At 71.5% G+C, this 110313-nt stretch carries 118 protein-coding genes, 5 tRNA genes and 1 riboswitch (2 of these 124 running past the window's edge); of the genes, 58 read left to right on the forward strand and 65 right to left on the reverse strand.

Annotation, left to right across the window (positions count from 1 at the left end):
* From ACYVKF_RS11125 to ACYVKF_RS11140, 4 genes are all read right to left on the reverse strand, one after another.
* Positions 1 to 104 carry the 5' end (the start) of a cysteine hydrolase family protein gene (locus tag ACYVKF_RS11125; protein ID WP_056916304.1) on the reverse strand. Its footprint begins 445 nt before the window's first position, so the window shows 104 of its 549 coding nt (coding positions 1-104); the start codon lies at positions 102 to 104; its stop codon lies off the left edge, out of view.
* Positions 101 to 1603: a purine-cytosine permease family protein gene (locus ACYVKF_RS11130; RefSeq protein ID WP_056916305.1), complete on the reverse strand. Its 1503-nt coding sequence runs from the start codon at positions 1601 to 1603 to the stop codon at positions 101 to 103. The genes ACYVKF_RS11125 and ACYVKF_RS11130 overlap by 4 nt, the downstream gene beginning before the upstream one ends.
* A gap of 137 nt (positions 1604 to 1740) precedes the next feature.
* A complete protein-coding gene (locus tag ACYVKF_RS11135; protein WP_056916306.1) occupies positions 1741 to 1938 on the reverse strand; it encodes a DUF3073 domain-containing protein in 198 nt (65 codons plus the stop codon).
* A 167-nt stretch (positions 1939 to 2105) separates the two neighbouring features.
* Entirely contained in the window at positions 2106 to 3230 is a 1125-nt protein-coding gene (locus ACYVKF_RS11140) for a Glu/Leu/Phe/Val dehydrogenase dimerization domain-containing protein (protein WP_460966457.1), read from the reverse strand.
* 201 nt (positions 3231 to 3431) lie between these two features.
* Between ACYVKF_RS11140 and ACYVKF_RS11145 the strand changes: the two genes are divergently transcribed.
* The 3 genes from ACYVKF_RS11145 to ACYVKF_RS11155 all read left to right on the forward strand — a co-directional run bounded on the left by ACYVKF_RS11145 (position 3432) and on the right by ACYVKF_RS11155 (position 5450).
* Positions 3432 to 3620, forward strand: a complete 189-nt coding sequence (locus ACYVKF_RS11145) for a BldC family transcriptional regulator (RefSeq protein ID WP_056916307.1) — start codon at positions 3432 to 3434, stop codon at positions 3618 to 3620.
* 175 nt (positions 3621 to 3795) lie between these two features.
* Positions 3796 to 4875, forward strand: a complete 1080-nt coding sequence (locus ACYVKF_RS11150; protein WP_460966458.1) for a CaiB/BaiF CoA transferase family protein — start codon at positions 3796 to 3798, stop codon at positions 4873 to 4875.
* A 194-nt stretch (positions 4876 to 5069) separates the two neighbouring features.
* Positions 5070 to 5450: a hypothetical protein gene (locus ACYVKF_RS11155; RefSeq protein WP_460966459.1), complete on the forward strand. Its 381-nt coding sequence runs from the start codon at positions 5070 to 5072 to the stop codon at positions 5448 to 5450.
* Between the two features lie 259 nt (positions 5451 to 5709).
* On the opposite strand, the gene ACYVKF_RS11160 is transcribed toward ACYVKF_RS11155, so the two are convergent.
* Together ACYVKF_RS11160 and ACYVKF_RS11165 are read right to left on the reverse strand one after the other, a co-directional pair.
* The gene (locus ACYVKF_RS11160) at positions 5710 to 9051 is read right to left on the reverse strand and encodes a response regulator (protein WP_460966460.1); all 3342 of its coding nucleotides are present in this window, start codon (positions 9049 to 9051) and stop codon (positions 5710 to 5712) included.
* A gap of 37 nt (positions 9052 to 9088) precedes the next feature.
* A complete protein-coding gene (locus tag ACYVKF_RS11165) occupies positions 9089 to 12301 on the reverse strand; it encodes a PAS domain S-box protein (protein ID WP_460966461.1) in 3213 nt (1070 codons plus the stop codon).
* Positions 12302 to 12542: 241 nt separating this feature from the next.
* Between ACYVKF_RS11165 and ACYVKF_RS11170 the strand changes: the two genes are divergently transcribed.
* Positions 12543 to 12944: a response regulator gene (locus ACYVKF_RS11170; protein WP_056916312.1), complete on the forward strand. Its 402-nt coding sequence runs from the start codon at positions 12543 to 12545 to the stop codon at positions 12942 to 12944.
* Positions 12932 to 13249, forward strand: coding sequence for an Hpt domain-containing protein (locus ACYVKF_RS11175; protein ID WP_056916313.1), 318 nt, complete (start codon positions 12932 to 12934; stop codon positions 13247 to 13249). Before ACYVKF_RS11170 ends, ACYVKF_RS11175 begins: the two co-directional genes overlap by 13 nt.
* Positions 13250 to 13484: 235 nt before the next feature.
* On the opposite strand, the gene ACYVKF_RS11180 is transcribed toward ACYVKF_RS11175, so the two are convergent.
* Positions 13485 to 13561: transfer RNA gene (locus ACYVKF_RS11180), tRNA-Phe, on the reverse strand.
* Positions 13562 to 13831: 270 nt separating this feature from the next.
* Here ACYVKF_RS11180 and ACYVKF_RS11185 point away from each other — a divergent pair.
* The 8 genes from ACYVKF_RS11185 (at position 13832) to ACYVKF_RS11220 (ending at position 24152) form a co-directional block, all read left to right on the forward strand.
* Positions 13832 to 14863, forward strand: coding sequence for a LacI family DNA-binding transcriptional regulator (locus ACYVKF_RS11185; protein ID WP_460966462.1), 1032 nt, complete (start codon positions 13832 to 13834; stop codon positions 14861 to 14863).
* A gap of 164 nt (positions 14864 to 15027) precedes the next feature.
* Complete coding sequence (gene araB / locus ACYVKF_RS11190) at positions 15028 to 16701, forward strand: ribulokinase (RefSeq protein ID WP_056916315.1); 1674 nt, start codon at positions 15028 to 15030, stop codon at positions 16699 to 16701.
* A complete protein-coding gene (locus tag ACYVKF_RS11195; RefSeq protein WP_460966463.1) occupies positions 16698 to 17390 on the forward strand; it encodes an L-ribulose-5-phosphate 4-epimerase in 693 nt (230 codons plus the stop codon). The genes araB and ACYVKF_RS11195 overlap by 4 nt, the downstream gene beginning before the upstream one ends.
* Positions 17387 to 18892 carry an L-arabinose isomerase gene (gene araA / locus ACYVKF_RS11200; RefSeq protein WP_460966464.1) on the forward strand — a complete coding sequence of 502 codons (1506 nt, stop codon included), beginning with the start codon at positions 17387 to 17389 and terminating at the stop codon, positions 18890 to 18892. The genes ACYVKF_RS11195 and araA overlap by 4 nt, the downstream gene beginning before the upstream one ends.
* A 93-nt stretch (positions 18893 to 18985) precedes the next feature.
* Positions 18986 to 20080: a multiple monosaccharide ABC transporter substrate-binding protein gene (gene chvE, locus ACYVKF_RS11205; RefSeq protein WP_460966465.1), complete on the forward strand. Its 1095-nt coding sequence runs from the start codon at positions 18986 to 18988 to the stop codon at positions 20078 to 20080.
* A gap of 167 nt (positions 20081 to 20247) precedes the next feature.
* The gene (gene mmsA, locus ACYVKF_RS11210; protein WP_082553252.1) at positions 20248 to 21780 is read left to right on the forward strand and encodes a multiple monosaccharide ABC transporter ATP-binding protein; all 1533 of its coding nucleotides are present in this window, start codon (positions 20248 to 20250) and stop codon (positions 21778 to 21780) included.
* 84 nt (positions 21781 to 21864) lie between these two features.
* Positions 21865 to 23199: a multiple monosaccharide ABC transporter permease gene (gene mmsB, locus ACYVKF_RS11215; RefSeq protein ID WP_460966930.1), complete on the forward strand. Its 1335-nt coding sequence runs from the start codon at positions 21865 to 21867 to the stop codon at positions 23197 to 23199.
* Positions 23200 to 23228: 29 nt separating this feature from the next.
* Positions 23229 to 24152: an NADP-dependent oxidoreductase gene (locus tag ACYVKF_RS11220; protein ID WP_460966466.1), complete on the forward strand. Its 924-nt coding sequence runs from the start codon at positions 23229 to 23231 to the stop codon at positions 24150 to 24152.
* Positions 24153 to 24209: 57 nt separating this feature from the next.
* On the opposite strand, the gene ACYVKF_RS11225 is transcribed toward ACYVKF_RS11220, so the two are convergent.
* The 9 genes from ACYVKF_RS11225 to ACYVKF_RS11265 all read right to left on the reverse strand — a co-directional run bounded on the left by ACYVKF_RS11225 (position 24210) and on the right by ACYVKF_RS11265 (position 30570).
* A tRNA-Asp gene (locus tag ACYVKF_RS11225) sits at positions 24210 to 24283 on the reverse strand.
* A 19-nt stretch (positions 24284 to 24302) separates the two neighbouring features.
* Positions 24303 to 24375, reverse strand: a tRNA-Glu gene (locus ACYVKF_RS11230).
* Between the two features lie 96 nt (positions 24376 to 24471).
* Positions 24472 to 24846, reverse strand: coding sequence for a GntR family transcriptional regulator (locus tag ACYVKF_RS11235; protein WP_056916321.1), 375 nt, complete (start codon positions 24844 to 24846; stop codon positions 24472 to 24474).
* Positions 24843 to 25895: a PHP domain-containing protein gene (locus tag ACYVKF_RS11240; protein WP_460966467.1), complete on the reverse strand. Its 1053-nt coding sequence runs from the start codon at positions 25893 to 25895 to the stop codon at positions 24843 to 24845. The genes ACYVKF_RS11235 and ACYVKF_RS11240 overlap by 4 nt, the downstream gene beginning before the upstream one ends.
* Positions 25896 to 25910: 15 nt before the next feature.
* Positions 25911 to 27353 (reverse strand): GuaB1 family IMP dehydrogenase-related protein, encoded by a 1443-nt coding sequence (locus ACYVKF_RS11245; protein WP_460966468.1) that lies wholly within the window; start codon positions 27351 to 27353, stop codon positions 25911 to 25913.
* Between the two features lie 46 nt (positions 27354 to 27399).
* On the reverse strand, positions 27400 to 28239 hold the full coding sequence (locus ACYVKF_RS11250) for an oxidoreductase (RefSeq protein ID WP_056919323.1): 840 nt from the start codon (positions 28237 to 28239) through the stop codon (positions 27400 to 27402).
* Positions 28236 to 28466 carry a hypothetical protein gene (locus tag ACYVKF_RS11255; RefSeq protein ID WP_056916325.1) on the reverse strand — a complete coding sequence of 77 codons (231 nt, stop codon included), beginning with the start codon at positions 28464 to 28466 and terminating at the stop codon, positions 28236 to 28238. The genes ACYVKF_RS11250 and ACYVKF_RS11255 overlap by 4 nt, the downstream gene beginning before the upstream one ends.
* Positions 28467 to 28501: 35 nt before the next feature.
* Entirely contained in the window at positions 28502 to 29584 is a 1083-nt protein-coding gene (locus ACYVKF_RS11260; RefSeq protein ID WP_460966469.1) for a hypothetical protein, read from the reverse strand.
* On the reverse strand, positions 29581 to 30570 hold the full coding sequence (locus tag ACYVKF_RS11265; protein ID WP_460966470.1) for a pirin family protein: 990 nt from the start codon (positions 30568 to 30570) through the stop codon (positions 29581 to 29583). The genes ACYVKF_RS11260 and ACYVKF_RS11265 overlap by 4 nt, the downstream gene beginning before the upstream one ends.
* A 56-nt stretch (positions 30571 to 30626) precedes the next feature.
* Between ACYVKF_RS11265 and ACYVKF_RS11270 the strand changes: the two genes are divergently transcribed.
* A complete protein-coding gene (locus tag ACYVKF_RS11270; RefSeq protein WP_056916328.1) occupies positions 30627 to 31445 on the forward strand; it encodes an alpha/beta fold hydrolase in 819 nt (272 codons plus the stop codon).
* A 33-nt stretch (positions 31446 to 31478) separates the two neighbouring features.
* Here ACYVKF_RS11270 and ACYVKF_RS11275 read toward each other — a convergent pair whose 3' ends face one another.
* The 6 genes from ACYVKF_RS11275 to ACYVKF_RS11300 form a co-directional block, all read right to left on the reverse strand.
* Positions 31479 to 32747: an RNA polymerase sigma factor gene (locus ACYVKF_RS11275; RefSeq protein WP_460966471.1), complete on the reverse strand. Its 1269-nt coding sequence runs from the start codon at positions 32745 to 32747 to the stop codon at positions 31479 to 31481.
* Positions 32748 to 32753: 6 nt separating this feature from the next.
* The gene (locus tag ACYVKF_RS11280; protein WP_460966472.1) at positions 32754 to 33197 is read right to left on the reverse strand and encodes a YciI family protein; all 444 of its coding nucleotides are present in this window, start codon (positions 33195 to 33197) and stop codon (positions 32754 to 32756) included.
* A gap of 671 nt (positions 33198 to 33868) precedes the next feature.
* Positions 33869 to 33941, reverse strand: a tRNA-Lys gene (locus ACYVKF_RS11285).
* A 58-nt stretch (positions 33942 to 33999) separates the two neighbouring features.
* Positions 34000 to 35313 (reverse strand): fibronectin type III domain-containing protein, encoded by a 1314-nt coding sequence (locus tag ACYVKF_RS11290; protein ID WP_460966473.1) that lies wholly within the window; start codon positions 35311 to 35313, stop codon positions 34000 to 34002.
* Between the two features lie 104 nt (positions 35314 to 35417).
* Entirely contained in the window at positions 35418 to 35804 is a 387-nt protein-coding gene (locus tag ACYVKF_RS11295) for a response regulator transcription factor (RefSeq protein WP_460966474.1), read from the reverse strand.
* A gap of 199 nt (positions 35805 to 36003) precedes the next feature.
* Entirely contained in the window at positions 36004 to 36945 is a 942-nt protein-coding gene (locus ACYVKF_RS11300) for an AurF N-oxygenase family protein (RefSeq protein WP_460966475.1), read from the reverse strand.
* 55 nt (positions 36946 to 37000) lie between these two features.
* Here ACYVKF_RS11300 and ACYVKF_RS11305 point away from each other — a divergent pair, with 55 nt between their 5' ends.
* The gene (locus ACYVKF_RS11305; protein WP_460966476.1) at positions 37001 to 37657 is read left to right on the forward strand and encodes a TetR/AcrR family transcriptional regulator; all 657 of its coding nucleotides are present in this window, start codon (positions 37001 to 37003) and stop codon (positions 37655 to 37657) included.
* A gap of 2 nt (positions 37658 to 37659) precedes the next feature.
* Here the strand turns inward: ACYVKF_RS11305 and ACYVKF_RS11310 are convergent, their stop codons facing one another.
* Positions 37660 to 38070: a hypothetical protein gene (locus ACYVKF_RS11310; protein ID WP_460966477.1), complete on the reverse strand. Its 411-nt coding sequence runs from the start codon at positions 38068 to 38070 to the stop codon at positions 37660 to 37662.
* A gap of 106 nt (positions 38071 to 38176) precedes the next feature.
* Here ACYVKF_RS11310 and ACYVKF_RS11315 point away from each other — a divergent pair, with 106 nt between their 5' ends.
* Both ACYVKF_RS11315 and ACYVKF_RS11320 read left to right on the forward strand, forming a co-directional pair.
* Positions 38177 to 38524: a TFIIB-type zinc ribbon-containing protein gene (locus ACYVKF_RS11315; protein ID WP_460966478.1), complete on the forward strand. Its 348-nt coding sequence runs from the start codon at positions 38177 to 38179 to the stop codon at positions 38522 to 38524.
* 49 nt (positions 38525 to 38573) lie between these two features.
* Complete coding sequence (locus tag ACYVKF_RS11320; RefSeq protein WP_056916336.1) at positions 38574 to 39221, forward strand: hypothetical protein; 648 nt, start codon at positions 38574 to 38576, stop codon at positions 39219 to 39221.
* Positions 39222 to 39444: 223 nt separating this feature from the next.
* On the opposite strand, the gene ACYVKF_RS11325 is transcribed toward ACYVKF_RS11320, so the two are convergent.
* Positions 39445 to 39630, reverse strand: coding sequence for a hypothetical protein (locus ACYVKF_RS11325; RefSeq protein WP_056919635.1), 186 nt, complete (start codon positions 39628 to 39630; stop codon positions 39445 to 39447).
* 140 nt (positions 39631 to 39770) lie between these two features.
* Here ACYVKF_RS11325 and ACYVKF_RS11330 point away from each other — a divergent pair, with 140 nt between their 5' ends.
* The 3 genes from ACYVKF_RS11330 to ACYVKF_RS11340 all read left to right on the forward strand — a co-directional run bounded on the left by ACYVKF_RS11330 (position 39771) and on the right by ACYVKF_RS11340 (position 41732).
* Positions 39771 to 39989 carry a hypothetical protein gene (locus tag ACYVKF_RS11330; protein WP_056916338.1) on the forward strand — a complete coding sequence of 73 codons (219 nt, stop codon included), beginning with the start codon at positions 39771 to 39773 and terminating at the stop codon, positions 39987 to 39989.
* Positions 39990 to 40095: 106 nt separating this feature from the next.
* Complete coding sequence (locus ACYVKF_RS11335; protein ID WP_056916339.1) at positions 40096 to 40722, forward strand: DUF47 domain-containing protein; 627 nt, start codon at positions 40096 to 40098, stop codon at positions 40720 to 40722.
* Positions 40723 to 40730: 8 nt separating this feature from the next.
* The gene (locus ACYVKF_RS11340) at positions 40731 to 41732 is read left to right on the forward strand and encodes an inorganic phosphate transporter (protein WP_056916340.1); all 1002 of its coding nucleotides are present in this window, start codon (positions 40731 to 40733) and stop codon (positions 41730 to 41732) included.
* 70 nt (positions 41733 to 41802) lie between these two features.
* On the opposite strand, the gene ACYVKF_RS11345 is transcribed toward ACYVKF_RS11340, so the two are convergent.
* From ACYVKF_RS11345 to ACYVKF_RS11365, 5 genes are all read right to left on the reverse strand, one after another.
* Positions 41803 to 42027 carry a ferredoxin gene (locus ACYVKF_RS11345; RefSeq protein WP_056916341.1) on the reverse strand — a complete coding sequence of 75 codons (225 nt, stop codon included), beginning with the start codon at positions 42025 to 42027 and terminating at the stop codon, positions 41803 to 41805.
* Complete coding sequence (locus ACYVKF_RS11350; protein WP_460966479.1) at positions 42024 to 43226, reverse strand: NADH-ubiquinone oxidoreductase-F iron-sulfur binding region domain-containing protein; 1203 nt, start codon at positions 43224 to 43226, stop codon at positions 42024 to 42026. The genes ACYVKF_RS11345 and ACYVKF_RS11350 overlap by 4 nt, the downstream gene beginning before the upstream one ends.
* Before the next feature lie 76 nt (positions 43227 to 43302).
* Positions 43303 to 43842 carry a ferric reductase-like transmembrane domain-containing protein gene (locus ACYVKF_RS11355; RefSeq protein ID WP_056916343.1) on the reverse strand — a complete coding sequence of 180 codons (540 nt, stop codon included), beginning with the start codon at positions 43840 to 43842 and terminating at the stop codon, positions 43303 to 43305.
* Positions 43839 to 44837 (reverse strand): FAD:protein FMN transferase, encoded by a 999-nt coding sequence (locus ACYVKF_RS11360; RefSeq protein ID WP_460966480.1) that lies wholly within the window; start codon positions 44835 to 44837, stop codon positions 43839 to 43841. Before ACYVKF_RS11360 ends, ACYVKF_RS11355 begins: the two co-directional genes overlap by 4 nt.
* Before the next feature lie 10 nt (positions 44838 to 44847).
* Positions 44848 to 45351: a hypothetical protein gene (locus tag ACYVKF_RS11365; RefSeq protein ID WP_460966481.1), complete on the reverse strand. Its 504-nt coding sequence runs from the start codon at positions 45349 to 45351 to the stop codon at positions 44848 to 44850.
* A 237-nt stretch (positions 45352 to 45588) separates the two neighbouring features.
* On the opposite strand from ACYVKF_RS11365, the gene ACYVKF_RS11370 reads away from it, so the two are divergent.
* A complete protein-coding gene (locus ACYVKF_RS11370; RefSeq protein ID WP_460966482.1) occupies positions 45589 to 46104 on the forward strand; it encodes a hypothetical protein in 516 nt (171 codons plus the stop codon).
* A 2-nt stretch (positions 46105 to 46106) separates the two neighbouring features.
* On the opposite strand, the gene ACYVKF_RS11375 is transcribed toward ACYVKF_RS11370, so the two are convergent.
* Complete coding sequence (locus ACYVKF_RS11375; RefSeq protein WP_460966483.1) at positions 46107 to 47408, reverse strand: HAMP domain-containing sensor histidine kinase; 1302 nt, start codon at positions 47406 to 47408, stop codon at positions 46107 to 46109.
* A gap of 2 nt (positions 47409 to 47410) precedes the next feature.
* Positions 47411 to 48100: a response regulator transcription factor gene (locus tag ACYVKF_RS11380; protein ID WP_056916348.1), complete on the reverse strand. Its 690-nt coding sequence runs from the start codon at positions 48098 to 48100 to the stop codon at positions 47411 to 47413.
* Between the two features lie 89 nt (positions 48101 to 48189).
* Here ACYVKF_RS11380 and ACYVKF_RS11385 point away from each other — a divergent pair, with 89 nt between their 5' ends.
* Positions 48190 to 48879 carry a hypothetical protein gene (locus ACYVKF_RS11385; RefSeq protein ID WP_460966484.1) on the forward strand — a complete coding sequence of 230 codons (690 nt, stop codon included), beginning with the start codon at positions 48190 to 48192 and terminating at the stop codon, positions 48877 to 48879.
* A 4-nt stretch (positions 48880 to 48883) separates the two neighbouring features.
* Here ACYVKF_RS11385 and pstB read toward each other — a convergent pair whose 3' ends face one another.
* The 7 genes from pstB to mshD all read right to left on the reverse strand — a co-directional run bounded on the left by pstB (position 48884) and on the right by mshD (position 57309).
* Positions 48884 to 49660 (reverse strand): phosphate ABC transporter ATP-binding protein PstB, encoded by a 777-nt coding sequence (gene pstB / locus ACYVKF_RS11390; RefSeq protein WP_056919641.1) that lies wholly within the window; start codon positions 49658 to 49660, stop codon positions 48884 to 48886.
* A gap of 77 nt (positions 49661 to 49737) precedes the next feature.
* Entirely contained in the window at positions 49738 to 50682 is a 945-nt protein-coding gene (pstA, locus tag ACYVKF_RS11395) for a phosphate ABC transporter permease PstA (protein WP_056919642.1), read from the reverse strand.
* Complete coding sequence (pstC, locus tag ACYVKF_RS11400) at positions 50679 to 51692, reverse strand: phosphate ABC transporter permease subunit PstC (protein WP_056916352.1); 1014 nt, start codon at positions 51690 to 51692, stop codon at positions 50679 to 50681. The genes pstA and pstC overlap by 4 nt, the downstream gene beginning before the upstream one ends.
* Positions 51693 to 51775: 83 nt before the next feature.
* Positions 51776 to 52894 (reverse strand): phosphate ABC transporter substrate-binding protein PstS, encoded by a 1119-nt coding sequence (gene pstS, locus ACYVKF_RS11405; RefSeq protein ID WP_056919643.1) that lies wholly within the window; start codon positions 52892 to 52894, stop codon positions 51776 to 51778.
* 248 nt (positions 52895 to 53142) lie between these two features.
* Positions 53143 to 54093, reverse strand: a complete 951-nt coding sequence (locus ACYVKF_RS11410) for an NUDIX hydrolase (RefSeq protein WP_460966485.1) — start codon at positions 54091 to 54093, stop codon at positions 53143 to 53145.
* Complete coding sequence (locus ACYVKF_RS11415) at positions 54090 to 56378, reverse strand: RNA degradosome polyphosphate kinase (protein ID WP_056919645.1); 2289 nt, start codon at positions 56376 to 56378, stop codon at positions 54090 to 54092. The genes ACYVKF_RS11410 and ACYVKF_RS11415 overlap by 4 nt, the downstream gene beginning before the upstream one ends.
* Before the next feature lie 4 nt (positions 56379 to 56382).
* Positions 56383 to 57309, reverse strand: a complete 927-nt coding sequence (mshD, locus tag ACYVKF_RS11420; RefSeq protein WP_460966486.1) for a mycothiol synthase — start codon at positions 57307 to 57309, stop codon at positions 56383 to 56385.
* 95 nt (positions 57310 to 57404) lie between these two features.
* Here mshD and ACYVKF_RS11425 point away from each other — a divergent pair, with 95 nt between their 5' ends.
* Positions 57405 to 59264, forward strand: coding sequence for a bifunctional metallophosphatase/5'-nucleotidase (locus tag ACYVKF_RS11425; RefSeq protein ID WP_460966487.1), 1860 nt, complete (start codon positions 57405 to 57407; stop codon positions 59262 to 59264).
* Between the two features lie 91 nt (positions 59265 to 59355).
* On the opposite strand, the gene ACYVKF_RS11430 is transcribed toward ACYVKF_RS11425, so the two are convergent.
* Complete coding sequence (locus ACYVKF_RS11430; RefSeq protein ID WP_056916357.1) at positions 59356 to 60045, reverse strand: winged helix-turn-helix transcriptional regulator; 690 nt, start codon at positions 60043 to 60045, stop codon at positions 59356 to 59358.
* Between the two features lie 145 nt (positions 60046 to 60190).
* Here ACYVKF_RS11430 and ACYVKF_RS11435 point away from each other — a divergent pair, with 145 nt between their 5' ends.
* Both ACYVKF_RS11435 and ACYVKF_RS11440 read left to right on the forward strand, forming a co-directional pair.
* Positions 60191 to 60460, forward strand: coding sequence for a MoaD/ThiS family protein (locus ACYVKF_RS11435; protein ID WP_056916358.1), 270 nt, complete (start codon positions 60191 to 60193; stop codon positions 60458 to 60460).
* Positions 60461 to 60476: 16 nt separating this feature from the next.
* Positions 60477 to 61334 (forward strand): hypothetical protein, encoded by an 858-nt coding sequence (locus tag ACYVKF_RS11440; protein ID WP_056916359.1) that lies wholly within the window; start codon positions 60477 to 60479, stop codon positions 61332 to 61334.
* Between the two features lie 153 nt (positions 61335 to 61487).
* Here ACYVKF_RS11440 and ACYVKF_RS11445 read toward each other — a convergent pair whose 3' ends face one another.
* Entirely contained in the window at positions 61488 to 61886 is a 399-nt protein-coding gene (locus ACYVKF_RS11445; protein ID WP_460966488.1) for a DsrE family protein, read from the reverse strand.
* A 122-nt stretch (positions 61887 to 62008) separates the two neighbouring features.
* On the opposite strand from ACYVKF_RS11445, the gene ACYVKF_RS11450 reads away from it, so the two are divergent.
* Both ACYVKF_RS11450 and ACYVKF_RS11455 read left to right on the forward strand, forming a co-directional pair.
* Positions 62009 to 62506: a heme-binding beta-barrel domain-containing protein gene (locus ACYVKF_RS11450; protein WP_056919649.1), complete on the forward strand. Its 498-nt coding sequence runs from the start codon at positions 62009 to 62011 to the stop codon at positions 62504 to 62506.
* A gap of 4 nt (positions 62507 to 62510) precedes the next feature.
* Positions 62511 to 63098 carry an arsenate reductase/protein-tyrosine-phosphatase family protein gene (locus tag ACYVKF_RS11455; RefSeq protein ID WP_460966489.1) on the forward strand — a complete coding sequence of 196 codons (588 nt, stop codon included), beginning with the start codon at positions 62511 to 62513 and terminating at the stop codon, positions 63096 to 63098.
* A 3-nt stretch (positions 63099 to 63101) separates the two neighbouring features.
* On the opposite strand, the gene ACYVKF_RS11460 is transcribed toward ACYVKF_RS11455, so the two are convergent.
* Positions 63102 to 64118 (reverse strand): LCP family protein, encoded by a 1017-nt coding sequence (locus tag ACYVKF_RS11460; RefSeq protein WP_460966490.1) that lies wholly within the window; start codon positions 64116 to 64118, stop codon positions 63102 to 63104.
* 71 nt (positions 64119 to 64189) lie between these two features.
* Here ACYVKF_RS11460 and ACYVKF_RS11465 point away from each other — a divergent pair, with 71 nt between their 5' ends.
* From ACYVKF_RS11465 to ACYVKF_RS11505, 9 genes are all read left to right on the forward strand, one after another.
* Entirely contained in the window at positions 64190 to 64609 is a 420-nt protein-coding gene (locus ACYVKF_RS11465) for a Fur family transcriptional regulator (RefSeq protein ID WP_200947828.1), read from the forward strand.
* A 39-nt stretch (positions 64610 to 64648) separates the two neighbouring features.
* Positions 64649 to 65734 (forward strand): CAF17-like 4Fe-4S cluster assembly/insertion protein YgfZ, encoded by a 1086-nt coding sequence (gene ygfZ / locus ACYVKF_RS11470; protein ID WP_460966491.1) that lies wholly within the window; start codon positions 64649 to 64651, stop codon positions 65732 to 65734.
* A 52-nt stretch (positions 65735 to 65786) separates the two neighbouring features.
* The gene (locus ACYVKF_RS11475) at positions 65787 to 66632 is read left to right on the forward strand and encodes a beta-keto acid cleavage family enzyme (RefSeq protein WP_460966492.1); all 846 of its coding nucleotides are present in this window, start codon (positions 65787 to 65789) and stop codon (positions 66630 to 66632) included.
* Between the two features lie 73 nt (positions 66633 to 66705).
* Positions 66706 to 67212, forward strand: a complete 507-nt coding sequence (locus ACYVKF_RS11480) for a helix-turn-helix domain-containing protein (protein WP_056916364.1) — start codon at positions 66706 to 66708, stop codon at positions 67210 to 67212.
* A gap of 1 nt (position 67213) precedes the next feature.
* A complete protein-coding gene (locus tag ACYVKF_RS11485; protein ID WP_460966493.1) occupies positions 67214 to 67924 on the forward strand; it encodes a hypothetical protein in 711 nt (236 codons plus the stop codon).
* Between the two features lie 95 nt (positions 67925 to 68019).
* Positions 68020 to 69003, forward strand: coding sequence for an asparaginase (locus ACYVKF_RS11490; RefSeq protein WP_460966494.1), 984 nt, complete (start codon positions 68020 to 68022; stop codon positions 69001 to 69003).
* A gap of 21 nt (positions 69004 to 69024) precedes the next feature.
* Positions 69025 to 69450: a D-aminoacyl-tRNA deacylase gene (dtd, locus tag ACYVKF_RS11495; RefSeq protein WP_056919654.1), complete on the forward strand. Its 426-nt coding sequence runs from the start codon at positions 69025 to 69027 to the stop codon at positions 69448 to 69450.
* Positions 69451 to 69467: 17 nt separating this feature from the next.
* Positions 69468 to 69806: a DUF2516 family protein gene (locus tag ACYVKF_RS11500; protein WP_056916368.1), complete on the forward strand. Its 339-nt coding sequence runs from the start codon at positions 69468 to 69470 to the stop codon at positions 69804 to 69806.
* On the forward strand, positions 69803 to 70234 hold the full coding sequence (locus ACYVKF_RS11505; RefSeq protein WP_369818801.1) for a phosphomannose isomerase type II C-terminal cupin domain: 432 nt from the start codon (positions 69803 to 69805) through the stop codon (positions 70232 to 70234). The genes ACYVKF_RS11500 and ACYVKF_RS11505 overlap by 4 nt, the downstream gene beginning before the upstream one ends.
* On the opposite strand, the gene ACYVKF_RS11510 is transcribed toward ACYVKF_RS11505, so the two are convergent.
* Positions 70222 to 71025: a class I SAM-dependent methyltransferase gene (locus ACYVKF_RS11510; protein WP_460966932.1), complete on the reverse strand. Its 804-nt coding sequence runs from the start codon at positions 71023 to 71025 to the stop codon at positions 70222 to 70224. The genes ACYVKF_RS11505 and ACYVKF_RS11510 overlap by 13 nt on opposite strands.
* 43 nt (positions 71026 to 71068) lie before the next feature.
* Between ACYVKF_RS11510 and ACYVKF_RS11515 the strand changes: the two genes are divergently transcribed.
* From ACYVKF_RS11515 to ACYVKF_RS11530, 4 genes are all read left to right on the forward strand, one after another.
* On the forward strand, positions 71069 to 71851 hold the full coding sequence (locus tag ACYVKF_RS11515; protein ID WP_056916370.1) for a hypothetical protein: 783 nt from the start codon (positions 71069 to 71071) through the stop codon (positions 71849 to 71851).
* Positions 71852 to 71881: 30 nt separating this feature from the next.
* On the forward strand, positions 71882 to 73195 hold the full coding sequence (mshA, locus tag ACYVKF_RS11520) for a D-inositol-3-phosphate glycosyltransferase (protein WP_460966495.1): 1314 nt from the start codon (positions 71882 to 71884) through the stop codon (positions 73193 to 73195).
* Positions 73192 to 73746 (forward strand): YbjN domain-containing protein, encoded by a 555-nt coding sequence (locus tag ACYVKF_RS11525; protein ID WP_460966496.1) that lies wholly within the window; start codon positions 73192 to 73194, stop codon positions 73744 to 73746. The genes mshA and ACYVKF_RS11525 overlap by 4 nt, the downstream gene beginning before the upstream one ends.
* Positions 73747 to 73823: 77 nt before the next feature.
* Complete coding sequence (locus ACYVKF_RS11530; protein ID WP_056916372.1) at positions 73824 to 74558, forward strand: phosphoglyceromutase; 735 nt, start codon at positions 73824 to 73826, stop codon at positions 74556 to 74558.
* On the opposite strand, the gene ACYVKF_RS11535 is transcribed toward ACYVKF_RS11530, so the two are convergent.
* The 3 genes from ACYVKF_RS11535 to phoU all read right to left on the reverse strand — a co-directional run bounded on the left by ACYVKF_RS11535 (position 74555) and on the right by phoU (position 77449).
* Complete coding sequence (locus ACYVKF_RS11535) at positions 74555 to 75961, reverse strand: hypothetical protein (protein ID WP_460966497.1); 1407 nt, start codon at positions 75959 to 75961, stop codon at positions 74555 to 74557. The two genes, ACYVKF_RS11530 and ACYVKF_RS11535, sit on opposite strands and share 4 nt — an antisense overlap.
* Positions 75958 to 76488, reverse strand: coding sequence for a SigE family RNA polymerase sigma factor (locus tag ACYVKF_RS11540; protein ID WP_056916374.1), 531 nt, complete (start codon positions 76486 to 76488; stop codon positions 75958 to 75960). The genes ACYVKF_RS11535 and ACYVKF_RS11540 overlap by 4 nt, the downstream gene beginning before the upstream one ends.
* 274 nt (positions 76489 to 76762) lie before the next feature.
* Entirely contained in the window at positions 76763 to 77449 is a 687-nt protein-coding gene (gene phoU, locus ACYVKF_RS11545) for a phosphate signaling complex protein PhoU (RefSeq protein WP_056916375.1), read from the reverse strand.
* 154 nt (positions 77450 to 77603) lie between these two features.
* On the opposite strand from phoU, the gene ACYVKF_RS11550 reads away from it, so the two are divergent.
* Both ACYVKF_RS11550 and ACYVKF_RS11555 read left to right on the forward strand, forming a co-directional pair.
* Positions 77604 to 78800, forward strand: coding sequence for a sensor histidine kinase (locus ACYVKF_RS11550; protein WP_460966498.1), 1197 nt, complete (start codon positions 77604 to 77606; stop codon positions 78798 to 78800).
* Positions 78797 to 79480: a response regulator transcription factor gene (locus ACYVKF_RS11555; protein WP_056916376.1), complete on the forward strand. Its 684-nt coding sequence runs from the start codon at positions 78797 to 78799 to the stop codon at positions 79478 to 79480. The genes ACYVKF_RS11550 and ACYVKF_RS11555 overlap by 4 nt, the downstream gene beginning before the upstream one ends.
* Positions 79481 to 79531: 51 nt before the next feature.
* On the opposite strand, the gene ACYVKF_RS11560 is transcribed toward ACYVKF_RS11555, so the two are convergent.
* Positions 79532 to 80065, reverse strand: a complete 534-nt coding sequence (locus ACYVKF_RS11560; protein WP_460966499.1) for a hypothetical protein — start codon at positions 80063 to 80065, stop codon at positions 79532 to 79534.
* 196 nt (positions 80066 to 80261) lie between these two features.
* Here ACYVKF_RS11560 and ACYVKF_RS11565 point away from each other — a divergent pair, with 196 nt between their 5' ends.
* On the forward strand, positions 80262 to 80744 hold the full coding sequence (locus tag ACYVKF_RS11565) for a CarD family transcriptional regulator (protein WP_056884891.1): 483 nt from the start codon (positions 80262 to 80264) through the stop codon (positions 80742 to 80744).
* A gap of 17 nt (positions 80745 to 80761) precedes the next feature.
* Positions 80762 to 81415: a 2-C-methyl-D-erythritol 4-phosphate cytidylyltransferase gene (ispD, locus tag ACYVKF_RS11570; protein WP_460966500.1), complete on the forward strand. Its 654-nt coding sequence runs from the start codon at positions 80762 to 80764 to the stop codon at positions 81413 to 81415.
* A gap of 29 nt (positions 81416 to 81444) precedes the next feature.
* Here the strand turns inward: ispD and ACYVKF_RS11575 are convergent, their stop codons facing one another.
* Positions 81445 to 82029, reverse strand: a complete 585-nt coding sequence (locus ACYVKF_RS11575) for a GNAT family N-acetyltransferase (protein WP_460966501.1) — start codon at positions 82027 to 82029, stop codon at positions 81445 to 81447.
* A 74-nt stretch (positions 82030 to 82103) separates the two neighbouring features.
* On the opposite strand from ACYVKF_RS11575, the gene ispF reads away from it, so the two are divergent.
* Entirely contained in the window at positions 82104 to 82592 is a 489-nt protein-coding gene (gene ispF / locus ACYVKF_RS11580) for a 2-C-methyl-D-erythritol 2,4-cyclodiphosphate synthase (RefSeq protein ID WP_200947829.1), read from the forward strand.
* Here ispF and ACYVKF_RS11585 read toward each other — a convergent pair.
* The 3 genes from ACYVKF_RS11585 to ACYVKF_RS11595 form a co-directional block, all read right to left on the reverse strand.
* Positions 82577 to 82942: a hypothetical protein gene (locus tag ACYVKF_RS11585; protein WP_460966502.1), complete on the reverse strand. Its 366-nt coding sequence runs from the start codon at positions 82940 to 82942 to the stop codon at positions 82577 to 82579. The two genes, ispF and ACYVKF_RS11585, sit on opposite strands and share 16 nt — an antisense overlap.
* 100 nt (positions 82943 to 83042) lie before the next feature.
* Entirely contained in the window at positions 83043 to 84689 is a 1647-nt protein-coding gene (acpA, locus tag ACYVKF_RS11590) for an acid phosphatase (protein ID WP_460966503.1), read from the reverse strand.
* A 175-nt stretch (positions 84690 to 84864) separates the two neighbouring features.
* Positions 84865 to 86961 carry an ATP-binding protein gene (locus tag ACYVKF_RS11595; protein WP_460966504.1) on the reverse strand — a complete coding sequence of 699 codons (2097 nt, stop codon included), beginning with the start codon at positions 86959 to 86961 and terminating at the stop codon, positions 84865 to 84867.
* A 142-nt stretch (positions 86962 to 87103) separates the two neighbouring features.
* Here ACYVKF_RS11595 and cysS point away from each other — a divergent pair, with 142 nt between their 5' ends.
* The 3 genes from cysS (at position 87104) to ACYVKF_RS11610 (ending at position 90212) form a co-directional block, all read left to right on the forward strand.
* Positions 87104 to 88561: a cysteine--tRNA ligase gene (cysS, locus tag ACYVKF_RS11600; RefSeq protein ID WP_056916382.1), complete on the forward strand. Its 1458-nt coding sequence runs from the start codon at positions 87104 to 87106 to the stop codon at positions 88559 to 88561.
* On the forward strand, positions 88561 to 89559 hold the full coding sequence (gene rlmB, locus ACYVKF_RS11605; RefSeq protein ID WP_056919665.1) for a 23S rRNA (guanosine(2251)-2'-O)-methyltransferase RlmB: 999 nt from the start codon (positions 88561 to 88563) through the stop codon (positions 89557 to 89559). The genes cysS and rlmB overlap by 1 nt, the downstream gene beginning before the upstream one ends.
* 98 nt (positions 89560 to 89657) lie before the next feature.
* The gene (locus ACYVKF_RS11610; RefSeq protein WP_157598503.1) at positions 89658 to 90212 is read left to right on the forward strand and encodes a hypothetical protein; all 555 of its coding nucleotides are present in this window, start codon (positions 89658 to 89660) and stop codon (positions 90210 to 90212) included.
* 48 nt (positions 90213 to 90260) lie between these two features.
* Here ACYVKF_RS11610 and ACYVKF_RS11615 read toward each other — a convergent pair whose 3' ends face one another.
* The 4 genes from ACYVKF_RS11615 to ACYVKF_RS11630 all read right to left on the reverse strand — a co-directional run bounded on the left by ACYVKF_RS11615 (position 90261) and on the right by ACYVKF_RS11630 (position 94195).
* Positions 90261 to 90914: an RDD family protein gene (locus tag ACYVKF_RS11615; RefSeq protein WP_460966505.1), complete on the reverse strand. Its 654-nt coding sequence runs from the start codon at positions 90912 to 90914 to the stop codon at positions 90261 to 90263.
* 57 nt (positions 90915 to 90971) lie between these two features.
* Positions 90972 to 91556 (reverse strand): RDD family protein, encoded by a 585-nt coding sequence (locus ACYVKF_RS11620; RefSeq protein ID WP_460966506.1) that lies wholly within the window; start codon positions 91554 to 91556, stop codon positions 90972 to 90974.
* Between the two features lie 137 nt (positions 91557 to 91693).
* Positions 91694 to 92944, reverse strand: a complete 1251-nt coding sequence (locus tag ACYVKF_RS11625; RefSeq protein WP_056916387.1) for a DUF4032 domain-containing protein — start codon at positions 92942 to 92944, stop codon at positions 91694 to 91696.
* A 141-nt stretch (positions 92945 to 93085) separates the two neighbouring features.
* The gene (locus tag ACYVKF_RS11630; protein WP_056916388.1) at positions 93086 to 94195 is read right to left on the reverse strand and encodes an ABC transporter ATP-binding protein; all 1110 of its coding nucleotides are present in this window, start codon (positions 94193 to 94195) and stop codon (positions 93086 to 93088) included.
* A 339-nt stretch (positions 94196 to 94534) separates the two neighbouring features.
* On the opposite strand from ACYVKF_RS11630, the gene ACYVKF_RS11635 reads away from it, so the two are divergent.
* The gene (locus tag ACYVKF_RS11635) at positions 94535 to 95548 is read left to right on the forward strand and encodes a LacI family DNA-binding transcriptional regulator (RefSeq protein WP_056916389.1); all 1014 of its coding nucleotides are present in this window, start codon (positions 94535 to 94537) and stop codon (positions 95546 to 95548) included.
* On the opposite strand, the gene otsB is transcribed toward ACYVKF_RS11635, so the two are convergent.
* Positions 95545 to 96324 (reverse strand): trehalose-phosphatase, encoded by a 780-nt coding sequence (gene otsB / locus ACYVKF_RS11640; RefSeq protein ID WP_460966507.1) that lies wholly within the window; start codon positions 96322 to 96324, stop codon positions 95545 to 95547. The two genes, ACYVKF_RS11635 and otsB, sit on opposite strands and share 4 nt — an antisense overlap.
* On the reverse strand, positions 96321 to 97748 hold the full coding sequence (locus tag ACYVKF_RS11645; protein ID WP_056916391.1) for an alpha,alpha-trehalose-phosphate synthase (UDP-forming): 1428 nt from the start codon (positions 97746 to 97748) through the stop codon (positions 96321 to 96323). The genes otsB and ACYVKF_RS11645 overlap by 4 nt, the downstream gene beginning before the upstream one ends.
* A 155-nt stretch (positions 97749 to 97903) precedes the next feature.
* On the opposite strand from ACYVKF_RS11645, the gene ACYVKF_RS11650 reads away from it, so the two are divergent.
* The 4 genes from ACYVKF_RS11650 to ACYVKF_RS11665 all read left to right on the forward strand — a co-directional run bounded on the left by ACYVKF_RS11650 (position 97904) and on the right by ACYVKF_RS11665 (position 102640).
* Positions 97904 to 98332 carry a CBS domain-containing protein gene (locus ACYVKF_RS11650; protein WP_056916392.1) on the forward strand — a complete coding sequence of 143 codons (429 nt, stop codon included), beginning with the start codon at positions 97904 to 97906 and terminating at the stop codon, positions 98330 to 98332.
* A 41-nt stretch (positions 98333 to 98373) separates the two neighbouring features.
* Positions 98374 to 100074 (forward strand): serine/threonine-protein kinase, encoded by a 1701-nt coding sequence (locus tag ACYVKF_RS11655; protein ID WP_460966508.1) that lies wholly within the window; start codon positions 98374 to 98376, stop codon positions 100072 to 100074.
* Positions 100026 to 101573, forward strand: coding sequence for a threonine/serine exporter family protein (locus tag ACYVKF_RS11660; RefSeq protein WP_157598504.1), 1548 nt, complete (start codon positions 100026 to 100028; stop codon positions 101571 to 101573). The genes ACYVKF_RS11655 and ACYVKF_RS11660 overlap by 49 nt, the downstream gene beginning before the upstream one ends.
* A gap of 217 nt (positions 101574 to 101790) precedes the next feature.
* Positions 101791 to 101884, forward strand: a riboswitch (cyclic di-AMP (ydaO/yuaA leader).
* Positions 101885 to 101914: 30 nt separating this feature from the next.
* Positions 101915 to 102640: a transglycosylase family protein gene (locus ACYVKF_RS11665; protein ID WP_056916395.1), complete on the forward strand. Its 726-nt coding sequence runs from the start codon at positions 101915 to 101917 to the stop codon at positions 102638 to 102640.
* Positions 102641 to 102721: 81 nt separating this feature from the next.
* Here the strand turns inward: ACYVKF_RS11665 and aqpZ are convergent, their stop codons facing one another.
* On the reverse strand, positions 102722 to 103516 hold the full coding sequence (gene aqpZ, locus ACYVKF_RS11670; protein ID WP_460966509.1) for an aquaporin Z: 795 nt from the start codon (positions 103514 to 103516) through the stop codon (positions 102722 to 102724).
* Here aqpZ and ACYVKF_RS11675 point away from each other — a divergent pair.
* Positions 103515 to 103664 (forward strand): hypothetical protein, encoded by a 150-nt coding sequence (locus ACYVKF_RS11675; RefSeq protein WP_157598505.1) that lies wholly within the window; start codon positions 103515 to 103517, stop codon positions 103662 to 103664. The two genes, aqpZ and ACYVKF_RS11675, sit on opposite strands and share 2 nt — an antisense overlap.
* Positions 103665 to 103693: 29 nt before the next feature.
* On the opposite strand, the gene ACYVKF_RS11680 is transcribed toward ACYVKF_RS11675, so the two are convergent.
* Positions 103694 to 103867 carry a hypothetical protein gene (locus ACYVKF_RS11680; RefSeq protein ID WP_157581468.1) on the reverse strand — a complete coding sequence of 58 codons (174 nt, stop codon included), beginning with the start codon at positions 103865 to 103867 and terminating at the stop codon, positions 103694 to 103696.
* Between the two features lie 206 nt (positions 103868 to 104073).
* On the opposite strand from ACYVKF_RS11680, the gene ACYVKF_RS11685 reads away from it, so the two are divergent.
* Positions 104074 to 104146: transfer RNA gene (locus tag ACYVKF_RS11685), tRNA-Thr, on the forward strand.
* Between the two features lie 82 nt (positions 104147 to 104228).
* Here ACYVKF_RS11685 and ACYVKF_RS11690 read toward each other — a convergent pair.
* Positions 104229 to 104783, reverse strand: a complete 555-nt coding sequence (locus ACYVKF_RS11690; protein ID WP_460966510.1) for a helix-turn-helix domain-containing protein — start codon at positions 104781 to 104783, stop codon at positions 104229 to 104231.
* 279 nt (positions 104784 to 105062) lie between these two features.
* On the reverse strand, positions 105063 to 105338 hold the full coding sequence (locus tag ACYVKF_RS11695) for a hypothetical protein (RefSeq protein ID WP_460966511.1): 276 nt from the start codon (positions 105336 to 105338) through the stop codon (positions 105063 to 105065).
* Positions 105339 to 105480: 142 nt separating this feature from the next.
* Here ACYVKF_RS11695 and ACYVKF_RS11700 point away from each other — a divergent pair, with 142 nt between their 5' ends.
* Positions 105481 to 105717: an aldo/keto reductase gene (locus tag ACYVKF_RS11700; RefSeq protein ID WP_460966512.1), complete on the forward strand. Its 237-nt coding sequence runs from the start codon at positions 105481 to 105483 to the stop codon at positions 105715 to 105717.
* A 24-nt stretch (positions 105718 to 105741) separates the two neighbouring features.
* On the opposite strand, the gene ACYVKF_RS11705 is transcribed toward ACYVKF_RS11700, so the two are convergent.
* On the reverse strand, positions 105742 to 106332 hold the full coding sequence (locus tag ACYVKF_RS11705) for a TetR/AcrR family transcriptional regulator (RefSeq protein WP_460966513.1): 591 nt from the start codon (positions 106330 to 106332) through the stop codon (positions 105742 to 105744).
* Positions 106333 to 106389: 57 nt separating this feature from the next.
* On the opposite strand from ACYVKF_RS11705, the gene ACYVKF_RS11710 reads away from it, so the two are divergent.
* Complete coding sequence (locus ACYVKF_RS11710; RefSeq protein WP_460966514.1) at positions 106390 to 106881, forward strand: FBP domain-containing protein; 492 nt, start codon at positions 106390 to 106392, stop codon at positions 106879 to 106881.
* Between the two features lie 33 nt (positions 106882 to 106914).
* On the opposite strand, the gene ACYVKF_RS11715 is transcribed toward ACYVKF_RS11710, so the two are convergent.
* From ACYVKF_RS11715 to ACYVKF_RS11730, 4 genes are all read right to left on the reverse strand, one after another.
* Positions 106915 to 107532 (reverse strand): PAS and ANTAR domain-containing protein, encoded by a 618-nt coding sequence (locus tag ACYVKF_RS11715; RefSeq protein WP_056916400.1) that lies wholly within the window; start codon positions 107530 to 107532, stop codon positions 106915 to 106917.
* Positions 107533 to 107683: 151 nt separating this feature from the next.
* Entirely contained in the window at positions 107684 to 108106 is a 423-nt protein-coding gene (locus ACYVKF_RS11720; protein WP_460966515.1) for a hypothetical protein, read from the reverse strand.
* 69 nt (positions 108107 to 108175) lie between these two features.
* Positions 108176 to 109555, reverse strand: coding sequence for a DUF4331 domain-containing protein (locus tag ACYVKF_RS11725; RefSeq protein WP_056916402.1), 1380 nt, complete (start codon positions 109553 to 109555; stop codon positions 108176 to 108178).
* A gap of 3 nt (positions 109556 to 109558) precedes the next feature.
* A complete protein-coding gene (locus tag ACYVKF_RS11730; protein WP_056916403.1) occupies positions 109559 to 109828 on the reverse strand; it encodes a hypothetical protein in 270 nt (89 codons plus the stop codon).
* A 244-nt stretch (positions 109829 to 110072) separates the two neighbouring features.
* On the opposite strand from ACYVKF_RS11730, the gene ACYVKF_RS11735 reads away from it, so the two are divergent.
* Positions 110073 to 110313 carry the start of a glycosyltransferase family 2 protein gene (locus ACYVKF_RS11735; RefSeq protein WP_460966516.1) on the forward strand. It continues 1370 nt past the right edge of the window, so only the first 241 of its 1611 coding nucleotides appear in the window; the start codon lies at positions 110073 to 110075; the stop codon falls past the right edge of the window.

Genomic DNA, 110313 nt, shown 5'->3' on the forward strand with positions numbered 1-110313 from the left:
GCGGAGCTCGCGGCGGCGGCATACCGGGGGGCGCACCAGGCGCTCGACGGGTCGCCGAAGACGCGCTGGAGGTCGATCCCCACGAACCAGGTCGTCCCGCTCACGCGCGGGACCCCGTGCCCTCCTCCTGGCGGCGGACGGTCCCGCGGCGCAGCACCAGGGTCGCGACGAACGACAGGACCAGCGCGAGGAGCACGCCGAGGTTGGCGTACGGCCAGTTGCCCTCCCAGAACGCGCCGGCGGGGTCGTCGACGAACTTGCCGAGGCCGAGCGGCTCCAGCAGGTAGCCCTGCCAGTTGTTCCAGGAGGCGTCCTTGGCGAAGCTGTTGACGACCAGGCCCCAGCCGATCACGGACGTCACGACCATCGTGCCGATCGAGGCCCAGTCCCATGCGCCGTACCGGCCGGCCGGGTCGAACAGCGCCGCCTCGTCGTAGTCGCGCTTGCGCAGGACGATGTCGGCGATCATGATCCCGGCCCACGAGGCGAGCGGGACGCCCAGGGTGATGAGGAACGACTGGAACGGGTTGATGAAGCTGTCGGCGAAGAAGACGACGTAGATCGTGCCGACGGTGAGGATGACCCCGTCGACGAACGCGGCCCGCGGTCGCGAGATGCGCACGCCGAGGGACAGCAGCGTCAGGCCCGAGGAGTAGATGCCGAGGACGGCACCGCTGACCAGGGCCAGGATCGCTGCGAGCAGGAACGGCACGAGGAACCAGGTCGGCAGGATCGTGGCCAGGGTGCCCACCGGGTCGGACCCGATGCCCTCCAGCAGCTTCTTGTCGGAGCCGGCGAGGGCCAGCCCGAAGACGACGAGCAGCACGGGCGCGAGCGCGCCGCCGAAGGTGTTCCACCCGACGATGGAGGCGCCGGAGGCGTCGCGCCGCTGGTAGCGGGACCAGTCGGCGGCGATGTTGATCCAGCCCAGGCCGAAGCCGGTCATCACCAGGACGAGGGCGCCGACGACCTGCTGGGTGGAGCCCGAGGGGAGGTCGGAGACCGTGGACCAGTTGATGTGTCCCACCGTGAGCGCGATGTAGACGACGCTGACCGCACCGGTGATCCAGGTCAGCCAGGACTGCAGCCGCATGATGACGTGGTACCCGGCGACGGAGGCCGCCACGACCAGCGCCGCCGTCACGAGGCTCGCCACGATCTTGGTGGCGGTGCCGCCGCTCCACCCGAGCTGGGTGAAGATCGTGGCGGTCGCGAGGGTCGCGGTGATGACCAGGAAGGTCTCCCAGCCGATCGAGGTCAGCCACGACATGACGCCGGGGACCTTCTGGCCGGTCACGCCGAACGCGGCTCGCGACAGCACCATCGTCGGCGCGGAGCCCCGCTTGCCGGCGATGGCGATCACGCCGCACAGGGCGAACGACACGACGACCCCGACGACCGTCACGACGAACGCCTGCCAGAACGAGATGCCGAACCCGAGGACGAATCCGGCGTACGACAGCCCGAACACCGAGACGTTGGCCGCGAACCACGGCCAGAAGAGGTCGGAGGGCCGGGCGGTTCGCTCGGCCTCGTCGATGATCTCGATGCCGGTGGTCTCGACCCCGAGACGGCGCGTCTGCTCGCGCGTGTCAGTGCTCATGGCGCGAGCGTAGGCCCTGACGGCCCCCACCACTCATGCGCCACGGCACGACGCCATGACGACGTGCCGTGGTGCGGCGGTGATGACACACGGGCAGGGCCCGCGCATGAGGTGGTGTGGTCGGTCGAGCGTCCGGGTCAAGCTTGACCCGAGGCCCACTTCCCGTACTCGTCGTACTCGTCCTCACTGACGGAGGTGTCGGACTTTCGGTCCGGCTCCGCGTAGGAGGACCCGTGCAGTTCTTGCTCAAGCGCACTCAGGTCGGTGTTGGGAGAGAAGTACTTCAGCTCCCGGGCAACCTTGGTCTGCTTGGCTTTGGCCCGGCCGCGCCCCATGGCGTGACCCCCTCATGCGTCTGGCGGGACGGCATCGCTGGGTCCGAGTCGTCGTGATGACGGCTCGACTCCGCGGAGCGGTCCCGGGAATCGTGTATTTGTCGTGGGGCCAACGCTACATGAGCGTGGCAAGTTTGGCGGCAGGACTCCCGGCTGACGGGACGAGATCAGCGTGCCGGCAGCCAGATCCCGCCGGCTGCCCCGGCCGCCATCCGCTCCTCGGCGATGTGGTCGGCGGCCGCTGCAGGCGTGATGTCGCGTGATGTCGCGGTCTCGAGGACCTCGAGGGTGTGGTCGAAGATCGCCGCGGCGCCCTTCTTCGCCCGCTCGAAGTCGAACCCGTGCAGCTCGTCGCTGACCTGGATGACGCCACCGGCGTTGACGAGGAAGTCGGGGGCGTAGGTGATGCCGCGGGCCTTGAGCTGGTCGGCCGTCCCGCCCGGGCCCTCGGTCACGAGCTGGTTGTTGGCGCCACCGCACACCACGGTGGCCCGCAGGGCGGCGACGGTCTGCTCGTCGAGCGCCCCTCCGAGCGCGCAGGGGGCGTAGACGTCCAGGTCGGACCGGACCAGGGCGTCGGTGTCGGCGACGACGTCGATCTGGGGGTGGGTGGCCTTGAGCGCCGCGACGGCCTGCTCGTTGACGTCGGTCACCACGACGTGCGCGCCGTCCTCGAGGAGGTGGCCGGTGAGGATGCGACCCACCTTGCCGACGCCGGCGATGCCCACGGTCCGGCCCTTGAGGGTGGCCTCGCCCCACAGGTGCTGGGCGCACGCGCGCTGGCCCTGGAACACGCCGTACGCGGTCAGGACGGAGGAGTCGCCCGCGCCACCGTTGCTCTCCGAGCGCCCGGTGGCGAAGCGGGTCGTCTCGCTGACGACGTCCATGTCGGCGACGTAGGTGCCCACGTCGCAGGCGGTGACGTACCGGCCGCCGAGGCTCTCGACGAACCGGCCGTAAGCGCGCAGCAGCTCCGGGGTCTTGTCGGTCGCGGGGTCGCCGATGATGACGGCCTTGCCCCCACCGAGGTCGAGCCCGGCGACCGCGTTCTTGTAGGCCATGCCGCGCGAGAGGCGCAGGACGTCGGCAAGGGCGGCCTCGTCGGAGGCGTACGGGTAGAACCGCGTCCCGCCGAGGGCCGGCCCGAGGGCGGTGCTGTAGATGCCGATGATGGCCCGCAGGCCGGTGGCGCGGTCGTGGCAGAACACGACCTGCTCGTGCTGGGCCATCGCGGCCAGGGGGCCGGGGGGCGTGGGCAGCACGGGGCTGGACGGCGACGAGGACGTGGTCACGGTGGTGACTCCTGGAGCTCGGTGGGGCGCTGGACGGGAACGGGATGGCGCGGGTCACGCGCCCACCCCAGCGTATTCCTGACCACCTGGTGGTCGTGTGACTAGTCCCAACGGGCCATGGGGGATGACCCGTATGGAATGTTCCCAAAGCATCCCCCTTGTCCGATTATGGAGAGACGTCCCCTGCACGAGGAGAAAGTCATGGTTACTCGCACCACCGAGGTCGAGAAGTTGCTCACCCCCGCGGAAGTCGCGTCACTGTTCCGCGTCGACCCCAAGACGGTCACCCGCTGGGCCAAGGCCGGCAAGCTCAACTCGATCCGCACGCTCGGCGGCCACCGCCGCTACCGAGAGGCCGAGGTTCGCGCTCTTCTCACTGACGTGATCTGAGCCGCTGACCGGCGTCCGGGGGCAGGGCCCGGGCGCTGGACCACCAGTGGCTCTCCATCACCGCTCACCCACGGGTGAGGTCACCACCGGCTCGGGAAGGTCGGTGGGGTCAGGGCCTTGACGGTCCGGACCTGCCTGGCCTCGTCCGCAGCCCCGCGACGGTACGTTGCGGACCATGGTCGACCACGCGCTGCCTGCTGCCCGTCAGGGCCCGCTCACCGATGTGGGTGTGGTCGAGGTCGGTGGGATCGGTCCCGTGCCGTTCGCGGCCATGCTGCTGGCGGACCTGGGGGCCGACGTCGTGCGTGTCGACCGTCCCCTGGACGACCTGAGCGGCACCCACGCCGTGCTGTTGCGTGGGCGGAGGTCGGTGGTGCTCGACCTCAAGTCCGACGAGGGTCGGACGGAGGTGCTGCGCCTGGTCGAGGCCAGCGACGTGCTGCTCGAGGGCTTCCGCCCCGGCGTGGCCGAGCGGCTGGGGTTCGGACCCGAGGTCGCCCTCGCGCGCAACCCGCGCCTCGTCTACGGCCGGATGACCGGGTGGGGACAGGACGGGCCGTATGCCGCGCTGGCCGGCCACGACATCACCTACCTCGCGATCAGCGGGGTCCTCGACGCGTTCGTCGGGGACGGCGGCCGACCCGTGCCACCCCTCAACCTCCTCGGTGACTTCGGTGGGGGTGGGGCGCTGCTGGCCTTCGGGGTCCTGGCCGGCGTGCTGCACGCTCGCGCCACCGGCGAGGGCCAGGTGGTCGACGCCGCGATCGTCGATGGCGTCGCGGCGATGACGGCGATGCAGCAGTCGCTCCTCGCCTCCGGGGCGTGGTCGGGGCCGCGGGGCCACAACCTGTTCGACGGTGGAGCTCCGTTCTACCGCTGCTACCGCACCGCGGACGACCGGTGGATGGCGGTCGGCGCGATCGAACCGGTCTTCTACGGCCGCCTCCTGCAGGGTCTGGGCCTCCACTCCGCCGAGCTGGCCGCCGCCCAGATGGATGCTGCGACGTGGCCGGCGACGAGCGAGCGGCTGGCGAAGGAGTTCGCCCGTCGCACCCGGGCCGAGTGGGTCTGCGTGTTTGCGGACCTCGACGCCTGTGTGGCGCCCGTGCTCAGCCTGCAGGAGGCGAGGGAGGACCCCCACCTGGCTGCGCGCCACACGTATGCCGCTCGGGCGGGGTCCGTGGTCCACCCCGGCGTCGTGCCGCGGTTCTCGGCCACTCCGGGGTCCGCGGGCACGACCAGTGCACCCCGGTGAAGGGATGAGTGCGGCGAGCCCCGGACGAACGCGGACGAAGCGCTTCGGCTGACAGGCTCGGCGAGTTGGGACTAGGCGGTGCTGGCCGAACGGACGACATCACGTTCAAGTATTGGCAAAGTTCCTATCCCCGACCTCCCGAGAAGTGTTCGATCATCACATAACTTACGCAGGTGTCTTCTAGGGAGCTCGTAGTGATCAACAGCCTCGGCCTTTTCGTCCAGGAGCAGATGAGCCTGCTCGGATGGACCCGCGAAGTCCTCTCCGAGCGCACCGGGATCGATGAGTGGACGCTGGCCACGATCCTGGATTCCCACGTCCTCCCCGGGTCGCCCGACACCGACGACATCGTGACCCTCGCCCGGGCGTTCTCGATGCCGGTGCGGGAGATCGTCCTCCGTTCCGCCGAGGGGTGCGGCCTGCACGTGATGGCGCCGCTGAGCCCCACCGAGACCCTGCTCCTCGCCTCGAACGACGAGCTCATGCGGGAGGTGCGTCGCCGGCTCGCGCTGGGCGCCCGCACCGGTGGCTACCTCGCCGCCCCGGCCCAGCACTGGGACGTCGAAGCCGTCTGACCCCGCAGTACCCGTCCGAGCCTCCTCGGCCGGTCCTCGGCCCCTCCTTGGCCCCTCCCTGGCCCCTCCCTGGCCACGGACGCCCGAGGACCCACCTCGGACCCCAAGAACTGCCCGCCCCTCGTGGTGGGGCCTGCGTGTCCTCAGGCTCCACCACGAGGGGCTCTGGCATTCCCCGCCGGAGGGCACGTGGGCCGGGGGCCAGCCGCGGGCCGCTGACGTCCAGACCCGTGACCTTCAGGACTCGGGCGAGGGTCCCTCAGGCGTCGCGGCGCAGGACCGAAGCCAGCCCCTCCAGGGCGGCCACGGCCCGCTGGCGCTCCCGGGCCAGGTTGTCGAGCACGCGGTCGTCGACGAGCTCACCCTGGTCGCCGAGGTCCTCGACCTCCTTGCACAGCGCGGCCAGGGCGGTCGCGCCCAGGTTGGCCGAGCTGCCCTTGAGGCTGTGGGCGGCACGGCCCATCTCCTGGGCGGCTCCGGTGTCGCGGGCCCGCACGAGCTCGCGCATCGTCTGACCTGAGTTCACGTCGAAGCGGTCGATGAACCGCAGCAGCATCGACGGGTCACCGGGTTCGAGGTCGAGCAGCTCCCCGAGCCGGTCTCGGTCGAGGACGTCCGTGTCGGCGTCGGGAACGAGGTCCGCGCCGGTGCCGCCGGTCTCGCCGGTCTCGCCGGAAGGCGTCGTAGCGGTCGGTGCCGACAGGGGAGCCGACCCCTGCGCCGAAGCCTGCGCCGACAGGCGTGCCGGCGCACCAGCGGCCCTGCTCGTTCGCTCGGGGTCCGGCTGGACCCAGCGGGCCAGGGTCGAGCGGAGCAGGCCCACGTCGACGGGTTTCGTGAGGAAGTCGTCCATCCCGGCGAGCAGGCAGCGCTCGCGCTCCCCGGCGATCGCGGCGGCGGTCATGGCGATGATCGGCACCCGGGACGCGTTGGCCTCGTGGGCACGGATCGCCCGCGTCGCCTCGTAGCCGTCCATCTGCGGCATCTGGCAGTCCATGAGGATCGCGTCGTAGGCGCCGGGGTCCTCCACGAAGGTGGCCACGCCGATGACGCCGTTCTCGGCGACGGACGCGGCATACCCGAGGCTCTCCAGGATGCCCACGGCGACCATCTGGTTGACAGCGTTGTCCTCCACCACGAGGACCCGGCCGAGGTGGCCTGCGGGGCCGGCTGCCGCGGGCGGGCTCGGCGCGACCCCGCGCGCGTGGGCGGCAGAGCCGAGCGGCGTCGGGGCCGACGCGGCCACGGTCGCGAGGCTGTCGAACAGGCTCGAAGCGAACACCGGCTTGGTCAGGGCGAGGTCGATGCCGGCCTCGGTCAGGGTCGAGGACTTGAGGTCCATCGACGAGCTCAACAAGATGATGCGGGTGGCGGCGAACCGGCCGTCGCCGCGCACCATCCGGGCGAACTGCTCACCGTTGACGCCCGGCATGAGGTAGTCGAGCAGCACGATGTCGAACGGCGTGCCGTGCCGGTTCGCCTCGTCGAGCAGGCTGAGCCCTTCGACGCCGGAGGCGGCCAGGGACGTGTCGACCTTCCACGAGCCCAGCTGCTCCTCGAGGATGAAGCGGTTGGTCTCGTTGTCGTCGATGACCAGGACGCGCAGGCCGGAGACGATCGCCGTTCCCATCGTCGCAGGCACGGACACCTCGGTGGCGGGGGCGAACGGCGCCGTGAACCAGAACGTGCTCCCGCGACCGCGGGCGCTCGTGACCCCGATCTCGCCACCCATGGCCGTGACGATCTGGCGGCAGATGGCCAGTCCGAGGCCGGTGCCCCCGAACTCGCGCGTCGTCGAGGTGTCGCCCTGGGAGAAGGCGGTGAACAGGCGGCTCTGCACCTCGGGCGTCATGCCGTAGCCGGTGTCGGTCACCTCGACCCGCAGGACCACCGAGTCGTCCGGCGTCCCGCGCTCGAGGGAGGCCCGCACGACGACCTCGCCGCTCGCAGTGAACTTCACGGCGTTGGAGGTGAGGTTGGCGACGACCTGTCCGAACCGGACGGGGTCGCCGCACACGGCGGTCGGCAGGTCGGGCTGGCAGGACACCACGAGCTCGAGCGACTTGCGCCGGGCCAGCTCGGCCACGACGGTGCTGCTCTGCTCGATGACCGTGCGCGGGTCGAAGTCGACCTGCTCCAGCTCGAGCCGGCCGGCCTCGATCTTGGACAGGTCGAGGATGTCGTTGACCAGGGCCAGCAGCTGGCGCCCGGCGTTGTCGATGCCGTCGGCGAGCCGGCGCTGGCGCTCGGTGAGCTCGGTGCGGTTGAGCAGCTCGGAGAGCCCGATGACACCGTTCAGGGGGGTACGGATCTCGTGGCTCATGGTGGCGAGGAACTGTGACTTGGCCACCGAGGCGGCCATGGCGTCGTCGCGAGCGGTGGCAAGGCGTTCGCGCGTCCACTCACGCTCGGCGACGCGGCTGAAGAGGGCGGCGGCCTGGCTGATGGTGACCGCGTCGCTCTCGGTCGGCGGCGTCGTGGCGCGGCTGTCCATGACGATGACGCAGGCGGCGCGGCCCTCGGCCACGATCGGGGCTGCCACCAGGGTCGTGCCCTCCGAGGTGGAGCCGACGGCTGGGGTGCGCTGCTGGACGGCCTGACGGGCCAGGCGCAGTGCCTCCTCGCGGTCGTCCTGGGGCGTCTGCCGCAGGTCGCCGTCGACCGGGTCGAGGCGACCGTCCTCGGCGACCATCCACGCGGCGACCGGACGCCACCCGGTGTGCGTGGCGACGTCTGCGATGACCGTGGGGACGACCTCGACGAGGCTGTTGGCCTGGTTGGCCGTCGTGGCCATCGCCGAGAGCAGGGCCAACGCCTGTTCGGCGTCCTTGGTGGCGGTGATGTCCTGGGACGTGCCACCCAGCCGGAGGACCTGGCCGTCGGCGTCCCGGGTCACCTGGCCGCGGCCGCGGATCCACATGATCTCGCCGTCCACCTGCACCGTGCGGGCGTCGAACTCGAACGCGTCGCGACCGGCCAGGGCTTCGCCGATCGCCGCGTTGACCCGGTCCCGGTCGTCCGGGTGGAGCCGCTCGATGAACGCTCGGTAGTTGGGGACGGGCTCACTGCCCCGCTCGATCTCGTAGATCCGGTAGAGCTCGTCGGACCAGGTGACGACGTCGGCGCGGACGTCCCACTCCCAGCTGCCGATCTTGGCGATCCGCTGGGCCTCGGCGAGCTGCTGCTCGCGGTGCTGCAGGGTGTCGAGGAGGCGGCGCTGCTCGCTGTACTCGGTGACCCGGTGAAGCCACCCGACGTGGTCGCCGTCGTCGTCGAGGACGGGGGTGTGGCTGACGAGCGCCCAGATGTCCGACCCGTCGCCGCACAGGAAACGACACTCGAGGTTGTTCCCCGGGGTCCGGGTGGTGGCGAGGTTGGCCAGGTGGCGGGAGAGGTCGACCTTGCCCTGCTCGTCCATGCAGTCGTAGACCGACAGGGTGCGCATCTGCTCCGGGGTCCGTCGGAGGAGCTCACCGAGTCGGGCGTTGGCGAACACCGTCATGCCGTGCTCGTCGAACACCCACAGCCCGTCGGGAGATGCCTGGACCAGCCAGCGACTCAGGTCACCGGGGTCGACGTTGGCGAGGGCGGGGTGCTGCACCCTCCGATCTTCATGCATCAACAGGGGCCAAGCGTCGCTAAACGCTGGAAATCATCTCTTCGGTTGGTGCCAGGGGGAGTGTGAACGAGAACTGTGCCCCGCCCTGGGGGTGGTTGGTGCCCCAGATGCGTCCGCCGTGCTGCTCGACGAGCCCCCGGCAGATCGCCAGACCGAGGCCGGTGCCTCCGTGGCGCCGTGTGTCGGACGCGTCGGCCTGCCGGAACGGCTCGAAGATCACCTCGAACTGGTCGGGGGGCAGCCCGGGACCGTGGTCGCGGACCTCGAAGCAGACCTGCCGCCCGATCTCGCGCGTGGTCACCTGGACGACCGAGCCGGGGTCGGAGAACTTCACCGCGTTGGTGATGAGGTTGGTGAGCACCTGGATGGCGCGGTCCGGGTCGGCCATGACCCGGGCGGGCGACCCCTCCGCGTCGATCCGCACCCGCCGCTCGGCCACGAACGCCGCAGTGTCCTGCAGGCTGGCCGCGACGAGCGCGCTGGTGTCGCAGGCCTGCGGGTACAGCGCCATCTGGCCGGCCGCGAGGCGCTCGATGTCGAGGATGTCGGTGACCAGCCGGATCAACCGGTTGGTGCTCACGGTCGCGAGGTCCACCATCCGCCCTGCGGCTGCCGGGAGCTCGCCGGCCGCGCCGCCACCGAGCAGGCCGAGCGCACCCCGGATCGACGTGAGCGGCGTCCGCAGCTCGTGGCTCACCACCGCGAGGAACTGGTCCTTCATCCGCTCGACCGCGCGCTGCTCGCTCACGTCGCGGAACACGACGACCGCACCGCTCTCGACCCCCTCGGCGACGATGGGGGCGGAGATCCACTCGGAGTCGAACGCGGACCCGTCGGCCCGGGTGTGCCGCCCGAGGACGCGCGTCGCCACCGGCGCGGCGGAGCCGTCCTGCCCCTGAGTGGCCGACCCCGCAGTGGCCGACCCCTGCGAGCCCGGTATGGCGTCGGGCTGGCTCCCGGCCGGGAGCCGCCGGGGGGTGGTGTCCACCTCGGCCCGCAGCACGACCTGCACCGGTCGGCCGATGATCTCCTCGCGGCGTCGGCCCACCAGGGCGGCCCCGGCCTCGTTGATGAAGGTGACGTGGTCGGTGTCGTCGACGCCGTAGATGCCTTCGCCGGCGGAGTTGAGGACGGTCTCCAGCCGCTTGGAGAGCCGGCGCAGCTCGAGGGCGTGGCGACCGAGGTGGTGCTCGGCCCGGGCGCGCTCCACGACGCGTCCCAGCTGCGTGCCGAGGTGACGCATGATCTGGATCGTCGCGCTGTCGAGCTCGCGGATCTCGGTGCTGAAGAACTCCAGGACGCCGACCGGCTCCTCGCGGATCATCAGCGGGAAGGCGCACCCCGAGACCAGGCCCGCAGCCGTGCCCTGGACGGCGCGGCCCCGCTGGGCGCGCTCGTCGAGCCGGTCGATCCACTGGGGCTTGGCCTGCTCGAAGACGGTGCGGGGGAGCCCCAGCTCGCTGACCGGCAGCATCTCGGTGCGGGCGCGGAACTCGGAGCAGCACCCCGAGTCCTGGGAGTACCACTCGGAGTGCTGGAGGATGCCGGTGTCGTGGTCGGCGAGGTAGGCGTGTGCGAGCTGCCAGCCGCCGTAGTCGCAGAACGCCTCGAGCGTCGCGTGCAGGGCCTCCTCGACGCCGGACGCGGTGTTGGACGCGGTGGCCACCGACCCGAGCAGCTCGAGCGTCCGGGCCTGGCGGGCGAGAGCCAGCTCGGCGTTGCGCCGCTCGGTGATGTCCTGGGTGACCTTGCCGAAGCCGCGCAGCTCGCCCGACTCGTCGCGCAGGGCGGTGAGCACGACGCTGGCCCAGAACCGGGAGCCGTCCTGGCGCACGCGCCATCCCTCGTCCGTCGCGCGGCCCTCCGAGCGGGCCTGCTCGAGCAGCTGCCAGGGACGGCCGGCCTGCAGGTCCTCTTGGGGGTAGAAGGCGGCGTGGGAGCGCCCGAGGATCTGGTCCTCGGTGAAGCCGTGGATGCGCAGGGCGCCCTCGGTCCAGGTGATGACGTGCCCGTGCGGGTCGAGGTTGAGGATGGCGTAGTCGCGGACCTGGGTGACGAGCATGTCGAGGTTGGCCTCGCTGTGCCGCAGGTCGTCCTGCAGGCGTCGCTCGTCCGAGACGTCGCGGAAGCTCCACACCCGCCCCATGGTCGTGCCGTCGACCCGCTGCGGTTGGGAGTAGCGCTCGTAGATCCGGCCGTCGAGGAACCTCAGCTCGTCGAAGCTGGTCTGCTCCGGGTGGTCGTACAGGTCGCGCACCTGCGCCACGAACCCGTCGGGGTCGACGAGCTGCTCGAGCACCGAGCCCATCACCTTGCCGTCGTCGCCGGAGTTCATCACCTCCCGGTCGATGCGCCACATGGACGCGAACCGCTCGTTGTGACCGACGATGTGGCCGTCACGGTCGACGACGAGGATCCCGTCGACGGTGGACTCGAGGGTCGCGGCCAGCAGGGCGCGCGACGTGGCTGCGCGTTCGCGTTCCCCGGCCCGGGTCACGGCGAGCGCCGCGAGCTGCGCCGCCCACTCGGGGAGGTCGAGGTCGCCCTCGGGAGGCGGCGTGCCCGGCATGTAGTGGAGCGTGACGCAGCCCATCTCGCTGCCGTCCTGCCCCTTGATGGGGGAGGAGTGGGTGGCGCCCACGAACGTCGCGGTGACCGGGGGGTGGACCACCTGCGGCAGGTCCTTGACCGTGATCACGCAGCGGTGGGCGGACGCCATACCCATGACCTTGCGGGCCAGCCCCGCGAGCACCTCCGGCAACGAGGTCGGGCCGGCCAGCGCCTCGACCAGCTCGGCCTGGGCGGCGAGCATGAACCCTGACCGCTTCTGGTCGGTGATGTCGACGAGGAAGCCGTCCTGGACGATCCGGCCCTCCGCCGTCCGCGCCATGGCGGCGTCGTCGACGAGCCAGACGATCTGGCCGTCGGGACGGATCATGCGGTACTCGGAGCGGACGCGGCCGTCGACCTGGAGTCGGGACTCGCGGTCGAGCACCCGCTCGCGGTCGTCGGGGTGCAGGTGGCGCAGCCAGAGGTCGGGGTCGGCGACGAGGGCCTCGGGGGTGAGCCCGATCATGGCGGTCACTGCCGGGCTGGCGTGCAACCAGCGCCCTGCGGCACCCGGTTCGGCGACGTAGACGGCCACGCCGAGGCGGTGGGCCAGGGCCCGGTCCTCGGGTTGGAGGACGGGGCGCTCGGACCACTGCGTGAAGGGTCCCTCCCCTACCACCATGTCGCTCCCTCGATGCGTGGCCATGTCATCCGTGACGGGCGACCAACGAGTTCGATGGTAGGAGCCGAACTGTCCGATGTGCACCCTTTGGTCTGAGTCGGGTCTCCTTGTCAGCCCGTAGGACGGAGACGTCGATCGGCTGTGTGGACAGGATGTTGCGTGCAGTTGCCCCGAGGGACCTCGGGTTGATGCACTATGTCCGCATGATGTGCCGACCCGGGGGATCAGTCCCTCTCCCCGCATGACCCCCGCGCTGCCGTCAGGTGGCCCGCGGCGGGTCCTGGTGGTCGACGACGACGAGCTGATCCTCGAGGTGGCCGAGATGAGCCTGTCGATGGTCGGAGGCTGGGAGGTCACCACCGCCACGGGTGGTCAGGAGGCGCTGGACCGCTGCGCCCGCGAGCTGCCCGACGCCGTGGTCATGGACGTCATGATGCCGGGCATGGACGGGTCGACCGCTGCGGTGCTGATGTCGCAGGACCCCGCCATCAGCCACATCCCGGTCGTGCTGCTGACCGCCAAGGCCCAGGCCGCCGAGGACGCCCAGAAGTCGGGGCTCCCGGTCGTCGGGGTGCTGGCCAAGCCGTTCGACCCGATGACGCTGCCGGCCCAGCTCAGCACCATGCTCGGGTGGACCGCGTGAGCGACGAGGCCCTGATGTGGGCCAAGATGCGTGAGCGCGCCCGAGCCACGAACCTCGCCCGCACCGACCAGATCGAGCCTGCGCTCGCGGACGGCGCCCCGCGCGAGGTCGTCGACGCCGGCCGTGCGGTGGCCCACTCGGTGGCCGGGGCCGCCGGAACGTTCGGGTACGACGAGGCCTCCCGCCTGGCCCGCCAGATCGAGCACGCCCTCGAGGACGCCCTGCGCTCCGAGGCTCCGGCACCGGCCAGCCTGCGCGACGACCTGGTCGCGCTGCGCGCCGAGCTCCAACCCACCGACGCCTGACCTCCGCCGGACCGCCGCCGGACCGCTGGGCCGACTTCCCAGCCGACCTGCCGGTCCCGGACGACACGGCAAAACGGCAGTTGCTGGGCGAAACGGCAGTTATTCGTGCTGGTTTTGCCCAGCAACCGCCGTGTTGCGGGCGCGTCGCGAGCAGGACGCACAGCCCCGCAGGGCGTGCGAACTGGCTCGGACAGGACGAAACCGCCGCCACCTCACGGGTGACGGCGGTTCCTCGTGGTGGCCAGGGGCGGGGTCGAACCGCCGACCTTCCGATTTTCAGTCGGACGCTCGTACCAACTGAGCTACCTGGCCGTGAAGCACGCACAACATGCGTTCGCGACCGGTCTGCTCCGGTTGATCTCCGGGGTAGGCCTGTCGCGGCGCGTCGATCATATCCCATCGCCAACGGTGGTGGTGACGCCCTCTCGGGCGCCGGCTGGGGCTCGCGGAGCGCCATACCGCCCCTCGGTGCAGGCGTTATGCCGACGCGGGCTCCGCAGGTCCTAGAGTCTGCCGCGAGGCAACGGCACCGACCCCGCCCGTGTCCACCCCCAGTCCCCCGACCGGTCCCCGAGGAGCGCCATGACGAAGCCGGTACCGCGTCGTCGCCCGAGCCTCCAGGACGTGGCCGAGGTCGCCGGCGTCTCCCACCAGACGGTCTCGCGGGTGGTCAACGGGTCGCCGAGCGTCGCTCCCGCCACCCGTGACCGCGTCCTCGAGGCGATCCACGAGCTGGGGTACCGGCGCAACAGTGCCGCACGGGCCCTGGCCACCAGGCGGTCCGGGACGATCGGGGTCGTCGTCGCCGGGCTCGGCTACTTCGGGCCCTCCAGCACCGTGGTGGGCCTCGAGGCGGCGGCCCGCGCCGAGGGCTACAGCCTGGTCCTCGTGTCGGTGTCCGAGACGAGTCCCGAGGCGAGCAACCGGGCGACCCAGGACGCGATCGAGCACCTCATCGGCGAGTCCGTGGAGGCGCTGGTGATGATCGCCCCGGACGACGCCGGGCTGGACCTCGGCCCCGGGGCCCAGGTGCCGCTGCCCCTGGTGGTGCTGGACTCCGACCCGGCTCGGGCCGGGCTCAGCGTGGGGGTCGACCACGCGCAGGGTGCGCGGCTGGCGACCCAGCACCTCATCGACCTCGGGCACCGCCACATCGCCCACATCGGCGGGCCGGCCAACTGGTACCAGGCGGAGTGCCGCCTCGAGGGCTGGCGTTCGGCGCTCGCCTCCGCTGGGCTGACGCCGGGGCCGGTGCTCACGGGGGACTGGACCGCCTCGAGCGGTTACCGGCACGGTGTCGGGCTGGCCGCCGACCGGGACGTCAGCGCGGTCTTCGTGGCCAACGACCAGATGGCCATCGGGGTCCTGCGGGCCATGGCCGAGGCCGGGCGCAGGGTGCCCGAGGACGTGAGTGTCGTGGGCTTCGACGACCTGCCCGAGGCGGAGTACCTCTTCCCGCCGCTCACCACGGTCCACCAGAACTTCGTCGCCCTCGGGAGGGCGGCGCTGCGGGAGCTGCTCGGCGCCATCAACGGCGAGCCGGGCGACGGCGCGGTCCTCGTCCCGCCGAAGCTCGTGGTGCGGGGTTCGACCGCCCGACGCGCCCGCGCCTGAGCCCTCTGCCGAAGGGTCCGAGCGGCGTCCGAGCCGTCGCCCCCGAGGTGTTCGTCCACCTCGCTCGACGGGAAGTTCGAGCGAAACCCTTGACATGCAGGGCGGTGTTAGCGCTAACTTCTGCACAGCGTTAGCGCTAACACCGACTCGACGAGGAGTTCACGATGGCCCAGCCGGAAGCCCGGGAGACCCATGTGGTCGGTGTCGACTTCGGCACCCTGTCCGGTCGGGCCCTGGTCGTCCGGGTCAGCGACGGCGCCGAGCTCGGGACCGCCGTCGCGACCTACCCCCACGGGGTCGTCTCGGAGGTCCTGCCCGGCAGCGGCGAGCAGCTCCCCCCGGAGTGGGCGCTGCAGGTGCCCACCGACTACGTGCACGTCCTGCGCACCGCGGTCCCCGAGGCGCTCGCAGCGGCCGGGATCGACCCGGGCAGCGTCGTGGGCATCGCCACCGACTTCACCGCCTGCACGATGCTCCCCGTCACCTCGGACGGGACGCCGCTGTGCGAGACCGCCTCCGGGGCGTCCGAGAAGCACGCCTACGTCAAGCTCTGGCGCCACCACGCGGCCCAGGCGCAGGCCGACCGCATCAACGTCCTCGCCAAGGAGCGCGGCGAGCGATGGCTGCCGCGCTACGGCGGCCTGATCTCCTCGGAGTGGGAGTTCGCCAAGGGTCTGCAGATCCTCGAGGAGGCCCCCGAGGTGTATGCCGCGATGGCCCACTTCGTCGAGGCCGCGGACTGGATCGTGTGGCAGCTGTGCGGTACCTACGTCCGCAACGCCTGCACCGCCGGGTACAAGGGCATCTACCAGGACGGGGAGTACCCGTCGCGCGAGTTCCTGACCGCCCTCAACCCGGAGTTCGCCTCCTTCGTCGAGGACAAGCTGGCCCACCGGATCGGGCAGCTCGGCGAGGCCGCGGGCTCGCTGACCGCGGAGGCGGCGCGCTGGACCGGGCTGCCGGAGGGGATCGCCGTCGCGGTCGGCAACATCGACGCCCACGTGACCGCCCCGGCCGCCCAGGCGGTCGACACCGGACAGATGGTGGCCATCATGGGCACCTCGACCTGCCACGTCATGAGCGCAGCGGTCCTGCGCGAGGTCCCCGGGATGTGTGGCGTGGTCGAGGGCGGGATCGTCCCCGGCCTCTGGGGCTACGAGGCGGGGCAGTCCGGGGTCGGTGACATCTTCGGCTGGTTCGTCGGCAACGGTGTGCCGCCGGAGTACCACGCCGCAGCCGCCGAGCGCGGCCTCTCGGTCCACGAGCACCTGACCGAGCTCGCGGCCCGCCAGCCGATCGGTGGGCACGGTCTCGTGGCCCTCGACTGGCACAGCGGCAACCGTTCGGTGCTGGTCGACCACGAGCTCTCGGGACTGGTCGTCGGCCAGACGCTGGCGACCCGGCCGGAGGACAACTATCGGGCGCTCCTCGAGTCCACCGCGTTCGGCGCGCGCACCATCGTCGAGACGTTCGCCCACTCGGGCGTCCCCGTGACCGAGTTCATCGTCGCGGGCGGGTTGATGCGCAACGAGCTCCTCATGCAGATCTACGCCGACGTCCTCGGTATGCCGTTGTCGGTCATCTCCTCCACGCAGGGCCCCGCCCTGGGTGCCGCGATCCACGCTGCGGTGGCTGCCGGGGCCTACCCCGACATCCACAAGGCCGCCCAGGCCATGGGCGGGCGCCGCGTCGCGGCATACGAGCCGATCGCGGCCAACGCCGCCGCGTACGACGAGCTGTACGCGGAGTACCGCGCCCTGCACGACCACTTCGGGCGGGGCGGGACCGACGTGATGCGCCGGTTGCGGGCCCTCCAGCGGCGGGCGGTGGGGGCATGACGACCATCCCCGGCACCGTCCGCGCGACGGTCGACCGGTTGCGGGCCGAGGTGGCCGAGCTGCACGCCGAGCTCACGCGCAACCAGCTCGTGGTGTGGACCGCGGGCAACGTCTCGGCGCGCGTCCCGGGCGCCGACCTTCTCGTGATCAAGCCGTCCGGCATCTCCTACGACGAGCTGACCCCCGAGGCCATGGTCGTCTGCGACCTCGAGGGCCGGGTGGTCCAGGGTGACGGCTCGCCCTCCTCCGATACCGCGGCCCACGCCTACGTGTACCGGGAGATGCCGGAGGTGGGCGGCGTGGTCCACACGCACTCGACCTACGCGACGGCGTGGTGCGCCCGACGCGAGCCCATTCCCTGCGTCCTGACGATGATGGCCGACGAGTTCGGCGGCGACGTCCCCGTCGGTCCGTTCGCCCTCATCGGCGACGACTCCATCGGGCGCGGCATCGTCTCGACCCTGCGAGGGCACCGGTCGCCGGCCGTCCTCATGGGTGGCCACGGCCCCTTCACCATCGGCGCCTCCGCCCGCGCGGCGGTGAAGGCGGCCGTGATGCTCGAGGACGTGGCCCGCACCGTTCACGTCGCCCAGCAGCTGGGGCGGACCTGGCCCCTGGACCAGGCCGACGTCACCCAGCTCTACGACCGCTACCAGAACGTCTACGGACAGAAGGACACCACACCATGACCGCGACCCCTGCACACGTCTGGTTCCTCACCGGGAGCCAGGGCCTCTACGGGGACGACGTCCTGGCCCAGGTGGCCGCCCAGTCGGCGACGATCTCGGACGCGCTCGCGGGTCACGACGGCATCATCGCCGAGGTCGTGGCCAAGCCGGTCCTCACCGACGCCGACGCCATCCGGCGGGTGATGCTCGAGGCCAACAGCGACGACAGCTGCGTCGGGGTCATCGCCTGGATGCACACCTTCTCGCCCGCCAAGATGTGGATCTCCGGACTCGAGCGGCTCCAGAAGCCGTTGCTGCACCTGCACACCCAGGTCAACCGCGACCTGCCCTGGGCCAGCATCGACATGGACTTCATGAACCTCAACCAGGCCGCGCACGGCGACCGGGAGTTCGGGTACGTCCAGTCCCGGCTCGGGGTCACCCGCAAGACCGTCGCCGGCCACGTCAGCGACCCGGCCGTCCTGGCAGGGGTGGCCGCGTGGAGCCGGGCGGCCTGCGGTCTCGCGGCGGTGCGGTCGTTGCGGCTGGTGCGCTTCGGCGACAACATGCGCAACGTCGCGGTGACGGACGGTGACAAGGTCGAGGCGGAGCGCCGGTTCGGCGTCTCAGTGAACACCTATGGCGTCAACGACCTCGTCACCGTGGTCGACGCCATCGGCGATGCCGACATCGACGCGCTCGTCGCCACCTACGCCGACGAGTACGACGTGGCCGCGCCCCTGCGCGCGGGCGGCGAGCGGCACGACTCGCTGCGGTATGCCGCGCGGATCGAGCTGGGCATGCGACAGTTCCTCGTCGAGGGTGGCTACGGGGCGTTCACGACGAACTTCGAGGACCTCGGGGGCCTGCGCCAGCTCCCCGGCATCGCGGTCCAACGCCTCATGGCCGACGGCTACGGCTTCGGCGGCGAGGGCGACTGGAAGACCTCGGTCCTGCTGCACGGGCTCAAGGTCATGGGCCGCGGCCTGCCTGGCGGCACGTCCTTCATGGAGGACTACACCTACCACCTCGCCCTGGGCGCGGAGCTCATCCTGGGCGCGCACATGCTCGAGGTCTGCCCCTCGATCGCGGCAGCCCGCCCGACGGTGGAGATCCACCCGCTCGGCATCGGTGGGCGTGAGGACCCGGTACGCCTGGTCTTCACCGCTGCCCCGGGCTCCGGCTTCACCGTGGGCATGGCCGACATGGGAGACCGGTTCCGGTTGGTGGCCAACGACATCGAGGTCGTGACGCCCCCCGAGGACCTTCCCCGGCTGCCGGTGGCGCGAGCCGTGTGGCGCCCGCAGCCGGACCTGCGCACCTCCACCACGTCGTGGCTCATGGCCGGCGGCCCCCACCACACGGTCCTGTCGACCGCGCTGGACCGGGAGCACCTCGAGGACTTCAGCGAGATGGCGGGCGTGGAGCTCGCCCACATCGACGCTGACACCACCGTGCGCGGCTTCGGTCGCGAGCTGCGGTGGAACAACGCCTACCACCGGCTCGCCCAAGGGCTCGCCTGATCGGAAGCCGTTGCAGGACAACTGAATACGCACAACATCTGGATCAACCGGCACAAGGGCAGGTTGGCCTGCACAAGAATGGAGCACACAGTGGTGCGCAGAATCGTTGCGGTCGTAGCGGCCGGGGCCCTGGCCTTCGGCCTGAGTGCGTGCGGTCGCCAGACCGACACCGGGGGTGCCGCCAAGAGCGGCTCGACCGGGAAGGGGACGATCGGGGTCGCCATGCCGACCAAGACGTCCGAGCGCTGGATCAAGGACGGCGACTACATCAAGTCCCAGCTCGAGGCGGCCGGCTACAAGGTCAACCTCCAGTACGCCAACGACGACATCCCGACTCAGGTCACCCAGGTCAACGACATGGTGACCAAGCAGAACCAGGTCCTGGTCGTCGCCTCGATCGACGGCACGGCTCTCAAGGGCGCCCTCAAGGAGGCCAAGGACGCCGGCATCCCCGTGATCGCCTACGACCGGCTGCTTCGTGACACCGACGCCGTGGACTACTACACGACGTTCGACAACCTCAAGGTCGGCAAGCTGCAGGCCGAGTCCCTCCTCGAGGGGCTCGCGGCCAGCGACGCGCCGAAGCCGTGGAACGTCGAGGTCTTCGCCGGTTCGCCGGACGACAACAACGCGACCTTCTTCTTCAACGGCGCGATGCAGGTCCTGCAGCCGAAGATCGACGCCGGCGAGATCAAGATCGCCTCGGGCGAGACCGCGTTCAAGACGGTGGCCACCCTGCGCTGGGACGCCGCGGTCGCCAAGAAGCGCATGGAGAACCTGCTGACCAAGTCCTACTCCAACAAGGACGTCAACGGGGTGCTGTCCCCGTACGACGGCCTCTCCCGCGGCATCATCGCGGCGCTCAAGGGCAGCGGCTACGGCAGCGGTGGAAAGACCCTGCCGGTCGTCACCGGGCAGGACGCCGAGCTCGAGTCGGTCAAGTCGATCCTCGCGGGCGAGCAGTACTCCACCGTCTTCAAGAACACCCGTGACCTGGCGCAGGCCACGGTGAAGATGATCCAGGAGATCGCCGACAAGAAGACCGTGACCGTCAACGACACGTCCTCGTACAACAACGGTGTCAAGACCGTGCCGACCCAGCTGCTCGAGCCGGTCTCGGTCAACAAGGACAACGTCTCGAAGGTCCTGCTGGACGCGAAGTACTACACCGAGGACCAGCTCAAGTAGCCGGTCACCACTGAGGCCCGGTGGCGGCGGCACGTCTCCGCCGCTGCCACCGGCACTCCCCGGGCCACCCGGTGGCAGCGGCACCATGCAGCCACTGCCACCGGGTTCCGCCCAGCACCTCTCCCGGGACCGCGCGGTCCCACCCGACGATGCGACGAGGCATGCCGATGACCAACCCCATCCTGTCGATGCGGTCCATCACCAAGGAGTTCCCGGGAGTCAAGGCACTCTCGGACGTCAGCCTGGACGTCCAGCGCGGCGAGATCCACGCGATCTGCGGCGAGAACGGCGCCGGGAAGTCGACCCTGATGAAGGTCCTGTCCGGGGTCTACCCGCACGGCACCTACCTGGGCGACATCGAGTTCGAGGGGAGCCCCTGCGAGTTCAAGGGCATCCGCGAGAGCGAGGCCGCGGGGATCGTCATCATCCACCAGGAGCTCGCGCTCGTGCCCGAGCTCTCGATCGTGGAGAACCTGTTCCTCGGCAACGAGCAGAGCCGGGCCGGGGTCATCAGCTGGAACGCCGCGCGACAACGAGCCCTGGAGCTCCTCGCGCGGGTGGGCCTGCAGGAGGACCCCGCCACCCCGATCCGGAGCATCGGCATCGGCAAGCAGCAGCTCGTCGAGATCGCCAAGGCCCTGGCCAAGGACGTGAAGCTGCTCATCCTCGACGAGCCGACCGCCGCGCTGAACGACACCGACTCCCGGCACCTGCTGGACCTGCTCCTCGGGCTGAAGGCCAAGGGCATCACCTCGATCATGATCTCCCACAAGCTGAACGAGATCGAGGAGATCGCCGACTCGATCACGATCATCCGCGACGGGCGCACCATCGAGACCCTCGACGTGCGACGTGGCGAGGTCAACGAGGACCGCATCATCCGCGGGATGGTCGGCCGCGACCTCGACCACCGCTTCCCGCCGCACGAGTCCACCGTGGGGGAGACCCTGCTGGAGATCCGCGACTGGACGGTCGCCCACCCGGACGACTCGTCCCGCCTCGTCGTCAAGGGCGCCTCGATGACCGTGCGCCGCGGCGAGATCGTGGGGCTCGCAGGCCTGATGGGCGCGGGCCGCACCGAGCTGGCGCGCAGCGTGTTCGGGCAGTCGTACGGTCGCAAGGTCACCGGCGAGCTGCTCAAGGAAGGCAAGCCGGTCAAGGCCAACACGGTGCAGCAGGCGATCGACGCAGGCCTCGCCTACGTCACCGAGGACCGCAAGAGCCTGGGCCTCAACCTGCTGGACAGCGTCAAGGTGTCGATCACCTCTGCCGGGCTCAAGAAGATCCGGCGCAGGGGACGGGTCGACGAGCACGCCGAGGTGGTGGCAGCCAACCGCTACCGCACCAGCATGAACATCAAGACGCCGTCGGTGGAGGCGGGCGTCGGCAAGCTGTCGGGTGGCAACCAGCAGAAGGTCGTCCTCGGCAAGTGGATGTTCACCGAACCCGACGTCCTCATCCTCGACGAGCCCACCCGCGGCATCGACGTCGGGGCCAAGTACGAGATCTACGAGATCATCAACCAGCTCGCCGACAGCGGGCGTGGCGTGCTCGTGATCTCCTCCGAGCTGCCCGAGCTGCTCGGCCTCTGCGACCGCATCTACACCCTCTCCGCGGGCGTCATCACCGCCGACGTCCCCCGGGCCGAGGCAGACCAGGAAGTCCTCATGCGTTTCATGACCCAGCGAAAGGCAGATTGAGCCATGGCCACCCACACCGCACCCCCGCGGACGGAGGAGCGAGCGGCTCCCACCACCTCGCTGGCGGTCGAGATCCGTCGCACGATGAGCGGCAACATCCGCCAGTACGGGATGATGATCGCGCTCCTGCTGCTCGTGGTGATGTTCCAGATCTTCACCGACGGACTGTTCCTGCAGCCGCGCAACGTCACCTCCCTGCTCGTCCAGAACGGCTACATCCTCATCCTGGCCATCGGGATGGTCATGGTGATCATCGCCGGGCACATCGACCTGTCGGTCGGGTCCGTCTCGGCGTTCGTGGGCGCGACCGTCGCCCTGTCGATGCAGCGGTTCGACCTGCCGTGGCCGGCCGCGATCCTGCTCGGCCTGGCGCTGGGCATCCTCGTCGGGGTGTGGCAGGGCTTCTGGGTCGCCTACGTCGGGATCCCCGCCTTCATCGTCACGCTGGCAGGCATGCTGCTCTTCCGCGGCTTGGACCTGATGATCCTCAACGCCGAGAGCATCCCCGTCCCCGAGTCGTTCCAGAAGATCGCCAACGGCTACCTGCCCGAGATGGGGCCGGTGACGGGGTACCACAACCCCACGCTGGTCCTCACGTTGCTCGCGGTCGCCGTGATCGTCTGGCTGGAGCTCAAGAAGCGGGCCGACCTGCGCACCTACGGGATGGTCGTCCCCCGCATGGCGCTCACCATCGTCAAGCTCGTCGTGGTGTGCGGCCTGCTCATGACCTTCGGCCTGCTCCTGGCGTCGTACAAGGGCGTCCCCGTGGTGGGCCTGATCCTCGGCGCACTCATCATCTTCTACACCTTCGTCACGCAGCGGACCGTCCTCGGCCGCCACATCTACTCCGTGGGCGGCAACGCGAACGCCGCCCGCCTCTCGGGCGTCGACACCCGACGGGTCGACCTCTTCGTCATGGTGAACATGGGTGTCCTCGCGGCGATCGCCGGCATGGTCTTCACCGCCTACCTCAACGCCGCCAACCCCAAGGACGGGGTCAACTTCGAGCTCGATGCCATCGCCGCCGTGTTCGTCGGTGGCGCGGCGGTCGCCGGCGGTGTCGGCACCGTCACGGGGTCGATGATCGGCGGACTGGTCATGGGCGTGCTCAACCTCGGTCTCGCCAACATGAGCGTCGACTCGAACTTCGTCCAGATCATCAAGGGCCTGGTCCTGCTGGGCGCGGTGGCCTTCGACGTCTACAGCAAGTCGCAGGGGAAGCCGAGCTTCATCGGGATGCTCATGAAGGGCTTCGGCGGGCGCAGTGGCCCGGCGGCGGCCACAACGGCGTCGCCGACTCCAGTCAGGGCGGACGAGGTCGCCACCCCGACGGGGGTGACCCACGTGGCCCGACGGCGGGAGGAGGGCCTTCCCGAGGGGCTCGACCGGGCGAGCGCGGACGAGCGCCGCCCGGAATAGCCCCCGGGGCCGTCGCCGTTGTCGCAGGCATGAAGGCCATCACCTACGCCGAGTACGGCGACCCCAGCGTCCTCACCCTGTCCGACGTCCCTGACCCGAAGGTCGGCCCGGGGGAGGTCCTGATCCGCGTGCGCAGCGCGTCGGTCAACCCCGTCGACTGGAAGATCGTGGCCGGCTACCTCGACCCGATGATGAACGTTGAGCTCCCCGCCATCCCCGGCTGGGACGTCTCCGGTGTCGTCGAGAAGGTCGGCTTCGACACCCCTGAGTTCGAGGTCGGCGACGAGGTCATCGCCTACGCCCGCAAGGACTGGGTCCACGGTGGCACGTACGCCGAGCTCGTCACGGCTCCCGCGCGCACGGTCGCGAAGAAGCCCAAGGCCCTCGACTGGCACCAGGCCGCCGGCCTCCCGCTCGCCGGCCTCACGGCATACCAGCTGCTCACGCGGCTCGGCACGAAGGCGGGCGACACGGTCCTCGTGCACGCCGCGGCCGGGGGCGTGGGCATCCTCGCCGTCCAGATCGCGACGTCCCTCGGGGCGCGCGTGATCGGCACGGCCTCCGAGAAGAACCACGAGTTCCTGCGCGGCCTGGGTGCCGAGCCCGTGACGTATGGCGACGGGCTGGCCGAGCGGGTGCGTGCGCTGGCGCCCGACGGCGTCGACGTGGTGGCCGACTTCGTGGGTGGCGTGCTCGACACGACCAAGGCGGTCCTCGCCGACGGTGGTCGTCACGGGTCCGTCGTCGAGGCCGAGGTGCTCGAGGAGGGCGGTCTCTACCTCTGGGTGCGCCCGAACTCCGACGACCTCGCGGCCCTGGCCGACCTCGCCGATGCGGGGAAGCTCACCGTCCCGGTGGCCGACGTGTTCCCGCTGGCCCAGACGGCGGACGCGTTCACGACCAGCGCGGGCGGCCACGTCCGCGGCAAGGTCATCATCGAGGTCAGCAGCTGACCAGCCGGAGACGCAAGAAGGCCCACACTCTCGTGTGGGCCTTCTTGTTTTCTCGAGCGACCCCGACCGGGCTCGAACCGGCGACCTCCGCCGTGACAGGGCGGCGCGCTAACCAACTGCGCTACGGGGCCTTGGTGGTGCTGTGGTGCGTATCCCCAACGGGATTCGAACCCGTGCTACCGCCGTGAAAGGGCGGGGTCCTGGGCCGCTAGACGATGGGGACCGAACGAACGGTCCCTCGCCGCTAGCGAGCAGCAGCTCGGATCCGTCGAGGACTCGGAAAGCATAGGGGTTGAATGCCGTGAACTCCAAAACGGGGTCAGCGGCGAGCCTCGGAGAGGGCCGATCGCACGATCGCGAGCACGGCCGCGTCGTCCGCCCCGGCCTGGACGGCGCGCTCGGCGAGGGCGTCGGCGAGGTGGCGCAGCGCGACCTCGGCGGCCTGCGCGCTGGGGGCGACGACGGTGCCGGCGCGGCTGCGCGAGACCACCAGGCCCTGCGCCTCCAGCTCCTTGTAGGCGCGGGCCACCGTGCCCGGTGCCAGCTGCAGGTCCGCGGCCAGGCCGCGCACCGTCGGGAGCTTGTCGCCCTCGGCGAGGGCGCCGGAGGCGATGAGGTCGGCGAACTGCTCGCGGACCTGCTCGAACGGGGCGATGCCGGCCGCGTCGTCCACGGTGATGCGCGGGGCGCTCACGCGTCGCCCCGGGTCCAGGCCAGCAGCCGGTCCACGTCCCACGTCGTGACGATGCGGTCGGCGGGCACACCCAGACGGTCGGCCCGCTCGCAGCCGTAGGCCTTCATCTCGAGCTGGCCGGGGGCGTGCGCGTCGGAGTCGACGGCGAACAGGCACCCGATCTCCATGGCCATCAGGAGCAGGTCGTCAGGCGGGTCCTGGCGTTCCGGGCGGCTGTTGATCTCGACCGCGGTCCCGTGCTCGGCACAGGCCTCGAAGACGGCGCGGGCGTCGAAGTCCGACTGCGGACGGGTTCCGCGGCTGCCCTCGACCAGGCGGCCGGTGCAGTGGCCGAGGACGTTGACGCGGCGGTTGGAGACGGCGGCGACCATCCGCTTCGTCATGGGTGCGGCGTTCATCTTCAGCTTGGAGTGGACGCTCGCGGTGACGAGGTCGAGCTGCGCCAGCATGGCCTCGGTCTGGTCCAGCCCGCCGTCGTCGAGGATGTCCACCTCGATGCCCTTGAGCAGCCTGAACCCGTCGCCCAGTGAGGCGTTCACGGCCTCGACGACCTTGAGCTGCTTGGTCAGGCGCTCGACGGTCAGGCCGTTCGCGACGCGAAGCTGCGGCGAGTGGTCGGTGAGGACGAGCCACTCGTGGCCGAGCTCGACGGCCGTGAGCACCATCTCCTCGATGGGGCTGCCACCGTCGGACCAGCTGGAGTGCGAGTGGCAGTCGCCGCGCAGGGCCGCGAACAGGTCCTCGCCGCCGCTCACGAGGGGCTTCGCCTTGTCCTGCAACGTGTCCAGGTAGGCCGGCAGCTCGCCGGCGACCGCTTCGGCGATCACCCCGGCAGTGGACTTCCCGATGCCGGACAGGTCCTGCAGGGTGCCGGCCGCCGCCCGCTCGGCGAGCTCGTCCGAGGGGGTCTCACGGACCGTGACGACGGCCTTGCGGAACGCTTCGACACGGTACGACCCCGCCCGCTCCCGCTCCAGCAGGAACGCGATGCGTCGAAGCGCCTCGTCGGGCGCGACAGGGGCCGAGAGCGGGGTGACTGTGGCAACCACGGGTGGATCCCTTGCTCACCAGGACGTGTGCAGCGGTCGGCCCTCGGCGAACCCCGCGGTGCTCTGCAGCCCCACGACCGCACGCTCGGCGTACTCCTCGACGGTGCGCGCACCGGCATACGTGAAGCTCGAACGCACCCCGGCCACGATCTGGTCGATGACGTCCTCCACGCTGGGGCGGGCCGGGTCGATGAACATCCGTGCGGAGGAGATGCCCTCCTCGAAGAGGGCCTTGCGAGCCCGCTCGTATGCCGTGTCCGTCGCGGTCCGGTTGCGGACCGCGCGGCTCGAGGCCATGCCGAAGGACTCCTTGTAGCGGCGGCCGCGCTCGTCGGTGTAGAGGTCGCCGGGGCTCTCCAGCGTCCCGGCGAACCACGAGCCGATCATGACGTTGGAGGCGCCGGCAGCCAGGGCGAGGGCGACGTCGCGCGGATGGCGCACCCCGCCGTCGGCCCAGACGTGCTTGCCGTGGTTGCGGGCCTCGGCGGCGCACTCGAGGACGGCGGAGAACTGCGGCCGGCCGACCGCGGTCATCATGCGGGTGGTGCACATGGCGCCGGGTCCGACGCCGACCTTGACGATGTCGGCACCGGCCTCGATGAGGTCGCGTGCCCCGGCCGCCGACACGACGTTGCCGGCCGCGACGGGCACTTGCGGGTCGAGCGCGCGGACGGCCCTGAGGGCGTCGAGCATCTTCTCCTGGTGGCCGTGCGCGGTGTCCATGACGAGCAGGTCGACCCCGGCGTCGAGCAGGGCGGTGGCCTTGGCCGCGACGTCACCGTTGATGCCGACCGCGGCGGCGATGCGCAGGCGGCCACGGGCGTCGGTGTTGGGGGAGTAGAGGCGGGCGCGGAGGGCGCCCGCGCGGGTGATGATGCCGACGAGGTTGCCCGCGGCGTCGACGACGGGCGCCACGTGGTGGTGCGTCGTCGCCAGCAGGTTGAAGGCCTCCTCCGGGTCGGTGCCGTCGGTGACGAGAACGGGGTGGGCCGTCATGACCTCGCCCACCTGGGTGAACCGGTCGACCCCGGTGAGGTCGGCCTCGGTGACGACACCGATCGGGCGCTTGCCGGACTCGTCGACGACGACCGCGGCGCCGTGCGCCCGCTTGGGCAGCAGCCCCAGCGCGGCCCCCGCGGTCTCGTGGGCGGACAGGGTGATCGGGGTGTCGTGGACGAGGTGCCGGGACTTGATCCACGAGGTCACCTCGGTCACGACGTCGACGGGGATGTCCTGCGGGATGACCGTGATCCCGCCACGGCGCGCGACGGTCTCGGCCATGCGGCGGCCGGCGATCGCGGTCATGTTGGCGACGACGAGGGGGATCGTCGTTCCACTGCCGTCGGCGGTCGACAGGTCCACGTCGAGCCGGCTCGTGACGTCCGAGCGGCTCGGGACCATGAAGACGTCGTCGTACGTCAGGTCGAACTGGGGCTGGAGACCGTTGAGGAACTGCACGCCGGAAGTCTAGGCGTGAAGGCCGTCCGGCCCCGGTTCGTGCTCGCTATCCCTTGAACTGCTGCCGGACGATGCCGTCCCAGACGCGGTCCCCACCGAGCGTGCGGGCGGCGATCATGGCGCGTGCGGCGGGCGTGATGACGTACCGCGACCGGGGGCTGCTCGACTCGACCGCCTTGAGCACGGCCCGGGCCACCGACTCAGGCCCCGTGGCCAGCCTCGGGTTGGCGTACCCGCTCGCGGTGGCCCTCGCGCTCGCGGTGAGCAGCGCGGCATACGGGGAGTCGTCGTCCACCGTGGCGGCGTCGGAGGTGAGGGCCGTCTCCTCGAACCTGGTCCGGATCAGGCCCGGTTCGACGAGGCTGACGTGGATGCCGAAGGGGCGGACCTCGTTGCGCAGGGCGTCGGTGATGGCCTCCACCGCGTACTTGGTCGCGTGGTAGTAGCCGCCCACCGGCCAGGTGAACCTGCCACCCATCGAGCCGATGTTGACGATGCGTCCGGCGCGCGCCTCGCGCATCGCCGGGAGGACCAGCTGGGTCAGGCGGGAGAGGCCGAAGACGTTGGTCTCGAACATCATCCGCACCCGGTCGAGGTCGGTCTCCTCGATGGTGCCGTACTCGCCGTAACCCGCGTTGTTGACGAGCACGCCGACCCGGCCGTGCTCGGCCTCGACGGTGCGGACGGCCTCCGACATGGAGTCCTCGGACGTGACGTCGAGGGGCAGGACGCGCGCGCCCGCGGCCTCGAGCCCGGCGAGGGTGTCGGTGCGGCGGGCCGTCGCGTAGACGGTGTGCCCGGCCTTGACGAGGAGGTCCGCCGTTGCCGCGCCGATCCCCGACGAACAGCCGGTGACGAGGACCGCACCGGTGGGGGAGGCCGTCACTTGAGGCCCTCCTGCTTCGCTGCGGCGCGCCGGACGATGACGCGTTCGGCCAGGGTGAAGACGCCCCACCCGACGGCGAGGCCCGCGACGAAGACGACCCACTCGTTCACGCCGGGGACGAACTTCTCCAGCCCGCCGCGGACCAGCAGCAGGCTGCACAGGCCGAGCAGGAAGGGGACGACGAACGGTCGACGGGTGGCGGTGCGGTCGCCGGGTGCGGTGTTCATGGCACCAGTGTGACCGATGGGTGGCTCCGGACCGGTCAGTCGTCGACGTCGTAGCGGACGATGCGGTCGCCCTCGCGGACGACGACAGCCCGGGGTTCGAGCAGCAGGAGGGCGACCGGTTCGTCGGTCACCAGCCGGGCCCGCACGTCCCCCGAGGCCGCATCGCGCAGCTCGAGCCCGTTGCGATCCTGCCAGGGCAGGATGACCCGGTCGCGGGGGGAGTAGACCCGGCGGGTCGCCATCACCGTCCCCGCGGCGGCGAGCGCTCCGGGGACGGTGGACGGGGCCGGCGGCGGCAGGCTCGAACCGGTGGCCGTCGAGAGGCGTTCGGTCCGTCCGGGCCACGTGAGGACGACGCCCTCGCCACGCACGGCGACCTCGGGGAGCCGTCCTCCGGGACAGGGTCCGAGGACACGGGTCCACAGTGGGTCGAGCTCGGCATACAGGGAGACGACGCACTGCGCGTCCTGCACCACGGGGACGACGACGGGCCCGTCGGGGACCGCCACGAAGGTGGAGCCGGGCTGCAACGAGGTCCGTCCGCTCCCCGGGTCGGTCAGCAGCACCCCGCCCCCCTCGACCCGCTGCGCGTGCACCCGTGGCAGGGATCCCCGGGCCGGGGCGGCGGGGCGCTCGGCCCCGGCCTGCTCCCAGTCCTGCTTCCCCGCACCGTCGATCCCGACGAGGCGGCAGGTCCGGCGCTGCGCGTCCGGGCAGTCGGCGACCAGGGTGCTGCCCCCGGAGGCGGCGAGCGGGGTGACGACGTGGCCGGTCGTGGCCCGCCAGGTCCAGCGGGCCGAGCCGTCCAGCCGCACCGAGTCCACGCGCTCACCCTTGACCACGACGAGGCGACCGTCGGCGTAGGCGGCGTCGCCGCCCACCACCGAGCCCAGCCGGACCGACTTCCCGGTGCGCAGGTCGAGGGCCGCGTTGCCGCCACTGACGAGGGCCCGCCCGGCCACGACGTCGCCGTCCGTGGCCGGTGCGGACCAGTCGGGCGACAGGGCCTTGGTGCGGGGGACGAACGCATAGCCCGCGAAGACGAGCAGGGCCAACAGGCCGACCGTCAGCAGGATCCCGGCGGTCTCGTCGAGCCGGATCGCCGTCGTCCGCTTCACGAGTCCCGGTGGGCGCGGGAAGCGTTGTGGCGCGGGCGGATCCGCACCGCGGGTAACGCGGGGGCGGGCAGGTGCTGGACGTCGCCGGCATACCCCTCCACCTCGCCGAACCGATCGGAGTGCGCCATCCACTCCTCCCTCGCCTCGACGATCTCCTCGTGGGTGCGCCCCACGAAGTTCCACCACATGAGGATGTCCTCGTCGAACGGTGGGCCGCCGAGCAGCAGGGCCCGGGCCGGTTCGTCACTGCGGTTGGTGAGGGTCAGGCGGGCGCCTCCCGTGGGCAGGTAGGCCAGGGCGCTGCGCGCCAGGTCGGTGCCGTCGACCGTGAACCCCTCCGTGTCGGCCAGCACCCCGTGCTCGTATGCCGCGTCGAGCCCGAGCTCGACCGTCGCCCCCGCGTCGAGCACCACCTCGGCGCCGAGCAGCGGCGTGAAGGTCACGACCGGTGAGGTCTGGCCGGCGAGGCTGCCGAGGAAGACCGAGATCGTCGCGCCGTCGAGCCGGACGGGAGTCGGGGCGAAGTGCTGGAAGTCCTTGGGGGCGTGGCGATCTGCGTCTGGCAGCGCCACCCACAGCTGGGCCCCGTGCAGGACCGTCGTCCCGGGCGTGGAGACCTCCGAGTGGGCGATGCCGTGCCCACCGGTCATGAGGTTGAGCTCGCCCGGGCGGATCACCGCGTGGGTGCCGAGGCTGTCGCGGTGCTCGACCTCGCCGGCGAAGAGCCAGCTGACCGTCTGCAGCCCGGTGTGCGGGTGCGGGGGCACGTCCATGCCGCCGGACGCCGCGACGTCGTCGGGCCCGTAGTGGTCGGCGAAGCACCACGCGCCGATGAGCGACCGCTGCCGCTGGGGCAGGGTGCGCCTGACCGTCATCGCCCGGGGGCCGCCGAGAGGAACGTCGCGAGGTTCGAGGACCTCGACCTCGCCGACCGGAGGGCCGTCCGTGCACGCGGTTTCCTCGGGGGCCGTCTCGAGATTGCTCACCCGCACAGTCTGCACCGCCGACCCTGTGCGAGGGTGAGGCGAGAGGGGGTGGGCAGGTGGCTGCAGCTGGGGCGGTGCCCGGTGTCGTCGAGGGCGTGCGCTGGCACGAGCTCGAGGCCGGACCGGTGCGGTCGCTGTGGTTCTCCCCGGCGGAGCGGGCGGCGACGGCGACCGTGGTGGTCTTCCCCGGCCTGGGCCTGCCGCGCTACCTCACGCCCCTGGCCCGCACCCTGGCGGGAGGTGGCGCGCAGGTCGTGGTGTTCGACGCGCTCGCGTTCCGCGGACGCCGCCGACGCGTGCGCCCGACCATCCCGGGTCTGTCGACCGCCGGGCAGCAGTGGCTCACCGAGCTGGTCGGCGTCTCGGCCACCGGCGCCTCACTCACCGGCGGCTCCCTCACCGACGGTGGGCCGGTGGTCGTGCTCGGTCACTCGACCGGCGCGCAGGTCGCGCTCGAAGTCGTGCTGGGGGTTCAGCACACGGGTCGGGTGGGCGCCCTGGTCATGGCGGGGCCGACGTTCACCCCTGCCCAGCGGCACCTGCGCCACCTCGTCCCGGCGGGGTTGACCGCCTGGCGCAAGGACCCGCCGACCGAGCTGGTCGTCCTGAAGAACCTCGCCCGGGTCCGCACCGACGTGGTCCGCATGGTCCTGTCCGGTCTCCGGCACCGACCCGAGCAGCGGGTGGAGAACCTGCGCGTCCCACTGACGACGACGGCGGGCGAGGCGGACTCGTTCGCTCCTCCCGAATGGCTCGGCGAGCTGGCGGCGAGGGCCGGTGCCGGCGGCCGGGCGCACGTCCTCGTGGGCTCGCACAACAACGTCTTCCCCCATCCCGACGAGGTCGCGGCACTCGTGCGTTCAGCCGCCGTCTGAGGAGATCGGTCGGGCCCTCCGCAGGTCCGCCGTTCAGTCGGTGCGGTGCGCCACGCCGTCGAGCCGCGGTGCCGGCGCTCGGCGCGCGCCGAGCGCCGCCCGGGCCGAGAGGTGGCGCTGCTCCTGGAGGTTCGTGGCGCGCGCGGCCGCCTGTCGGTATGCCGCGGCCGCCTCTTCGTCACGTCCGGCCAGCTCCAGCAGGTGGGCCCGCACGGCGTCGAACCGGTGGGACCCGTCGAGCCGTTCCCCGAGGCCGTCGAGAACAGCGAGACCTGCCTCGGGTCCGTGGACGTTCGCGGTCGCCACGGCCCGGCTCAGCGTCACCAGCGGGTTGGCCGTGAGGTCCTCGAGCATCCCTTGGAGGGCGAGGACCTGCGGCCAGTCGGTGGCGGCTGCTTTCTCCGCGCGGTCGTGGACGGCCGCGATGGCGGCCTGCACCTGGTACTCGCCGATGAACCCCCTTCCCGCACCCAGGGTCCCGTCGAGGAGTGCCGTCCCCTCGCGGATCTTGTCCCGGTCCCACAGTCGGCGGTCCTGCTCCGCGAGGGGCACCAGGTCGCCGGACGCGGTGGTGCGTGCCGGCCTGCGGGCATCCGTGAGCAGCATGAGCGCCAGCAGGCTCGTCACCTCCGGCTCGTCGGGAAGGAGCCGGCGGGCGGCGCGGGTGAGGCGGATTGCCTCGTCCGTGAGGTCGGTGCGGTGCACGCCCTCCCCGCTGCTTGCGGCATACCCCTCGTTGAACACCAGGTAGAGGACGCGCAGCACCGAACGCACCCGCTGCGGCAGCTCCTCGGCGCCGGGTTCCTCGAAGGTGGCACCGGCCGCGCGGATGGTTGCCTTCGCCCGGCTGATCCGTTGCGCCATCGTGGCCTCGGGCACCAGGAAGGCGCTCGCGACCTGCGCCGTGGTCAGGCCACCGACGGCACGCAACGTGAGCGCGATGGCGGACGCGGGGGTGAGGGCGGGGTGGCAGCACAGGAGGAGCACGGTCAGGGTGTCGTCGTGGTTGACGACCTCGGGGCCACCGACCTCCTCGCGGGCGGTGGTGAGGCGCTCGCGGCGCCGCCGCGCGTCGTCGCTGCGCCAGTGGTCCACGAGCTTTCGTTGCGCGGTCTGCAGGAGCCACCCGCGCGGACGTTCGGGTATGCCGTCGCGCGGCCACCGCTCCGCCGCGACGATCAACGCCTCCTGGACGGCGTCCTCGGACGCGTCGAAGTCACCCGTGCGGCGCGCGAGGGCACCAAGGACCTGCGGCGCCAGGGTGCGCAGCAGGTCCTCGACCTCGTGCTCGGCGTCGGTCACGCCGGCTCAGTGGTGGTCGTGGGTCACGGTCGCGAGGAAGTCGTCCATCGCCGCGGCATCGGCCGGGCCCTCGTCCATGACGCGGCGCACCTGGATGGGCTGCTGGGTGGGGACCCCGCCGCGACCGGGCACCGCGGACACGCGGGCGGCGATCTCGAGGGCGCGGGCCTCGGTCTCGACGTCGACGATCTGGAAGCCGGCGACCCACTCCTTGATCTCCTGGAACGGGCCGTCCGTGACCACGGACCGTGTGCCGTCGGACGTGACGACCTTGGCGAGGTCGGGTCCGGTGAGGATCGTGTGGTCGACCAGCTCACCGGAAGCCTCGAGCTCGGCGTTCAGGGCGCGGTAGTAGTCGAGGTGGGCGGTGACCTCCTCGGGCTGCCACTGCTCCATCGGGGTGTCGTCGGGGCCGGACTGGAAGTCGACCGCGAGCAGGTAGCGGGTCATGGGTGCTCCTCCGTTCTCGTGTGCGGTGCGCGGTCGCGCGGTGCACGGACACCCCGAGGACGAGGCTGCGGCGGCGTCCTCGACATCCTCTGACGGTTGGGCCGAGATTTCTCGTCCGGTTCGGTTCCTCCTCGCGGGGATCACGATTCGAGTGCGGTCGGCGACGACGCCTCGCGTGCCTCGTGGGTGCGCCCGGATACTGACGAGCGGGGGTGAGGCGAGTGGCCGGTTCGGGGAGGTCGAGCGTGGTGCTGGCGGGCGTGTTCGCGGCGCTTGTGTCCGCGTGTGGTGGCTCCGGTGGGTCGCCTGACCAGGTCGTGCTGAGGGCCTACGCGGAGACCATGCCTTCCGTCGGTGGGACTGTGACCTTCTACGCGCTCACTCACTGCGGGGTCGAGCACGCGCGCATCGGCGGCCACTGGTGGACGGCCCAGGACCCCTGTCCACCGGGGAAGGTGGGTCAGCGCCACCCGGCTGGGACGACCCGTACCAGCAAGGACGCCTGACCTCGAGTCCGCAAGCCGGGTGGTCTTCCGCGCCCACGGGGAGGAGGTCGTGTTCCAGCGGAACGCTGACGACCGGGAGCCTCCCGGCTGCCGGTAGCGGATGGTGGTGTCAGGGACCAACCGAGACACCGTCGAGCGGCAGGTGAAGCCGAAGAGCACGTCAGGTGGGCCCCGTGGGGCTCGAACCCACAACCTACGGATTAAAAGTCCGCAGCTCTGCCAATTGAGCTAGAGGCCCGTGGGGCAGGACGCGGCTCCTCGCGGGAGGTCTCGCCCGGGCACCCGGCGGCCACAGGCTATCGGGCGATGGCGCCGGTGGTGACCGAGGTGCGGCTGACCGACGGGTAGTCGGGCTTCGAACCGGTGACCACGACCTTCAGCCGGTAGCCGGCGTCCTTGGCCACGGTGGCGTAGGTCGCGCGGGTCGCCCAGGGGATGGCCGAGGATCTACCCGTCGAGGCCACGCGGTACCAGCGGTAGGCCAGCGTCACGGGAGCGGGTTCCCAGGTGCCGGGGTTCGCCGTCAGGGTCGACCCGACCTTGCGCGCACCGGTCACGACCGGGGTGGGGGTGGCGAAGAGGATGCCCGGGACCGGAGTGGTCGCCTCGGATCCCCGGGCGACAGAGGGATATCCGTCCTTGGAGCCGGTGACGGTGACGGAGAGCTTGAAGCCCCGGTCTGCTGACGTGATGACGTACTTCGGGCGCACTGCCCCGTTGAGGGGACTGGCCATCCCGGAGGACGAGACCCTGTACCAGCGGTGGGTCAGCGTCACGGGTGCCGGCTGCCAGCTCCCCGGGGTGGCGGTCAGCGTGGAGCCCACCTCGACCGCCCCGCTGATGACGGGGGCGGGCGTCCGCGACAGGGCGAACTTCGGAGTGGCCGGTGCGCTGGGCTGGGACTCCTCGCTGGTGCCACGACTGTTGGTGGCCGCGATCGTGAACGTGTAGGTCACACCGTTGGTGAGTCCCTTGAACAGCCACGAGCACGTCGAGGCGGTCATGGTCTGTCCGCCCGGGGAGGCGGTGATGCGGAACGAGGTGACTGGCGAGCCGCCGTTGAAGGGGGCGCCGTTGCACCGGATCGCAACCATGCCGTCGCCGACGGCGGCGATCCACGCTCCCGGCGGTGCGGTCGGGACCGACGGGACCGAGCTGTTGTAGACGGTCATGGTCGTCGAGTCCTGGTGCGAGGCGGTCTCCGTGTTGCCCAAGGTGTCCTCGAGCGGGTCCACCACGACGAACCAAGTCTTGGGGGTGGTGCTGGGAACGGTGATGCGGCGCTCGTACTTCCCGTTCTTGGGCGTGCCAGAGACCAGGACCATCGGTCCGAAACCGGCGGTGTCGGCACCGTTCACCGCTCGGAAGCCGGCCGTGGGGGTTCTGGCGCCGGTGGCGTCGGTGACGAGGGCCGTCACCACGACCTCCTTGCTGCCGTTGGCGAGGTTGACGACGTTCCCGTTGTGGGTCTGGTAGACCAGCACGGGCGCGGCCGTGTCGACGGCGGCGGGGACGGCAGCGGAGGCCGTCCCGGGGCTGATCGCAGCGACGGCGGCGAGCAGGGCGACCCCTGCCAGGAGCGGGACCGGGGACCTTCGAGGTGAGCGCACGGTCCGGACGCTAGCCACACCATCCGCCGAGATGTGGCGAATTGCCCGAATCCCAGCCGTTCGTCCGAGGGGAGCGGAGGCGGGCCGCCGTCCCCCGCGCGTCGTCAGGTGGTCGTCGGGGTGGCGCGGGCGACGAGGTCGCGAAGCACCGTCGTGAGGGCCCGGGGGCTGAACGGCTTCAGGATGTACTCGTCCGCACCGGCATCGAGGCCGTCCTGGCGGTCCTCGGGACGGGCCATGGCCGTGAGCATGACGACGGGGGTGCCCTCGAGGTGGCGGTGGGCGCGCATGGCTCGCACGACGTCCAGGCCGCTGAGGCCGGGCATCCGCACGTCCACGACGACGACGTCCGGCGTCAGGCCCTCGCCGATGAGCGACATCGCCTGCTCGCCGCTGCCCGTGGCGACCGGGTCCAGACCGGCCTTGGAGGCAGAGATGGACACCAGGTGCCGGATGTCCTCGTCGTTCTCGACGACCAGAGCTACTGCCATGACCTGCCTTCCAACCTCGTTCGGTGCCCGTGCGGCTCGTGCCACTGTGACAACGTTGTCTGCCCATCGGTCCGGACGCCGCACACCTGCAGGGGTCCGGCACCAGAATGATCTGAACGGACGAGGACAAAAACCCCAAAAGGTATGCCGCGGTCAGCCGCTCGCCCGGAGGGAACCTACCCGGGCGGTGCGTGGCGGTTCACAGCAGCCGGGCGCGCCGCCACAGCCGCGCGGACGGCCCTCCGATGAGCCCGGCGTCGGCGAGGAACGTCGTGAGGTTCTCCGCGCTCGCGCGGAGCTTGTCGCCGTAGTGGTCGTTGGCCCGCGCAGCGGCGACCGCCGCGTCGGGGTCGAGGCCGGCGGCGGCATACACGTCCCGGTGGACGAGGTTGTCGATGATGACGTTCGCGACGATCCCGAGGACCAGGCGCTGCTGGCCGCGCTGGGCCCGGGACATGTCGGCAGCACGCCGCGCGATCTCCTCGCGGGCGAACCGCATGTGCCGGGCCTCCTCGATGACGTGGATCCGGCTGACCGCACGGGTCAGGGGTTGGACGCGCTCGTCGGCGATGAGCTCGCGCTGGAAGATGTCGAGCACCTCCTCGGCGACGAGGATCGAGGCGAACAGGTCGGGGCCGTGCGCGAGCGTCTTGAACAGCCGGCCCAGCTGGTGCGACCGGTGCTCGGGGCGGTACGACGGGGCGCCGTACTTCTCCGCGGTCCGGGCGAACATGATCGAGTGGCGGCACTCGTCCGCGATCTCGGTGAGGGCGAACTGCACGTGCGGAGTCGCCGGGTCCTGGTCGTAGACGTCGCGCAGGATCATCTGCATGAGGATCATCTCGAACCAGATCCCCACGCCCGAGACGGAGCAGAACTCGTGCTCGGTGAGCGTGATCCTCCGGTCCTCGTCGAGGCCGTCCCACAGGGGGGTGCCGTAGAGCGAGGACCACTCGGGGCTGAGGCCGTACAGGCCCTGCTCCAAGGGTTCGGTCCAGTCGATGTCGACCTGCGGGTCGTACGAGTGCTTGGCGGCCGAGGCGAGCAGGCGCCGGGCGGTGGTGTCGCGGTCGTGGCGGGGCTGGATGCGTGCGAGTCGGTCGGCGGCGTCCTGGCGAGAGCTGGGGGGTGCGGTGTTCACGGTGGTCATGGTGACTCCATAGGTGTAACCGTCAGTAACAGTTACCATGGTTAGCGTGAAGTCCGGAGATGTCAAGGGTCCGCCCGCACCGCCCGCGGACCGCCCCGACGGCCGCCGCGAGCGCTGGCGGACCCACCGCGAGGAGCGCCGCCGCGAGTTCGTCGACGCGGCCATCGCCGCGATCCGGGCGGTCGGGCCGCAGATCAGCCTCGACGACGTGTGCCGCCAGGCGAAGGTCACCAAGCCGGTGCTCTACCGCCACTTCCGCGACAAGGACGACCTGCACCGGGCGGTCCTGGAGCAGGTGGCGACGGAGATCCTCATCCCGCGGATCGCCGGCGAGCTCGCCCGGGTCCACGGCGACGACCGTGACCTGCTGCGCGCGGCCATCGGGGCGTACGTCGCCCTCGTGCGCGAGGAGCGCGACCTCTACCGCTACGCCATGGCGCACAACGACCTCGGCGAGGGCGGCGACTTCGTCGGCAGTGTCGAGGCAGCCATCGCCGGCGCCGTCGGCATCCTCGTCGCCACACGCCAGGACGAGCCGACCGACGACGCGGAGACCGTCGCCTACGCCATCGTCGGCATGGTCCAGCTCGCGACGAACCGCTGGCTCGACCGGCCCACGGTGAGCGAGGAGGCGTTCGTGGCGACGCTCACCGACCTGGCGTGGGTCGGCCTCTCACCTCGGGTCGCCGCCGGCTCGGACTGAGCTCAGCGGCTCTCCTCCAGGCAGGTCGCGTGCGAGATCGACCGCGGGCAGCCGTGCCAGTCGGACCCGATCGCCGCACCGAGCACGACCGTCCCCACGAGCGCCGTGACGAGGGCGAGGACGGCGCTGCGCGCGTTGCGCCGCAACGCTGCTCGCACGAGCAAGGTGACGACCAGGCAGGCGCCGGCGAGGAGCAGCATCAGCCGGGTGCCCCCGGGGTCCGTCGACCGGCCGAACCCGCCGCCCGAGCACCCCGAGACCCCGCACAACCCGAACCACGCGAGGAAGCCGAAGAACGCGAACCCCGCCACGCCCACCACCAGCAGGGCCGTCGACACGACCGTCGTGGCGACGCGACCGGCCCGTGGCCGGCCGCGCAGGGAGTTGGACGGGCTCGTCGTCGAGTCGGTCATGACCCCACCATGGCGTATGCCGCGGGGTTGGAGGGGTGCGCGGGTCATCATCCGCACCCGACGGGTCGCGGCGGAACCCCGGCCCCGGTCGGTCCGTTGGCTGACCATGAGCACCCTGACCTGTCCCAAGTGCACCTCCGAGATGCGTTCGTACGAGCGCAACCGTGTCCACGTCGACCAGTGCACGGGGTGCGGAGGGCTGTTCCTCGACCGCGGCGAGCTCGAGACCCTCGTCGCGGCCGAGAACGCCTGGCACCAGCCCGCGCCGCCGCAGGGGCAGCAGTACGCCCAGCAGCGACCCCAGCAGCAGGGGGCGTGGCAGCAGCCTCCGGTGCAGGGTCAGCAGGCGCCGTACCGCCAGACCTCGAAGGTCCCGGGCCACGGGTACGGCGGCCAGCAGGGGTACGGCCACGGCCGACGCAAGAAGTCCTTCCTCGACGACCTGTTCGGCTGAGGGGCCGCGCCCCGAGCGGACGCCGGCTCCTGCTGGGACACTGGTCCCGATGAGAAACGAGCCCAGCGGCCGTCCCGGCCCCCGCCGTCCCGCCTTCTTCAGCCCTGCGGCCATGGAGTCGCAGGGCGGCACCGTCCCCGACCCCGCCCAGGTGACCGAGATCGCCCACGAGACGGCCGCCGTCCTCGTCGGGACGGGCCGTGCCTCGACCGACCCCGCCGTGACCGCGCGGCTCGTCTCCCTCGTCGACGACCTCGGCCTGTCGACCGTGGCCGAGCTCTGGGCCGACCGCCCTGCGCGGAGCCTCCCTGGCGCGCTGTGGCGGCTCTACGCCCTGCGTGAGTGGGTGCGCCGGACGCCCGAGGACGCGGCCTCCGACTACTCGGCAGGCGTGCGGTTCACCGACGTCAACCACGTCGTCGCGGGGGTCGCCGAACCACCCGGCCCGACCGAGCTGCGAGAGCTCACCGACGCCATCCTCCGGGGGGTCTTCGAGGGGGACTTCGCCGTTGCACTGCAACGGGCTGCGGCCTTCTGCCGCGTCGTCGCCGCGGGTCGTGCGGATCGCGCGCACACCACCGACGTGCAGGACCGCGAGGCCGCCGGGGTGCAGACCCAGCGGGCCGCCTCGATGCTCTCGACCGCCGGTGACCTCGAGGCGTGTGCAGCCCTCTGGCGGGCCGGCGAGCTGCGCTGACCGGCGCGCGCGCTGGCCGACCCGGCCCTGCGCCGTACCCCTGTCTGGAGCGGTGACGCCACCCGAACTCTGGTTCTCCACAAGGAGCCGAACGGGGGAACAGACCGCCGGGGTGCGGGGTTATGGTGTGGTGTGCGCCGGGCCGCGGTAGCCCCGGGTCCCAAATTAAGCCGCTACGAGCGGCCTCGTGCCGTGAGGCGCTCCCGGCCCGGCGCACATGACCTCAGCCCTGCGGCGAGGCTCCTGCGCAGTCGCCCACGTGCTGCTCCGCGTCGCGACGCGACACCTGGCGGGACCGCCGCCCGGGACCGCTCCACCCGCACACCCGGCACACGGCGTGGCTGAACGATCCCCGGTCCTCGACCTGTGGCGGCTCGCCCGTCCGGGCGCCGTCGACCTCGTGCGGCATGGGTCCATCATCCGACATAGAAGAAAGTGACTAGTCCGTATGGTCGGGACATGACCCAGATGGGTGGTTCGCACCGTGCGCGGGTCAAGACATCGCAAACTAATGTCCGGGTCGTCTCCGGACTCCGTTAGCGTTTTGCCATGACCACGGACCCGCACGCCGGTGCAGAGCTCACCGACGACGCGCTCCAGGACGAGATCGAGCTGGTCGGTGATCTGGTCGTGGCTGCGTCCGCGAGCGAGCGGCCCCTCACGGACGACGAGATCGACCGGGCGCTCGGGATCGAGCGAGGTCAGTGCGTCGACACCGACTCCGCCGCCGACCGGTCCCACCGCAGCTGGAAGCGGCAGAACGCCTGAGTCGCTGAACGCCCGGTGAACGCCAGGTACCCGTCGGGTTGCACTTTGCAGGCGGGTAGCCCGTAGCATCGTCCCCGGCCATCCCCCCGCCTGACCGGAGAGAACCGTGGGCTTCCGCCTCACCCCGCAGGAGAACAGCTTCTACGACCTGTTCGCCAGGTCCGCCGCCTACCTGATCGACGGCTCCCGTGAGCTCACCACCATCCTCGGTGTGGCCCACGACGAGCGCGAGACCGTGGCCGCGCGGATGCGCGAGATCGAGCACGCCGCCGACGAGGCGACGCACGAGATCATCCGCAAGGTGAACAGCTCGTTCATCACGCCGTTCGACCGTGAGGACATCCACGGCCTGGCGTCCACGCTGGACGACTGCATGGACCTCATGGACGCGGCGGTCGACCTGATCGTGCTGTACCGCATCGGTGACCTCCCCGCCGGCGTCTCCGACCAGGTCGAGGTCCTCTCGCGGATGTCCGAGCTGACCGCCGAGGCGATGCCGCGGCTGCGCTCGATGAAGGACCTCTCGGAGTACTGGATCGAGATCAACCGCCTCGAGAACCAGGCCGACCAGATCTACCGCGGCCTGCTCGCGGCGCTGTTCAACGGCGAGTACGGCACCGACGCGATCACGATCATGAAGCTCAAGGAGGTCATCGAGGAGCTCGAGGCCGCCGCCGACGCCTTCGAGACCGTCGCGCACAAGGTCGAGAGCATCGCGGTCAAGGAGTCCTGAGTCCTCCCATGGATTGGCTTCCTGTAGGAATCGTCATCGTCCTGGCGATGGGGTTCAACTACACCAACGGTTTCCACGACGCGGCGAACGCGATCGCGACCTCGGTCTCGACGCGCGCCCTCACGCCGCGGGTGGCCCTGGCCATGGCCGCGGTCGCCAACATGGTCGGCGGGGTCACGGTCTACTTCTTCGGTGGTGTCGCCGCGACGATCGGCAAGGGCATCATCGAGGCGCCCCAGGGCAACGAGGGCCTCGCGATCTGTGCCGCCGCGCTCATCGGCGCCATCGGCTGGAACCTGCTGACCTGGTGGTACGGCCTGCCGTCCTCCTCGTCGCACGCCCTCATCGGCGGCCTCGGTGGTGCGGCCCTCGCGGCGAGTGCCACGGTCAAGTGGACGGGCATCCTCGAGAAGGTCGTCGTCCCGATGGTCCTGTCGCCGATCGTCGGCGTGATCGCCGGATATCTGGTGATGACCGCGATCCTCTGGCTCTTCCGTCGTGCCCAGCCCGGCAAGGTCTCGCGCGGCTTCCGCTACGCGCAGACCGCCTCGGCTGCGGCCATGGCCCTGGGCCACGGCTTCCAGGACGCGGCCAAGACCGCCGGTGTCGTCGTCCTCGCCCTCACGGTCGGTGGCCACTACGACGGCGAGAAGGTGCCGCTGTGGGTGCTCATCCTCAGCGCCCTCGTCATCAGTGCCGGCACGTATGCCGGTGGGTGGCGCATCATGCGCACGCTCGGCCGCCGCATCATCCACCTCGACCCGCCGCAGGGTTTCGCCGCCGAGACCACGGCTGCCTCGATCCTCTACGTCGCCGGCATCACCTTCGGTGCCCCGATCTCCACGACCCACACGATCACCTCGGCGATCATGGGTGTGGGCGCGACGAAGCGCCTCTCCGCGGTGCGGTGGGGCGTCGCCGGCAACATCATCGGTGCGTGGGTGCTGACCTTCCCCGGCGCCGGCATCGTGGCGGCCCTGAGCTTCTGGGCCATCAACCTGTTCATGTGACCCGAGGTCGCCGGGTCACTGCCGACCGGTCCTGAGGGGCAGGCGCGTGGGCCCGTGGAGGGCTCGTGGGTCAGAGCGGCGGCTCGGGTACGGCCACCAGCCGCAGGGCGACGTGGGGGCACGAGAGGACCGCCTCCTGGGCGAGTGCCACCTGCTCCGGGGTGACGTCCGCCGTGACGACGGGGTAGCCCCACTCGTCCAGGGAGACGGCCTCGGGCAGCAGCTCGGCGCACAACCCCCTGGCGCGGCAGGCCGGCCAGTCCACCTTGAGGCGGCGCAGCCCCGAGCCGCTCATCGGTCGTACCCGCAGCGGCCGTCGGCGTGGCGCGCGACCTCGTCCGGGCAGGCGGTGAGCAGCGACCGCACCAGTCGGGCGGTGCCGTCCGGGTGAGCGCACGCACCACGGCGCTCGACGGCCTCGGCCAGGTCGAGGAGGCGACCGGTGTCGTGGACGTGGCCGGAGCGCGAGGCCAGGTGGCCCAGGGTCAGGCTCATGGCCGGCAGGCCGTTGAAGCAGGGACCGCACCGGCCTGCGGTCGACGCGGCGAGGTAGGTCGTGATCTCCGCGGTGGTCTGCACCGGGCACTCGCCGGGGTCCGGCACGATGACGACCCCGGCACCGAGCGCGAGTCCGGCGTCCTTCATGGCCGCCCTGCTGACCCGCTGGCCCTGCAGCTGTCCCGGCGCCGACCAGGTGCCGTGGTAGCCGCCGAGCAGCACGGGGCGGTCGAGCTGCTCGACGGAGAGCACGGCGTCCCACGGGGTGCCCGTGGCGACCTCGACCACCCTGGTGGCCACCCCGTCCGTGACGGTGAGCAGGACGGTGCCGGGCTCCTCGGGGAGGCCCAGCGCGGCATACCCGGTCGCGCCGAGGTGGACGAGGGAGGCGAGCTGCGCGTAGGTCTCGGCGTTGGAGAGCAGCGTCGGACGCCCGCGGTAGCCGCTCACCGCCTCCGGCTGCCAGGCCGTGACCGGCAGGCCGGGACGACCCGACAGGAGCTCGATGACCGCACGGGCCTGACCGCTGACGAATCCCGGTGCGGCGAGGTGGCTGCGCCACCGGAGGCGTTCGCCGTCGGCGACGCGCTCGGTGATCGCCGCGCCCAGGGCGTCGCCCGTGGTGGGGCGCTCGCGAGGGGTCACCACGTGGATCTCCTTGGTGCACAGCGCTCGCGCGGCGAGGACCGCACCATCGAGCACGCGGTGGGGCGCGACCACGGCGAGCGCCGAGTCCTTGGCGCTGCGCGGCTCACCCTCGGCCGCGTTGACCACGACCAGTGGGCGCCGACCGCGGCCGGCGGCGGCGAGCTTCGTGGCGAGGGGGAAGCCCGCTCCGCCACGGCCTCGCACGTCGACGTCGCGGGCGAGCTCGAGAACGGCCTGGAGGGTCAACGTGGGCAGGGGACCGAAGCGTTCACGGTGCGTCGCCAGGGACGGGTCGTCGGCCACGGTGGCGAGCAGGCGCGGGCCCCGCAGGACCTTCACGTCGGTCACCGGGACGTCGCGCCCGGTCTCACCCGGGAGCGGACCGACGTCGCCGGGGACGGCGCGGCGGGCACGCCGACGGCGGTCACGTCGTCCTCGCCGCGCGCTGGAGGATCGCGAGCCGCAGCACGACGGCGGCGAGGAGGGCGCCGACGCACACGAGCACCACGGGTCGGCCGAGCGACGTCGAGGCGTCGGTGCCGATCCCGAGGGTGTGGACGACCGCCGCGGTCCAGGCGAGGTAGGACATCAGGTGGACCGCCCGCCAGGCGCGTTCACCGAGGCGCTGCTTCAGCAGGCTCGTGGCGCCGACGGCCAGCGTAAGGTCGAGGGCGAGGGTGCCCAGGCCCAGGTAGAGCGGACGGTAGGTGCCCCCGAAGGGCAGCAGGGCCTGCCACCAGCGGATGTCGACGAACTCGTCGACGACGGCGGTGACGGCGTGCGCCAGCAGCAGGAGGGTCGTCAGCAGGCTCAGCCCGCGGTGGGTGGACTGGGTGGCGAACCGAGGCCAGACCCTGCCGCCCTGCCCGGTGGACAGCACGCCGAGGACGACGGTCAGGGTGAACACCGCCAGCAGGACCAGGCCCGTGCCGCGGTTGAGGTACCAGAGCAGCGGGCTCGTCACCAGCCACCCCCTCGTCGCGGGGCAGCCAGGTCGGCGGAGTCGTCGACCGCGCTGGCACGCCAGGCACTCGTGGGGTGGCGTTCGCCCTGCTCGTCGACGAGCAGCGCGGCGACACCGCGCTCCTCGAGCCACGCGGGGGCCGCGTCGCCCAGCACGAGCGCTGCCGTCGTCGCGGTGTTGGCCGCGGTGCACGTGTGGCCCAGCGCGGTCACGGACCGCCAGGGACCGGCGACGGGGAGGCCGTTCGCCGGGTCGAGGACGTGGTGCCACTCGCGGCCACCGCGCATCCAGCGCCGCGCGCGGACGGTGGACGTCGCGACGCCGCCGGACTCGAGGAGCAGGCTCACCGTGTCGTCGGGGTGGTCGGCGAGGTCGGTCCGGGTCTCCCCGACCACGACCGGCCAGCGGTACCGGCCGTCGAGCGAGGTGTGGTGCGGGGCGTCGGTCACCCTCACGTCTCCGCCGACGCTGATGGCGGCCGGCGCACCCAGGGTGGCGGCGAGGTCCGCGGCCACCAGGTCCGCGGCATACGCCTTGCCCGTTGCGCCGAGGTCGAGCCGCGCACCGTGCGGCACGAGGACGGCATCGGGACGCACCCCGATCTCCCGCCACGCACCGGGGCGCACGACTCCGGGAAGGGCGGTCGGGAGGTCGGTGGCACGGGACAACAGGTCGAAGGTGCGGTCGTAGCCGGCGGCCTCCATGGCCTCGCCCAGGGAGGGGTCCACCCGGCCCGCGGTCTCGTGCGCGGCCTCGAGGGCGATGCGCACCGCCCCCACGAGCACCGGGGACACGGGCGTCCACCGCCCCGGTCGCCGGTTGGCGCGGACCAGGTCGGAGTCGGCCCGGAAACGGCTGCACGACGCGTCCACCTCGTCGAGGACGTCCCGGGCGCGCGTGGTGGCGCGGGCCAGCTCGGCGGGGTCCGCCACGTGCAGCTCGACGGTGGTGCCCAGGGCTGACCACGTGCTCACGCCGACGTCGCGAGCGGTCACCGGCGGCACCTCAGGACCCCGCGGTGACGACCGGCGGGGGCGGGGGCGGAGGTGCTGGTGCGGGAGCGGGAGCCGTGGTGGCGGCTCGGGGTGCAGCGGCTGCGCGGGGCGCGGCGGCCGCCTGGGGCGCCGACTGCACGGTGGTGCGCGTGCCGCGCTGCTGGACCACGGCGGTGCCTCCTCCGACGCGGGCGGTGCCGGGCGCGGCCGCCACGTGGACGACCTTCGTGGTCACGACGGTCCGGGCGGGGCGCTGCTTGACGATGACCCGGGGGGTCAGGGCGGCCTGGGCCTGCGCGGCGAGCTGCTGGGCCCGGACGGCGCGGTCGTATGCCGCGCGGGCGGCGGCGGCCCTGGCCTCCTTGGCTGCCTGCTTCTGCTCGCTGGCGTGCGCGGCGGCGCCCGAGGCGGCGCCGACGGCGGCGACGGAGCAGGCCGCGGCCGCGCCGGTGATGAGCACGACGAGCGCGCGGTACCGGTCGCGGTGGCGGGTGGTCAGGGGCGGACGGGGCATGGGGAGTTCTCCGGCAGGGGGTGGGAGGACGGTCGGGCGTCGACCCAGCCTGACCGCACCTGCCCCAAGTCGTCCTCAGGAGTGCCCTAAGAGAACCTCATGGCTTAGGTCCCGCATTCGTCATCCTTGCCCGGACTTGAGGAGGTCTTAACCTCCAGACGAGTTGGTCTTGAGCCGGCGCCGGGCACTCTGCTGCCGTCAGCACCACCCGTTGCCTGCCCCCGGAGGACCTCCCCCATGTCTGTCAGTCGCCCCCTCGCCGTGTCGGTCGGCCTCGCCGCCGGGCTCGTGGCCGCCGTCGGTTTCTACACCGCTGCCGCCGGGGTCGACGCCCCGAAGCAGGTCACGGCGAAGCCGCAGCCCGTCCCCGCCGTGGCGGTCGTGACGCCGGCCCCGGTGGTCAGCCTCGCCCCGTGCGCCAAGCCGGCGAAGCTCGAGCACGGTGCCTGCGTGACGCACAAGGTGGTCAGCAAGGTCCTGGTGGCCAAGGCCCCCGCCCCGGCCGCGGTGCGGCAGGCGGTCCGAGCCGCCGCTCCGGCCCCGGCCGCCGCGCACGCCGCTTCCGGCGCCAGCCACCACTCCACGGTGGCGGCGACACCGCGCCCTGCCGCGACGGCCACGCACCACGAGGACGCCGAACCCGAGGACGCGGTGGAGGTCGAGCACGAGGACGCCGACCACGAGGACGACGGCGGCGCGAGCGAGCCCGGCGACGACCACGGCGACGACGCCGGCGAGCCCGGCGACGACTGACCTCAGTGGGCCCGACCGAGGTCGACGGTGACCAGCGCGCCGCCGTCCTCGGTGCGTCCCAGCGTCGCGTTCCCACCCGACGTCCGCGCGATGCGTCGGACGATGTCCAGGCCCAGCCCCGTCGAACCGCTGCCGCTGTGACCCCGTCGGGTCGGGTCCTCCTGGTCGCCGAACCCGGGACCGGAGTCGGCGACGCTCACCTCGACCCGTCCGGTGCCACCGTCCGCCGGGACCGGGCGCACGGTCACGACGACGTCTGCGCCGTCCGGCGTGTGGGCGAAGACGTTGTCGAGGAGGTTGTCCAGCAGGTCGCGCAGGTCGACCGCGGCAAGGTCGACCTGCAGCGGCCCGGGGGGTGCCTCGAACCTGATGCTGCGTCCCTCGTCGCTCGCCAGCGGTTCCCAGAAGCGCACCCGGTCCGCGGCCACGGCCACCGCGTCACACTCGCCACGCATCGCGGAGCGCACGGGTCTGCGGGCCTCGAGCACCACGGCGTCCACGGTGCGCTGGAGCTGGTCCACGTGGCCGCGGAGGCGTTCGGCCGTCTCCGGGTCCTGGACCGACTCGCTGTCCAGCCGCAGCGCGGTGACCGGCGTGCGCAGGCGGTGGGACAGGTCCGCCACGACCTCCCGCTCGGCGGCGAGCAGGTCGTCGATCCGCTCGGCGAGCTGGTTGAAGGCGGTGCCGACCTCCTGCACCTCCTGCGGCCCGGCCGGTTCGACGCGGGCGTCCATGTCGCCGGTCCGGAGCTGGTGCGCCACCCGCGCGAGGTCGGTGACGGGTGTCGCGATGCGTTCGGCGAGCCGTCGGGCGATGAGCAGGGCCAGGGCGAGCAGCACCAGCCCGAGCGTGCCGATGCTGAGCCAGGCCATCGTCACCCCGCGGTGCATCGCCTCGGCCGTCACCGTGGTGAGCACGACGGCGGTGCCCCGGTCCAGGGCGATGGGGACCAGGACAGCTGCGCCGGTGGCGGAGCGGTCGGTGAACGCCGAACCCCCTTGGCGGGCCCTCTCGACCAGGGCCGACTGCGCCGGCGACGGGGTGGACCCGACGGTCTGGCCCGTCGGGAGGACCACGGTCGTGTGGTACCCGCGGCCCTGGGCGACCTGGCTGACGGCCACGCCGATGTCGCTGGTCGAGGCGACGCTCGACACGATGACCGCCACGCCCTGGGCCTGCTGCTGGGCGGTCGCGGTCGCCCGGTCCTCGGCGAGCGTCCGGACGAGCAGGCACATGGGGATGATGAAGGCCACGATGATGGCCGAGGACGTCGCGGCCACCAGGAGGCTGATCCGTCGACGCACCGTCAGTCCCGGTCCGGCGCGGCGAGGCGCAGCCCCACGCCACGGACGCTGCGCAGGTACCGCGGATGAGCAGCCGTCTCGCCGAGCTTGCGGCGCAACCACGACAGGTGGACGTCGAGCGTCCGGTCGCCCCCGCCATACGCCTGCTGCCACACCTCGCTGAGGATCTCCCGGCGGCTCACGACCTCGCCGGCCCGCTGGGCCAGCAGCAGGAGGAGGTCGAACTCCTTGCGCGACAGGTCCAGCGCGTCGCCTCGCAGGGTGGCCTGGCGTGTGGTGGGGTCGACGACCAGCTCGCCCACCTCGAGGGGTCCCGCAGCCGGGGCGCCGCTGCTCGTCCGTCGCAGGACCGCGCGGATGCGGGCCTCCAGCTGGTCCGAGCCGAAGGGCTTGGTCACGTAGTCGTCGGCCCCGGCGTCGAGGGCGCGCACGAGGGCCGCGTCCTCCTCACGAGCCGTCACGACGATGACCGGCACCTGGCTCACCCCGCGCAGCATCGACAGCAGGGTCAGCCCGTCCACGTCGGGCAGGCCCAGGTCGAGGACGACCAGGTCGGGCTGGTGGTCGAGGGCTTCCTGGAGGCCGGCCATGCCGGTGGAGCAGGAGCTGACCGAGTGCCCGCGGTCGTGGAGCGCACGCACGAGGGCCGTGCGGATGCCACCATCGTCCTCGACGACCAGGAGGCGGGCCACGGCGATAACGTTACGGCACGGGCCGTCGCGCCCGAGGCCGATGAGCGTGATCCGGGTGGGCCCTGCGACCGGGTGGAACGGAGGTCCCGATGAGCCGTCGCACCGGCACCGTGGTGGCCGCCGTCGCCCTGTGGCTGGCCATCGTGGCGAGCACCTCGACGGTGGCGTGGATCGTCATCGACCGCGCGGGCCGGGGGGCCTACCTCACCGACGGTGCCCGGCCCGAGCTCACCCAGGCCGGCCCCGGCACGACCACCACGGAGGTGACCGAGGGCACCGTGTCGGCGACGTCGTCGGTCCCGTCGAGCACGTCGCCACCCACGTCGTCCGCAGGGCGACCCCCGAGGACCTCGCGACCGGCCCGGACCACACCGAGCCACTCGGCGCCGGCGCCGCGGTCCACGGTGCCGAGCCCGGCCGCCACCCCACCCCGCACCGGTTCGCATCCGTCCTCGACCCCGCGACCCGCCCCCAGAACCTCCGCCTCCTCCCCGGTTCGCCCGCAGACGGTGGACGACTCCATCAGCGTCAAAGGAGGCTCGGTCGGCGTCAGCTGCCGGGGGACCACCCTGACGCTGCGCTTCGCCACCCCGAGGAACGGCTGGTCCTACGAGCTGGACCGTTCGTCGACCGAGATCGAGGTGCAGTTCCGGCAGAACGGCAGCGAGCAGGAGTCCGAGGTCCATGCCCGGTGCTCAGGCGGGGCGCCCGTGTTCGAGACGAGCTCCTCGGACGGCGGGTCCGAGCGCTCGTCCGGCACCGCCACCCCCGACGACTAGTGGCTCAGCCGAAGCGACCGGAGATGTAGTCCTCCGTGGCCTTCACGCCGGGGTTGTTGAAGATCCGCTGGGTGTCGTCGATCTCGATCAGCTTGCCCGGCTTGCCGGTCGCCGCCAGGTTGAAGAACGCGGTGCGGTCCGAGACGCGAGCCGCCTGCTGCATGTTGTGGGTGACGATGACGATCGTGTACTTGCTCTTCAGCTCGCCGATCAGGTCCTCGATGGCCAGCGTCGAGATCGGGTCGAGGGCCGAGCAGGGCTCGTCCATGAGCAGCACCTGAGGCTCGACGGCGATCGCGCGGGCGATGCACAGGCGCTGCTGCTGCCCACCGGAGAGACCGGCACCCGGCTTGCTCAGGCGGTCCTTGACCTCGTTCCAGAGGTTGGCCCCCTGCAGCGACTTCTCGACGACCTCGTCGAGCCGCTTCTTGCCCTTGACCCCATTGAGCTTCAGGCCGGCTGCGACGTTGTCGTAGATGGACATCGTGGGGAACGGGTTCGGCCGCTGGAACACCATGCCGACGGTGCGACGCACGGCCACCGGGTCGACGCCGGAGTCGTAGAGGTCCTGGTCGTCGAGCATGACCTTGCCCTCGACGCGGCCGCCGGGGATCACCTCGTGCATGCGGTTGAGCGTGCGCAGGAAGGTCGACTTGCCGCAGCCGGACGGTCCGATGAACGCTGTCACCGAGCGCGGTTCCACGGTCATCGTCACGCCTTCGACAGCCTTGAACGCGCTGTAGTAGACGTTCAGGTCGCTGACGTCGATTCGCTTGGCCATGAGGGGGATTCGTCCTTCGCTTGCGGAGTTCAGTTCGGGTTCGGGGATGCGTGCGGTGGGGTATGGCGCGGGGCCGGCTACTTCTTGACCGAGCCGAAGCGCGAGACCACCCGGCCGGCGATGTTGAGCAGGAGCACGAGCAGGATCAGGGTGAGCGCCGCCGCCCACATCCGGTCGACCGCAGGCTGCAGGGACTCGGTGCGGTCCTGGTTGATCATCGTCGGCAGCGTCGGCATCAGTCCACCGAAGAGGTCGTTGGCGATCGACTTCGTGTACGGGCCCAGGATGAGCAGGGGCGCGGTCTCGCCCATCACGCGGGCCAGGCCGAGCAGGACGCCCGTGACGATGCCGGAGAAGGCCGTCGGCAGGACGACCCTCATGATCGTCTTCCACTTCGGCACCCCGAGCGCGTACGACGCCTCGCGGAGCTCGTTCGGCACGAGCTTGAGCATCTCCTCGGTCGAGCGGACGACGACCGGGATCATCAGCAGCACGAGCGCGAGGCAGACCGCGAAGCCGACCCGCTGGAACTTGAACGTCGTCACCCAGAGGGCGTAGATGAACAGGCCGGCGACGATCGACGGGACGCCGGTGAGGATGTCGACCATGAACGACACGACCTTGGCGAGCCGCCCCCGCCCGTACTCGACGAGGTAGATCGCTGTGAGGATCCCGATCGGGACCGAGATCAGGGCGGTCGTGAGGCCCTGGATCAGGGTGCCCTGGATCGCGTGCACGGCCCCGCCGCCCTCGCGCCGGGCGGTGATGCCGCGCTGGGAGTTGCCCCACCACTGTGCGTCGAGGAGCAGGTGGTAGCCCTTGGAGCCGACCGTCCAGAGGATCCAGACCAGCGGGACGAGGGCGAGCAGGAAGGCCCCCCACATGACGACGCGGGCCAGCTGGTCCTTGAAGGCCCGGCCGCGGGCCTTGTGGCCGAGGTCCGTCGATGCGCCGCCCCTCGAGGCGGGTGGGGTGGTCGACGAGGACGTCGCCGACGTCGTGGCGGTGGTGGAGGTCGTCATTCGCTGAAGGCCTTCCTGCGGTCGATCACGATGCGGGCGATGGCGTTGACGACAAAGGTCAGGATGAAGAGCACGAGGCCGGCGGCGATGAACGCCCCTGCCTTCTGCGGGGTGTCGAACTCGGCGGCGTTGTTGGCGATCCGTGACGCGAACGTCTCACCACCGTTGAGCAGCGAGAACGTCCACTTCGCCCCGTCGGGGAGCGTGGAGAGGATGATCGTCACGGCGATCGTCTCACCGAGCGCACGACCCAGGCCGAGCATCGCGGCGCTGATCACGCCGGGCTTCCCGAACGGGAGGACGGAGATCCGGATCATCTCCCACTTGGTCGCGCCGAGCGCGAGGGCGCCCTCACGGTGGGTGATCGGCGTCTGCGCGAACACCTCGCGGGACAGGGCGGTGACGATCGGGAGCACCATGATCGCCAGCACGATGCCGACGAACAGGATCGTGCTGCCGCCGCTGATGTTGGCGTCGGAGAACAGCGGGATCCAGCCGAGGTGGTCGCGCAGGAAGTTCTGCACGGGCTCGAACACCGGCCCGAACGTCCGCAGGCCCCAGATGCCGAACACGATCGACGGCACGGCGGCCAGCAGGTCGATCAGGCTGGCCGCGGGCCGCGACAGCCAGGTGGGGGCGTACTGCGTGATGAACAGGGCGACCGCGACGCCGACCGGGACCGCGATGAGCATCGCGATGGCGCTGGCGGTGACGGTGGTCCAGAGCAGCTCGACGATGCCGAACCGCAGGTTGTTGCTGTCGTTGACCGACCACTCGCGCGAGGTCAGGAAGCTGGCCTTGTCGTTCGCGATCGCCGGGATGGCCTGCCAGAGCAGGAACACCCCGACGAGCGTCACGAGGGCGATGACGAAGATGCCGGCGCCCTTGGCCGCACCACCGAAGAGGCGGTCGCCGAGGCGGCCGGTGCCGGCGCCGTCGCCGCTGAGCGGGGCGCTGCCGTGGGGTCCGGGGGTCTCGTCGGCCAGGGATACGCCGGTCACTGATGACACGTGATGCCTATCGCGGTGGGGGGAAGGACGGACAGCGGTGAGCCGGGGCTGGTGGTGGCCAGCCCCGGCTCACCGCGGTGGGGTCAGGACAGTGCGTCGATCGCCGCGGCGACCTTGGTGCGGACCTCGTCGGGGAGCGGCGCGTAGCCGATCTCCTCGAGGGAGGCCTGGGTCTCCTTGGAGGCGAAGCTCTTGAGGAAGGCCTTGGTCAGCTTGGACTTGGCGGCGTCCTTGCCCTTGGAGCAGACGATCTCATAGGTCACCAGGTTGATCGGGTAGGCCCCGGCCTCCTTGGTGGCGTAGTCGAGCTTGAGGCGCAGGTCGTTGCCCTCGCCGTCGGCCTTCGCGGTGGCGATGGCCTTGCCGACCGTCTCGCCGTTCAGCTCCACGGCGCCGGCGCCGTTGTCGATCTGGGCGATGCCGAGCTGGTTGTCCTTGGCGTAGGACCACTCGGCGTAGGTGATGCCACCCTCGGTGGACTTCACGGCGCCCGCGACACCGGCGGACTTCTCCTTGCCCTCACCCTTGCCCGTCCAGGCCTTGGCCGGCTCGGCGGTCCAGGCGGAGGGAGCGGCAGCGTTGAGGTACTTGGTGAAGTTCTCCGTGGTGCCGGACTCGTCCGAGCGGAAGAAGACCTTGATCGGCTCGGAGGGGAGCGTGACGCCGGAGTTGATCTTGGCGATCGAGGCGTCGTTCCAGGTGGTCACCTTGCCGTTGAAGATGTTGGCGATGACCTCGGGGGTCAGGACCAGCTTGTCGACACCCTTGACGTTGTAGGACACGGCGATCGGGCCGGTGACCATGGGCAGGTTCCACGCGGGGGAGCCGCAGAACTTCGCGGCCTCGTCGGCCTCGATCTTGCCGTCCTTCTCCGTCGTCTTGAGCGCGGAGTCGGAGCCGGCGAAGTCGACCTGGCCGGCGAGGAACTGCTTGATGCCCGCGCCCGAGCCGGTCGGGTTGTAGTTGATCGTGGCGCCCGAGCAGGTGTCCTGGAAGGCGGAGATCGCTTCGTCGATGGCGTTCTTCTGGGCCGACGAACCCTCGGCGTTCAGGGTGCCGGTCGGGCAGTCGGACGAGCTGGAGCCGCCGGACGAGGAGCCGCCGGCGGTGGCGCCGGTGTTGTTGTCGGAACCGCACGCCGTCAGCGCGAGGGAGCCGACCACGGCGACGCTGGCCAGCAGGCCGAAACGCTGGATCTTCACGGTGTTCAAACCTCTCACAGGGGAAAATTCGGGGCGGGCGGGATGCCCGACGACTGTGAAGGTAGGCAGGGCGGGTGACGCCGTGGCCCGTCGTGGGTGAACGCAGGGTGAACACCAGCCAGACATTGGTGGGCGTCGTACCGTCCCCCCGGCGGGTTCCACGTGAACGGCCGGTCAGCACCCGGTCAGCAGCGGCCTGTCGGCTGGACGAGGGGTCGGACAGGGGGGCGCACGAGGAGCCCCGTCGCTCAGGGCAGGTGGCGCTCCACCGCGACGACTCGCGCGGCCTCACCCTGGCCGACCAGGTGGGCCACGAGGACCTCCCCCTTGGCCATGGAGTCGGTGGCGGCGGTGGTCAGGGTCTGCGTCACGGAGGCCGCGTCGGGCTCGTCCGGGTGCACGAGCGGCAGCAGCGCGCCGAGCAGGTCCGGCAGCACGGGCCCGTGGCTGCACAGGACGGCGGGGGCCCCACGTTCCAGCAGCCGCAGCAGGTGGCGGGGCGCGCGGGTGGCGTCCGCGGCATACCCCTCCTCGCTCAGTCCGTCCTTGGTCCGCAACGAGGCCCCGGTCGCTGCCGCATAGGGGCGCAGGGTGTCGGCGCACCGCACCGACGGGGAGCTGACCAGCCGCGTGACGGCGTATGCCGCGAGGAGGCTCGCGACCTCGGCGGCCCGGCCCTGCCCGGCCCGGTCGAGGGGGCGGAGCCGGTCGTCGCCGGACCACGAGCCGCGCCCCACGGCGTGGGCGTGCCGGACGAGCGCCAGCGGCCAGGTCGTCAGCGTCCCCGCCTTGTCGGCGCGCACCAGCGCGCGGAGCTGGTCACGGTCGCGGGCGTAGTCGAGCCGGTCGGAGGCGCTGACGACGTCGAGCCAGCGGACCTCGTCGATCTCGTTGCGCAGGGCGCCGGCGGGCCTGGTCGCCTCGGCCGCCCAGTAGTGCACGGTCTTGGTCGCCGGGGTGCCGGCGGCGTCGAGCACGGTGTACTCGGCGGTGGGCAGGGGACGACCGAGGCCGACCTCCAGGGAGGTCTCCTCCTCGGTCTCCCGGACGGCCGCCACCGGCCACGCCTCACCCGGGTCGAGCTTGCCCTTGGCCCACGACCAGTCGTCGTACTTCGGCCGGTGGACGAGCGCGACCTCGAGCTGTCCCCGGCGCCGGCGCCACGGGATGGTCCCCGCGGCAGGGATGGGGGTGGTCAACGTCGGCGGGCCTTGCGCCGGCGCTTGGCGTGCACCTCGATCATCGCGGCCTGGAGGTCGGCAAGGGGCTGGCCGTCCGTGTCGAGGCTGACCCGCGTCCACCGGCCGTCGCCGCTGAGCCGCCAGTGGGCGTACTCGTCGCTCATGCCGCGGGCCAGCAGCGACTGCAGGTCCTCGACGTGCCGCGGGTCGGCGATGCGCAGCAGGGCCTCGACCCGGCGGTCGAGGTTGCGGTGCATCATGTCGGCGCTGCCGATGAACACCTCGGGCTCGCCCCCTCCACCGAAGTGGAAGACGCGGGAGTGCTCGAGGAACCGCCCGAGGATCGACCTGACCTGGATCGTCTCCGACAGGCCGGGGACGCCGGGGCGCAGCGCGCAGATGCCGCGCACCCACACGTCGACCCGGACCCCTGCCTGCGAGGCGCGGTAGAGGGCGTCGATGAGCTCCTCGTCCACGATCGAGTTGACCTTGATCTGGACGAGTCCGCCACGCCCCTCCTGGGCGTGCTCGATCTCCATCTCGATGCGGTCGACGAGGCCGGAGCGCACCGAGCGCGGCGCGACGAGCAGGCGCTTGAACTTGCTGCGGGGCGCGAACCCGGACAGCTGGTTGAACAGGCGCGCGAGGTCCTCGCCGACCTGCGGGTCCGACGTGAGGACACCGAAGTCCTCGTAGATGCGCGCGGTCTTGCCGTTGTAGTTGCCCGTGCCGATGTGGCAGTACCGACGCAGGGTGCCGTCGTTCTCCTGCCGCACGACCATGCAGAGCTTGGCGTGGGTCTTGAGGCCGACGATGCCGTAGACGACGTGGACACCCGCGTGCTCGAGCTTGCGGGCCCAGGAGATGTTGTTCTGCTCGTCGAACCGCGCCTTGATCTCCACGATCGCCAGCACCTGCTTGCCGGCCTCGGCCGCATCGATGAGGGCGTCGATGATGGGGGAGTCGCCGCTGGTGCGGTAGAGCGTCTGCTTGATGGCCAGCACGCTCGGGTCGGCCGCTGCCTGCTCGATGAACGACTGCACGGACGTCGAGAACGAGTCGTAGGGGTGCTGGAGCAGCACGTCCTTGTCGCGCACGACGGCGAGGATGTCAGCCGCCTTCGCGGTCTCCGCCGGGGCGAGGTCGGGGTGCGACTGGCCGCGGAACGGCTCGAACCGCAGGTCGGACCGCTCGAGGTCGGCCACGAGGTTGAGGCCGCGCAGGTCGAGGGGGGCAGGCAGGCGGTAGACCTCGCTGTCGCTGACCCCGAGCTCACGGACCAACATGTCGAGCACGTGGTCGTCGATGGTCTCGTCGACCTCGAGCCGGACGGGCGGCCCGAACCGGCGTCGCGTCAGCTCCTTCTCCAGCGCGGTGAGGATGTTCTCGGCGTCGTCCTCCTCGACCTCGAGGTCCTCGTTGCGGGTGACCCGGAAGGTGAAGTGCTCACGGACCTCCATGCCTGGGAAGAGCATGTCGAGGTGGGAGGCGATGACGTCCTCGAGCGGCACGAACCGCGTCGAGAACAGGTCGGACGTGGCCGGCTCTCCGCTCGAGGGCTCGATGTGCAGCAGGCGGGGAAGCAGCGGCGGCACCTTGACGCGGGCGAAGTGCTCCTTGCCCGTCTTGGGGTTGACCAGCACCACGGCCAGGTTGAGCGAGAGGCCGGAGATGTAGGGGAACGGGTGGGCCGGGTCGACGGCCAGGGGGGTGAGGACCGGGAACACCCGGTCGGCGAAGAGCTCCGTCAGCAGGTCCTGCTCGGGGTCGCTGAGCTCGTCCCAGCGGACGATGGAGATGCCCTCGTCCTCCAGCGCCGGCTGCACCTTGTCCTTGTAGACGATGCTCTGCATCGCCTGCAGCTCGTGCGCCACGAGCGAGATCTGCTCGAGCACCTCGCGCGGCTCCAGCCCCGAAGCGGACCGGATGGCGAGGCCCGTGGCGATGCGGCGCTTGAGGCCGGCCACACGAACCATGAAGAACTCGTCCAGGTTGGACGTGAAGATGGCGAGGAACCGGGCACGCTCCAGCAGCGGCACCGACTCGTCGGCGGCCAGCTGCAGGACGCGTTCGTTGAACTGGAGCCAGGAGATCTCGCGGTCGAGGAACCGGTCGCCCGGCAGTCCGCTGTCGTCGGGCTGGCTCGTGGCGTGGACCACGCGCATGAAGCGGCCGTTGGACGCCCGCGGCTGGGCGCTCGCGATCGACACCTCCTGCCCCGGGAAGTCGGTGTCGTCGCTGCCGTCGTGGGACTCCGCGGCGAGGGAGCCGGCCTCGTCGGCCGCCCGGCTGGTCACACTCATGCGCTCATCCTGACAGTGCTCCGTGAACGGTGCGCGAATACATCACGTCCACCATGATGCTGGCGAACCCCAGTCCCGTGTAGGTCCGTATCGCGGCCTGGTTGTCCCCGTCGACGTAGAGCTCGACCTCGGCCAGCCCGCGGGAGGCCAGGTGGGCCAGGCCCAATGCGGTGAGTGGGCGGCCCAGCCCGCGCCCCTGGTATGTCGGGTGCACCCCGACCACGTAGACCTCCCCCTTGCCGTCCTCGACCTTGGTCCAGTGGAAGGCGGCGACCTCGTCGGGCTGCTCTTCCGCGACGACGAGGATGAAGCCGGCCGGGTCGAACCACGGCAGCGCCATCCGCTCCTGCAGGTCGACCAGGGTGGTCCGGCCCTGCTCGGGGTGGTGGGCGAAGGCGGCGGCGTTCGTGGCCAGCCACGCCTTCTCGTCGCGACCCGGCTCGAACGCCCGAGCGAAGAAGCCCGCAGGCAGGGCGCTCGCCGCCGGGTCGAGGTCGTCCTCGCCCAGGGGCCGGGCCATCTTGTGCAGCTCGCGCACCGCGGTCAGCCCCAGGCGGTCGGCCAGGGCCACGGCTGCCGGCAGCCGCCCGTGGGACCACAACCGGGCCTCCGGGGCCTGCTCGAGGACCGCCTCTGCGAGCGCCCTGCCGACGCCGGCACGGCGTGACGGCGGGTCGACGACGAGCTCGCCCGACGCCGCGGGGTCGTCCCTGCCCTCGAGCTGGGCGTACCCCGTGAGCTGCTGCGCGGCATACGCGAGGAGGTGGCGGACCCGACCGGGGCCCGAGGCGAGGTTCAGGACGGTCTGCTCGGACAGGGCCCCGACACCGTCCTCGGCGGCGGCGCGCGCCTGGAGTGCGCGGACGAGCCCGCGTTCGGTGTCGTCCAGGGTGTCGGTGACGCGAAGCGCAGGAGAAAACACGGAAAGCATTGCACCACGCATCTTCCTTTTCGGGCGACGGCCCCGTTAGCGTGCACGGGTCCGGCTACCGCCGGTTTCCTCCCCTTTTCGCACAAGGACGCACCATGACCTCACCCCACATGCGCCGTTTGGGCAGCGTGGTCGCCGTCGCCGCCATGGCGACGACCGGCCTCGCACTGACCAGTGGCACGTCATCGGCCCACCGGCCCGGCTCGACGATGGACATCCAGCTGCTGTCGTTCAACGACTTCCACGGCAACCTCGAGGCCCCGTCGGGCTCCAGCGGCCGGGTCGTCACCGGGCACGCCCTCTCGGCCGACGGCAAGTCCGCCGTCGACGTCAACACGGACGCGGGTGGGGTCGAGTACCTCGCCACCCACCTCAAGCAGGCCCGGAAGGGCCACAAGAACTCGCTGACCGTCGCCGCGGGCGACATCGTCGGCGCCAGCCCGCTGCTGTCGGCGGCCTTCCACGACGAGCCCACGATCGAGTCCATGAACAGCCTCGGGCTCGACGTCACCTCGGTGGGCAACCACGAGTTCGACGAGGGCTACAAGGAGCTCCAGCGCCTCGCCAAGGGTGGCTGCCTCGACGACGGCGCCGGGAAGAACAACCAGGACTCCTGCCCCGGCGGCAAGAAGTTCAAGGGCGCCGACTTCGACATCCTCGCGGCGAACGTCGTCTACGCGAAGCAGGCCGCCGCGGCCAGCGCGAAGCACGACGACGACAAGGGCCACCACCAGAAGGGTCCGAAGGCCGGCGACACCATCCTCCCGGCGTACTCCATCCAGAACGTGCACGGGGCCAAGATCGGCTTCATCGGCATGACCCTCAAGGACACCCCCAACATCGTCACCAAGTCGGGGGTCGAGGGCCTGGAGTTCAAGGACGAGGTCCAGACCGCGAACAGCCTGGTCCCCGAGCTGCGCCGCAAGGGCGTCAACGCGATCGTCGTGCTCATCCACCAGGGCGGCAACCCCGCCAAGGAGTCCTGGGTCGGCCCCGACGGCAAGACGTACTCGGTGAACCCGACGTACGACTACACCTGCGACAAGGGCGGCCAGCTGGACATCCCGTCCTCACCGATCCTCGGCATCGCCGCCAACCTCGACCCGGCCATCGACATGGTCGTCTCGGGCCACACGCACCAGCCGTACGTCTGCAACATCCCTGACCCGAAGGGCCAGCCGCGCCTCGTGACGTCGGCCTCCTCGTTCGGCCGGCTGTTCACCGAGACCGACCTCAAGTACGACACCAGGACCCGCGACATCGTCCGCGCGTCGGTCAAGGGCAGCAACATGGTCGTCACCCGCGACGTCCCCAAGGACGCCGCGCAGACGCGCCTGATCACGCAGTACAAGACGCTCGTGGCGCCGATCGCCTCCCGCGTGCTGGGCAGCGCGAGCACCGACGTCGTCCGCACGACCAACGCCGGTGGCGAGTCCCCCCTGGGTGACCTCATCGCCGACGCCCAGCTCGCCGACCCGTCGGTCGTGACCGGTGGCAAGACGCCGACGATCGCGTTCATGAACCCCGGTGGCATCCGTGCCGACCTGGGTGCGGGAGAGGTCACCTACGAGGAGGCGTTCACGGTCCAGCCGTTCAACAACTACCTCGTGTCGATGGACCTCACGGGCGCGCAGATCAAGGCCCTGCTCACCCAGCAGTGGACCGGTGCGAACGCCGGTGCGCCCAAGGTGCTCCAGGTGTCCAAGGGCTTCGCCTACACGTACTCGGGCACCACGCTCGGCTCGGTGACGCTCAACGGGGCGCCGCTCGTCGACGGCCAGACCTACCGGATCGTGACGAACAACTTCCTGTCCGACGGCGGCGACGGCTTCCCGGCGTTCGTCGGTGGCACCGACAAGTACTTCGGTGGCCTGGACATCGACGCGTTCGCCAACTACCTGGAGGCGAACTCGCCGTACACCCCGGGTGCGCTCACGCGAATCACGAAGAACTGACCTCACGCACGACGAAGGCGCCCCTCCCGGTCGGGAGGGGCGCCTTCGCATGTGACGGGTGGTGTGCCGGGACCGGGTGCGGCGCGGCGGGTCAGGCGTCGGCGTGCACGTCCTCGGACGGGACGAACCGGTACCCGACGTTGCGGACGGTGCCGATGAGCACCTCGTGCTCCGAGCCCAGCTTGGCCCGCAGGCGCCGGACGTGGACGTCGACGGTGCGGGTACCCCCGTAGTAGTCGTAGCCCCAGACCTCCTGGAGGAGCTGGGCCCGGCTGAACACGCGGCCCGGGTGCTGGGCGAGGTACTTGAGGAGCTCGAACTCCTTGTAGGTCAGGTCGAGCAGGCGACCGCGCACGCGCGCGGAGTAGGTCGCCTCGTCGATGGTCACGTCACCGCTGGTGATCTGGACCTCGTCCGGCTCCTGCATCTCCTGCAGCCGTCCGGCGGCCAGGCGCAGGCGCGCCTCCACCTCGGCGGGACCGGCCGACTCGAGCAGGACCTCGTCGACGCCCCACTCGGCGGTGATCCCCGCGAGGCCGCCCTCGGTGAGGATCGCGATGAGGGGGACCGACATGCCGGTGGCGCGCAGCACGCGGCAGAGCGATCGGGCCACCGCCAGGTCGCGGCGGGCGTCGAGCAGCACGGCGTCCGCGGGGGGAGCATCGACCAGGGCCGTGGGCTCGGCCGGGATGATCCGCACCTGGTGCGTCAGGAGCCCGAGTGCCGGCAGCACCTCGGCGCTCGGCGCCAGGGCGTTGGTCAGCAGCAGCAGACGGGCCATGCCTACGAAGGATACGGTTCGAGGGGCGCCCTCGAGCGGGTGAACACATGCTGAGACCCTTGTCTCACGATGAGACCGGCTCCCGGTGGGGGCCGGTCACGAAGGGCCCGCACCACCGAGGGAGCCGGGCCGGGAGGAGAGCGGTATGCCGTCCGAGCAGGATCCCGCGACGAGCGCCGGCCCGGTCACGGTGCGCTACTGGGCGGCGGCCCGGGCAGCGGCCGGGACCGACCAGGACGTCGTGGACGGTGGGACGGTCGCTGCGACCGTCGCCGCTGTCACCGCGCTGCACCCGGCGCTGGCCCCGATCGCCGCAGTGAGCACCCTGCTCCTCGACGGGAGGGCCGTCACCCGTGACGCCGTGGTCACCTCGGGGTCGGTGCTGGAGGTCCTGCCCCCCTTCGCCGGTGGGTGATGCGAGGATGCGGGCTGTGTCCGACGTTCCCGAGCAGCAGGCGCCGGCCCCGGTCGCCCCGATGACTCGGCGCGAACGCCGGGCCCGCAGCCGCAACACCCCCGCGGTCCTGCCGAAGAGGGCCCTGCTCGCGCGTCCACTGACCATGGCGACGACCATCGCGTTCGCCGCGCTCGTCGGACTGACCGGCTACGCCAGCCCCGACTTCGTCGCGGTCGCGGTGGCCCTCGCCGGCCTGGTGCTCGCCTGGGGCTGGCCCCAGCTCCTGAGCCTGCCCAGCCCCCGGGGGACGTCCGCCGTGCTGGCGGTGGGCACGGTCCTCATGACCGCCAGCGTGCTCCTCACCCGTGAGGCCCCGTACCTCCAGTGGCTCCCGGCAGCCCTGGCCGTCTCGGTCATCGCAGCCTTCCTTCACCAGCTCATGCGCCGCGACGGTCGACCCCGCCTCACCGAGTCGGTGACCTCGAGCGTCACCGGCCTCGCCGTGGTCTCGGCCGGCATCGCCCTGGCCCCTGTCCCGCAGATCCTGCACGGCGAGCACGCCCTCGCGGCGGCCATGGCCGGCCTGGGCTTCGGCGTCCTCGCCGACCCGTTGATCAAGGTGCAGCGACTGCGGCAGTGGGCCCTGTTCATCTCGATGGTGGTCGGCGGGGCCGCGGGGATGGTGGTGTCGGTCCTGGCCGGACACCCCAAGCCGTGGCCCGCGGCGCTGCTCGGCCTGCTCGCCGCCGCGGTCGCGCACGCCGCTCGCAGGGTGATGGCGGTGCTGCCGGCGACGGCCATGCCGCGCGCCCAGCTGGCGGTCGGCGCGTCCTCGTCGCTGCTGGTCGGCGTGGTCGCCTACGTCGTGGTCCGCTCGCCCTTCTTCGCCTGATCGACCCGCACGGACCTCCTGCACACCCCTCCCGGCCGCACCCTCCCGTCCGCACCTTCCCGCCCGCACCGTCTCGCGCGAGACGCCGGTTGCGCGGCATACCGCGGGATGGTGACCCGAGGTGTGCCGCGCAACCAGCGTTCTGCGGGTGGGTCAGTAGACGAGCGCCTGGGCGCCGTCGGCCATGACCTCCTCGACGAACGCGGCCGCCCCCCGGACCACCACGCCCTCGACCAGGTCGGCCTCGGTGAGGTCGCGACGGGCGGCGCACTGGCCACAGACCGTGACGGTGCCGGTGGCGAGGACGGCGTCGAGCAGGTCGCGCAGGGGTGCCGCGTGGGCGAGCCGGACCTGTTCGGCCCGACCGGGGACCGCCATCCAGGCGGCGTCACCGGTCAACCACAGGCTGACCTCGACCCCGCTCGCGGCGGCGGTCGCCGCGCCCGTGAGGGCCTGGTTGAGGCGTTCGGTCGACTCGGTGCCGGCGGCGTCGGGGTCCGACGGGGCGCCGCTGGTGGCCTTGACGACCAGACGTGTACGGGGAGCGGTCATGGCCCACAGGCTACGATCTGGCGCGTGCACTACTTCTACATCGGCCTGCTGGTCGCCTCCGCCCTCGTCATCACCTGGTTCGCCGGGTTCGTCGTGTACCGCCTGGTGAAGACGCCTCGCTGATGGTGTTCCACCTCGACACCGACCTGCCCCGAGAGCTGGCACCGCTGGCCTGGATGATCGGTCGCTGGGAGGGTGCCGGCGTCGTCGGCTACCCCACGATCGAGTCGGCCAACTTCGGCCAGGAGATCGAGGTGAGCCACGACGGCCGCCCCTTCCTCACCTGGCAGAGCCGTACCTGGCTGCTGAACGAGGCCGGCGAGCAGGTGCGCCCGCTGGCGACCGAGCTGGGGTTCTGGCGCCCGGTCGAGGGTGGGGAGGTCGAGCTGGTGCTCGCCCACCCGACAGGCATCGTCGAGCTGTACTTCGGCACCGCAGAGCCGGCCAAGGTCCAGCTCCGCACCGACGGGGTGCTGCGCAGCCCGCACGCCAAGGAGTACAACGCCGCGACGCGCCTGTACGGGTTGGTCGACTCCAACCTCCTGTGGGCCATGGACATGGCCGCCGTCGGCCAGAAGCTGCAGAGCCACGTGTCTGCCGAGCTCAAGCGCGTGGGCTGAGGCCTTGACCCACCGCCCGGCGCGGATCCTCACCGTCTGCACCGGCAACATCTGCCGCTCACCGTTCCTCGAGCGCGCTCTGCAGGCCGAGCTCGACCGGTCCTGGGGCGTGGGTGCGGTCGAGGTCGCGAGTGCCGGCACCGGAGCACTCGCCGGTCACCCGATGGAGCCGCAGGCGCGGGACCGGCTCGAGGCTGCCGGCTACTCCGCCGACGGGTTCGTGGCCCGGCACCTCGAGGAGGACCTCGTGGCCGGTGCCGACCTGGTCCTCACCGCCACCCGGGCCCACATCGGCCGGGTGACGACGTTGCACCCGCGCGTCCTGCGGCGGGTGTTCGCCTTCCGGGAGTTCGCCCACCTGTTGTCGGCGGTCCCGGCCGACGCCCTGCACGGCCCGGTCGACAGTGCCCGCGAGCACGTGGCACGGGCCACTCGGCTCGCGTCGGCCGAGCGCGGGATGGGTTCGCCGCTGTCCGACGACGAGGCCGACGTGGTCGACCCCTACCGCCGCGCCCCGGAGGTCTTCGACGCCATGGCGGCCCAGGTCATGGACGCGCTGCCGACGGTCGTCCGGGCGCTCTCGCGCCCCTGACGGCTACGGCGTGCGGGTGACGTCCTTGTAGGAGGACATCGCGTCGTTCTGCAGGGCGTCCCCGAGGTCCTGCATCCCCTGGACGTCGAGGATGTCGATGGACGCGCCGGCGGGGGAGGTGCCGTACCCGGTGAAGGGGGCCGTGATGAAGGCGATGTCCTTGCCGCGCAGGTTGCGCATGGCAACGGCCTCGCTGCGCATGTCGCCGGTGGAGAAGTCCTTGTCCACCGTGAGGTTGGACGTGCCGGCCTCGACGAACTGCGCCAGCTTCACCGGGTTGCCGAGCACGTCCTTGCTCAGCGACTTGAGCATCAGCGCCTTGATGAACGCCTGCTGCCGCCGGCCGCGGGAGATGTCTCCCTCGCTCAGCTCCTTGCGCTCGCGCACGAAGGCGAGGGCCTCCTCGCCACCCATCTGCTGGTAGCCCTTGGTGAACGTGTAGCCCCGGCTGGAGCTCGACTCCTCCACGTAGACGTTGACGCCACCGACGGCGTCGGTCATCCGCTTGAAGCCCTCGAAGTCGATGATCGCCACGTGGTCGACCGGCACGCCCACGAGACCCTGGATGGTCTGCACGAGCAGCGGGGCGCCGCCGTAGGCGAAGGCCGCGTTGATCTTGTCCTTGCCCCGGCCCGGGATGTCGACGTAGAGGTCACGCGGGAAGTGGACGAGGTTGACCGTCTTGCGGTCGGCCGCGACGTGCATGAGCACGATGACGTCGGAACGGGCGCCGGCGAGGCCGGCCCGCGCGTCGGAGCCGATGATGAGGAAGTTCTGGGCGTCCTTCGCCCCGGCCTTCTTCGTCGGTGCGTCGGTGGCCCCGCTCACGCCGGGCGTGGGGAGCAGGGAGCTGCGCTTGACGTTCGAGTTGACCGTGTTGTTGAGGAACAACAGGTAGCCCGCGACGGAGCCGACCACGAGCAGCACGACCAGGGCGATGACGATGGCCAACGTCCTGCGCAGGCGGCGTCGCTTCGGGCGCGCGGGCGGGGTCTGGGTCTCTTCGAATTGGTCCAGCACCCGGCCAGTGTAGGTGGCGCACCCGGGCAGATCGTGCAGGTCGCCGTCACGCTCGACCGTACAGTGGGGGCGTGCAGGACGTCGGCGAGCGGTTGCGGGCCCAGGGGCGCAGGATGACGCCCCAGCGCCAGCGCGTGCTCGACGCCGTGGCCACGCTGGGCCACGCGACCCCCGAGGACGTGGTCGCCCGGGTGTCCGCCGACGGCGGGGCCACCCTCGCACCGTCCACCGTCTACCGGGCCCTGGAGGCCCTGGAGTCGCTCGGGGTCGTGGGGCACACGCACCTCGACCACCGCGCGCCGAGCTACCACCTGGCCGACCACGCCGACCACATCCACCTCGTCTGCCGCACCTGCGGACGCGTCGAGCAGTGCGACCGCGACCTGGCCGAGTCCTTCACCGGGAATGTTCTGGCCGCGAGCGGCTTTGTTGCTGACGTGACCCACATGGCGGTGCACGGCCTGTGCGCCGACTGCGCGAGCCGATCCTGACCGCCTGAACGGCCACCCGATGACAGAGGTGCACCCCGCATGACGCAGACCCCGACCACCCCCACCGAGCTCCGCGACCCCACGGTTCCCGTCGAGGACGTTCCTGCCCCCGTGACCCGGTCGGTCCTGCTGTCTCGGCCCGGCGCGGTGGAGGGTGACGGGCCGGACGTGGGGGTGGCGGCCCACTACGGCGACCCGCTGCGCGAGCAGCGCCTCCTCGTCGAGGGCCTGGCCGTCGTGGACCTCTCCCACCACGGGGTGGTCACCGTCACCGGTCCAGACCGCCTCTCGTGGCTGCACTCCATCACCACCCAGCAGCTGACCGGGCTCGGCCCGCGGGAGTCGCGCGAGTCGTTGGTGCTCAGCCCCAAGGGCCACATCGAGCACGACCTGCACCTCGTCGACGACGGTGAGACGTCCTGGATCATCACCGAGCCCGGCACCGCTCCGGCGCTCGTGCGCTGGCTCGACTCGATGCGGTTCATGCTGCGGGTCGAGGTCGCGGACGTCAGCGCCGACTGGGCGGTCCTCGGCGAACCCTCCGGTGCCGAGGCCCAGCCCGGCGAGCTCCTCGCGTGGCGTGACCCGTGGCCGGGGCTGGTCGGTGACACCGCGGCATACGGCCCGGTGGAGGGGCACCCCGCGCAGGGGCGCGCCTGGCGCGAGGTCCTCGTGCCCGTCGCCGAGCTCGAGGCGACGGTCGGCGACCGCGACCTGGCTGGTTCGTGGGCGGCCGAGGCGCTGCGCGTCGCCGCCTGGCGCCCGCGCCTGGGGTTCGAGACCGACCACCGCACCATCGCCCACGAGACCGACTGGCTGCGCACGGCGATCCACCTGCACAAGGGGTGCTACCGCGGTCAGGAGACGGTCGCCCGGGTCCACAACCTGGGGCGTCCGCCGCGCCGCCTGGTCTTCCTGCACCTCGACGGGTCGGGCCACACCCTTCCGGAGCGCGGGGAGCCGGTGCTGCTCGGCGACAAGACCGTCGGGCTGCTCACCTCCGTGGCCCGCCACCACGAGGACGGCCCGATCGGGCTCGCGTTGGTCAAGCGCAACACCCCCCTCGACGCGACCCTCGTCGTCGGTGGCGTGAGCGGCAGCCAGACGGAGGTCGTCGCTCCCTGACCTCGGCCCGGCTGCCGACGACCGCCGGAGGCGTCCTGCCATGATGTCCGCCATGGCCACGACCCCCGGCACCCTGATCACCGTCGCGCCCACGGGCGCCGAGCTGTCCAAGTCCGACTTCCCGCAGCTGCCGACGACGCTCGAGGAGCTCGTCGAGACCGCGGTCGCCTGCGAGGCTGCCGGTGCCTCGATGATCCACCTGCACATCCGCGACGGTGAGCACCGCCCGACGCTCGACCACGGCCACCTCAAGGCCGCCGTGGACGCCCTTCGTGAGCAGACGTCGCTCGTCGTCCAGCTGTCCACCGGCGGCAGCGTGCACGACCCCCTCGAGCAGCGCCTGACCGTGCTCGACGCGGAGCCGGACTCCTGCTCGCTGACCTGTGGCACCACGAACTTCGGCGACGACGTCTTCCTCAACCCCTACGGCTTCATGTCCGACCTGTACGTCCAGGCGCAGGAGCGCGAGGTCGTCCCGGAGTTCGAGCTGTTCGACCTCGGCCACGTCGCCGCCCTGGCCCGCCTCATCGACGCGCACGGCCTGCCCTTCGGGGGGAAGGTCCACGTCGACTTCGTGACCGGTGTGCCCGGCGGTATGCCGGGAACCCCGGCCGCCCTGCTCGCCGGCGTCGCGATGCTCCCGGCCGAGGTCACGTCCTGGGCCGCGACGGGGATCGGCCGCACGCACCTGCCGATCGCCGCCGCCGCACTCGCCGCGGGCGGCCACCTGCGGGTCGGGATGGAGGACAACGTGGTGTTCTCCCGCGGGGTCCAGGTCCAGCACAACCGCGAGCTGGTCGAACGCGCCGCCCACCTCGCCGAAGTCATGCAGCGCCCGGCGATGTCGACCCAGGACGCGCGTTCGATGCTCGGGGTCAAGGACCGCCGCACCGCCTGACCTGTCGCGGTGTGGTCACCATCACGCTGCCTGCAGTTTGCGTTCTGCTAACTGGAGCAAGCATGATGGAGGCATGAGCCGACTTCCACTGGGACCCCTGGGCGGTGACAGCCTCGGTGACTACCTGCGTGAGCAGCGTCAGTCCGCGAAGCTCTCGCTGCGCCAGCTGTCCGAGCTGGCAGGCGTCTCGAACCCCTACCTGTCGCAGATCGAGCGGGGCCTGAAGAAGCCCAGCGCCGAGATCCTCCAGCAGCTCGCCAAGGGCCTCGAGGTCTCCGCCGAGTCGCTCTACGTACGGGCCGGGATCCTCGACGAGCGCCACGGCCACCCGGCCGAGGCGCCCGACACCCGGGCCGTCATCGGCGCCGACCCGCGACTCAGCGACCGCCAGAAGTCCGCCCTGCTGGACATCTACGACTCCTTCGTCGGCGGCGACCCCGCCCCGACGAGCCGCACCCGCAAGGCCGCGGCGCCCCGCACGGGCGGCACGAAGGCCGCGACTCCCCGGAGCCGCAAGCCCTCGACCGCCACGCGAACGAGCAAGCGCAGCACGCCCTCCACCACCACCCAAGGAGACTGACATGGCACTCGTTGCCGACATCCGCAAGAACGTCATCGACACCACCCCCGTGTTCGCCGTGGTCGGCCTGACCGACCTCGCCGTCGAGAAGGTCCGCGACGCCCGCGTCCGCGCCACCACGGTCGGCCTCGAGCTCACCAACGACCTCAAGGCAGACCTGAACCCGGCTGCCATCCAGACCAAGGCCCAGGCGCGCGTGTCCGGTGTGGCCGAGCAGGCCCAGGAGCTCCCGGCCCTGGCCCTGAACCGCAGCCTCGAGCTGGCCGGAAAGGCGCAGGAGTCCTACGAGACCGTCGCCGCCCGGGGCGAGAAGCTCGTCAAGCGCGTGCGCACCCAGAAGGCCACCAAGGACCTCATCGCCCAGGCCGAGACCACGGTCGCCCTCGGCAAGGGTGCGGTCACCACCGTGCGCAAGTCTGCCAACGAGATCCAGCGCTCCGCCAAGGCCACGCTGACCACCGGTCGCAAGGAGGCCGCCACGGTCGCTGACGCCGTCGCCAGCTCGGTCGCCGTCGAGGCCACCGAGGTCGCCACCGCGGCCAAGGAGTCCGCGAAGCGCACCCGCACGGCTGCCAAGCGCACCTCCACCACCGCCAAGAAGTCGGCCACCGCGACCAAGACCGCCACCAAGCGCGCGACCACCGGTGCCCGCAAGACCGCCTCCACCGCGAAGAAGGCCACCGCCACGACCGCGGCCAAGGTCGGCGACTGATCACGGTCCTGCCCTGAGCAGACTCTGCGCAGGCCCCCACCCGGCAACGGGTGGGGGCCTGCGTCGTCCCGCGGGCCGTGGCTAGGCTCGGGAGGGTGAGCACGCCGCATACCGTCACCCCGCCCGCCCTCGACGACGCCCCCGTCCTCGCGCACTACGTGCGCGGCGGGTTCGTGGAGTCCGCCCACCGGGCCTCGGTGGTCGTGACCGCCGCGGACGGCGGCGAGCACCTGCTGGCGCTCGGCGCCGTCGACGACCCGGTGTTCCCGCGGTCGTCCAACAAGCCGGTCCAGACGCTGGCCATGGTCCGTGCGGGCCTGCGTATGCCGCCGGCGCACCTCGCGCTCGCCTCCGCGAGCCACTCGGGCGAGGACTTCCACCTCGCCGCGGTGCGCGAGATGCTCGCCTCCGTCGGGCTGACCGAGGGCGCGCTGCAGAACACCCCGGACTACCCCGTCAACGAGGAGGCCCGCGAGGCGGTCATTCGCAGTGGCGGCGGCAAGCTCCCCATCACCCAGAACTGCTCCGGCAAGCATGCCGCGATGCTGGCCACCTGCGTCGTGAACGGCTGGGACACCGCCACCTACCGCGACCCCTCGCACCCGCTGCAGGTCGCGATCGCGCAGACGCTGGCCGAGCTGACCGGTGTCGATATCACCTCGACCGCCGTCGACGGCTGCGGTGCGCCCGTCATGGCCGTCACGCTCGCCGGTCTCGCCCGCGCGTTCGGGACGATGGCGTCCGCGCCCGCCGGGACCCACGAGGCCGAGGTGGCCGACGCCATCCGCGCGAACCCCGCGTACCTCGGCGGCACCGGCCGCGACGTCACCGCCCTCATCGAGCACACCCCCGGCCTCATCGCCAAGGACGGGGCTGAGTCCGTGTATGCCGTGGGGCTGGCCGACGGGCGCGGGATCGCCCTCAAGGTCGCCGACGGCTACCCGCGGGCCAAGCCAGTGATCCTGGCTGCCGTGCTGCGCCACCTCGGCGTGGAGTCGGCGGCCATCGCCCAGCTCGAGCACTCCCCGGTCCTCGGGCACGGCGAGCCGGTCGGCGCGATCGTGGCCGTCAACCTCTGACCCGGGCAGCCTGAGCCAGTCGTGCGCGCGGTCGTGCAGCGGGTCTCCTCGGCCTCGGTCACCGTCGACGGCGAGGTCGTCGGCGCGATCGAGCGCCCCGGGCTGCTGGTGCTGGTCGGTGTCACCCACGACGACGGCCCCGAGCAGGTCGCGACGTTGGCCCGCAAGATCGCCGACCTGCGGATCCTGCGCGACGAGCGGTCGGTCTCGGACGTCGGTGCGCCGGTGCTGGTCGTCAGCCAGTTCACCCTCTACGCCGACACCCGCAAGGGCCGTCGGCCGTCGTGGGGTGCAGCCGCACCGGGACCGGTGGCCGAGCCGCTGGTCGAGGCCGTGGTCGAGGCCCTGAGGGGCCGGGGCATCGACGTGGCGACGGGACGGTTCGGCGCGGACATGCAGGTCTCCCTGGTCAATGACGGCCCGGTGACACTGGTCCTCGAAGTCTGACGTCTAGGCTGGGGCCCATGTTCGCACTCGGGAGCCTCCAGGCCGTGGTGACCCTGCTGCTCAGCCTCCTGGCCTTCGCAGCCGAGGTCTTCGCGCTCGTCGACGGCCTGCGCTACCGGCCCGAGGTCTACCTGGCGGCGGGCAAGCGCACGAAGAAGTTCTGGACGATCGTCCTCGGGGTCGCGGTGGTCCTGGGCTTCGTCTCCATCGGCGGCGGCGGCCGGATCTTCTCCATCGGCCTCATCGCCTTCGTGGCGGCCGCCATCTACCTCGCCGACGTCCGGCCCGCCCTCCGGTCGATGGTCGGTCGTGGCGGCAGCGGGAACCAGCACATGGGCCCCTACGGACCGTGGTGAACGACGTGGCCGACGAGCTGGTGGACGACAGGGTGAAGGACGACGTGGTGAAGGACGACGGGGGAGTGCAGATGCGGGACCCGCGCGACGAGACGTTCGTCCAGGAACGTCCCTGGGGGCAGTTCGAGCAGTTCGTGTCCAACGAGCGCGTGACGGTCAAGATCATCACCGTCCAGCCGGGCCACCGACTCTCGCTGCAGACCCACGAGAACCGTGGTGAGTTCTGGCAGGTTCTGGACGGTCCCATGGAGGTCACCGTCGGTGACCGCACGTGGGTCGCGGCCTCGGGCGAGAAGGTCTGGGCACCGCAGGGATCGGTCCACCGCATGGCCAACCACGGCGACGCCCCGGGCCGCATGCTCGAGGTCGCCTTCGGTGACTTCGACGAGGCCGACATCGTGCGGCTCCAGGACGACTACGCCCGCTGACCACCGGGGGCGACGGCGTCCCAGGCGACGGTGAGCTCACCCAGGCGCCAACGGCTCGGCCCGTCGAGCAGCGGCCAGCCGTCGTCCCGCAAGGTCGTCGCGGTGGCGAGGAACCGTTGCCGCACACCGAAGCTCGCGTGGTGCGCCGAATGTGCCCAGGCGCGGTCGAGGGCGCCGAGCCACGCGTGCACGGGTTCGCCGGGGACGTTGCGGTGGATCAGGGCCTTGGGCAGCCGCTCCGCGATGTCGGAGGGTGCGTCGAGTGCGCGCAACCGCCAGGAGAGCGTGAGCGAGACGGGGCCGGTGCGGTCGACGGCGACCCACGTGCTGCGCCGACCCAGCTCGTCGCACGTCCCGTCGACCAGGAGGCCGTCGTCGGTGAGGCGCTCGCGCACGGTGTCCCACGCGGGCCCGACCTGCGACTCGTCATACTGCCGCAGGACGTTGAACGCCCTCACCACGGTCGCCCGGCGCCCGTCGTCGAGCGGCACCTCGAACCCGCCCAGCCGGAAGGCCAGCCCCTCGCGCGCCAGGGACCGGCCCAGGGCGACGCGGGCCGGGTCGATCTCGACGCCGACGACCTCGACGTCCGCACGTACCACGCGGAGGCGGTCGTGCAGCTCGACGGCGGTGACCGGTGAGGCGCCGTAGCCGAGGTCCACGACGACCGGCGGGTCCACGGCGCGGCGCAGGCGCCACGCCTGGGGGCCGGCCAGCCAACGGTCGACCCGGCGGAGGCGGTTGGGGTTGGTGGTTCCCCGGGTGATCGTCCCGACCGGCCGTTGCACCACCACGGCAGCAGCGTACGGCGCACCGCGGCCTAGGGTTGGCTCCGTGCACTGGCGCGAGAGGAACATCAGCCGCAGCATGGTCGCGCTGGTGGCCTCGCTGAGCGCCCTCGCCCTGCTCGGGCTCTGGACCCAGCTGCCCGGGTGGCTGGGTCGGGACGCCGGCGTCAGCGACGTCTCGCCCGGCCTGCTGCGGGTGGCACCCGGTGCCAAGGGGGTGGCCACCCTCGGCGGCGGGGTGACGGTGTCCCTGTATCCCGACGGGATGCGGATCGTGCGCGGCCAGAGCCTGCTCACCCAGACCGTCATCGGCGGCTCGATGATCAGTGCGGTCGAGGGCCGGGCGACCGGGACCGGCGCGGACACCGACGAGCACGTCACCCGCCGCCTGAGCAACCTGTCGATCGACGAGCTGGTGTTCCTGCCCGGGCGGGCGACGTACTTCGGGACGGTCTCGGACGGGGCGCTCTCGATGCCGGTGGTGATCCGTATCGAGCTGGCCGGGTCGGTGATCCGCGTCGGCGCCTCCGTCAACGGAGCGGACGGCATCGTGTGGCACCTCGACCACCGCCCGCTGACGACCGGACTGCGGCCGGCCCTCCCGGCCCGCAACCTGCGCGGCACGGCGGCGTGGATCTCCCCGGGGAGCGTCGAAGGGCAGGGCGCCTTCTCCACGAACCTGGGGACCGACGTCGGGGTGGGACCCGGACGGGTGGCACGCGGGGTGGACGTGCGGGCCGACGGCCGCATCGACGTGCACATCTGGTCCGACGCGGGGTTCCTCACCATCTCGTCGTACGCGCGTCCGCAGCCCGCCCCGTCGGGGTGACGAGGGGTCCGCAGTGGCAGACTCGGGAGCATGGGCTCCCGCGACCGCATCGACCGTGTCGCCATGCTCAGCGTCCACACCTCGCCGCTCGAGCAGCCGGGCACCGGTGACGCCGGTGGCCTCAACGTGTACGTCGTCGAGGTGGCCCGTGAGCTGGCCAAGCGGGACGTCGAGGTCGAGATCTTCACGCGCACGACCACGGCCGAGCTCGCCCCCACCGTCGAGCTCGAGCCGGGGGTGCTGGTCCGCCACGTGACGGCCGGACCCTACGAAGGGCTCGGCAAGAACGACCTCCCCGGCCAGCTGTGCGCCTTCGCCGCTGGAGTCATGCGCACGGGCGCGCACGCCCCCGAGGACCACTACAGCCTCGTCCACTCGCACTACTGGCTCTCGGGCCAGGTCGGCTGGCTGGCGGCCGACCGGTGGCAGGTGCCGCTCGTGCACACGATGCACACCATGGCCCGGGTCAAGAACCGCCACCTCGCGGACGGCGACGCCCCGGAGCCGTCCGGCCGCGAGATCGGCGAGCTCCAGGTCGTCGAGGCCGCCGACCGCCTCATCGCCAACACCGCGGGGGAGCGGGCCGAGCTGATCGACCTGTATGCAGCGGACCCCGACAAGGTGGTCGTCGTGCCCCCCGGGGTGGACCTGTCCGTCTTCTCGCCGGGCGACCAGCGCGCGTCGCGGGCCCTGGTCGGCGTGGCGCCGGACGCGAAGGTGCTGCTCTTCGTCGGGCGGATCCAGCCGCTCAAGGCCCCCGAGGTGCTCGTCAAGGCAGCCGCAGAGCTGATCGGCCGCCACCCCGAGTGGCGCGGACAGCTCGTCGTGGCGGTTCTCGGCGGGCCGAGCGGGTCCGGGCTCGAGCACCCGGAGTCGCTGCAGGAGCTGACGGTGGCGCTGGGGCTGACGGCGCAGGTGCGGTTCGTCCCGCCGGTGTCCCGCCCCGAGCTCGCCCACTGGTACCGGGCGGCCGACCTGGTCGCGGTGCCGTCGCACTCCGAGTCGTTCGGTCTCGTCGCCGTCGAGGCGCAGGCCTGCGGCACCCCGGTCGTCGCCGCTGACGTCGGTGGCCTGCCGACGGCCGTGGGTGACGCCGGCGTGCTCGTCGCCGGGCACGACATCCCCACCTGGGCCGACGCCCTGGAAGGACTGCTCATGGACCCCACGCGCCGAGAGGCCTTGTCCCACAAGGCCGTCGAGCACGCCGCACTGTTCGGCTGGGACCGCACCGCCGACCGGCTGTACGAGGTCTACATCGAGGCGATGCGCGCCCGCGAACGGGTCTCCGACCCGCCGTCACCCAACGGTGCGCTCGTCGGCGTGCCCCCGGCGGTGACGCCGTGAGCGGTCAGCCCGGCGCCGGGAGCAGGGACCAGTCCGCGCCGGCTGGGCTCGCCGGGGTGCTCGAGGGCTACCTCGCCGACGCCGGCATCGAGTGGGAGCCGGGCGCGCGCTCCGGCGAGTACGTGCTCACCCTGCCGGGCGAGAAGAAGCTCAAGACGGTGGCGTCGCTCGTGGCCGGCGAGTCGTCGCTGTCGGTGTCGGCGTTCGTCATCCGCAACCCCGACGAGAACCACGAGACCTTCTACCGCTACCTGCTCCGCAAGAACCTGCGCCTGCCCGGCCTGGCCTACGCCATCGACACCGCCGGTGACGTCTACGTCACCGGCCGCCTGCCCGCGGACGGGGTCGACGCGGCATACCTCGACCAGCTCCTCGGCGCGCTGCTGGGCGCCGCCGACACGCACTTCAACGAGCTGCTCGCGATCGGGTTCCGCACGAGCATGCAGAAGGAGTGGGACTGGCGGGTGTCGCGCGGGGAGTCGCTGCGCAACCTCGAAGCGTTCCGGCACCTCCTCGACGGTCGGTCGGCGGCGGACGCCCCAACGTCCTGAGACGGCCCTGAGACGCCCCTGAGACGGCCCTGAGACGGCCCCTGCGCGGTGCCGCGCACGGTCACTACGCTGGACCCATGGCATACACCCTCATCCTGCTGCGCCACGGGCACTCCGACTGGAACGCCAAGAACCTCTTCACCGGCTGGGTCGACGTCGACCTCAACGACCAGGGTCGCGACGAAGCGGTCGCAGGCGGAAAGTTGTTGAAGGACAAGGGAGTTCTGCCGACCGTCGTGCACACGTCGGTGCTGCGCCGGGCGATCACCACGGCCAACCTGGCGCTCGACGCCGCCGACCGCCACTGGATCCCGGTGCGCCGTGACTGGCGGCTCAACGAGCGCCACTACGGCGCGCTCCAGGGCCTGGACAAGGCGGCTACCCGTGAGAAGTACGGCGACGAGCAGTTCATGCTGTGGCGCCGCTCGTTCGACACCCCGCCTCCGCCGATCGAGGTGGGTTCGGAGTTCGACCAGTCGGGCGACCCCCGCTACGCCGGTGTCGAGGTCCCCCGCACGGAGTGCCTCAAGGACGTCATCGCGCGGATGATGCCGTACTGGGAGGGCGCCATCCAGGACGACCTGCGGGCCGGTGAGACGGTGCTCGTCACCGCCCACGGCAACAGCCTGCGCGCCCTGGTCAAGCACCTGGACCAGATCAGCGACGAGGACATCGCCGGCCTGAACATCCCGACCGGCCAGCCGTTGGTCTACACCCTCGGCGAGGACTTCATGCCGACCAAGCCGGCCGAGTACCTCGACCCGGAGGCGGCCGCCGAGGCAGCCGCCGCTGTCGCCAACCAGGGCCGCTAGGGCTGGCCGCCCTCCATCCAGGAGTTAGAGGCGGGGAGCTCGACCGGCCAGCGCCCGCTCTCTGCACCTGAGCGGTCGTACGTGACCACCTCGTAGGGGGTGGCGCCCTCGGCGGGCATCGGGGTCGTCAGCACTGCTGAGCCGTTGCGTACGGTGACGAGGTCGCTGGGCGGGTAGATCGTCGGTGCGGCCGAGACCAGCCGCACGGTGGACGCGTCGGGCGCGAACACCTGGTAGGACATGCGGCCGGTCTTCTGGTCGGGGCCCTGGATGGTGAACGGCCGTCGTTCCGCCGTGGCGGCGGCGATGGGCACCGAGGTCGCGAGCTCGCTGGCGCTGCCGGTTCCTGCGGGGGTGCTGCTGACCAGCAGCGCGCTGCGCAGGACCTGGCCGCCGGGGAGTGTCGCGTCCACGACGAGTAGCCGGTGAGTCTGCTTGTCCCCGGTGCCGTCGGTGATGCCCGCGCGTCCAGCCACCGTGGCATCGGCGGGTCCGAAGTACCGCGTCGTGGTCGTGACATCGGAGGCGTCGATCCCCAGGTTCGTGGCGACGGTCTCGCCCATCGCCAGCTCCGCCTTGACCCTGAAGTCGTCCGGTGCGCAGTTGAAGCAGATCGTGCCCTTGCCCTCCGGGGCCCTGGTCGGCGTCCCCGTCAGCAGGACGGGTGAGCCGGTCCCGCTGCCGTCCTTCACCCGGGTCAAGGACGGCGGGGAGCCCTTGAGCACTGCCGAGTAGACCCCGTCGGTGGTCCGGACCGGGGCGAAGGCCTCGCGGGTGACGGTGCCGTCGAGGGCGATCTGGACGGTCCGCGAGACGGAGAGTTCGGCCGGTCCCGGGGTCGTGAGCACCACGAGGCGGGAGTCGTCGTCGCTGTTCTCCCGCACGGTGACCAGTCCGCCATCCTCGACCTCGGCCTCCGACACCCGGCGCAGCTCGTCGACGGTCGCGCCCAGGCGCCCGCTGTACATGGTGAGCCCCGCACTGGTGCTGTCCGTGTACGGGGTCCAGGCGACGACGACACGGGTCCGGTCCAGGTCGGCGGCGAAGAGGATGTTCGTGGCGCCGAACCGGGCGCCCACCGCGTCCAGGAAGGCCTTGTCGGTGGACAGGGAGCCGCGGGTCGGCCAGGTCGTGTACGAGTGCCAGCGTGGGTCGTTCGGGCCGGGCACGATGACCTGGGTGCGCTTGGCCGGCAGCGTCGACCGGTGGTCCCCTTGGCTCAGGCCGGGCACGAGGACCGCGACGGCGGCAACGGCTGCCACGGCACCGATCGCTGCGCCGCGGCGGCGTCGGCGGCTCGTGACGACGGCGCCCGTGACCCGCTCGTAGGGGTCGAACGCGGGTCCGTCGAGCTCGTCGGCACGGGCCGCCAGGGCGTCGCGGAGCTGGGTCTCGAGGCTCATGACAGGCTCCTCTCGGGGGCGCCGTTGGTCTGTTGGAGCACGGTGCGGAGGCGGTCGAGGCCGCGGGAAGCCTGGCTCTTCACCGAGCCGAGCGACATGCCGAGCGCGTCGGCCGTGGCCGCCTCGGAGAGGTCGTCGAAGTAGCGCAGCACGACCACGGCGCGCATCCGTGGAGGAAGGGCGAGCACCGCCCGGGCGACCTCGTCGCGGGTGTCGTACGCGGCATACGCGTCGCCGGTGGCCCGGTCCGCGTGGGTGGGGACCTCGCCGAGGGTCTCGGCGACCCGGCGGCGACGCCACCAGGAGGCGGACTCGTTCGCCAGTGCGGCGCGGGTGTAGGCGTAGGGGCCACCCGAGGTCTCGTCGCGGGAGATGTGGTCCCACCGGCGGTGCACCTTGACCAGCACCTGCTGCACGAGGTCCTCTGCCCGCCCCTGGTCGCCGGTGAGCAGGTAGGCCGTCCGGACCAGGGCGTTCCAGCGCGCCTGCACGAAGCGGCGGAACTCCTCCTCGCCTCCTGCGTCCACGTCCCACCCCTGCCTGCCCCGGCCGACCTGGCGTCGGCACCCACCCCCTAGACGCGGGTCAGCATGCCGCAGGTTGAGAGCGGTGGGAGATATTTCGGACGACTCACCCCGACACGCAGGCAAAGCGGGGGTTGTTCGGCAAGACCGGGTCGTGCAAGTCCCGTGTCCCCGAACAACCCCCGCTTTGCCGTGTCGCCGTGTCGCGGTGAGGCGGTCGCCGTGTCGCCGTGTCGCGGTGAGGCGGTTGCGCTGTGTCGCGGGTGGTGCGGTGGACCTACAGCGTGGGGCTGTGGTCCTCCTGCTCCTCGTGGTCCTCGGCGACGTCCCACTCGCCGGTGACGAGGTAGACGACCCGGTGGGCCACCGAGACGGCGTGGTCGGCGAACCGCTCGTAGTAGCGACCGACCAGCGTCATGTCGACGGCCGCCTCGGTGCCGTGCTTCCACGTCCCGTCGATGAGGTGGCTGAACAGCGTGCGGTGCAGCTCGTCCATCGCGTCGTCGTCGCGCTCGAGCGTCTTGGCGTCCTCGACGTCCTTGGCCGCGATGACCTGGCCGCACTTGGCGACGATGCGCTCGGCGACCTGGCCCATCTGCAGGATGGTCGCCCGGATGTCCGCGGGCACGGCCGACTCGGGGTACCGCAGCCGTGCGACCTTGGCGACGTGGCGGGCGAGGTCGCCCATCCGCTCGAGGTCGGCACTCATGCGCATGGAGGTGACCACCATGCGAAGGTCCGTGGCGACCGGCTGCTGCCGGGCCAGGAGGTCGATGGAGAGGGCGTCGAGCCCCTCACGCATGCGGTCGAGCTCCTTGTCGGCCTGGATGACCGACTCGGCGAGCTGGATGTCGGCGTCGAGGAGGGCGGTCGTGGCCCGGGACATGGCCGACCCCGCCAGGCGGGTCATCTCGACGAGCTGGTCGGAGATGGTGTCGAGGTCCTCGTGAAAAGCGTCGCGCATTACTTCCCTAGCGTGAGTGCGGTGGAGCGTGCGAGCCGAGGCTCCCACGGGGCAGTGAACGGTCGGATGACCTCAGGTGAACATCTGGGGGTCCCGTGCGGGCCGGTCCTGATTCCGGACCGGACCGGTATGGCGCGCACCGTACATTGGGATCGTGGATGCGACCACTGCCGCCGTGCTGGCCGGGTTCGCCGGGCTGCTCACCGGTGCCCTGGCCGTCATCGCCGTGCGCTACTCCGAGCGCCAGCAGACGCAGCTGCCGGACTCGACGCCCTTGGCCACCTCGCTGCCGCCGGGTGTGGGCGACGTCCTCGCGGTGCTGCGGTCGAGCGCCATCGTCGTCGACTCGGCGGACGCCGTCACCAAGATGTCGCCGGCGGCCGTCGCCTACGGCCTGGTGCGGGACGGGGAGCTCGTCCACGCCGAGCTGCGGCACCTCGCCCGGCAGGTCCGCCGCGACGGGGTGATCCGCGAGTCGCAGCTCGAGCTGTCACGTGGTCCGCTCGGCCAGGGCCGGTCCATCATGCAGGCGCGGGTCGCCCCGCTCGGCAGCAGCCACGTGCTGCTCCTCGTCGAGGACCACACCCAGGCCAGGCGCGTCGAGGAGGTCCGCCGGGACTTCGTCGCCAACGTCAGCCACGAGCTCAAGACCCCCGTCGGCGGCATCGGCCTGCTCGCCGAGGCGATCCTCGACGCGAAGGACGACCCGGTCGCGGTCGAGCGGTTCGCCGGCCGCATGCAGGTCGAGAGCCACCGCCTCGCCCAGCTGGTCAAGGAGATCGTGGACCTGTCGCGCCTGCAGGTCGCCGACACGCTGCACGAGCCGCGCCTCGTCGACGTGACCGCTGCGGTGCACGAGGCCATCGACTACTCGCGGGTCGGCTCCGACGCCAAGCAGATCGAGATCGCCGAGGCGTGCGCGCCCGACCTCAAGGTGTTCGGCGACGAGGACCTGCTCGTCACCGCCGTCCGCAACCTGATCGGCAACGCCGTCGCCTACTCGGGCAACGGGACTCGCGTCGCGGTCGGCGGTCGCCTCAACGGCGACATGGTCGAGATCACCGTGACCGACCAGGGCCAGGGCATCCCGCAGGCCGAGCAGGCGCGCATCTTCGAGCGGTTCTACCGCGTCGACGGCGCGCGCTCGCGCGCCACGGGTGGCACCGGCCTCGGCCTGGCCATCGTCAAGCACATCTGCGCCAACCACGGTGGCGACGTCACCGTGTGGAGCGAGGAGGGCCGTGGATCCACGTTCACGATCCGCCTCCCCGCCGCCGCCGACCGCTCCGGCGGCCGGATCGACCCTGCTTTCCCCACAGCCGCACCGTCCCAAGGAGACCCCCGCGCATGACCCGAATCCTGGTCGTCGAGGACGAGGTGTCGTTCTCCGACCCCTTGTCCTACCTGCTGCGCAAGGAGGGCTACGAGGTGGCCGTCGCCGAGACCGGACCGGAAGCCCTCGAGGACTTCGACCGGTCGGGTGCCGACCTCGTCCTGCTCGACCTCATGCTGCCCGGCCTGTCCGGGACCGAGGTGTGCCGTGCGCTGCGCCAACGGTCCAACGTGCCCGTGATCATGCTGACCGCCAAGGACAGCGAGATCGACAAGGTCGTGGGCCTCGAGATCGGCGCCGACGACTACGTCACCAAGCCGTACTCGTCCCGCGAGCTGCTGGCCCGGATCAAGGCCGTGCTGCGACGGCTGTCCGAGCCCGAGGACCTGGTCCCGGCGACCATCGAGGCGGGCCCGGTCCGCATGGACGTCGAGCGCCACATCGTCACCGTCTCCGGCGAGACGACGCAGCTGCCGCTCAAGGAGTTCGAGCTGCTGGAGATGTTGCTGCGCAACACCGGTCGTGTGCTCACGCGGATGCAGCTCATCGACCGGGTGTGGGGCAGCGACTACGTCGGCGACACCAAGACGCTGGACGTCCACGTGAAGCGGCTGCGCGCCAAGATCGAGCCCGACCCGGCCGACCCGCGCTTCATCGTCACCGTGCGCGGGCTCGGCTACAAGTTCGAGTCCGACTAAGACGTATGGCGCGGAGTCGGCTCCGCGCCATACCCCCGTGGCCGGGGGAGGTCAGGGGGTGGCGGTCGTCGTGGTCGCGGACGGTGCCGGGGTGGGCGCGAGCGTCGCGTAGTAACCGGAGGGGGGCAGCACCGGAACCGTCACGACCGCAGCCGGGGCCGTCGGCGACTGGACCGTGAGCTGGACGACGTCGCCGGGGCTCACGGGCACCGAGGGCAGCTGCACCTGGGTGGTGTCGGACAGCCTGGCCTCGGAGTGTGCGGCGGACTGGGCGAACACCGGCTTGGCCTGCGGGAGGGCGAACGCGAGGCGCTGGGAGTCGCCGCTGGTGTTGGACACCGAGGCCGACAGCACGCCGGGCTGGTCCTTGCCTGAGCTGATCACCACGAGGTCGCGCAGCTGGACGCTGCCGAGGTCGACGGCCACGCCGTCGGCCGGTGCGTAGGCCTGGTCGGTCTGGATCGGCGACTGGGTCTGGCACGCGGACAGGGCCAGCGCGGCACCGAGCACGGCCACCGGAACGAGTCGACGCAGGGGCGAGGGGCGGCCTGCGGAGCGGGCGGCCAGCGGGGTTCGGCGCATCACGGGGACAGCCTACCGGGCCTCGTGCCGACGGTGCGCACCCGTGCGCGTTGCACGGAAGAGTGCATCCTGTCAAGACCGAAATCATTGCCCCATAAGGCATTTCCATGCCCCTGACCAGCGCAAACGTGAACCGGACTGCTTTCCCGTCCCCGGCGTGGCGTGATATTCTGAGGGTCGCGAAAGGGGAAAACAGCACATGGTTTTCAAGGTCGGCGAGACGGTCGTGTACCCCCACCACGGGGCTGCACTGATCGAAGAAATCAACACCCGCACGATCAAGGGCGAGGAGAAGATCTACCTCAAGCTCAAGGTGGCCCAAGGCGACCTGACGATCGAGGTTCCTGCAGAGAACTGCGAGGACATCGGTGTGCGTGACGTCGTCGGACAGGAGGGCCTGGACAAGGTCTTCGCGGTCCTGCGCGCTCCCCACACCGAGGAGCCGACCAACTGGTCGCGCCGCTACAAGGCCAACCTCGAGAAGCTCGCCTCCGGCGATGTCATCAAGGTGGCCGAGGTCGTTCGCGACCTGTGGCGTCGGGACAAGGACCGTGGCCTGTCGGCCGGCGAGAAGCGCATGCTCGCCAAGGCACGTCAGATCCTCGTCTCCGAGCTGGCTCTGGCCGAGAAGACGAACGAGGACAAGGCTGAGGCCATCCTCGACGAGGTTCTCGCGTCCTGAGCGCCGCCGTCGTCCTCGTGGCCGGTGGCCAGGGGACCCGGCTCGGGGCTGCCCAGCCCAAGGCGTTCGTCGACCTCGACGGAACGTCACTGCTCGAGCACGCCGTGACTCGAGCGCTCGGGGCACCTGAGGTGTCCCACGTCGTCATCGTCGCGCCCGTCTCCCACCTCAGGGAGGCGGGCGCGATCGCGTCCCGGAGCAGTCGCCCGCAGGATGTCCAGGTCGTCAGGGGTGGGGCCGAGCGCACGGACTCGGTTGCGGCGGGGATGCGCGCCCTGCGCCCGGACGACGGGATCGTGCTCGTCCACGACGCCGCGCGCTGCCTCGCGCCGTCGTCGTTGTTCAGCAGACTGGTCCACGAGGTGCGCTCCGGCCACCCGGCGGTCGTGCCGGGTCTGCCGGTGACGGACACCATCAAGCAGGTCGACGACGACGGTGTCGTCGTGGCGACGCCCGATAGGTCGCGCCTGCGCGCAGTCCAGACGCCGCAGGCGTTCCTGCGCGAGGTCCTCGAGCACGCGCACGCCTCGGGCGCCCACGCGACCGACGACGCCGCGCTGGTCGAAGCCGTGGGCGGTCACGTGCGGGTCGTCGAGGGGCACCGGCTCGCGTTCAAGGTGACGACCCCCGACGACCTCGCCACCGCGCGGCGCCACCTCGATGACGCCTGACGCCTGACCCCCAGACCTCTGGCGAGGGATCAGCGCGTGAGCGCCGCGACCACCTCGTCCCACGTCGCCACGGGGGCGGTCGGTGCGGGAGCGTGCAGGGTGCTCATCCAGCCGTCGAGCAGACGACCCCGCTCGACGAGCAGGTCCGGCACGAACGTCGGCACCGGGAACCCCGCCCGCCACACCGCCTTGGCGCTGCCCCAGTTGCCGGCGTGCGCCTCCCAGCGCACCGTGCGGAAGGCGAGCTCCCCGAAGGCGTGCGCCACCACCATGCGGACGCTCTCCGACATCACACCCCGCCCGCGGAAGCCCTGGTGGGTGGCGAAGCCCAGTGACCCGGCCCCGGCGTCGACCGCCAGGATCCGCAGGTCGATCGACGCGGCATACCGGCCGTCCACCTCCACGGCCCAGCAGATCTGGTCCGGCGACGGGGCGGTGAACTCCGTGACGTAGTCGACGGCCATCTCGCGGGTGTACTCGAGCGGCACGGTGGTGAACCGGCGCGAGAGCGGGTCGACCGCGCGCTCCAGGACGCCCTCGGCGTCGGACTCGCGGTGGGGGCGCAGGGTGACCAGGTCGCCGGTGAGGACGGGGATCGGCAGCGGTTCGCTCATGCGCGGCAACGCTAACGGGCAGGCAGGGAGGGGCTCACCCGATTTTGCCCGCGCGGCGGTGGTTGGATGGCGCCATGGTGCCCACCGGTATGCCGCGCACGGGGATCGGCGTGGACGTCCACGCCTTCTCGACCGACCCGACCCGCGAGCTGTGGGTGGCCGGCCTGCACTGGCCGGGGGTGGGCCTGGCCGGGCACTCCGACGCCGACGTGGCCTGCCACGCCGCCTGCGACGCCCTGTTCTCGGCCGCGGGGATCGGTGACCTCGGCCTGCACTTCGGCACCGACCGCCCGGAGTGGGACGGCGCGGCCGGCCGCACCCTGCTCGCCGAGGCCGCTCGGCTGGTGCGGGAGGCCGGGTTCGAGATCGGCAACATCGGCGTCCAGGTCATCGGCACCACCCCGAAGATCGGCACGCAGCGCCACCTCGCCGAGCAGGTGATGTCGGCGGCGGTCGATGCCCCCGTGTCGGTCAGCGGCACCACGACCGACGGGTTGGGCCTCACCGGCCGCGGCGAGGGCCTCGCCGCCATCGCGACCGCGCTGGTCTACTCCTCGTCCTGAGGCCAGTCGGTCGCAGGGGCGGCTGTCCGCTCCGAGCGGCCGCTGACCACGGCCGCGACGAGCAGCCCCAGGCCGACCAGCTGCATCGTTGCGGCCAGCATCCCCAGTGCGTTGATGAGCAGGCTCCCACCCACCAGCATCCGGCCCGTTGTCATGATCGAACCACTGATCGTGAGGTTGGTCAGGACACCCAGCAGGAGGAGTCCGAATCCGGCCGCGCCCAGGTGTGCCCATCCGGCGTCGGGCTGCATCCTGCGGCCGACGACGACCACTCCGACCACCAGCACCATGGCGTTGAGCACGCCCGGTAGCAGCGCGAACGCTACTGCCGTGTGCGTGAATCCGTTCATGCGGTTTCCCCCTCATGTCGTGGCGGTCACGGTACCCCGACGGGCTCGGGCCCGGACCGCGTTCGCGGTCCGGGCCCGAGGTGGCTGTCGTGCGTCGGTGCTAGTGGCGACCGGGTCGGTCGTCGTCGCGCCCGTCGCGCCCGTCGTGCCGTCCACCGACGGCCACGGCCTGCGCGAGGTCGGAGACCTTGGCGTCACGCGGCGACAGCGGTGCCAGGCCCCACGCGTGCTCGATCGTGGCGAGGATCGACGTGGTGTCGTAGCTCGCGTGGCTGACGCCCGAGTGCTTCATGCCGGCCGACAGCACCAGGGCGGGGACCCGGGTGCCGGGGCCCCACGCGTCGGCCTTCGGCGGCGCGACGTGGTCGTAGGACCCGCCGAACTCGTCGTAGGTCACGACCACGAGGGTCTTGTCGGCCTGCGGTCCGCTGGTGATGGTCTTCAGCAGGTCGACGAGGTGGTCGCTCCCCGTGTGCTCGCTGGCGTACCCGGGGTGCTCGTTCTCGGAGCCGTAGGGCTTGACGAAGCTGACCTGGGGGAGCGTGCCGTTCTTCGCGGCGGCCAGGAACTTGTCCTCGTCCTGCAGGTGGGAACGTCCCGGGGCGCCGGCCGCATAGTTCGCGAAGTAGTTGAACGGCTGGTGGTGGTACTGGAAGTTGGCACCCGGGTGCCCGGCGACGGCGTCGTCCCAGCCCCCGGCATACCAGTTCCAGCTCACGCCCTTGGCGCTGAGGCGGTCGCCGATGTTGGGGTACTTCGCGTCGTCGATGAGCGGGATCTTGGCGCCGCTGCCCGAGGGCGTCGAGGACGGCTGCACCGTGTTGACTGCGTAGTCGCCACAGGCGGCGACGGGGTCATTGCCCCCGGCGGCGCACTTCTGGGTGAGCTGACCGTCGACCACTGCGCTCGTCGGCGTGTACAGCGGGTACGTGTTCACCATCCCGTTGCGGTCCAGCACCGAGCTCTTCGCACCGAGAGCCCCGCCGGAGGTGTCCAGCGGTGCGCGGGCGGAGATGAGGAACTGGTGGTTGAGGAACGAGCCACCGAAGGCGCCCTGGAAGAAGTGGTCGGCCAGGACGTAGTTGGGGGCGTCGTGCGAGTGGAGGTACTGGTAGATCGGCAGGGCCTTGGTGTCGTACCGCCCCATCGTCAGGCCGACCGCGTCCGACCCGGTGACGTAGCGGTCCTGCTTGCCACCGTCGAGCTGGTACTGCTCCTGGTAGAAGCGGTGCACCTGGTCGCGGGTGCAGCCACCGGGCAGCCCGCTGCCCTTCGCGACACCGTTGGGGGCGAAGACGCCCTCGGGCGCGCAGGTGGTGTCGGACGGCTTGATGTAGTCGTCAATGGTGAAGGCCTTGTTGGCGAAGTTGCTCGCCGCGACGCCGTGACCGGCGTCCTGGCAGGTGTTCGGCTGCGGGGGCGTGGTCAGGTTGACGTCGTCCTGCAACAGGCATCCGTATGCCGTGCCGTCCTGGGCGACCTGCGTCACCGCGGGCGCGGTGGCACCGTCCACGCGGTCGCCGCCGACGCGGCCCCACGAGCCGTAGAGGTTGTCGAACGAGTGGTTCTCCTCGTAGATGACGACGAGGTTGGTGTAGCCGCCGGGCAGGGCTCCGGGCCGGGCGTGGTGCCCCGAGTGGTCGGGGCCTGCCCCGGTCGGGCTCGAGGCGAGGGCGGTGCCGGGTACTGCGAGCGCAGCGGCGCCGAGCAGCGCTGCGCCGAGGACGGCGGTGGTGCGTCTGGTCACGTGGATCCTCCTGGGTGCGGGTGCGCGGTCGGCGCACCAGGACCAACCTGCTCGAACCACCCCGAGCCACCCATGACGGATGTCACGGGTGGTGGTGAACTCTGGGCGAAGGGGGTGCGGCGATCCGCCGCTGCGCAGGACCGTCTTCCAGCCCGTCGATCCACGGGAGCTGCGGTCAGCCGAGCGACACGCCCACCCGTGACAGGGGCAACCGCAGGCGCACCCGGGTGCCGCCCTCGGCGCGGGGTCCGACCTCGAACGAGGCCCCGGCCACCTGGGCACGGTCGCGCATGCCCGAGAGGCCGAGGTGCCCCGGGCGGTCGCGGTCCTCGTCCTCCCCGATGCCGCGTCCGTCGTCGTCGACGGTGACGACGGCATCGCCGTCCGAGACGGCGAGCTCGACCACGACGGTGGTGGCCCCGGCGTGCTTGCGCGCGTTCACCAGCGCCTCCTTGACCACCCGGTGGATGGTGACCCGCTCCGCCTCGGGGACGGGCAGGTCGGACTCCCCGGCCACCCGGACCTCGACGTCGCTGCCGGCGAAGATGAAGGCGGCGGCATCCTGCACGGCCTCGGCCAGGCTCAGCCCGTCGGGCAGCGACTCGAGGTCGAACAGCAGGTTGCGCAGGCGTTCGGTGGCGGTCGAGACGATCTCCTGGAGGGTCTCGACGTCGTTCGTCAGGGACGGCGCCTCGGCAGCGAGGTGCCGCCGCAGCAGGCCCAGGCGCAGGGCCACCGCGGCAAGCGCCTGGACCGGGTCGTCGTGGACGTCGTCGGCGATGCGGGCGCGCTCGTCCTCCTGGGCCTGGACGAGCCGCTGGAGCAGGCGGGCCCGCTGCTCGGCCAGGTCGTGCAGCGCCCGTTCGTTGCGGCGGCGCTCGCTGACGTCCCGCTGGATGGTCGCCACGACCACGCCGTCGGCATCGGTGTCGTCGTGGACGACGAAGGTCGAGACCTCCACGGGCACGTTCGGGCGGCCGTCGACGGGCACGACCTCGGCCTCACCGGTGAACTGTCGACGGCGCAGGAGCTCGGGCCAGCGCCGGTCGAAGGTGGTCGCCCCGACTCCCGGCACGACCTCGGAGACGTGCAGGCTCGTCACGTCGAAGTCGCCCGGGAGCCCGAGCATCCGTCGCCCGGCAGGGTTGAGGTACATCAGCTGACCCCCCGCCCCGGCCATGCCGATCAGCTCGCCCGAGGCGTCGACGAGGGACTTGAAGAGGTTGAGGTCCACGGTGGCGACACCGACGACGCGGTGGGCCTCGACCTGCACCGAGCGCACGGTGAGCACGCCCCGTGTGACGGCGAGGACGCCGCCGACCGCGTAGCAGGCCAGTGCGGGTCCGACAGCCGGGATGAGCAGACCAGAGAGACTGAGCATGGCGATGACGATCGCGACGAGGACGGCGGGCACGACCACCGCCGACGTGAGGTCGGCGGCAGGGAGGTCACCTCGGCGCCGGACCGGCTGGGGTGTCGCCCGGGACGTCCCCACGGAAGGCCCGACCGCGGTTGCCACCAGGATCGTGCCCACCAGCGAGAGCGAGGCCACCCAGGTCCCCGGCCGCCACGCCCCCTGGGCCAGCAGGACGAAGTAGCTCACGTCGACCGCGACCACGGCCAGGACTCCCCCCAGCAGCACCAGGTCGGAACGGGCCACCCGGGAGCGGGTCGTCGTGAGGAAGGCGGCACCGGCCATGAGGAGCGCGACGTCGAGGGCCGGGTAGACGATGTTCATGACGACCGCCGAGGTGGGCACCCCGTCGGCGGTGAGGGTCCGCAGGGGGCCGTCGAGTGCGTGCGCGGCGAGACCGAGGGCGACCAGCGCCGCACTGACGCCGTCCAGCACGATCAGCGACCCGCGCCGTCGCGACAGGTCGCTCAGCCTGAGCGCCAGGGCCGCGAACAGGGTGAGCGACGAGGCGACCCAGGCGGCATCCGCCCAGGACGGGTACGAGGGGGTGCGGCCCAGGCTGAGGGCCGTCAGCGAGACGTCGAAGCCGACCGCCCGCAGCACGAGGAACGCCACGACGAGCCAGACCGCCGCACCGGTCGTGCGCCGGTGCCGCGCGCCGACGAGCCCGAGCAGGGCGACGACGGTGTAGGCACCGCCCTGCAGGAGTCCGTCGAAGCGCTCGTCGAAACCCGGGCGTGGCCGGACGCCGGGGAGGGTCCAGACGGCGTAGGCCACGACCAGCAGCACGGCGAGCAGCAGCAGCGCGCGGTACGCGGCCGCGGTCGGCCTGGTGCCGGTCTCGCTCGTGGTGCTCATGCTCGACCCCCTCGCCGGGCAGGGCGCGAACGCCTGTGCGTGGCACCCTACGCTCCCGGAACCGGGTCAGGGGCGGGTCAGCCCAGTTCGGGGGGCTGCTCGTGGTTCGGCTCGTGGAGCCCGCGCCGGTAGCCTTGCGCCCGTGAGTCTTCGCCTGTACGACACCGCCGCGCGCCAGCTGCGCGACTTCACCCCCCTTGTGCCCGGCAAGGTGGGGATCTACATCTGTGGGCTCACGACCCAGAGCCAGCCGCACATCGGGCACGTCCGCTTCGCCGTCGCCTTCGACGTCCTGCGCCGGTGGCTCGAGGGCCGTCATGGCTACGACGTCTCGCTCGTGCGGAACGTCACCGACATCGACGACAAGATCCTCGCCAAGTCGGCCGACGCGGGTGAGGAGTGGTTCGCCCTCTCCTACCGCAACGAGGTCGCCACGGCTGCCGCCCTCGCGTCGCTCGGTGTGCTGCCCCCGACCTACGAGCCGCGCGCGACCGGTCACATCACCGAGATGGTCGAGCTGATGGAGACCCTGGTCGAGAAGGGGCACGCCTACGCTGCCACGGACGGCAGCGGCGACGTCTACTTCGACGTCAAGAGCTTCCCGGAGTACGGCTCGCTGACCCACCAGAAGATCGAGGACATGGAAGCGGCGCAGGACGCCGACCCGCGCGGCAAGCGCGACCCCCGTGACTTCGCGCTCTGGAAGGGACGCAAGGAGTCCGAACCCGCGACCGCCTCGTGGCCCACCCCCTTCGGCGTCGGCCGTCCCGGCTGGCACCTCGAGTGCTCGGCGATGGCGCGCAAGTACCTCGGCGACGCGTTCGACATCCACGGCGGCGGCGTCGACCTGCGCTTCCCGCACCACGAGAACGAGCAGGCGCAGTCGCACGCTGCGGGTCTGGGCTTCGCCAACTTCTGGCTGCACAACGCCTGGGTCACCCTCGGTGGCGAGAAGATGAGCAAGTCGCTCGGCAACAGCCTGGTCGTCTCCGAGGTCACCAAGGTCGCCCGCCCGCTGGCCCTGCGGTACTACCTCACCGCCGCCCACTACCGCTCCACCATCGACTTCTACGAGGGCTCGCTGCGCGAGGCCGAGGCCACGGTCGAGCGCATCGAGGGCTTCCTCACCCGCGCCCTGCGGTCGCTGCCCGACGGGACCTCCACCACGCCCGACCTGGGCGCCGTCCCCGAGGCGTATGCCGCCGCGATGGACGACGACCTCAACGTCAGTGGGGCCCTGGCCGTGGTGCACGACACCGTGCGGGCCGGCAACACCGCGCTCGACGACGGTGACGAGGAGGCGGTCGCAGCAGCGTTCGCCTCGGTCGTCGTCATGACCGACCTGTTGGGCGTCAACCCGCTCGACCCGCAGTGGGGGACCGACACCACGTCGGGCTCCGGCGACGCACAGGGCGCCCTCGACGCCCTCGTGCAGGTGCAGCTCGAGGCCCGCGCCGCGGCCCGGGCCGCCCGCGACTTCGCCACGGCGGACGCGATCCGCGACCAGCTCGGTCTGGCCGGCATCGTCATCGAGGACACCGCGTCGGGAGCGAACTGGTCGCTGGCCCGTCGGGACAACGAAGAGACAGGCAGCATCTGATGGCAGGCAACTCCCAGCGCCGTGGCGCGATCCGCAAGGGCGCGTCGAAGAAGGGGTCGTCGATCGGTTCCGGCGGTCAGCGTCGTCGTGGCCTCGAGGGCAAGGGCCCGACGCCCCGGGCGGAGGACCGCCCCAACCACAAGGCGCACAAGATGGCCAAGGCCGCGGCGAAGAGCGGCGGACCCTCGGGTCCGCGAGGCTCCGGCGGCTCCGGCCAGCGCAGTGGCGGCTCCCGTCGCGGTGGCAAGGCATCCAGCGAGATCGTCGCCGGTCGCAACTCCGTGGTCGAGGCGCTGCGCGCCGACATCCCGGTCACCACGATGTACGTCGCCGGACGGATCGACGCGGACGACCGTGTCCGTGAGGCTCTGAAGATGGCCACCACCAAGGGGATCGCGATCCTCGAGACGCCCCGCGGCGAGCTCGACCGGATCACCGACGGCGCCGTCCACCAGGGCCTCGCCCTCCAGGTGCCGCCCTACGAGTACGCGCACCCGCAGGACTTCATCGACCCGCAGGTGCCCGGCATCCCGCTCGTCGTCGCGCTCGACGGCATCACCGACCCGCGCAACCTCGGCGCGATCATCCGGTCGGTCGCCGCCTTCGGCGGCCACGGTGTCGTGGTCCCCGAGCGTCGCTCGGTGGGCATGACCGCGAGCGCGTGGAAGACCTCGGCCGGCGCCGCTGCGCGCGTCCCGGTCGCGTTGGCCTCCAACCTGACCCGTGCGCTCGAGGAGTACCGCAAGGCGGGCTTCTTCATCCTCGGGCTCGACATGGACGGTGACGTCGAGCTGCCCGGCCTGGCGCTCGCGACCGAGCCGATCGTCATCGTCGTGGGCTCCGAGGGCAAGGGGCTGTCCCGGCTCGTCAGCGAGACCTGCGACCAGATCGTGTCGATCCCCATGTCATCGACGACCGAGTCGCTCAACGCCGGCATCGCCGCCGGGGTGACGCTCTACGAGGTGGCCCGACGGCGCGCGGAGGCCAAGAACGCCTGACGGCGCAAATCCGCCCAAGTCGGGAGGGCGTCCGCTAGCGTTCGCGGCATCGTCGTGTCCAAGGGGGAGCGGCGGCCAGAACGCGAAGGGATCGCACCATGTCTGAGTACGGCACACCTCCGCCGCCTCCGGGACCCGAGGGCGGCAGCTACGGGCAGATGCCCCAGATGGACCCGAGCCAGGCCCCATCCGCGGCGCCGGTCACGCGCCCCCCGGCGATGGACCAGGCCGTCCTGCTCATGAAGGTCGGCGCCGGGCTGAGCCTGCTGGGCCTGCTCCTGTCGCTCTTCATGCGCGACGCCATCCGTCAGGCCGTCGAGAAGTCGAACAACGGCAGCCTGACGGCGTCCCAGGTCGACACCGCCGTCACGGTCGGCACCGCGACCGGGATCGTCTTCGGCCTCGTGGGCGTCGGTCTGTGGCTGTGGATGGCCTCGGCCAACGGCAAGGGGAAGTCCTGGGCGCGCATCGTCGCGACGGTCTTCTTCGCGATCAGCGTCCTCGGCCTGCTCAGCACCCTCGTCCAGGCCGGACCGCTGCTGAGCAAGCTGATCAACGTGGTGTCCGTGCTGCTCGGCGCCTACATCATCGTGCTGCTGTACAAGAAGGAGTCCTCGGAGTTCTACCAGGCCTCCTCGGCGCCGCGGGCCTGACCCGGCTCTCCGCGGCATACGCACAGAGGGCGGTGACCACCCGGGTGGTCACCGCCCTCCGTCGTCGGGCCCCTCTGCTCCGGCGGCCTCTCCGGGCCTCGGCATCCGGACCACGACGGTGCCGATCACCTTGTCGGCGAACGTCTGGCGCTTGTCGTCCCACAGCGGCCACAGGTAGCCGATGTTGGCGCCGAGGCCGTCGAGGGTGTGGCACAGCTCGCGCACGAACGCCATCCCCGCCCCGACGGGCTGGCCCGTGCGTTCCTCCACGAGGCGCAGACCCAGGGCCGTCTTGCCCAGGCTCTGACCCGTGCGGCCCTGCCGGAACGTCCGGTTCCAGAGCTGGATCGCCAGCACCGCCACGAGGCCGAGCAGGGCCAGCACGCCGCCGAGGACCATCAGGCCCGTGTCGACCTGGCTGGTCGTCTGTGTGGCGGGGTCGAAGACCGACTCGGTCCTCGCAACACCCGCCGAGAAGGACACCACGCCGGCGACGCACAGCAGCAGCCCCGAGAGCGCCACCAGGCTGTCGATGAGGGAGGCGGCCACCCGGCTGCCCCAGTCGGCGAGCGGCCCCCACGGCCCGTCGACCCCGGGTGCCGTCAGTGCGGCATACCTGGCCATCCCGTATGGCGCGGGCCAGCCCCGGCCCACCAGCCCGCCACGGCGCTCGGGGTGCGGTGGCTGTGCCTGGTCGGTCATCGAGGTCCCCTCGGGATGGTGCGCGGCCGCCGTCGAACCGTCGCCGACGGGCTCACGCTACTGGGGAAGGGGCTCGCCCACCGGCGGGACGAGCGCCGTTCCGGGAGCCCCGACGGGCGCGGCGTGCGCGACGACGGTCCCGACGATCTTGTCGGCGAAGGTCTGCTTCCGGCTGTCCCAGAGGGGCCAGAGGTAGCCGAGGTAGAAGAGGCCGTCGACGATGTGGACGATGTCGCGGACGAAGGCGGTGCCTGCGCCGACGGGCGTGCCGGTCTGGGCGCTGACGAGGTAGAGCTTGAGCGCGGACTTGCCCAGGCTCTGGCCGGTACGTCCCTGCAGGATGAAGCGGTTCCAGATCACGGCCACCAGTCCGAGCACGGAGCCCAGGAGCATCAGGCCGCTCGCCAGCAGCAGGGTGGGCAGGTCCACGCCGGCGTAGTCGGCGGGGTCGCCGCCGAGGATCCGCGCGCCAGGTGCCGCGTCGAGGAGCACGACCAGCCCGACGTAGTACGGGATGTGGGCCGCGGCGACCACGAGGGCGTCGATCAGGCTGGCGGCGACGCGGCGCCACCAGCCGGCCATCGGCACCCACTGTCCCGACATCGTGCCGCCCGACGTCGAGAAGGCCTGGTGCTCGGTCATGTCCGTCCCCCTGTGCGCGTACCGTTCCGGCCGCGCTCCCCGCGGGCCGCCGGAAAGGTACCGCCGCGCGAGCAGGCCAAGGGGCGGATTCGCGAACACCCTGTCCGGACGGGGGAGGGCCGGTGGGGCGGCGACGACTACCGGTCGTCGAACATGGCGACGACCGGCATCTCGACCGTGTCGACGCCGACCACGGTGGCTTCGTCGGGCTTGCTGGGCAGGACGTGGGCGACGTAGTCGCGGATCGCGTCCTCGATGGGCATGTCGTGCCCGGCGCGTTCCGACATGTACCAACGATGTTCGAGCACCTCGTGGAAGAGCTCGGCCGGCTCCAGCTTGGCCGCCATGTCGCGGGGCACGGTCCGGGTGATCGGCTCGTAGATCTTGGCCAGCCAGTCGTGCGCCACGATCTCCTCGTCGTCGTTCTGTCGGTCGGTGCCGGCGCGGTAGGAGTCGAGGTCGTTGAGCAGGCGACGGGCCTGGTTCTCCTCGACGTCGAGGCCGGTGAGGCGCAGCAGCCGGCGGGAGTGGTGCCCGGCGTCGACGACCTTGGGCTGGATCTGGATCGTCGTGCCGTCGAAGTCGGTGGAGATGGCGAGCTCGTCGACGTCGAAGCCGAGCTCGTTGAGCCGCCGGATGCGCTCGTCGACGCGCCAGCGGTCGCCGCGCTCGAAGCGCTCCAGGCCGGTGAGCTCGTCCCACAGCTCGGTGTAGCGGGTGACGATCCGGTTGGAGGTGTCGACGGCGTCGGTGCCGGCCTCGAGGAAGCCGCCCGCCTCGAGGTCCATCAGCTCACCGGCGATGTTGACCCGGGCGATGTCGAGGTCGTGCTCGCGCTGGCCGTCCGTGAGCGACTGGTGCAGCTCGCCGGTCTCGGCGTCCACGAGGTAGGCCGCGAAGGCGCCGGCGTCGCGCCGGAACAGCGTGTTGGAGAGGGACACGTCGCCCCACCAGAACCCGCTGAGGTGCAGGCGCACGAGCAGCACCGCGAGCGCGTCGATGAGACGGGTGGAGGTGCCCTCGCGCAGGGACTGGCTGAACAGCGCGCGGTAGGGCAGCGAGAACTGCAGGTGCTGGGTGATCAGGCAGGCGTCGAGGGGGTTGCCGTCGCGGTCGGTGCGCCCGCTGACGACCCCGAAGGGCTCGACGCAGGGGACCTCGATCTTGTTGAGGACGCGCAGCATCTGGTACTCGCGGACGGCGATGTCGGCCTTGATCTCCTTGACCGCCAGGACCCGGCCGGAGAGCTTGACGAAGCGCACGACGTGCCGCGAGATGCCGCGGGGCAGGGCTGCGAGGTACTCCTCCGGCCAGGTCTCGAGCGGGAGCTCCCACGGGAGGTCGAGCAGGGCCGGGTCGGGCCGGGATGCGGTGATGTTCAGGGCCACGGGTCCATGCTCCCACTCTGGTCGTCGGTGCGGGTGGGCTGCTCACCGAGCAGGCCGGGCAACCAGCGCACCGGGGCCGGACAGCCGTGTGGCCGGCCCCCTCGCGGGAGCCGGCCACAGGCCTTGCAGATGGTGCTGCGGTCAGTCGCCGAGGCGCAGACCGGACTGGGCGTCGAAGAGGTGCACGTGACCCGTCTTCGGGGCCAGGTAGACCGTCTCGCCCTTGGCCGGGGGACGACGACCGTCGACGCGCGCGATGAACGGCTTCTCGGGTGCGTCGCTGTCCTCCTCGTCCACGTGCTGGGTGGCCTTGGTCGAGCCGTAGATGTACGCGTCGGCGCCGAGCTCCTCGACGACGTCGACCGTCACGGCGATGCCGTGGCCGTCGGTGCGCAGCTCGAGGTCCTCGGGACGGACACCGAGCGTCAGGCCCTTGCCCGAGGCGCCCGCGAGGCGGTCGCGCTCGACGGCGACGGTCGAGTCACCCACGAGGACACCGCCGTCGGTGGACTCGACCTCGAGCAGGTTCATGGCGGGGGAGCCGATGAAGCCGGCGACGAAGACGTTGTTCGGGTGGTCGTACATGCGGCGCGGGCTGTCGCACTGCTGCAGGATGCCGTCCTTGAGGACCGCGACGCGGTCACCCATCGTCATGGCCTCGACCTGGTCGTGGGTGACGTAGACGGTGGTGACGCCGAGGCGTCGCTGCAGCGAGGCGATCTGGGTGCGCGTCTGGACGCGGAGCTTGGCGTCGAGGTTCGACAGCGGCTCGTCCATGAGGAACACCTGGGGGGAGCGCACGATCGCGCGACCCATGGCGACGCGCTGGCGCTGGCCACCGGAGAGGGCCTTCGGCTTGCGCTCGAGGTACGGCGTGAGGTCGAGGATCTTGGCAGCCTCCTCGACGCGCTTGCGGATCTCGCCCTTGTCGACGCCGGCGATCTTGAGCGCGAAGCCCATGTTGTCGGCGACCGTCATGTGCGGGTAGAGCGCGTAGTTCTGGAAGACCATGGCGACGTCGCGGTCCTTGGGGGACAGGTTGGTGACGTCGCGGTCACCGATCCAGATCTTGCCGGCGTTGACCTCTTCGAGGCCGGCGAGCATGCGCAGGGAGGTGGACTTGCCACAGCCGGACGGGCCGACGAGGACGAGGAACTCGCCATCCTCGATGTCGATGTTGAGCTTGTCGACAGAGGGCTTGTCGTTGCCGGGGTAGAGGCGGGTGGCCTCGTCGAACTTCACAGTTGCCATGGGCGTCTTTGCCTTTCCTTCACCGGCAGGAACGTGCCGGACGATCCGTTGTAAAGGTGGAACACCGGCGACATCGGTGTCGTCGGTGGGGTCAGTCTGTCCCAGCCGGCGCGGTTTGACCACCTCCCATCCGCAGGATGGAAACGTTTGCGCACCCGCGCTCACGCACGAGGTCGGGACAAACCCGGGCCAACCGCCCGTGCGTCGTGAAACTTCTTGCACGTACCTGATCGGTCACGCTGCAAGTTCTTGCTAGATTGCGCCCTGTCCGGCACCTGCGGCGACGCCCCCTGGCACACCCGGGGCGCGCGCGGAGCACACACCAAGGGGAGGGGATCGGTGAAGGCGAGACTGGCCGACATCGCGGTCCACGCCGACGTGAGCGAGGCGACCGTCAGCCGCGTGCTCAACGGCAAGCCCGGCGTCGCCGACTCCACCCGCGAGGCCGTGCTGCACTCTCTCGACGTGCTCGGGTACGACCGGCCGTCCCGGCTGCGGCGCAAGTCCGCGGACCTCGTCGGCCTCATCGTCCCGGAGCTGACCAACCCGATCTTCCCGGCGTTCGCGCAGATCATCGAGACGGCGCTCGCCCGGCACCAGTTCACCCCCGTGCTGTGCACGCAGACCCCCGGTGGGGTGCACGAGGACGAGTACGTGCAGATGCTCCTCGACCGCGGCGTCGCCGGCATCATCTACGTCTCCGGGCAGCACGCCGACGTCACCGAGGACACCGACCGCTACGCCACGCTGCGTGAGCGCGGCCTGCCGATCGTCCTGGTCAACGGGTACCAGCAGGGCATCGACGCCCCCTTCATCTCCAACGACGACATCGCGTCCATGGAGCTCGCACTCACCCACCTGGTCCAGCTGGGCCACACCCGCATCGGGCTCGCGATCGGCCCGGACCGGTTCGTCCCCGTCATCCGCAAGATCGCCGGATTCCGCTCCTCGATGCACACGCTACTCGGCCGCGACGACGTCGAGGACCTCATCGAGCGCACCATGTTCTCGGTCGAGGGCGGCGACACGGCCGGGGCCCGGCTGCTCGACAAGGGCTGCACCGCCGTGGTCTGCGGCTCGGACCTCATGGCGCTCGGGGCGATCCGCGCGGCGCGTCGGGCGGGGCTTCGGGTGCCCGAGGACTTCTCCGTCGTCGGCTACGACGACTCGCCGCTCATCGCCTTCACCGACCCGCCGCTGACAACCGTGCGCCAGAGCGTGCAGCCGATGGCCGAGGCTGCCGTGCGGGCCCTGCTCGACGAGATCCGCGGCGAGCCCACGCCGCGGGCCGAGTACGTCTTCCGTCCCGAGCTCGTCGTGCGCGCGTCGACGGGTGCCGCGCCCCGGCGCTAGTCCTCGCGGAGCGACCGGAGCAGCGACAGGGCCTCGGCGGCGTCCTGCGGCCCCGTCACCCGGAACCGCGCCGCCGTCTCGCCGTCGCCGACCTTGACCGTGAGGTCGTCGGCGCCCAGGGCCGTGAACGCGTGCTCGTCGGTCACGTCGTCACCGAAGTAGGCGACGCGGCTCGCACCCACCGAGTCGCGCAGCGCGACCAGCGCGGTGCCCTTGTCGGCCTGCAGGACGCTCATCTCCACCACCTGCTTGCCGTGCAGGACGTGCAGCCCCGTATGCCGCGCGGCCACGTCGAGCGCGGCCTGCTCGGCCTCGGCGGCCGGCCCCTCCTCCATGCGACGGGTGTGCAGGACGACGGCGGTCGGCTTGTGCTCGAGGTAGACGCCCTCGGGCAGCCCGCTGCAGAGCTCCTCGAGCTCCTGCGTCAGGTCGGCCAGGTGCGCGCGCTGCTCGTCGTCCAGGGCCGCCCCACCGTGGTCGTCGCCCTCGGCTGCGCTGGACTCGCCACCGTGGCTGCCGATCCGGGTCACGGCGCTGCCGTCGAGCCCGGTGAGCCCGGTGAGAGTGGCCAGGTCGCGGCCGGACACCACCGCGGCATACGTGTCGGGGAGGGCGGCGAGCGCCTGCAGGTCCTCGATCGTGCCCGGGAGCGGGGCGGAGGTGGAGGGGTCGAGCACGAGGGGGGCTAGCACCCCGTCGAAGTCCGTGGCCACGAGCACCCGGCCGGCCGCGGCGAACCGCGCCGCGGCCTCGCGGTAGTCGGCAGGGAGCGTCACGAGCCACCCTTCTCGGGAGCGTGGGCGAGGTTGTCGAGGAAGCGGGCGGCCCACCGCTGCACGTCGTGGTCGGCGACCCGCCGGCGCATGGCGCGCATGAGGCGCCGCTTGTCCTTGTCAGGGGTCTCGATGGCCCGCATGATCGTCTGCTTGAGGCCCTCGATGTCGTGGGGGTTGACGACGAACGCCTGGTGCAGCTCGTGGAACGCGCCGGTGAACTCCGACAGGACGAGCGCGCCGCCGTCGTCGTAGCGGCAGGTGACGTACTCCTTGGCCACGAGGTTCATGCCGTCCCGCAGCGGCGTCACGAGCAGGACGTCGGCGGCGAGGTAGAGGGCGGCCATCTCCTGGCGCGGGTAGGAGTGGTGCAGGTACTGCACCGCGGGGGCGCCGATGTCGCTGAACTCGCCGTTGAGCCGGCCGACCTCGCCCTCGATCTCGTTGCGCAGGTCGCGGTAGGCGTCGACGCGCTCGCGGCTGGGGGTCGCCACCTGGACGAACATCTGCTTCGGCGGGGCGACCCTGCCCTCCTCGAGCAGCTCGCCGTACGCCTTGATGCGGTGGCCGATGCCCTTGGTGTAGTCGAGCCGGTCCACCCCGAGGATCAGCGTCTCGGGATCGCCGAGGGACTTGCGGATCTCGGCAGCACGGGCCTTGGTCTCGGGCTGCTTGGCGAGCGCCTCCAGCCCCGCGAAGTCGATCGAGATCGGCACCGCGCTGGCGCGGACCCGGCGTGCCCCTTCGGACCGAGACTCCGAGACCGTGTCGCCCTTGGTGGGCAGGCTCAGGAGCTGGCGGCAGGCGCGGATGAAGTTCTGGGCGTCGGCGACGCGCTGGAACCCCAGGTAGTCGGCGCCGAGCAGCCCCTCGAGGATGGCGCGGCGCCACGGGAGCTGGGCGAACAGCTCGACGGGCGGGAAGGGGATGTGGTTGAACCAGCCGATCCGGACGTCGGGCCGCATCTCGCGGACCATGGCCGGCACGAGCTGCAGCTGGTAGTCGTGCACCCAGACGGTGGCGCCCTTGGCGGCGACGTCGCAGACGGCCTCGGCGAAACGGCGGTTCACGGCCTCGTAGGCGCCGAACCAGAAGCGGTGGAACGTCGCCGACACGATGACGTCGTGGTAGATCGGCCACAGGGTGTCGTTGCTGAATCCCTCGTAGTAGTGAGCGACCTCGTCCTCGGAGAGCGCCACGGGACGCAGGTACATGTCGTCCTCGACGAACGGCTCGGGTGCGTCACCAGCCTCGCCGGCCCACCCCACCCAGGCGCCTTCACGGCCGCGCATCACCGACTCCATGGCGGTGACGAGCCCGCCGGGGCTGGTCCTCCACGACTCGGTGCCATCGGCGTCGACGACACGGTCGACGGGCAGGCGGTTGGCGGCGATCACGAGGTCGAACTTTGTGGCTGTGCGGGGCACTGGTTCATCAACTCCGGGGTTCTGATTCGACCCCAACCCTATGTCCGGCCGCAGGCGGGCGCCCCTTGCCGGATCGAGGGCCTCGGTGTCGGCGCCGCGGGCGGTGCCCTGAATCTCCCCTAGCGAGGACCTGCCCTGCGGTCTAACGTCTGACCATGAAGATCTCGGATGTGGTGCGTCGCAAGGGTGACCAGGTCGTGACCGTCCGACCGGACGAGACGGTCGAGAGACTCCTCGAGCTGCTCGAGGAGCACCGGATCGGTGCCGTGGTCGTCTCCACGGACCAGTCCACCGTCGACGGGATCGTCAGCGAGCGCGACATCGTCCGCCACCTGCACCGCAGGGGCGCCGCCGTGCTCGCCCTGCCCATCTCGGAGATCATGACGGCCGAGGTGACGACGTGCCTGCCCGAAGCGGCCATCGAGGAGCTCGCCCGCACGATGACCGACCTGCGCATCCGGCACGTGCCGGTCGTCGTGGACGGACGGCTGCAGGCGATCGTCAGCATCGGCGACATCGTCAAGCACCGGATCGACGAGCTCCAGACCGAGCGTGACCAGCTCGTCGGGTACATCCAGCAGTAGCCCTACCCGATTCCGCCGGTGGCCTCCCTTACCGTAGGAGGATGCGGACCGAGGCCATCGAGGGGAGCGACGGCGGCGACGGGACCAGTGCGCCCGACGGGCCGCGGATCGGGCCGTACCGCCTGATCCAGCAGATCGGCGAGGGCGGCATGGGTGTCGTCCACCTCGCGCTGGACCCCCATGGCCGCGCCGTCGCGCTCAAGCTGCTGCGCCCGCACATCGCCCACGACAAGGACGCGCGCACCCGGCTGGCCCGGGAGGTGGACGTGCTCGGGCGGATCCGCGACCCGCGCGTCGCGGCGGTCATCGACGCCGACCTCGATGGCGACCGCCCCTACCTCGTGACCCGGTACGTGCCCGGGCCCGCGCTCGACGACGTCGTCAAGGAGCACGGCCCGATCACCGGTGGCCCGCTCCTCTCGCTGGGCCGCGGCCTCGCCGAGGCGCTCGACGCGATCCACTCCGCCGACGTCATCCACCGTGACCTCAAGCCCGGGAACGTCCTGCTGCTCGACGGCGACCCGGTGCTCATCGACTTCGGGATCGCCCACGTCGCCGACGACGTGCGGATCACCATGACCGGCCTGGTCATGGGCACCCCCGGCTACCTGTCGCCCGAGGTGGTCGAGGGCGCGCCGGTCACCGAGGCGACGGACTGGTGGGGCTGGGCGGCGACCCTCGCCTTCGCCGCCAGCGGTGCCCCGCCCTTCGGCCGCGGACCGATGGACGTCGTGCTCAGCCGGGTCAGCCGCGGGGAGGCCGACCTCACCGGCGTCGACCCCCGACTCGCCCCGCTGCTGCGCGCCGCCCTCTCGCCCGAGCCACGCCAGCGCCCGGACGCCGACGAGGTGGTCCAGGCGCTCGAGCGCTACGCCGAGGGGAAGCCGGTGACGACCGCCCTCAGCGCACCCCCGCGCCATACGCAGGTGCTGGAGCAGCGACCCACGGCACGGTGGGACCGACCCGCGGTCGCCGACCGGCGACCCGTGGGTCCGGTCGCCCTCCCCGTGGACCGCGACGACCGTGGCGACGAGTGGGACGGTGGCGCCGGCGTCGTCGGCTTCGACGAGCCGTCGCCCGAGGACGAGCCGTCGGACTGGCAGGCGGCGTGGGAGGGGGACGCGGGCGAGCCCGACCCCCGCATCGGCCGGGCCGGGCGGACCGGCACCCTGGTCGCCCTGCTGGCCCTGTTCGTCACCGGTGCCGCGGCGTTCCCGGTCGTGGCCGCGGTCGTCGCCGTCCTGTGGTCCTGGGCGGCGCGGACGGCCGACCGTTCGGTGACCTCGCTGGTGCTGCGGCGGCACAACCGTGGGCGACGTCGGTCCGACGTCCCGTTCGCGGTCGCGGCGAGCCCGTGGCACCTCGTGATCGGCCTGGTGGCGACCGTCGTGAGCGCCTTGCTGCCGCTGGTCGTGGGTGTGTGCGCGGTGTTCAGCGCCGCGCTCGCGATCGTCGCCGTGACCGGCGGACAACCCGAACCGGACCGGTCCGCGCCCGTCGCCGTCGGTGCGGTCGTCGCCGGGCTGATGGCGTGGTGGGGACCCGGTGGCGCGGGCCTGCGGCGCGGTTCGCGCAGCATCGTCCGTGGCACCAGTCCCGGACCGCGGGCGACCCGGGTCGTCGTGGCCCTGCTCCTGCTCGGGGCGGCCGGCCTCGTCGTCTGGAGCCTGCAGCAGGGCGGCACCGTGCAGTGGTGGCCGACCCAGCAGCCCTCCGTGGTCGTGCCGGGCGTGAACCGCTGATGGCGACCGGCGTCAACCCTCCGCCCGCCCTGCCGCCTCGTCGGCCGCTCAAGCGACCGGCCCTGCGGCAGAGCCGGATCTGGCGCGGTGAGGAGATCACCGACACGCTGCCGATGGTCGACTCGCTGCGGCACACGCCCTACCGCAACGCCCGCGTCAGGCAGGCCGCCGCCGAGGAACGCGAGGCGCGGGCGTCCCTGGACCTCGCGCTGCGGGTGGGTGAGCTCATGCTGCGGTGCGGCGCGGGGGCGCCCCAGGTGGAGTCGTCGGTCATCGCCGTCGCCGCGGCCGCCGGACTCGACAACCTCGAGGTCGACATCACGCTGCAGTCCCTGCTCGTGCAGTGCACGTCCTCCTCGGGGACGCCCATCACCATGCTGCGCGTCGTCCGCTCCGCGACCCGCGACTTCGACCGCCTCACCGCGGTGCACGAGTTCGTCGAGAACCTCGTCGCCGGCAGCTACGACCTCGAGGCTGCGGCAGCCCGGCTGCGCGAGATCCGCCGGGCGCCGCGGTTCTGGCCGCGCTGGGCGGTGCGGGGCTCGCTCGGCGTCCTCTCGGCCGCCATCGCCCTCATGCTCGGGGCGGGCATCGTCGCGTCCCTCGTCGCCGGGGGCTCGGCCCTGCTCGTCGGGTATGCCGCCCGGGCCACGGGACGCCGCGGGCTCCCCGACTTCTACCAGTGCGCCATCGGCGGGTTCCTCGCGACCGCGATCGCCTGGGGTGCGTTCAGCATGGGGGCCAACGGCTGGATCCCGGTGTCCTCGGAGGAGTTCGCGTTCATCGTGGCCGGCGGGATCACCGTGCTGCTGCCGGGACGGACCGTCGCGTCGGCGTTCGAGGATGCCATCTCCGGCTACTCGGTGACCGGCGCGGGCCGGATGTTCGGGGTGTTCCTCACGACGGCCGGGATCATCCTCGGGGTCGCGACGGGGCTGTCCGTGACGCTGGCGCTGACCTCGACCTTCGACCTCCAGCTCGTCTCGCCCTCCGTCATGGCGACGCGCGCCCTGAGCGCACCGGTGGCCCTGGCCGTCGTGGGAGCGTTCGTGGTCGGCATGTCGGGGGCGGTGTCGCTGCGCAGTCGCCGCAACCTCGTCGTGCCTGCCGGTGCGCTGTCGGCCCTCGGGGTCGCAGTGTCCCTCGGCGTGGACCGGCTCGACGCCCTCGGCCAGCTCGCCGCCGCCGGTGTCGCGGCCACCGTGCTCGGGTTCGCCGGCAGGCTCATCGCGCTGCGGATGGGGGCGCCGGCCATGGTGCTGGCCGTCCCGGCGTCCTACGGCCTGCTGCCCGGTCTGGCCATCTTCCGGGGCCTCTACGAGATGGTGAACGGGTCCTCGGCGAACGCGGGCTCGCTGTCGATGCAGGGCGGCATCACGACGCTGCTCGGCGCCATGGCCGTCCTGCTGGCGATCGCAGCCGGCAGCGTCCTCGGGGAGTTCGTGGCCGCACCCTTCGACCGCCGCATGGTGCAGAAGCGGCGCGTACGACGGCGCTGACGAGTTCCGGCCCGGCACAAAAGGGACGAATGCGCCATACGTTCTTCGGTTCGTTTTTCGTGGACCGGCTTGTGGCCCGGGGGCCAGCGCCTTACCTTTGACCAGCGCATTCGCGCCGACAACTGCACACCACCGCATTCCCAATCCAATGCCCACCCGCAGCGCCGAGCCTCGTCAGGCGGGTGGTTCACCGGAACAGCTCCGGGCACGACGAGGACGGGGGACCCAACGCGACCGCTCCGGCGGTCTTGGGGTGAAGCCGGCTCACGCCGGCCGGGCACCTGACAGCCCGAGCCCGACAGCTCACCTCGCAGGCGCCGGTCAGGAAGGACCCCCCTGCAATGTTCTATGCCCCGAAGCACTCTGCCCGGAAGCCCCAGCCGGTCCGTCGTCGCCTCGCCGGCGTCGCCGTCGCCGGTGCCGCCACCATCGCCGGTGGCATGGCCACCGCCACCTCGGCCTCCGCGGCCACCGTCTGGGACCGCGTCGCCGCCTGTGAGAGCGGTGGCAACTGGGCCATCAACACCGGCAACGGTTACTACGGTGGGCTGCAGTTCTCCCCGAGCACCTGGGACGCCTACGGCGGCGAGCGGTACGCCAACAACGCGCACCAGGCCTCCAAGGCCGAGCAGATCTCGGTCGCCAAGAAGGTGCTGGCCGCCCAGGGCCCCGGCGCCTGGCCGACCTGTGGTGCCCGTGCCGGCCTGACCCGGGCCAACGGGGGCGCAGCCAGCACCGGCTCGACCAGCACGAGCCGCGCCTCGCGCTCCACGGTCCGCAAGGCCCCCGCCAAGCAGTCCTCCCACGCCAAGCTCGTCGTCGACGGCGTGCGCGGCCCGAAGACCGACCGCGCCATCGAGCGCTGGGTCGGCGGTTCGGTCAACGCCTCGATCTCGCACTCGGACGTCAAGAAGCTGCAGCGCAAGGTCGGCTCCACGCCGGACGGTGCCATCGGCCCGAAGACCATCCGCGCCCTGCAATCCAAGATCGGCGCCAAGAAGAACGGCTCCCGCAACCTCGACCACGCGACGGTCAGGAGCCTGCAGGCGTACCTCAACCGCCACTGACGCACCCAGCACGCGCACGTCGAGATGGGCCTGTCCGGAATTCCGGACGGGCCCATCTCGACGTGGTGGACGGCGCTGCGGTCAGCTCCGCGCGGCGTCGGCCATCGCGGCGGGCGCGGTCCGCGCTGCGAACAGCCGGCGGTACACCAGCGCTGCCACGGCGGCACCGGCCAGTGGTGCCGCGATGAACAGCCAGACCTGACCGAGCGCATCGGCACCGGAGAACAGGGCCGGGGCGATCGACCGGGCCGGGTTGACGGAGGTGTTGGTCACCGGGATCGAGACGAGGTGGATCACCGTCAGCGTCAGCCCGATCGCCAGCGGTGCGAAGCCCTTGGGGGCGGCGGAGTCGGTGACACCGAGGATGACGACGACGAACACCGCGGTGAGGACCAGCTCGGTGACCAGGGCGGCGGTCAGGCTGTAGCCCTGGGGTGAGTGGGCGCCATACCCGTTGGTGGCGAAGCCGGTCGTCACGTCGAAGCCGGGTCGACCCGAGGCGATGGCGTAGAGGATCCCGGCGCCGGCCACGGCACCGGCCAGCTGGGAGGCCACGTACGTGGGCAGGTCGCGCCAGCCGAGCCGGCCGGCGAGGGCCAGACCGAGGCTGACCGCAGGGTTGAAGTGGCCCCCGGAGATGTGGCCCAGGCCGTAGGCCATGGTCGTGACGGCCACGCCGAACGCCAGGGCGACACCGAGGTAGCCGACGCTGACGAAGAGCTGTGAGCCGTCGGCCTGAGCCATGGAGGTCGCGGTCAGGACGGCGGTGCCGCAGCCCGCGAGGACGAGCCAGAGCGTTCCGGTGAACTCGGCGGCTGCGCGGCGGCCCAGTCCGTACTCCTCGGGGGAGTGGCTGGCCTTCGACGGTGTCGACATGGTGGTTTCCTTCCTGCAGAAGTGCTGTCACCACTTCGTCGTGCTCCGGGAGGAAATCGGCACGCCCCGACGCCACATTGCTCATGTGAAGCGCATCACCACGGTGCCGACGGTCGCGTATGGCGTCCGCGATGTCGACCGTCGGTGAGGTGCTGGGGTCTTGGCGGCTACGCCCGCCTACCGGCGGCGGCGCACCTTGTCACCGGCGCTCACGAGGGTGCGCGACACGCGCGAGGAGCCTCGACGCTGTTCGATGGCAGTACCGATCCGGCCCAGCAGCCAGCCGATGACGGGCAGTGCCACGCTCGCGAGCAGCCACATCCGGAGGCGACGGGTGAACAGGACCCACATGTGAACAGACCTTTCGTCGAGTGAGGTGGTGACCCGGACCGGACCAACCCCTCCGTCGACCCTAAGCGCCGTCTCGCTACGGCGCTGGTCGGCGGCGGTCGGCTCTGCTCGGCGGGGAGGCGGGTGGTCTGGGTACAGGCCTTTGGGACACGCGGACGGGCGTCGGTAGCATCGTCGCGGTCCACCGCACCCGGGTGCGCGGGCATGCCGGCGTGGCGCAATTGGTAGCGCACCTGTCTTGTAAACAGGGGGTTGAGGGTTCGAGTCCCTTCGCCGGCTCTCAGGCCTTAGGTCTCTGACCTGCATCGGAGCAAGTTGACCCCGACGGCGTGGCGCATGCTTGGGGCCGATCCTGCACCAATCACCTCACGCTTCTGGCCGCGGAAGCCGCCGGAGCGCCGCGGCCGCGGCGCTGCACGCCGGCTTCGTCGAGGGCCCGGCGGATCGCGGTATGGGTGCGATCGGTGAGCTCGGCCAGCTCGCGCAGGGACCAGCCTGTCTGGTACCCGCGGGCGACGAACTCGAGCAGGGCGGCGCGCTGCTCCGGTGTCTGGCGAACTGTTGCGGTGCCGCGGAACTGGGGGGAGCGGCTCGAGGACCGGGCGGCCGGGGGAGGGCATGCCCCGGGAGGCGACCTCGCGGTCACATACGGGCGACCGCCACTGCTCCGGCGGTCGCCCCGGACCTCGTCCGGCAGCCCGGGAACGTCACCAGGTCTGCTGTTCCCCTGAGGGGGTCCAGCCCTGACGGTACGCCGCTGCAGCTGCCAGCGATAGGGCGGCGCCGACCCCGGGCAGGGGACACGGGGCCGGCGCCTGTCGAGAAGGGTCCGACTGGGGGTGCACCCTGCTCCACGATCGCGAGAGTACGCCCGCGGCCATGCTCTATGTCGCGGATCCGACGATCGTTCCCGCACGGCTAGGCGTCTAGTGTCACTCAGCGAGCGGCCGGTTCCTCAGCGAGCGCGGCCTTCATGAGTGCGGCATCGCGGCGGAAGCGGTAGAGGCAGCGGCAGCGACGTCAACTTCCTCCCAGCCTGGTGCTGGGTAACGGCGCAGGATCCACAGGATGCCGGCCTCGAGCTCGTCGGCGGGTCAGGTGCTCGTCCTGGGTGGCACGACCGGCACAGCGACGTACATCTGCACAACCTGGCCCACGGATGACCCGTGGCCGACGACCCTGCGGGGACGCTGACCTAGTTGTCGGACTCACGGATCGGGAAGCCGTCGTGGTCGACGTTGTAGAGCATCCGCAGGTGCATCTCGATGACGCAGATCTCATCGGCCACATCGAACACCACGGCGCGTTCGTCCGCCTGATCGAGCAGGTCTGCGGTGGCGCGGATGCGAGCCACCACCGCTTCGATTTCGGGTCGTGTCACCTTGCGCGCTCCTGGGTTGTACATCAGGGCCCGATCCACCCGGGTCGGCGTGGCGTCGGCCCGTACGGCTGTGGATCGGTCGCTGTGCATCAGACGACCATATGCGGCTACCTCCCACGCACCGCCCCACATCACCGTTCCCGGACAACAGGCTTTCAACAGGACAACTCGAACGTGTGAACCAAGCCATCAACCGACCTCGCAGGGAGGCCCTCATGCCCCTGGTGCGCAGGTGAACACCAAGGGCGCCAGCGTCGGTCAGGTCGCCCTGGCCTGGCTCCTCGCCCAGAAGCCGTGGGTCGTCCCCATCCCCGGCACCCGCCGGCTGGAACGACTGGACGAGAACCTGGCAGCGACGGGCATCGAGCTGAGCGCCGACGACCTGTCCGAGCTGGACGACGCGTCCGCCAGCGTGCGGGTCCGGGGAGATCGCCACCCCGAGGCCATGCAGCGGATGGCCGACCGCTGAGGGTGCGCTGCCGAACGGCCCCGGTCAGGATCGCGCAGGGGTGGTGCCGGTCGTGGGCCACGTCCGCAACGCGTGGTCCAGCGCGTCGACCGCCCGGGCGAACGACGTGTCCACGTCCCGTGGGTGGTGGCTGAACCCGCCCATCGCCTCGAGGCCGAGGAACCCGTAGATCGTGGACAGCACGAGCCGTCCGGCGTCGGTCTCGTCGGGGTCGGTCAGGCCGTATCCGCGCAGCACGGCCCGCATGAGCTGGCCGTGCCGCGGACCGGCGCTGGTCGATGCCATGGCGGGGTCGAGCTCGTGCTGCATGGCGGTGTAGCGACCGGGATGGTCGAGGGCGTACCGGCGGTAGGTCGTGGCGAACGCCAGCAGCGCGTCCTTGCCGGAGCGCCCGGCCACGGCGTCGGCGAGGAGGTCGGCCAGCTCCGCCAGCGCCAGGACCGTCACGCGCGCCCGCAGCTGCGCCAGGCCGCGCACGTGGGCGTACAGGCTCGCGTCCTTGACGCCCAGGCCTCGGGCCAGGGCCGCCAGCGTGATCCCCTCGAACCCGACCTCGTCGGCGAGGTCGGCAGCGGCAACCGTGAGCCGCTCGACCGTGACCCCTGCTCGCGCCATGATCCCTCCAAACCTAGGGGCCCTAGTTTATGACCTATACTTCATAGTATGCAGCCGGTGACCGAGACCGACATCAGGGCGTCATTCGTCAACTCCACGAAGGGCGAGGCCAAGCGCCTCGTCCTGCCGAAGGACCTGGCCGACCAGCCGTGGCACGACCTCGACTTCCTGGGCTGGCGCGACCCCGCCGCGCCGCAGCGAGCGTATGTCGTGACGTCCGTCGGTGGGTCGGTCACCGGTGTCGCCCTGCGGCTCGCCGACTCGTCCGCGGGCCAGCGACGACGCAACATGTGCGCGGTCTGCCTCACCACGCACGCCGGCGACGGGGTCTCGTTGATGACGGCCCGCAAGGCGGGTAGGTCTGGGCAGCAGGGGAACTCGGTGGGCACCTACCTGTGCAGCGACCTCGCCTGCTCCGCCTACGTCCGTGGCCTGCGCAGTGCTGGCCCGGGCGCGCGCCTCCAGGAGTCGTTGTCCGTCGAGGACCTCGTGGAACGCATGATGGGCCGCCTCCGGGCCTTCATCGAGAGCGTCACCCGCGACACCTGACCGATCGAGGCCCGGGCCCACACCGCCTGAGCCTCAGGGGTGCAGGACCTCGTCCAGGTGCGCGACGATGCCCGCCATCCGCGCGCTCCCCGTGCCGGTGTCGCGTCGGGTGTCCTTGAGCCGGTCCACGATCGCGGTGGCGATGGCGTGCGGCGTCACCTCGTGGCGGCTCGCGTGGGCGCGCAACAGGTCGGCGGCCCCCGCGTCGTCCACGTTGTAGGCCAGCATCAGGGCCCCCTTGGCCTGCTCGACCGTGGAGTGGTGGGTCGTCGAGGCTGCGACGGCATCGCGGCCGATCTGGCGTGCCGGCTCCGTGATGTCGACGACGAACCCGCTGAGCCGGGTCACCGCCCCGCCGACCGCTTCGCTCTCACCGACGAAGACCAGCCGCCGTTGGTGCCCTGACGCGTCCTTCATCCGGTACGAGCAGCTGTACGGCCCCTCGTGCTCGAGGTGGTGCTGGAAGCGGCTGATCATGACGACCCGGTCGTCCTTGTGCATGTGGGCGAGGAGGCGGTCGGTGCTGGGCTCCTCCGAGGAGCGCAGGCCGTGCAGCTCCCGCAGGGCTGGGTCCCACGTCCACCGGGCCGTCACGACGTCGTAGTCGAAGGCGAGGGCGGGGAGTGCGACATGGTTGTGGACGAGCGACATCCGGCCTCCGTCAGCGGACCTGCCTGGGTGTGGGCGGGCCGCTTCTTGACTCCCTGCGAAGGTAGTCCTCGTCACCGGTGCCCGCAAGGCCCCGCAGACCCGCTGACCTGCGACGATGCGGTTCAACAGAACCCTGCGCGCGCCGTCCCCCCTACGCGTCCCCTGCGGGCTCGGGCCACGACGTGTAGGTGACGACCCCGCCGGTCACCTCCGCGGTCATCACCACCGTGTCGCCGGGTATGGGGACGAGCTCGTAGGTGCCCTGCGTCACCTCGGGGTAGACGAGGGTGTGGGCCGGCCCGTCCGCACCGGGCCGAGCCACCACCCCGACGTGCGGGTGGTGGGCCGCACCGTGGTCGTGGTCGTGGTCGTGGTCGTGGTCGTGGTGAGCGTGGTCGTGCGGGTGGGGGTGGCTGTGGTCCCCGTGCGCACTGGCGGTGGTTCCGGCGGGCCGGATCTCGACCTCGAGTCCCTCGGCCTCCGCGGGCATGGCGACGACGAGTGCGCCGACGTCACCGCCGATGTCGAGCAGGACCGGGCCTTGGCCGGCATACGGGTTCTCGAGGTTCTGCATGGGGACTCCAGGGGTGGAGCCTGCCCGGGCGACAGGAGCCTGTCGCCCGGGCAGGGCTGGGGAGGTGGGTCAGGCCGCCGGCTGGCCGGGCTTGGTCTGGTAGCCACCGGCAGGGTTGCCGAGGTACGGGAACGAGTCGAGGAACGGCAGGTTCGTGTTGCTCGTCCCGTCCGTGAGGGCGCTCGCGGCACCGTCGGGGGTGTAGCTCGGGTCGACCAGCGGGATGGTCGCACCCGCCACCGCCCGCAGCTCGATCGCCACGACGTCGTCGACCAGCCGTCGCCCGTTCGGGAAGCCGGCAGCGTCACCCGCGACCAGGCCGATCGGGTTGGGGTTCTTGGTCGGCGGGATCGCGACGTTGAGTCGCAGCATGTCCGCCTGGGTGGTCCCGGTGAAGTTCTGGAAGCCGGGGACCACTCCCTTCGGGATGCCGGTCAGCAGGATCGCGAGCAGGTCCGCGCGGTCCTTGGTGTACTTCGCGAGATTCGGGAAGACGCCCGGGTAGAGCACCGGCAGCAGCCCGGCGAGCTCGGGCTTCGCGACGTACTGGGCGAAGTCCTTGTCGTCCTTGGGTGCCTTGGCGTTCCACGTGTCCTTCTTGGCCATCGGCGTGATGACCTCGTTGAACAGGGGGTTGCCGAGACGCGACACCTGGTTCCACGAACCGTGCCAGGTGTACTTGCCCTCGTCGTCGTCCCACACCCGCGAACGCTGGCGGCTCGCAGTGGCCCACACCCCGATGACCGACCGCGACGCCATCGGGTCCGTGGGCTTGTCGCGGTACCGGGTCAGGTCGCGGATGGGGACCTGGATGGCGATGCTGTGGACGTTGAGTCCCTGGGTGCCGTTCACCCCCGCCGCAGCCGCGGACGGGATGAGGTGCGCCATCTGGAAGGGGCGCAGGGTGCCCAGGTCGAAGATGCTGCCCAGGTCGACGTGGAAGCCGTCCGAGCGCTGCCCGGCGAACACCTTGCGTCCACCCTGGATCGGGTGCACTGCCTGGTCGGTGAACCGTGCGTAGTTCGGCGTCGAGCGCGGGCCGATGTTGACCGGTGGGCAGGTGAGGTTGCTGGCCAGCAGGCGCGGACGGTCGCCACGCGCGACGCGGGTGACGGAGTAGTACTGCGGGCGGTTCCAGTTGGGGTCGGTGATCGAGCCGATCGGGCCGACGTTGTAGAGGAAGGTGTTCTTGTTGCGCACCTTGGTGGTGAACCGGAACTGGTAGGTGACGTCGGGTCGGGCGTCGCCCCGGTTGCTGACGTGGATCTCGTAGAGGACCTCGTCGCCGAACTCGTAGAAGTTCGGACCCCCCTGCGGGCTCTGGAACGGGATGAAGTTGGCGATCAGCGTGACCGAGTCGGGTCGGTCCGGGCTGACGAAGGCGTAGACGTCGGTGTTGTCGGCGACCGGGTCCTTCGAGACCTCTGGGGCTTCACGGTGAGAGGACATGGGTCACTTCCCTGCTGCTCGGGTCAGGCGGCGGACCAGGTCGGCGTCCTGGATGGTGACCTCGTGCTCGCCGTACATGACGGTGAGCCGGCCGGACCTGGGGTCGTCGACGTACGCGACGAGCCGGGGCCCGGTGGGCGCCGCGGCGGAGCCCGCGGCAGTGACGGTTGCGGGGGCCGCACTGGCTCCCGGGGCTGCTGCAACCGCCGCAGCGGCAGCAGCGGCGCCCGTCCCGGCTGCAGCCAGGAACGTACGCCGTGTGGCATCGGACATGAGGGTCTCCTTTGCTGGGCGCGACTCGCTGGTTGCTGCCGCGCTGGGCGGGTCCTCAGCCCGGGCGAAGGCGTCCGTCACTGGAGTGACCCACCTCACATTCGGAGCGTATCCACGAACGGATGGGTGGGAAATGCGGTCAGGAATTTCTCAGCGCCACGGCGGTACGTTCGTCATGATGTGTCCGGACCTGTCACCTCGCTCCGCACCTGCGCAAGCTCCCGCGTCGGGGGACCTGTGCGCGGTGACCGTGGTCGTGGCGGCGTACAACACCGGCGAAACCCTCCATGAGCTCGTGCGCTCGCTCGACGGCCAGTCCATGCCGCAGGAGCACTTCGAGGTCGTGGTCGTGGACGACGGTTCGACCGACGGCACGGGGGAGGTCCTGGACGCGCTGGCCGCGCAGCGGCCCAACTGGGTCGTGCGCCACATACCCAACTCGGGCTGGCCGGGCACGCCCCGGAACGTAGGCCTGGAGCTTGCCA

Source organism: Pedococcus soli, assembly GCF_054782575.1.

Bases quoted from the DNA above. Each gene is read 5' to 3' on its own strand.
- ACYVKF_RS11425 (WP_460966487.1), top strand. From the start codon at position 57,405: ATGACCTCACCCCACATGCGCCGTTTGGGCAGCGTGGTCGCCGTCGCC.
- ACYVKF_RS11615 (WP_460966505.1), bottom strand. From the start codon at position 90,914: ATGACCGACCAGGCACAGCCACCGCACCCCGAGCGCCGTGGCGGGCTG.
- ACYVKF_RS11295 (WP_460966474.1), bottom strand. From the start codon at position 35,804: ATGGCAGTAGCTCTGGTCGTCGAGAACGACGAGGACATCCGGCACCTG.
- ACYVKF_RS11650 (WP_056916392.1), top strand. From the start codon at position 97,904: ATGAAGATCTCGGATGTGGTGCGTCGCAAGGGTGACCAGGTCGTGACC.
- ACYVKF_RS11345 (WP_056916341.1), bottom strand. From the start codon at position 42,027: ATGAGCGGCTCGGGGCTGCGCCGCCTCAAGGTGGACTGGCCGGCCTGC.
- ACYVKF_RS11170 (WP_056916312.1), top strand. From the start codon at position 12,543: ATGACCCCCGCGCTGCCGTCAGGTGGCCCGCGGCGGGTCCTGGTGGTC.
- ACYVKF_RS11705 (WP_460966513.1), bottom strand. From the start codon at position 106,332: ATGGCGCGAGCAGGGGTCACGGTCGAGCGGCTCACGGTTGCCGCTGCC.
- ispF (WP_200947829.1), top strand. From the start codon at position 82,104: ATGGTGCCCACCGGTATGCCGCGCACGGGGATCGGCGTGGACGTCCAC.
- ACYVKF_RS11595 (WP_460966504.1), bottom strand. From the start codon at position 86,961: ATGAGCACCACGAGCGAGACCGGCACCAGGCCGACCGCGGCCGCGTAC.
- ACYVKF_RS11195 (WP_460966463.1), top strand. From the start codon at position 16,698: ATGACGACCATCCCCGGCACCGTCCGCGCGACGGTCGACCGGTTGCGG.
- ygfZ (WP_460966491.1), top strand. From the start codon at position 64,649: ATGACGCAGACCCCGACCACCCCCACCGAGCTCCGCGACCCCACGGTT.
- ACYVKF_RS11310 (WP_460966477.1), bottom strand. From the start codon at position 38,070: ATGACCGACTCGACGACGAGCCCGTCCAACTCCCTGCGCGGCCGGCCA.
- aqpZ (WP_460966509.1), bottom strand. From the start codon at position 103,516: ATGTCGACACCGTCGAAGGCCAGCCACTCCCCCGAGGAGTACGGACTG.
- ACYVKF_RS11430 (WP_056916357.1), bottom strand. From the start codon at position 60,045: ATGGCCCGTCTGCTGCTGCTGACCAACGCCCTGGCGCCGAGCGCCGAG.
- ACYVKF_RS11330 (WP_056916338.1), top strand. From the start codon at position 39,771: ATGACCACGGACCCGCACGCCGGTGCAGAGCTCACCGACGACGCGCTC.
- araA (WP_460966464.1), top strand. From the start codon at position 17,387: ATGACCGCGACCCCTGCACACGTCTGGTTCCTCACCGGGAGCCAGGGC.
- ACYVKF_RS11445 (WP_460966488.1), bottom strand. From the start codon at position 61,886: ATGACCGCTCCCCGTACACGTCTGGTCGTCAAGGCCACCAGCGGCGCC.
- ACYVKF_RS11475 (WP_460966492.1), top strand. From the start codon at position 65,787: ATGGCCACGACCCCCGGCACCCTGATCACCGTCGCGCCCACGGGCGCC.
- ACYVKF_RS11610 (WP_157598503.1), top strand. From the start codon at position 89,658: ATGTCTGAGTACGGCACACCTCCGCCGCCTCCGGGACCCGAGGGCGGC.
- ACYVKF_RS11130 (WP_056916305.1), bottom strand. From the start codon at position 1,603: ATGAGCACTGACACGCGCGAGCAGACGCGCCGTCTCGGGGTCGAGACC.
- mshD (WP_460966486.1), bottom strand. From the start codon at position 57,309: ATGCTTTCCGTGTTTTCTCCTGCGCTTCGCGTCACCGACACCCTGGAC.
- ACYVKF_RS11555 (WP_056916376.1), top strand. From the start codon at position 78,797: ATGACCCGAATCCTGGTCGTCGAGGACGAGGTGTCGTTCTCCGACCCC.
- ACYVKF_RS11370 (WP_460966482.1), top strand. From the start codon at position 45,589: ATGTCTGTCAGTCGCCCCCTCGCCGTGTCGGTCGGCCTCGCCGCCGGG.
- ACYVKF_RS11340 (WP_056916340.1), top strand. From the start codon at position 40,731: ATGGATTGGCTTCCTGTAGGAATCGTCATCGTCCTGGCGATGGGGTTC.
- ACYVKF_RS11135 (WP_056916306.1), bottom strand. From the start codon at position 1,938: ATGGGGCGCGGCCGGGCCAAAGCCAAGCAGACCAAGGTTGCCCGGGAG.
- ACYVKF_RS11720 (WP_460966515.1), bottom strand. From the start codon at position 108,106: ATGCAGAACCTCGAGAACCCGTATGCCGGCCAAGGCCCGGTCCTGCTC.
- ACYVKF_RS11435 (WP_056916358.1), top strand. From the start codon at position 60,191: ATGCCGTCCGAGCAGGATCCCGCGACGAGCGCCGGCCCGGTCACGGTG.
- pstA (WP_056919642.1), bottom strand. From the start codon at position 50,682: ATGACGACCTCCACCACCGCCACGACGTCGGCGACGTCCTCGTCGACC.
- ACYVKF_RS11320 (WP_056916336.1), top strand. From the start codon at position 38,574: ATGAGAAACGAGCCCAGCGGCCGTCCCGGCCCCCGCCGTCCCGCCTTC.
- mmsA (WP_082553252.1), top strand. From the start codon at position 20,248: ATGACCAACCCCATCCTGTCGATGCGGTCCATCACCAAGGAGTTCCCG.
- ACYVKF_RS11530 (WP_056916372.1), top strand. From the start codon at position 73,824: ATGGCATACACCCTCATCCTGCTGCGCCACGGGCACTCCGACTGGAAC.
- ACYVKF_RS11680 (WP_157581468.1), bottom strand. From the start codon at position 103,867: ATGTGGGTCCTGTTCACCCGTCGCCTCCGGATGTGGCTGCTCGCGAGC.
- ACYVKF_RS11585 (WP_460966502.1), bottom strand. From the start codon at position 82,942: ATGAACGGATTCACGCACACGGCAGTAGCGTTCGCGCTGCTACCGGGC.
- ACYVKF_RS11565 (WP_056884891.1), top strand. From the start codon at position 80,262: ATGGTTTTCAAGGTCGGCGAGACGGTCGTGTACCCCCACCACGGGGCT.
- ACYVKF_RS11620 (WP_460966506.1), bottom strand. From the start codon at position 91,556: ATGACCGAGCACCAGGCCTTCTCGACGTCGGGCGGCACGATGTCGGGA.
- ACYVKF_RS11630 (WP_056916388.1), bottom strand. From the start codon at position 94,195: ATGGCAACTGTGAAGTTCGACGAGGCCACCCGCCTCTACCCCGGCAAC.
- ACYVKF_RS11730 (WP_056916403.1), bottom strand. From the start codon at position 109,828: ATGTCCGATGCCACACGGCGTACGTTCCTGGCTGCAGCCGGGACGGGC.
- mshA (WP_460966495.1), top strand. From the start codon at position 71,882: ATGGGCTCCCGCGACCGCATCGACCGTGTCGCCATGCTCAGCGTCCAC.
- mmsB (WP_460966930.1), top strand. From the start codon at position 21,865: ATGAGCGGCAACATCCGCCAGTACGGGATGATGATCGCGCTCCTGCTG.
- ACYVKF_RS11725 (WP_056916402.1), bottom strand. From the start codon at position 109,555: ATGTCCTCTCACCGTGAAGCCCCAGAGGTCTCGAAGGACCCGGTCGCC.
- ACYVKF_RS11255 (WP_056916325.1), bottom strand. From the start codon at position 28,466: ATGAACACCGCACCCGGCGACCGCACCGCCACCCGTCGACCGTTCGTC.
- ACYVKF_RS11185 (WP_460966462.1), top strand. From the start codon at position 13,832: ATGACGAAGCCGGTACCGCGTCGTCGCCCGAGCCTCCAGGACGTGGCC.
- araB (WP_056916315.1), top strand. From the start codon at position 15,028: ATGGCCCAGCCGGAAGCCCGGGAGACCCATGTGGTCGGTGTCGACTTC.
- ACYVKF_RS11220 (WP_460966466.1), top strand. From the start codon at position 23,229: ATGAAGGCCATCACCTACGCCGAGTACGGCGACCCCAGCGTCCTCACC.
- ACYVKF_RS11315 (WP_460966478.1), top strand. From the start codon at position 38,177: ATGAGCACCCTGACCTGTCCCAAGTGCACCTCCGAGATGCGTTCGTAC.
- ACYVKF_RS11485 (WP_460966493.1), top strand. From the start codon at position 67,214: ATGGCACTCGTTGCCGACATCCGCAAGAACGTCATCGACACCACCCCC.
- ACYVKF_RS11150 (WP_460966458.1), top strand. From the start codon at position 3,796: ATGGTCGACCACGCGCTGCCTGCTGCCCGTCAGGGCCCGCTCACCGAT.
- ACYVKF_RS11535 (WP_460966497.1), bottom strand. From the start codon at position 75,961: ATGAGCCTCGAGACCCAGCTCCGCGACGCCCTGGCGGCCCGTGCCGAC.
- pstB (WP_056919641.1), bottom strand. From the start codon at position 49,660: ATGGCCAAGCGAATCGACGTCAGCGACCTGAACGTCTACTACAGCGCG.
- ACYVKF_RS11415 (WP_056919645.1), bottom strand. From the start codon at position 56,378: ATGAGTGTGACCAGCCGGGCGGCCGACGAGGCCGGCTCCCTCGCCGCG.
- ACYVKF_RS11500 (WP_056916368.1), top strand. From the start codon at position 69,468: ATGTTCGCACTCGGGAGCCTCCAGGCCGTGGTGACCCTGCTGCTCAGC.
- ACYVKF_RS11165 (WP_460966461.1), bottom strand. From the start codon at position 12,301: ATGGTGGTAGGGGAGGGACCCTTCACGCAGTGGTCCGAGCGCCCCGTC.
- ACYVKF_RS11675 (WP_157598505.1), top strand. From the start codon at position 103,515: ATGGTGGTTTCCTTCCTGCAGAAGTGCTGTCACCACTTCGTCGTGCTC.
- ACYVKF_RS11365 (WP_460966481.1), bottom strand. From the start codon at position 45,351: ATGCCCCGTCCGCCCCTGACCACCCGCCACCGCGACCGGTACCGCGCG.
- phoU (WP_056916375.1), bottom strand. From the start codon at position 77,449: ATGCGCGACGCTTTTCACGAGGACCTCGACACCATCTCCGACCAGCTC.
- ACYVKF_RS11145 (WP_056916307.1), top strand. From the start codon at position 3,432: ATGGTTACTCGCACCACCGAGGTCGAGAAGTTGCTCACCCCCGCGGAA.
- ACYVKF_RS11575 (WP_460966501.1), bottom strand. From the start codon at position 82,029: ATGAGCGAACCGCTGCCGATCCCCGTCCTCACCGGCGACCTGGTCACC.
- ACYVKF_RS11715 (WP_056916400.1), bottom strand. From the start codon at position 107,532: ATGTCGCTCGTCCACAACCATGTCGCACTCCCCGCCCTCGCCTTCGAC.
- ACYVKF_RS11665 (WP_056916395.1), top strand. From the start codon at position 101,915: ATGTTCTATGCCCCGAAGCACTCTGCCCGGAAGCCCCAGCCGGTCCGT.
- rlmB (WP_056919665.1), top strand. From the start codon at position 88,561: ATGGCAGGCAACTCCCAGCGCCGTGGCGCGATCCGCAAGGGCGCGTCG.
- ACYVKF_RS11385 (WP_460966484.1), top strand. From the start codon at position 48,190: ATGAGCCGTCGCACCGGCACCGTGGTGGCCGCCGTCGCCCTGTGGCTG.
- ACYVKF_RS11280 (WP_460966472.1), bottom strand. From the start codon at position 33,197: ATGACCCGCTACCTGCTCGCGGTCGACTTCCAGTCCGGCCCCGACGAC.
- ACYVKF_RS11695 (WP_460966511.1), bottom strand. From the start codon at position 105,338: ATGCACAGCGACCGATCCACAGCCGTACGGGCCGACGCCACGCCGACC.
- ACYVKF_RS11480 (WP_056916364.1), top strand. From the start codon at position 66,706: ATGAGCCGACTTCCACTGGGACCCCTGGGCGGTGACAGCCTCGGTGAC.
- ACYVKF_RS11655 (WP_460966508.1), top strand. From the start codon at position 98,374: ATGCGGACCGAGGCCATCGAGGGGAGCGACGGCGGCGACGGGACCAGT.
- ACYVKF_RS11450 (WP_056919649.1), top strand. From the start codon at position 62,009: ATGGTGTTCCACCTCGACACCGACCTGCCCCGAGAGCTGGCACCGCTG.
- ACYVKF_RS11325 (WP_056919635.1), bottom strand. From the start codon at position 39,630: ATGCCGCACGAGGTCGACGGCGCCCGGACGGGCGAGCCGCCACAGGTC.